We start from the raw sequence: 115,343 nt of genomic DNA, 5'->3' as shown, positions 1-115,343 counted from the left end.
TAATTTACGTCTTGTTCTAAGTATTGTTGGTAGATTTTCTTATCGAGGAGAACAAGCCGATGATTTATTCCAAGTAGGCTGTATCGGTTTACTAAAAGCAATTGATCATTTTGATTTAAAGCATAATGTTCGGTTTTCAACATATGCTGTACCAATGATAATTGGTGAAATCAGAAGACATCTTCGCGATCACCATGCATTAAGAGTATCAAGATCTTTAAGAGATATCGCTTATAAAGCCATGCAAGCAAAAGAGAAATTCATTTCAGAAAATTTATATGAACCAACTATTGAACAATTAGCTGAAATGATTGAAATGAAAAAAGAGGATGTTCTTTATGCATTAGACGCTATTCAAGACCCATTATCATTGCAAGAGCCGATCTATTCTGATGGTGGTGACGCAGTGTTTATTATGGACCAACTGCGTGATGACGATGTATCAGAAGATCAATGGGTAGCGTATGTAAGTGTTAAAGAGAGTTTGCAAAAGTTAGATGAAAGACAACAAATGATTTTAGCAAAAAGATTTTACTACGGTGAAACACAAACGGAAATTGCAAAATCTTTAGGTATTTCACAAGCACAAATTTCAAGACTAGAAAAAAATGCAATTGAAACAATGCAAAAAGATTATAAAATCAATTAAACATAAGCGAATTTTACAAAAGTTAATCATATAATATATCAAAACATTGACGCACTAGGTTAAGCTTAGTGCGTTTTAATTTTTCATTATTTTCTTTCCACTTACATTAAAAAAGAGAGGAGTTATTTGATGAGGTTTTCAGTAGTACAGCAAAAGGAAATTATTGAAGCTTCAAGTGGAAAATTTTTAGGTTTTATTGTTGACGCTGAGGTGGATGAACAAACAGGCAAAATTGTTGCTTTTCTTGTATCTGAACCTAAGAAGTTTTTATCCTTCTTACAAGGGGAGGAACCTGTGAGTAAAGTACTAGTTAGTGATATTCTTGTAATAGGAAAAGATGTCATATTAGTGAAATCCATATATGAATAGTGCTCCCTAATCATTGAAAATTACCATACACATTGATACAATAAATGAAAATGAAGTAAAGTTGGGTTAATAATGGCTAAGATAAGTGATAATTTAACACAAATACAAAGTACTATTGAACGAGCTAAAAAGAATAGTAAATACTCACAAGAAGTAACAATTATTGCTGTTACAAAATCAGTAAATACTGAACGAACAAAAGAAGCAATTGAAAATAATATATTTCACTTAGGTGAGAATAGACCAGAAGGATTATTGGCTAAAAAAGAAGAAATAAAAGATAAAGCAATATGGCATTATATTGGCACCCTACAAACTCGAAAAGTGAAACAAGTCATCAATGAGATTGATTATCTTCACTCCTTGGACAGATTAAGTTTAGCGGATGAAATAGAAAAAAGAGCCGAAAGACCCGTTAAATGCTTTGTACAAGCAAATGTCTCAGGTGAAGAGTCGAAACATGGGTTAACAAAAGAGGATGTCATACCTTTTATCCAATCATTAGCTCAATTTACTAAAATTCAAATTGTCGGTTTAATGACAATGGCACCAAATACAAAAGATGAGACAGTCATAAGAAAAGTATTTTCAGACTTAAAACAATTGCAACAAGAAGTTGTCGAATTACATTTGCCATTCGCACCTTGCACAGAATTATCAATGGGAATGTCTAATGATTATGAAATTGCGATTGAAGAAGGTGCAACTTTTGTAAGAATAGGGACAGCGCTTGTTGGATAGAAAAGAGGGGTTCAAATGAGTATGAAAAATAAGATTAAAAACTTCTTTTACTTAGAAGAAGAGGATGAAGAAGTACAACAACCTGTAAGTCAGCCTCCAGTAAAACAACAAGAGCAACCCGTGAAAAGTCGTACGAAAAAAGAACGGAAAGTGGAACAAGAAACACCATTTAATGTTGTAAGCATTCAATCTGCGAATTCGTTAAAAAATTCAAAAGTTGTAATTGTTGAGCCACGCGTATACGCAGAAGCACAAGATATTGCGGAACACTTAAAAAATAAACGTGCTATTATCGTTAATTTACAACGTATTGATCGTGAACAAGGTGTACGAATCATTGATTTTTTAAGTGGAACAGTATATGCACTTGCTGGAGATATTCAAAGAATTGGAACAGATATTTTCTTATGCACACCTGAAAATGTTGAAGTAAGTGGTGAAATATCGAACTATATGTACGATGATATTTAATAATATTGCGAGGTAATGAACTTTATGGGTTTGATTGATATATTTAACTTTATTTCTTTAATATTTATGATTTACCAATTTATGATAATTGGTTACATTTTAATGTCTTGGATTCCTTCAGCACAGGATTCTAGTGTTGGAAGAATACTTGCAAAATTCGTAGAACCTTATTTAGGCTTCTTTAGAAAATTCATTCCTCCAATTGGAATGATCGATTTTTCACCAATTATTGCGCTTTTATTATTAAGTTTTATTCAACGTGGTGTTTATACTTTGGTGGAATTTATTTATCGTGCATTAATGTAACTATGAAATATGTAATATGAATTTCCCTACGTTTGTAGGGTTTTTTATTTATTGCAAAATGGCACAAACTAATTACTAAAAGTCGTTAAGGAGCAATTATGGAACATCTGATTCAACATTTTAGGAAAGATGAACAACCCTTTATCGAACGTGTAATGGAATGGCAACGTGATGTTGAGTATCGTCATCATATGCGATTAACAGATTTTTTAGATCCACGTGAACAATTCATCGTATCCGCGATTATCGGCCAAAACGATGAGCTTAGCATTCATTCTTATGGTGTGTTTGAAGAACCGGAAAGAAAAAGAATGATTATTTGTCCCTCGTACATGAGTCCGAGCGTTGATGATTTTCAGATAAAGGTATTCTCAATCCATTATCCATCTAAATTTCTTCAGCTAAAACATCGAGATGTATTAGGTGCCTTACTTTCACTTGGCATGAACCGTTCAAAATTTGGTGATATAAAAATTGAAGATGATGTCATTCAATTTGTACTATCAGCTGAAGTAGCAGAATATATTCAAACTAACTTGGTAAGTATTGGAAAATCGAAAGTGCAACTTGAAGAGTTAAATGACATAGAAAAGCTAATCCAAAGTAAAGAAAAGTGGATAGAAAAGTCGTTTACAGTATCATCTATGAGGTTGGATACCATACTATCTACAACATTAAAGATTTCAAGGGAAAAATCTAAACTCTTAATTCAATCAGGTAAGGTAAAAGTAAACTGGACAGTTAGAGAATCTGTTTCGTTTGAATTACAAGAAGGAGATATATTATCTATCAGTGGATTTGGTCGATTAAAGATTCTAACGACAGAAGGCCGTACAAAAAAAGAGAAAATTCGACTTCTTATAGGCCATTTAGAACAAAAATGAACCTACTTTGTTAAAATTTATCAAATAATAATGCGAAGATACTTGTTCATCTGTATAATAGAATAAAATGACCCGAATAAAGGAGTGTAGTTAAATGCCATTATCACCTCTTGATATACATAACAAAGAATTCACACGTGGTTTCCGAGGCTATGTAGAAGATGAAGTAAACGAATTCTTAGATCAAGTAATAAAAGATTACGAGATTATTTTACGTGAAAAGAAAGAGTTAGAAGAAAAAATTAAAACGATGACAGAACGTATGTCACATTATAATACGCTAGAAGAAACTTTACAAAAATCAATTGTTGTTGCACAAGAGGCAGCAGAAGAAGTTCGCCGTAATGCTCAGCAAGAAGCGAAATTGATTATTAAAGAAGCTGAAAAAAATGCTGATCGTATTATTAACGAAGCACTAACAAAATCACGTAAAATCGCTATTGAGATTAATGACCTGAAAAAACAATCTAAAGTATTCCGTAACCGTTTCAAAATGCTAGTTGAAGCACAGTTAGATATGTTAAAGTCTGATGATTGGAATACTCTTATGGAGTACGATGTTAGTTTAACAGAAATTCAAGACCATAAACGAATCGATGAAGATTACACATCTTATCAAGAAGATTCTTACAATAATCATTCATTTTTCGATGAAATTGATGAAAAAAAAGAAATTTCAGATGATGAGTTGAAACATTTATTGTAATAGTGCATATAGTTAAATATACTTGACTGTTACAATTCCTTTTCATATACTGAATCTCGAATATAAAAATGAATATAGTTATTTAGTGTTGATGGAGACAGTACTTTTTGAAAACTGACAAAAGCGATTCGAGGATGGTGAAAGCTCGAACAAGTAATCTTAAAGGAAAATCACTCTTGAACTAAGTCGCTGAAATTTGGAATAGTTTTCGTATTTCCATACGAAGCTTTACCCTATGAATAGTAAGTGATTTCGTCTACACACGACGTTACAGTGTCTAAGAGGCAAAAAATTAGAACGATTAATTTTTTGCGAATTAGGGTGGTACCACGAATGCATAGCTTCTCGTCCCTTTTTAGGATGAGAGGCTTTTTTGTATTTTAAAGACTTAAATCTGAATGCTAACAAAAATTAAGGAGGAAAAAGACATGGTAGAATATAAAGATACTCTATTAATGATGAAAACTGATTTCCCAATGCGCGGAAATCTACCTGCAAACGAACCGAAAATCCAAGAAAAATGGGATGAACTAGATATTAATACGTTAGTAAACAAACGTACTGAAGGCCGTCCTCATTATGTATTACACGATGGACCTCCTTATGCTAACGGTGATATCCATATCGGGCATGCACTAAACAAAGTAATTAAAGATATGATTAACCGCCATCGCTCAATGACAGGATATCATGTTCCATATGTTCCAGGATGGGATACACATGGTCTTCCTATCGAGCAAGCTTTAACAAATAAAGGCGTTAATCGTAAAGAAATGTCTGTTGCCGAATTCCGTAAACTTTGTGAAGAATACGCTTATGAACAAATTGAAAACCAAAAAGCCCAATTCCGTAGATTAGGTGTACGTGGTGACTGGGAAAATCCATATATCACATTAAAACCAGAATTCGAAGCTAGACAAATTGAAGTATTCGGTAAAATGGCTGAAAAAGGATACATCTATAAAGGTCTTAAGCCAGTATATTGGTCTCCTTCATCGGAATCAGCTTTAGCTGAAGCGGAAATCGAATATAAAGATGTTGAATCTTATTCAATCTATGTAGCATTTGGTATTAAAGATGCAAAAGGCGTTGTACCTCAAGAGGCAAAATTCATCATCTGGACGACAACACCATGGACGATTCCAGCTAACTTAGGAATCTCTGTAAATCCAGAATTTAAATATGCAGTTGTCGCTGCAAATAACGATAAATACATCATTGCGAAAGATTTACTTGAAAAAGTAGCAAAAGAATTAGGTTGGGAAACTTATGAGGTTGTTCAAGAAGTACAAGGTGCAGAATTAGATCGCCTAGTAGCAGAACACCCAATTTACAAACGTGATTCTCTAATAATGCTTGGCGATCATGTAACAACAGAAGCTGGTACAGGTTGCGTACATACAGCTCCTGGTCACGGTGAAGATGACTATCAAGTAGGGAAACGTTATGACTTACCAGTTTTAAGTCCCGTAGATAACCGTGGTTGCTATACTGATGAGGCACCTGGATTTGAAGGCTTATTCTATGAAAAAGCAAACCCTGTAATGGTTGAAAAATTACAAGAATTAGGTGCACTTTTAAAAGCTTCAAAATTCGTTCACTCATACCCACATGACTGGCGTACTAAAAAACCGGTTATTTACCGTGCAACTCCACAATGGTTTGCATCAGTGGAAATGTTCCGTGATGAATTATTACAAGCAGTACGTGATACAGAATTCACACCAGCATGGGGTGAAACACGACTATATAACATGATTCGCGACCGTGGTGACTGGGTAATTTCACGTCAGCGTGCATGGGGTGTACCAATTCCAATTTTCTACGCAGAAAACGAAGAGCCAATTATTACACCAGAGACAATCGCACATGTATCGAAACTATTCCGTGAACACGGTTCGAACATTTGGTTCCAACGTGAAGCGAAAGATTTATTACCAGAAGGATTTACACACCCAGGAAGTCCAAATGGTAATTTTACAAAAGAAAACGATATTATGGACGTATGGTTTGACTCAGGTTCATCTCACCAAGGTGTACTTGTTGAACGTGGCATGAAATATCCAGCAGACCTATATTTAGAAGGATCTGACCAACACCGTGGATGGTTTAACTCATCTTTAATCACTTCTGTAGCAATTAACGGCTATGCGCCATATAAAGGCCTATTAACACATGGCTTCGTTTTAGATGGTGAAGGACGTAAAATGAGTAAATCTTTAGGAAATGTCATCATTCCTGAAAAAGTAATGAACCAATATGGTGCTGATATCCTACGTTTATGGGTTGCTTCAGTAGATTACACTGGAGATGTACGTATCTCAATGGATATGCTAAAACAAATTTCAGAAGTGTACCGTAAAATCCGTAACACACTTCGTTTCTTACACGGAAACGTATCTGATTTCAATCCAAAAACAGATCGTGTTGCTTATGAAGATTTACGTGAAATGGATCAATACATGTATATGCGTTTACAAGATGTATTGAAGCAAGTTCGTGCAGCGTACGATCGTTATGAATTCTCTAACGTTTACCATGTTGTAAATAACTTTGTAGCAGTTGAATTATCAGCATTCTATTTAGATATTGCAAAAGATGTCGTTTATATCGAGGGTCGTGACAACCATTCTCGTCGTGCTATGCAAACAGTAATGTATGATACTTTATTAACATTAGTTAAAGTATTAACACCAATCATTCCACATACAACGGATGAGTTATGGTCATATCTAAATGAAGAAGAAGTTTCTGTTCAATTAACAGACTTCCCAGAAGTAGATGAGCGCAGTAACTTCCCACAATTACGTGAAAAATGGAATAAAGTAATCGTACTTCGCGACGAAGTATTAAAAGCCTTAGAAGAAGCGCGTAACGCAAAAGTGATTGGTAAGTCATTAGAAGCAAAAGTATTAGTTTACGCAGATCAAAACGTTGTTGATATTATCAATGATGAAGCAGTAAACTTTGCACAAATTTCGATTATTTCTCAATTACAAGTGGCAGGCAACAAAGAAGACGCTCCAGAGAATGCACTTGTGCTTGAAAAACTTGCAATCGTTGTAGAAAAAGCTGATGGTGAAAAATGTGAACGTTGTTGGTCATACTCAGAAACAGTTGGTCAACATGAAAATCATCCTACACTATGTGTTCGTTGCGCAGATGTAGTTGAAAAATATTACGTTTAATTTACGAAACATTAATAATCCGCCCTCAACAAAATAGAGGGCGGTTTCTTACTTTATTAGGACTTAGTATTGTTTTGTGGTAGAATAATTAAGATATTTTGGTAAACGGGGGTATATTGTGTATATATATTATGGAATTGCCTTACTTGTCATTTTACTTGACCAATGGACAAAATGGTTAATAGTTCAAAATATGCAGTTAGGGGAACGTATTAGTGTTTGGGATCCATGGTTTGGAATATTATCACATCGAAATCGTGGAGCAGCATGGGGAATGCTACAAGGGCAAATGTGGATTTTTTACATTGTCACTATTCTTGTTGTAATCGGTATTATTTATTACTTTCATAAGCAAGCTAAAGGAAAACACTTTTTTGCGGTTAGTTTAATGATTCTATTGGGTGGAACAATAGGGAATTTTATAGACCGTTTATTCCGTGGAGAAGTTGTTGACTTTGTTGATGTATTAATTCCTATTATCAATTATGATTTCCCAATATTCAACATCGCTGATGCAGCATTAACGATTTCAATTATTATGATCATCATCGTGTTATTTAACGAAGAAAGAGCAGAAAAGAAAAAGGTGAAATAATGACAATTGTTACTTATACAATTGATGAAGAAGTTGCAGGAGAACGTATTGATAAAGCATTATCAACTCTTGCTGAAGACTGGTCTCGTTCACAAATTGCAAGCTGGATTACTGACGGTATTGTGAAAGTGAATGGAGAGGAAGTAAAAGCAAAATATAAAGTAAAAGAAGGGGATCTTATTGAGATCGATGTTCCTGAACCGGAACCACTTGAAATCATCCCTGAAGATTTAAATTTAGAAATTGTTTATGAAGATGCAGATGTACTAGTTGTAAACAAACCAAAAGGGATGGTTGTACACCCAGCTCCTGGTCATACAACGGGAACTTTAGTAAACGGACTTATGTATCACTGTAAAGATCTTTCGGGCATTAATGGTGTTATGAGACCGGGAATCGTACACCGTATTGATAAAGATACATCTGGTTTATTAATGGTTGCTAAAAATGACAATGCACATCATTCATTAGTTGAACAATTAGTAAATAAAACCGTAACACGTAAGTATACTGCTTTAGTTCATGGACATATTGCTCATGATAAAGGAACAATTGATGCTCCGATTGCACGTGATCCTAAAGACCGTCAAAAACAAGCAGTTGTTGATAATGGAAAGCATGCAGTTACTCACTTCCATGTAAAAGAGAGATTCGGTGGAGTATATACACTTGTTGAATGTATTTTAGAAACAGGTCGTACACATCAAATTCGTGTTCATATGAACTATATTGGATACCCACTTGTAGGTGACCCAAAATATGGTCCAAAGAAAACAATCGACTTTGGTGGCCAAGTTTTACATGCAGGTGTATTAGGATTTGTACATCCTACATCGAAGGAATACTTAGAATTTGAAGTACCATTACCTGATGACTTTGTCGCATTATTAGACAATTTACGAAAAGAAGGTTGACTAGTAACCGATTAAGGTATATAGTTAGCTTCAGTGAATGAAACAAACGTTACAAACAGTAACGAAGAGTTCAAAATTGAATATTCACCTTTAATTGCAGTCCAGAGAGGCTGAGAAGGTAATTGTGAAGCGTTGAAAGACAACAGCTCTATTGACTATATATGTATCTTACTACATATATCTGGTGAATGCTGTTTATTTAAACGCGCCCGTAAACACAACTATCATCAACCTCTTAAGCGAATGCTTAAGAGGTTTTTTTACTTCTTGATGAAGTTCTCTCTTCTTATGGTGAATGACAAGTATATTTCATCACTGTTAGATCAATCTTAAAAAAATAGAGGAGGATTTATCATGTCACAAACTACAGTACTTTTAGATGGCCCATCAATGAATCGAGCTATTACAAGAATTGCACATGAAATCATCGAAAGGAATAAAGGAATCGATGAATGTATTTTAGTAGGGATTAAAACAAGAGGGGATTTCCTAGCAAAAAGATTAGCAGAGAGAATCCAAATGATTGAGGGAAGACCGATTCGTACGGGAGAACTTGACATCACATTATACCGTGATGATTTATCAACTAAATTCGATAATGGTGAACCTAGAGTTCAAGAAGTTGATATTAACTATGTCGTTGAAAATCAAAAAATTATTTTAGTCGATGATGTCCTTTACACTGGTAGAACTGTTCGAGCAGCATTAGACGCAGTAATGGATTTAGGTAGACCTTCTCAAATTCAACTTGCTGTATTAGTCGATCGAGGTCACCGTGAATTGCCAATTAGAGCAGATTACGTAGGAAAAAATATCCCTACATCAAGTACAGAACGAATTACTGTAAACATCCAAGAAGTTGATGGAGAAGATAGCGTAAAACTCCACAAAGTAGACTAAGAAAAGAATGGAGAAATATAAATGGCTAAACAAGCTGTTCTAGATATCAATGAAAAACCAACAGCTGGACAATTGATTACACTAAGCTTTCAACATATGTTTGCGATGTTTGGAGCTACTATCCTAGTACCTCAATTAGTAGGGTTAAGCCCATCCATTGCATTATTAACAAGTGGTATTGCAACAATTATCTTCATGATCATTACTCAATTTAAAGTTCCTGCATATTTGGGATCATCCTTTGCTTTTATATCACCAATTCTTGTTGTAGCAGGAATAGATAATACAACTGGACAAAGTATCAATCCCGGTAACGCTATGATTGGAGCCATGGCAGTTGGTATTACGTACGCATTAGTTTCCTTAATTATCTGGAAAACAGGGTACAAATGGTTAATGCGTCTATTACCACCAATCGTTGTAGCACCAGTTATTATGGTTATCGGATTAGGATTAGCTGGAACGGCAGTAGGTATGGCGATGAACATTAAAGTAGACGGTGTGGATCAATATAGTGTACTTCATTTCTCAGCAGCACTAGTAACACTGTTTGCAGCGATTATTTTTACAATCTTCTTTAAAAATATCTTAAGTACAATGCCAATCCTTTTAGGTTTAATCGTTGGTTATATCTACTCAAGTATTATCGGAATTGTAGACTTTACAAAAGTAAAAGAAGCGGATTGGTTCGCATTACCAGAGTTCTTAATTCCAGGAGTGCATTACGAATTTAATATTACTTCAACTATATTACTAGGTATGGTACCAATTGTAATCGTAACGATTTCGGAACATATCGGTCACCAATTAGTGTTAGGGAAAGTTGTAAATAGAAACTATATTAAAGATCCTGGATTACACCGTTCATTGTTAGGTGATGGATTAGGGACATTTGCAAGTGCATTACTTGGTGGGCCACCAAAAACTACATATGGTGAAAATATCGGTGTACTAGCAATTACACGAGTATTTTCAGTGTACGTAATCTTAGGTGCAGCAATTCTCGCGATTCTTTTCTCATTCATAGGTAAAGCAATGGCTTTAATCCAAACGATTCCAACAGCAGTACTTGGCGGTATTTCCATCCTATTATTTGGGATCATCGCTTCAAGTGGTTTAAGAATGCTAGTTGAAAATAATATCGATTTCGGTAACAACCGAAACATGGTTATCGCTTCAGTAATATTAGTAATTGGAATTGGTGGAGCAGCTCTAAGATTTTCAGAGACATTCGCAATTGAAGGAATGGCATTAGCTGCAATCGTCGGGGTAATATTAAACTTAGTCTTACCTGGTCGAGAAAAGGAAGTAAAAGAAATCTATGAAACTAGTGATAAAAACTAAATAAAGTAAACCTTTAAAGAATTGTCCAGAGAGGCAAAAAAGGGGATATATGAGTTTGAATGTACTTAATGTTATTCACTCTCTTCCCTCCTGATGCCTCGCTTAATGCGAGGTATTTTTATAAGTAATGAAAACTAGGAGGCAAACAACAGTGAGAAATTTACTATCAATGGAACATTTAACTAATAAAGAGGTTATTGGGATTCTACTCCGTGCAGAAGAGTTTGAAAAAGGTGAACAACCTTCATTAAACCGATCATACAACGTTGCAAATCTATTTTTCGAACCAAGTACACGTACAAGTACAAGTTTTGAAATGGCGGAGAGAAAAGTTGGATGTACAGTTATCCCATTTAGCGCGAGCTTTTCAAGCGCATTAAAGGGAGAAACGATGTATGACACAGTGAAAACGTTAGAAATGATTGGCTTAGACGCAGTTGTTATTCGAGCAGTGGAAGATGCTTACTTTAACGAGTTATTAGAAGGCATTAACATAGCTGTCATCAATGCTGGTGATGGTGTTGGGCAACATCCATCTCAATCTTTATTAGACCTATATACAATTTATAAAGAGTTCGGGAAATTTGAAGGGTTAAATGTAACCATTGTAGGAGATATCACACACAGTCGTGTAGCCAAATCAAATGCGATTGCGTTAAAAAATCTAGGAGTTAACGTTCGCTTCGTATGTCCGCAAGAATGGGCTGGAGATTTTGAAGCGTACCATTCTTGGGATGGACTTTTAGAAGATAGCGATGTGGTCATGTTACTTCGCATTCAACATGAAAGACATGCAGTAAACGAAAACTTTTCGAAAGAAAGCTACCATGAAGAATTCGGCTTGACATTTGAACGTGAAGCAAGAATGAAAAAAGGAGCAATCATTATGCACCCGGCTCCTGTAAACCGAGATGTCGAAATCGCTTCAGGACTTGTAGAATGTGAGCGTTCAAGAATTTTTGAACAGGTTCGAAATGGAGTTTTTGTACGAATGGCTATTCTTGAAACGATTTTGAAAGGAAGAGAATAATAATGAAGAAGTACATTGAAAATATACAACTGTTAAACGAACTAGGAGAGCAAGTAACATCTAGTATTACGATTGAAAATAAGATAATCTCCGAGATCGGTGGGGAAAAACCAGAAGGAGCAGAAGTGATCGACGGAAAAGGTTGTTTTGTTTCACCCGGCTTTGTAGACCTTCACGTACATTTACGTGAACCAGGGTTCGAGCATAAAGAAACAATTAAAACTGGTACAAAATCAGCAGCAAAAGGTGGATTTACAACACTTTGCGCAATGCCAAATACAAAACCAGTTCCCGATTCCATCGAAAACTTAAATTTAATTAATAATTTAATTAAAGAGAGTGCAGTTGTGCGTGTACTACCATATGGTTCTCTAACGGTGAATGAAGCAGGAGAACAACGTACGAATATTGAGGAATTGAAAAAACATGGTGCTGTAGCATTTTCAGATGATGGTATAGGAATTCAATTATCTTCTATTATGTACGAGCAAATGCAAGATGCAGCAAAAGTGGACGCAGTTGTTGTCGCTCACTGCGAAGATAATTCACTTATATACAACGGTGTAATGCATGAAGGAAAGCGTAATAAAGAACTAGGACTTCCTGGTATTCCATCAATTTGTGAATCTGTGCAAATTGCAAGGGACGTATTATTAGCTGAAGCTGCAGGTGCCCGTTATCATGTTTGTCACGTATCTTCAAAAGAATCAGTTCGTGCAGTGCGAGATGCAAAAGCTGCGGGAATCCGCGTAACAGCTGAGGTTTGTCCACATCACTTATTACTTGAAGAAATGGATATCCCTTCAGACGACGCAAACTGGAAGATGAATCCACCGCTACGTGCAAAGGATGATTTAGACTCGCTTCACCAAGCATTACTTGATGGAACGATAGATTGCATTGCAACAGATCATGCACCACATACTGTGGAAGAAAAATGTTGTGGCATGGTTGGTGCACCATTTGGAATTGTAGGATTTGAAACAGCATTTCCACTACTGTACACAAACTTTGTCGAGACAGGAAAATGGACTTTAAAACAATTAGTTGATTGGATGACAGTGAAACCAGCAGAAATTTTCGACTTACCATATGGAAAATTAGAAGTTGGTGCTTCAGCAGATTTAACAATTATTGATTTACAAAAAGAGCAAGTAGTTGATGTTGAAAAATTTGAAACAAAAGGTCGCAATACACCTTTCAATGGTTGGAATGCAAAAGGTTGGCCAATCATGACGATTTTTGAAGGTAATATTGTATATCAGGAGGCAAATGTATGAAAGAGCGAATGTTAATTTTAGAAGATGGAACAGTGTTTAACGGTATAGCGTTCGGAAGTGATCAAGCTTCTCAAGGAGAGGTAGTATTTACAACAGGGATGACTGGCTACCAAGAAACATTATCAGATCCTTCATTTTATGGACAAATTGTAACTTTTACTTATCCGTTAATCGGAAATTATGGAATAAACCGTGATGACTTTGAAGCCATCAATCCTAGCATTCGAGGAATGGTTGTTCGTGAACTTGCAAAACATCCATCCAACTTCCGCTCAGATCTTACTCTAAATGAGTACTTAACTTCGAAAGAGATTCCTGGTATCGAAGGAATCGATACACGTAAATTAACGCGTATTATTCGTTCAAAAGGGGCAGTACGTGCGATTTTGACAGAAGCAGGTGCAGAAGTAAATGTGGAGGAAGTTGTAACAAAACTACAATCGACACCTCTTATAACAAATCATGTTCGTGAAGTATCTCCAAAAACAGCTTATCCAAGTCCAGGACGTGGAAAACGTGTTGTATTAATGGATTTCGGTATGAAACATGGTATTTTACGAGAACTAAATAAACGTAATTGTGACGTATTGGTCGTACCATACAACACAACTGCAGAAGAAATTTTAGCTTGGTATCCAGATGGTGTTATGCTTTCAAATGGACCTGGGGACCCAGCAGACGTAATTGAAGGAATTGAAACGATTCGTGAACTAATTGGAAAAGTGCCAATTTTCGGTATTTGTTTAGGTCATCAACTATTTGCATTAGCAAGTGGTGCGAAAAGCTTCAAATTACCATTTGGACACCGCGGAGCGAATCACCCAGTTAAGGATTTAAGAACTGGACGTACGGAAATTACATCACAAAACCATGGATATGCCATTGACGCTAATTCTCTAGAAGGAACAGATCTAGAAGTAACTCACGTTGCATTAAATGATGGAACAGTGGAAGGATTACGCCATAAGAAATATCCTGTATTTACAGTACAATATCACCCGGAAGCTTCACCAGGACCAGAAGATTCAAATCACTTATTTGATGAATTCATTGAATTAATGGAAGCTAACGCAGGGAAGGAGATACAACATGCCTAAACGTACAGATATCGAAACAATTTTAGTTATTGGATCAGGACCGATTATTATTGGTCAAGCTGCTGAATTTGACTACGCAGGAACACAAGCTTGTCTTTCATTAAAAGAGGAAGGCTACCGAGTTATTCTAATTAACTCTAACCCTGCTACAATCATGACAGATACTGAGATTGCAGATAAAGTTTATATCGAGCCAATTTCTTTAGAGTTTGTATCACGAATTTTAAGAAAAGAACGTCCAGATGCTATCCTGCCAACTCTTGGTGGTCAAACAGGATTAAATATGGCAATTGAACTTCAAAACTCAGGTATTTTAGATGAATTAAATATTGAAATCTTAGGTACAAAACTGGATGCCATCCATAAAGCAGAAGACCGTGATTTATTCCGTAATTTAATGTATGAATTAGGTGCACCAGTACCTGAGTCTGATATCATTCACAATTTAGCTGAAGCAAAAGCTTTTGTTGAGAGAATTGGTTACCCAGTTATCGTACGTCCTGCATTCACTCTTGGTGGTACTGGAGGAGGTATTTGTAATAACGATCAAGAACTTGAAGAAATCGTACAAAGCGGTCTTAAATATAGCCCAGTAACACAATGTTTACTAGAAAAATCGATTGCAGGTTTCAAAGAAATTGAATACGAAGTAATGCGTGACTCAAAAGATAATGCAATCGTTGTATGTAACATGGAAAACTTCGACCCAGTAGGAATTCATACTGGTGACTCAATAGTAGTAGCACCTTCTCAAACTTTATCTGACCGTGAATATCAAATGTTACGTAATATCTCTTTAGATATTATTCGCGCTCTAAAAATCGAAGGTGGATGTAACGTTCAACTTGCATTAGATCCAAATAGCTTTAAATACTATGTAATTGAAGTAAACCCACGTGTATCTCGTTCATCGGCATTAGCTTCAAAAGCTACTGGTTATCCGATTGCAAAGCTTGCAGCAAAAATCGCTGTAGGTCTTTCATTAGATGAAATTATTAACCCAGTAACAGGTTCAACTTATGCAGACTTCGAACCAGCACTTGACTACATCGTAGCAAAAATTCCTCGCTGGCCATTCGATAAATTTGAATCTGCAAAACGTAATTTAGGAACTCAAATGAAAGCAACTGGTGAAGTAATGGCATTAGGTCGCAACTTTGAAGAAGCGATTTTAAAAGCTGTTCGTTCTCTAGAAACTGGGCATGTACATATCGAATTAAAACATGCTGAAGAACAGTCAGATAAATGGATTGAAAAACGTATTCGTAAAGCGGGAGATGAACGTTTATTCTTCATCGGCGAAGCATTACGTCGAGGCGTTTCAGTTGAGCAAATTCATGAGTGGTCTCAAATTGATTTTTGGTTCTTAAACAAATTACAAAACATCATTGAGATGGAAAAAACACTTGCTGAGAATAAGAATGATGTAGCGATTCTTCGACAAGCTAAACGTATCGGATTTGCAGATAAAAAGATTGCTGAACTTTGGGGAACTTCACAAGAAGAAATCTATGCTTTCCGAAAAGAAAACGGCATTATCCCAGTATATAAAATGGTTGATACTTGCGCGGCAGAGTTTGAATCTCAAACACCATATTTCTACGGAACATATGAAGAAGAAAATGAATCAATCGTAACAGACAAACCTTCCGTAATTGTTCTAGGATCTGGTCCAATTCGTATCGGTCAAGGGGTTGAGTTTGACTATGCGACTGTTCACTCAGTATGGGCAATCCAAGAAGCAGGCTATGAAGCAATTATTATTAACTCAAATCCTGAAACAGTGTCTACGGACTTCTCAATTTCAGACAAACTTTACTTTGAGCCATTAACAATTGAAGACGTTATGCACATCATTGATTTAGAAAAACCGATTGGTGTAGTTGTTCAATTTGGTGGTCAAACGGCGATCAATTTAGCTGATAAATTAGCAGCAAATGGCGTGAAAATTTTAGGAACAAGCCTTGAAGATATCGACCGTGCTGAAAACCGTGATAAGTTCGAGCAAACATTACGCGAACTTGGTATTCCACAACCTCCAGGGGAAACGGCTGTATCAACTGATGAAGCAGTAGCAATCGGTAAAAAACTTGGATTCCCTGTACTTGTACGTCCTTCTTATGTACTTGGTGGTCGTGCAATGGAAATTGTCTACAACGAAGAAGAACTTATTCATTACATGGAAAACGCTGTTGAAGCGTCACCAGATCATCCAGTATTAGTAGACCGTTACTTAACTGGTCAAGAAATTGAAGTAGACGCAATTTGCGATGGTGAAAATGTATTAATCCCAGGAATTATGGAACACGTAGAACGTGCAGGTGTTCACTCTGGTGACTCAATTTCGGTTTATCCGCCGCAAAAGTTAACTTCAGAACAAAAAGCTACATTAGTTGATTACACAACTCGTTTAGCAAAAGGTTTAGGTATTATCGGTTTAATGAACATTCAATATGTACTTTCAAAAGGTGAAATTTATGTAATTGAAGTAAACCCACGTTCAAGCCGTACAGTACCATTCTTAAGTAAAATTACTAACATTCCGATGGCGAATATTGCTACAAAAGCTATTTTAGGAAAGTCAATTATTGAACAAGGATATGAACCAGGCCTTGCAAAAGAACAAAAAGGCGTATTTGTTAAAGTACCAGTATTCAGTTTTGCAAAATTACGTCGTGTAGACATTACACTTGGACCTGAAATGAAATCAACAGGTGAAGTAATGGGGAAAGATGTATCTTTTGAAAAAGCATTATATAAAGGCTTTGTTGCAGCTGGTACAGAGGTTAAAACATACGGTACTGTACTATTTACAGTGTCAGACAAAGATAAAGAAGAAGCAATTGGTTTAGCAAAACGCTTCAACGCAGTTGGATACCGTATTATGGCAACTGAAGGAACAGCAAAAAGATTTGCAGAAGCAGGTATTTATGCTGATGTAGTTGGAAAAATAGGTTCCAAAGAAAAAACATTATTAGATGTAATCCAAAATGGAGAGACACAACTTGTCATCAACACATTAACAAAAGGAAAACAACCTGCTAGTGATGGTTTCCGAATTCGTCGTGAATCAGTAGAAAATGGCATTCCATGTTTAACTTCACTAGATACTGCTGAAGCTATGTTAGGAGTAATCGAATCAATGACATTTTCAGCAGAAGAAATGCCAAAAGCGGAGGTTTAATGATCCATGATACAACAAGAGAGAATGGCGGTTGTAAAGCAAGAAAAAATAGCGAAAAATATATTTGAAGTAACTTTGCAAGGAGAAATTGTTCAGGATTCAAATCCTGGACAATTTGTTCATGTTCGCGTATCTGATTCCTTCGAGCCTTTACTTAGAAGACCAATAAGTATCGCAAATATTAATAAAGAAGCAAATGAATTTACTCTTATTTATCGTGCTGAAGGCCGTGGTACAGAAATTTTATCTCAAAAGCAAATTGGTGATGAAGTCGATGTACTTGGACCATTAGGTAATGGTTTTCCATTAGACGGAGTAAAAGAAGGTGGAATCGCATTATTAGTAGGTGGAGGAATTGGTGTTCCACCATTGTACGAATTATCTAAGCAACTAAATAAAAGAAATGTTCGCACGATTCATGTTTTCGGATTTGCTACAGAAGATGTAGCTTTCTATGAAGAAAAATTCACTGCTTTAGGTGAAACACATTATGTAACAGTCGATGGTACATATGGAACAAAAGGATTCGTAACAGATCTACTTGAAGAATTAACTCCAGAATTTGATACTTTCTACGCTTGTGGTCCACTACCGATGTTACGAGCACTTGAAAGTTTCTATCCAGATAAACAAGGTTTCTTATCATTTGAAGAACGTATGGGTTGCGGAATCGGTGCGTGCTTTGCATGCGTATGTAAAACAACTGAAATTATTGAAAAAGATTATGTGAAAGTTTGCTCAGACGGCCCAGTATTTGCGAAAGGAGTTGTGAAGCTATGAGTAATATAAGTATCCAACTTCCTGGATTAGATTTAAAAAACCCAATTATGCCAGCTTCCGGTTGCTTCGGATTCGGAAAAGAGTTTGCCAATCTTTATGATTTATCAAAGCTTGGCGCAATCATGATTAAGGCAACAACTGTTGAGCCAAGATTCGGAAATCCAACTCCACGTGTTGCAGAAACACCTGCAGGTATGCTAAATGCGATTGGTCTTCAAAATCCTGGTTTAGAAAAAGTTATGGCTGATGAATTACCGTGGTTAGAACGTTACGATGTGCCAATTATTGCAAATGTTGCAGGATCTGTCTTAGAGGATTATGTAGATGTTTCGAGAAAAATTTCAACTGCTCCAAATGTAAAAGCACTAGAGCTTAATATTTCTTGCCCAAATGTAAAGCATGGAGGGATTACGTTCGGAACAGATCCAGTCATTGCGCGACAATTGGTTGAAGCTGTAAAAGCAGTTTCAAAAGTTCCGGTTTATGTGAAATTGTCACCAAACGTGACAAACATCGTTGAAATAGCCCAAGCAGTAGAAATTGGCGGAGCAGATGGAATCACGATGATTAATACATTAGTCGGCATGCGTTTAGATGAACATACTGGTAAACCAGTTATAGCTAATGGTACCGGAGGACTTTCTGGTCCAGCAGTGAAACCTGTTGCAATTCGTATGGTTTATGAAGTTTATAAAGCGGTAGATATACCAATTATCGGCATGGGCGGCGTTACATGTGCTCAAGATGTAATTGATTTTATGTCTGCTGGTGCTTCTGCAGTAGCAGTTGGAACTGCAAACTTTGTGGACCCATTTGTTTGTCCAAAAATTATTGAGGAACTTCCAAAGAAACTTGATGAATTAGGTGTTAAACGAATTCGTGACATTATTGGAAGGAGCCACCGCTAATGAATAACAAACCGATAATCGCATTAGATTTTCCTAACGAGAAAGACGTTTTACAATTTTTGAACCAATTTGATGAAAAGTTGTTCGTTAAAATTGGCATGGAACTTTATTTACAAGAAGGTCCAAGTATTGTTGCTGCCGTAAAAGATCTTGGCCACGATGTTTTTTTAGATTTAAAACTTCATGATATTCCAAACACAGTGAAATCTGCGATGAAAGGATTAGCACGTCTTGGTGTAGATTTAGTAAATGTTCATGCAGCTGGTGGAATTGACATGATGGAAGGTGCACTTGAGGGATTAGAAGCAGGTACTCAATCAGGTTCATCTCGAGCTCGTTTAATTGCTGTAACTCAATTAACTTCAACTACAGAGGAGCAAATGCAGCAACAACAAAAAATTCAATTGCCATTAATTGAATCAGTTCTTCATTATGCAAAGATTACAAAACAAGCAGGTTTGGACGGAGTTGTATGTTCCGTTCATGAGGCTGCAGCAATCGCAGAAGCTTGTGGTGAAGAGTTTTTAAGAGTCACACCTGGTATCCGCTTAGCTGGCGGTGAAAGCCATGATCAAAAACGCGTTGCAACACCGGATTATGCGCGTAAAAATGGTTCATCACTAATCGTTGTTGGACGAGCAATTACTAAGGCAGAGAATCCATTAATCGCCTATAAAAAAGTCGTTGAATTATGGGAGGAGAAATAATATGACATTAGAAAACAATATAGCACACGCAATGCTTAAAGTCGGTGCAGTAGAATTAAACCCAATAGATTTATTCACATGGGCATCAGGAATCAAATCTCCTATTTACTGCGACACTCGTTTAACAATTTCAGACCCTGTTGCTCGTAAAGAAATAGCTAAAGGATTAGCTTTAAAAATTAAAGAAGTGTTCCCTGAGACAGAAGTAGTAGCAGGAACAGCAACTGCTGGAATTCCTCATGCTGCATGGGTTTCCGATATATTAGAATTGCCGATGGTATATGTTCGCTCTAAAGCAAAAGAACACGGTCGTGGCAATCAAATCGAAGGAAAAATTGAAGCAGGACAAAAAGTAGTAGTCGTTGAAGACATCATCTCAACAGGCGGTTCTTCTATTACAGCAGTCGAAGCTCTACGCAACGCAGGCTGTGAAGTAGTAGGAGTAGTTTGCGTGTATACATACAATCTACCAAGAGCTGAAGCAGCTTTTGAAGAAATCGGCGTAAAATATGTAAGCCTAACAAACTTCGACTATCTAGTAGAAGCAGCTATCGAGACAGGAACAATCTCAGAAGATCAAGTGCCATTCCTAAAAGGATGGCATGCGGATTTGAAGGCTGGGAAGTTGTAGGAGATAGTGTTCGTAGGGAATAGTGCAAAATACTAGTCCCGTTTTGAACATTGAATTTAATATATAGTTTATATGGGTGCATTTACTTATCTAAAGTAAGTGCACCCTTTATTTTGTTTGGGGAATGGAGGCTTATTTAGACAGAAATCTAAGAAAGCGCACAAAGTAGTCAAAATAAAACAGTTATTTAGACAGAAATCAAAGAATCCGGATTAAGTTGTCAAGATAAAGCCGTTATTTAGACAGAATGTTAAGAATCCACATAAAGTTGTCAAAATAAAGGAGTTATTTAGACAGAATGTTAAGAATCCACGAAAAGTTGTCAAGATAAAGCGCTTATTTAGACAGAAATCAAAGAATCCGCATAAAGTTGTCAAAATAAAGGAGTTATTTAGACAGAAATCAAAGAATCCGGATTAAGTTGTCAAGATAAAGCAGTAATTTAGACAGAATTTTAAGAATCCACGAAAAGTTGTCAGGATAATGCCCTTATTTAGACATAAATCAAAGAATCCGCATAAAGTTGTCAAAATAAAGGAGATATTTAGACAAAAATCAAAGAATCCGGATTAAGTTGTCAAGATAAAGCAGTTATTTAGACAAAAATCAAAGAATCCATGAAAAGTTGTCAGGATAATGCCCTTATTTAGACAGAAATCAAAGAATCCGCATAAAATTTTCAAGATAAAGCCGTTATTTAGACAGAAATCAAAGAATCCACGAAAAGTTGTCAAGATAATGCCCTTATTTAGACAGAAATCAAAGAATCCGCATAAAGTTTTCAAGATAAAGCCGTTATTTAGACAGAATGTTAAGAATCCGCATGAAGTTGTCAAAATAAAGGAAATATTTAGACAAAAATCAAAGAATCAGCTCAAAGCTGTCAAAATAAAGGACACTGATCTCTGCACAATACTTATATAAAGTATGCAGCTCGAGTTTTTCCTATCTTTGTAAAGTTGCGTTCTAATATCCGTAGTATAGTCCTACTACTCACAATCCCCCGACACCAATCAAACACCAAATTCGTCGTTATCTTTTCTTCCGGAAAGAGTAACTTCAACTCTTCAACACTTCTCATTACAGCACTAGAAACTAGTTCCCGATACCCACATCTCTCACAAACACAACTCTGCCCCTCAATTTTAATCATAAATGAACGACATATTTCACAAGTAATCCCTTTTTTAAGATCACCATACACATAAGCTGGAATCTGCCAAAACTTTGAATCTGATGTGTGAAGTGATAGTAATTTTTCTGCGACATGACGATTTTTATTTGGATTATCCAAAGCTTTGTTGCTGAACTGTTTTAGATAGCGGTTAACCTGAGTGGGGAATATAAATGGTTTATTTGACGGGGCATTATATAACATGAATTCTGGGTTGATAAAAACAACGTTGTAATCGATTGGTAAATGAATATTGTGCACCAGTAACAATTGCCTTAATAACATTTCAGCTCGAACGACTTGGGAGAAAGGGTTGAGTATTTCTTTTGTGACTGAAGAAATTCGATCTGTGGTGGTGTCGTAATAATAATCGCCTTCAATGTTTTTTACTTCAAAGAGATGTATTTTATCCAATGTAATAATTATGGAATCTAATTGAAAATGAGTGCTATTAGATAGAAGAAATAAATCGCTTAGCACAAAGCAACATGATTGCTGTTTTGCAATGTAAGACTCAAAAAGTACTTCACCTTCATATCCTTTTTGTAGAGTATATAAGCGAGATTTATATTTTTCGTTAAGTTCCATTCTTTTATTTAACGAATCAAGAATTAGTAATTCACCAGATTTTTTCCTAGATTTTACTATCAATTTTTTAACACGTCCTTCAATAAAGTAGTTCTATTAACTATTTTTATAGAAGGAGAAAATAAAATCAACACTATCAAACAAGATATTTATTTAGGGTATCTATCAGCGGGCAAAATTAGATTTTGGCTATAAAAATGAAATTTTTTACACAATAACATATGAAAATCCACATTTAACAACTTAATAAACATCCAAATCCAGAATTTCGCACGCAGCTACACCGAATCAATAATCAAACTTAAACTTCCTAACAATTGCTTCAACAGAGAATTGAATCAAGAAGTAAACAAGTCCGGCAAATAATCCAAACACCAAATACCACCAGATATCTCCACCGTCGTTATCTCTCACTAAATAAAACAATCCTCCACACAAAAAGCCTGCTATTAAATAAATAATTAGTTTCATATAGAAAAAACGCACTTTAAAATGCACAATAATGCCAACTAATGGACCGACAACAAGAAAAATAGGTCCTAGATAAAACATAAGTAAGATAAGCGCAATCATTGCAAAATCTTCAATGGACCCACCATAAAAAGTGATATTAAACATGAAATATAATAATGGAGATAATAACGTTGAAAGAAGAACTGCAGAGGCATGGCTTATTTGAAATGTGCTCAAAATAATCGCTCCTTTGAGAGTTTACTATTATCTACCACTATACCAGATTATGGATATATTTACACCTTCCTATCCTAAATGTATTTCGCCAAATAAAAAAGGCTTGTCCCAACTAAAGACAAGCCTTCCTTCACTATTTCTTCTTAAGTTTTATTACTAAATCCTCATCCGGCGTTACAAACAATGTTTTTTGTTCAAAATAGATAACAAAACCAGGTTTGGAGCCGTTTGGTTTTTTCACCTGACGGATTTCAGTGTAGTCAACAGGGACTGATGAGGATTCCCGAGCTTTACTGAAATAAGCACTTAGTGTAGCAGCTTCAAATAAAGTTGTTTCATCCGGCTCACTAGAATGAATAACGACATGCGATCCTGGAATATCTTTTGTATGGAGCCAAATGTCTGATTTCTTCGCGAGTTTAAATGTTAAATAATCATTTTGTTTATTATTTTTGCCGACAGATATGTCAATCCCAGAAGATGAGATGAATTTTTCTGGTTCAGGCTTTGTCGGTTTTTTCTTTTTCTTTGAAGCGCGCATTCTTAAATACCCTTGTTCTGCAAGCTCTTCTCGGATTTCTTCGATATCACCTGGTGCAGCCTGTTCTACTTGAGCAGTGAGCATTTCGAAATAATCGATTTCTTGTTTCGTCTTTTCAATTTGTTCTTGAACCATTACCAATGCATTTTTAGCTTTATTGTATTTTGTATAATAACTTTGTGCATTTTCAATTGGAGTTTTTCTCTCGCTTAATGGAATGGTAATTTTTTCTTCATCTTCACTGTAGTAATTAACCACGGTTACTTCTTTTAAACCTTTTTCAAAGTTATAAAGGTTCGCCATTAAAAGTTCACCATATAGTTGGTATTTATCTAATTTAGAAGCGTTATCTAATTCCTTTTGAAGTTTTTTAAGTTTTAGTTTTAATTTATTTACTTCATTTTGGATCCAACGTTCTAAGTCACCAGCCTGCTGTTTTACCCGATCTCGTTCGGCACGTGCATAAAATACACGGTCTAATAACTCACTTAAATTGTTAAAAGTTGTACCTTCGTCGGATAGATGGGTTAGCTTTGTTGGTGAAAAGTATGTTTTTCCGTTCAACTCTAAATAAGTAGGATTTGCCGCTCTAATGATTTCACTCATATAGGAATGGAAACTCTTTACAGGATCCCCTTGTTTAATTCTAAATAGTAATTCGTTCGCGTGTGTAGTCGAAAACCCTTTAAAATGTTCCACTACTTCTTTTGCAGTCTTCTCGTCCGCAAAGAATGCTTTTAATTCATCATCTGAAATAGTAGATGGATTTACTTTATTTTGCGCGGGTGGTGCGATATAAAGTTGTCCAGGTAAAACAGTTCGATAACTATTTAGTGAAGGTGGTAAATGCTTCAAGCTATCAATAATTTTTTCAGTTCCACTATCTATTAAAATGAAATTACTATGTCGTCCCATAATTTCTATTGTAAGTTTACGAAAGACCGTATCACCAATCTCGTTTTTACTTTCAATTTCAAATGTAATGACTCGCTCAAAGTCTTCAGTTTGAACCTTTTGAATATAGCCACCTTCTAAATGTTTTCTTAGTAGCATACAAAACATAGGTGGTTCACTAGGATTGTCAATTGCTTGTTCCGTCAAATGAACTCGAGCATAAGAAGGATGGATTGAAAATAACAATTTATGATTTTCTCCATTTGCCCGAACATGAAGTATTACTTCTAGTGCATTTGGTTGGTGGATTTTTGTAATTCGTCCTGATAGAAGTTTGTTTAACTGTTTGGATAAAGCAAAAGTAAACAATCCATCAAATGCCATGATATATTCCCCGTTTCTCTATTTAATCAAATATCATTATATAATTTTTTTCAGAAAGATGTGTAAGATTTCCTTACTTAAGAAAAATGACATATTTTTTCTATCAAGTAAGTGCAATTCTACTATAAGTTAAGTTATAATTTACAATACATGTGTTATAATTGGAACATTATACAGAAAGGTGTGACGGGCCTTGGTACGTAGTATGACTGGTTTCGGCAGGGGAGTCACAACGACGGATGATTTCCAACTAACGGTTGAAGTTCGTTCAGTCAATCATCGTTTTCTTGAAATTCATTCCAAGTTTCCTAAAGAATGGATTGGAATTGAGATGCAAGCGAAAAAAATGTTATCTCAAAATGTCAGCCGTGGGAAAATAGACATAACGATCAACGTAAAAATGCAAGAACAATCTTCATTTCAAGTTCAGATTAATTGGCCAGTAATAGATGCCTATAAAGAAGTAAAAGAGCAACTAGAAAAGTCATTGCCTATAAAAGACAAATGGTCTATGCAGGAAATACTTTCTTTAGATAATGCAATCCTTTATGAAAAAAATGAAGTTCCGCTAGAGAGCTTAAAAATTGCATTTGAAAATGCTTTAAAGGAAGCTTGTGAACAATTAATTGAAATGAGAGAATGTGAAGGTAAACAATTAAAGTCATTTTTGTTACAATATAAAGATGAGCTGTTACAACAAATTCAACTAATTCGAAAGTTCTCACCTCAGGCTGTAGAAAAATATAGAGTTAAGTTAATGGAGAGAATAAAAGAAATTACTGAAACAGACACTTTTGATGATCGAATACTGGCGGAAGTTGCTTTATATGCTGAACGAGTTGATATTTCTGAAGAGTTAGATCGTCTAGAGAGTCATTTTCAACAATTAGTGGATACATTGAATGAGAATTCTTCCATTGGACGTAAGCTTGATTTTCTAATGCAAGAAATATTAAGGGAAATCAATACGATTGGCTCTAAAAATCAATCAACAGAATGCTCTGTGGCTGTTGTACAATCCAAAACAATATTAGAAAAAATGCGAGAACAAGTCCAAAATATCGAATAATTATCGAGAAATGATTGAAGTATATAGGAGGGAGTATTGGACATATGAGAAAAGAACGCGGTTTATTAATTGTTCTATCTGGCCCTTCTGGAGTAGGTAAAGGTACAGTAAGAAAAGAACTGTTTTCGCAACCAGATACAAATTATGAATATTCAGTATCAATGACAACACGTAAGCCTCGTGAGGGTGAGGTAGACGGTGTAGATTATTTCTTTAAAACCCGTGAAGAATTCGAAGCATTAATAAAATCTGGTGGATTACTTGAACATGCCGAATTTGTTGGGAATTATTATGGAACACCACTTGAATATGTTAATCAAACATTAGATGCAGGAAGAGATGTCTTTTTAGAAATCGAAGTGCAAGGTGCCGCTCAAATTCGTGAAAAAGCCCCTGACGCATTATTTATCTTCCTTGCACCGCCTAGTATTTCCGAATTGCAAAATCGACTTATTACACGCGGTACTGAAACAGAAGATATTATTCAAAAACGCATTGCTACTGCAAGAGAAGAATTAGAAATGATGAGTTTGTACGATTATGTCGTTGAAAATGACGAAATACAAAAAGCATGTGAAAAAATAAATGCCATAATCATTGCTGAACATTGTCGTAGAGAACGTGTTGAAAAATTATACTTGTCCATGTTGAGAGGAGAATAAACCTATGTTATACCCATCTATTGATTCATTAAAAAATAAAATCGATTCAAAATATTCCCTTGTAAGTCTTGCTTCAAAAAGAGCTCGTCAAATGCAAGAACAAGGAAATGAAAAATTAGGCTCTTATGTATCTTATAAACCAGTAGGTAAAGCTTTAGAAGAAATTGCAGCTGGTTCATTGACGAAAGAAAAGCAAGATGCATCAACAGTTTACCAAGATGAAATTTAATTTTCTAAATATTTAATAAGCAAAAGTTGTAGCTCCCGGAGAAAATTCTTTGGGAGCTTATCATTTGAAAGGGTGGAAATGTATGCAAAATCGGAATGTTTTACTTTGTGTTTCGGGTGGAATTGCAGTTTATAAAGCAGTTGCACTTGTTAGTAAGCTAACTCAAGCAGGCATCACCGTTAAAGTAATGATGACTGAATCTGCGCAAAAATTTGTTACACCTCTTAGTTTTCAAGTGATGTCAAAAAATGATGTTTATTTTGATACTTTTGATGAAAAAGTTTCAAGTAAAATTGCTCATATCGATTTAGCGGACTGGGCAGACTTGGTCATCGTAGCTCCAGCAACTGCTAATATTATTGGCAAATTTGCTAATGGAATCGCTGATGATATGATCACAACTACATATTTTGCAACAACGAGTCCTGTATGGATTGCCCCTGCAATGAATGTTCATATGTACGACCATCCAGCAATTAAACGTAATATTGCGCGACTAGCCGAAGATGGGTGTAAGTTCATTGAACCTTCTGAAGGATATTTAGCTTGTGGCTATGTTGGGAAAGGTCGATTAGAAGAACCTGAAAAAATTACCCAATTAGTGTTAGAGCATTTCGAAAGAGAAGCGACTTCACTATGAATTACAAAATCGCGGAAATCATTGTCGATGTAGCAGCTTATCCTGTTGATCGGCCATTTGATTATGTTATTCCAGAGCATATGCAATCACTTATTGAAAGTGGTAGCCGTGTGAAGGTGCCGTTTGGTCCTAGGGATGTACTCGGTTTTGTTGTAGCTTTAAAAAACGAAACAGATATTCCAATCGATAAGTTAAAACCAATTTCAAAACTTCTTGATATAGAACCGGTACTAACAAGTGAGATGCTTGAACTTGCCAAATGGGTTAAGCATGAAACGATTTGTTATGAAATTGATGTTTTACAGGCAATGTTACCATCTGCTTTAAGAGCTAAATACGAAAAAATTGTTTCACTTCTCGTAAATGTTGAACAACTATCATTCCTTCTTCAACCTTATTTCAATCAAACGAAAAAGGTGAATTTAAAAGTTTTTGAAAAGGATAATTTGCTCAATGAAATAAAAATTGCAATTAAACAAAAGCAATTAATCATTGAGAATGTTGTGAAGCAAAAAGGAAATATAAGAGAAGTTCGTAAAGTGAAGATAAACGAATCCAAGAGCGAGCTTCTTAAAGTCTTAGAAGAAATTTCCGATCGAGCGAAAAAGCAAAAATTACTCGTACAATGGATGACTAATCACGTTGGTGAAATTTTTGATCCGAAAGAAATTATAAATGAAGTGAATTGTTCAGATGCTGTATTACAAGCAGTCATTGAGCTTGGAGCAGCACAATATATTCACGAAGAAGTATACCGCGATGCTTTTACAAAAGACGTAAAGAAGACTGGTTTTTTAGATCTAACGGAAGAGCAAGCAATTGCTTTAAGTCAAATTATTAATGCAATGGATCAAAAAGCTTCCGAAACTTTTTTATTGCACGGAATTACAGGTAGTGGTAAAACAGAAATCTACTTACAAGCAATTGAACATTGTTTGAAGGATGGAAAAGAAGCCATTGTATTAGTACCTGAGATTTCATTAACCCCACAAATGACTGAAAGATTCCGATCACGTTTTGGTGAGCTAGTAGCGGTCATGCACAGTGGTCTATCGGTAGGGGAAAAATACGATGAATGGCGAAAAATCCATGAAGGAAAAGTGAAAGTAGTTGTAGGAGCGCGTTCTGCTGTATTTGCTCCGTTTCAAAATGTAGGGATTTTCATTATTGATGAAGAACATGAGTCTACATATAAACAAGAAGATACACCTAGATATCATGCAAGAGACGTTGCTATTTGGCGCAGTAAATACCATCAATGTCCAGTCATTTTAGGTAGTGCAACACCGTCGTTAGAATCATTTGCGAGAGCAAAGAAAAAAGTATATACATTACTCACGTTAAAAAATCGTGCAGTTAGCCACTCTTTATTACCTGAAGTTCAAATAGTTGATATGCGTGAGGAATTAAAAAATGGCAATCGCTCTATGTTTTCAGAAGTTTTAGTTGAAGCAATTCAAACAAGATTAATGAGAAAAGAACAAATGGTGTTGTTTTTAAATCGTAGAGGTTATTCATCATTTGTTATGTGTAGAGATTGTGGAACAGTCGTTCAATGTGAGAACTGTGACATTTCACTTACTTATCACAGAGCAAATGAAAAACTAAAATGTCATTATTGCGGCTTTGAACAGCGAGTCCCAACGATTTGTCCAGAATGTCAAAGTGATCATATTCGTTATTTTGGAACTGGAACACAAAAGGTAGAAGAAGAAATCGCTAAACTATTCCCCGAAGCTAGAGTACTTCGTATGGATGTTGATACTACAAGAACGAAAGGTTCTCATGAACAAATTTTAGAAATGTTTGGAGAAGGGAAAGCTGATATTTTACTAGGTACGCAAATGATTGCAAAAGGCTTAGACTTTCCGAATATTACCCTTGTCGGTGTATTAAGCGCGGATACTTCTCTTCATTTACCTGATTTTCGTGCTGCAGAAAAAACGTTCCAATTATTAACGCAGGTAAGTGGACGAGCAGGACGACATACTTTACCAGGTGAGGTCATTATACAATCTTATACACCTGAGCATTACGCAATCGAGCTTTCGAAAGTACAACTATATGAACCGTTTTATGAACGTGAAATGATGATGAGACATCAAGCAGGTTATCCACCTTATTATTATCTTGCACTTATACAAGTCTCTCATGAAGATGTATTAATGGCGAGTGAATATGCAGGAAAAGCGGTAGATTATCTCCGTTCAAACTTATCATTTAATGTATCAATCATTGGTCCAACAGCTTCTAGTATTAGTCGTATACAAAATAGATATAGATATCAATGTTTGATAAAATACAAAGTAGAACCAAACTTAATTGATACATTTATTCAACTTATTAAAATTTACAGGTCGGATTGGATTAAAAAAGGGATTCAGCTTTCTGTTGATTTAAACCCCTCATCCATCTAACAAATATAAATTTCATTTAAACTCCGAAGAATTTGCAACAGTCACAAGTTCGCTAGGTGTATTTGATTTAGAAAAGAGGTTATTTAACGAATGGCAATTAGAGAAGTAGTCAAACATCCAAACGCAATATTAACGCAAAAATGCGATGAAGTGACAGAAATAAATGAAGATATTATTACACTACTTGATGATTTATATGACACGATGGTTGAATACGATGGGGTTGGAATCGCAGCTCCTCAAATAAATGTCCCATTACGCGTTGCTATTGTTGAAATGGGCGAAGAACGAGCAATTTTAGAGATGATCAATCCTACTGTCATTGAAGTGGATGGTAAGGAAGTCGACATAGAGGGTTGCTTAAGTTTCCCAGGTCTATTTGGTGAAGTTGAAAGACCAACCTATGTGAAATTTGAAGCATGTGACCGAGAAGGAAGAGTATATGAAGTAGAAGCTGTTGGATTTGATGCACGAGCAGTTTTACATGAAATTGATCATTTAGATGGAGTTTTATTTGATTCTAAAATAATTCGAGTTGTTACAGAAGAAGAGTTAGAAGCTATGTATTCAGAGGAAGAGGAGGGAGAGTAATGACTAAAGTTGTTTTTATGGGAACACCTCAATTTTCGGTACCCATTTTAACGATGTTGCATGAGGAAGGATATGAAATCTTAGCTGTTGTCACACAACCAGATCGTCCAGTTGGAAGAAAAAAAGTATTAACTCCTCCTCCTGTGAAAGAAGAAGCACTTCGACTTGGCTTACCAGTCATTCAACCTGAGAAATTAAGAAATTCAGAAGAGTTGAAAGAAATAATTGCGTTACAGCCTGATATTATTGTAACTGCTGCATTCGGTCAAATTTTACCAAAGGAATTATTAGATTCACCACCTTTAGGTTGCATTAACGTTCATGCCTCTTTATTGCCTAAATATCGTGGTGGAGCACCGATACATCAAGCGATAGTAGATGGACAAACTAAAACTGGCATCACAATTATGTATATGGCAGAAAAGCTTGATGCAGGTGATATCATTTCGCAAAGAGAAATTGCGATTGAAGAATCAGATCATACTGGTGGAATGTTTGAAAAACTAAGTATCGTAGGTAGAGACTTATTAAAAGAAACATTACCTACTATTGTTGCTGGGACAAATGAGCGAATTCTACAAAATGAAGAAGAGGCTACTTTTGCCCATAACATTTCACGTGAGCAAGAACGTATTAATTGGTCAAATAATGCTCGTACAATATATAACCAAGTACGTGGCCTTCACCCATGGCCGGTTGCTTACACAACGTTGAATGGAGAAAACGTGAAAATTTGGTGGGCACAAGTAGGGACTACTAAGTCAAACAAAGAACCTGGTACGGTTGTGAAAATTGATAAAGATCAATTCGAAATTAGTACTGGAGATGGACAAACTTTAGCCATTCTTGATTTGCAACCTGCTGGTAAAAAGCGAATGACAGCCGAAGAATATTTACGTGGAACAGGTTCGAAATTACAGATTGGGGACAAATTTGAATGACATCAAAAAAGAAAGTTCAGATTTGGGATGGTAATGTACGCGATGCAGCTTTAACGATTCTTTTAGCAGTCGATAAAAACCAAGCGTACAGTAATTTATTATTGAATCAAACGATAAAAAAATACAAACTAGATGCGAAAGATCGAGCATTACTAACAGAAATTACGTACGGTACGTTGCAGTATAAATATACGCTCGACTATTACTTAGAGCCTTTTGTCCGAACGAAAATAGATTTATGGGTAAGATGGCTACTACGACTTTCGCTTTATCAAGTAGTTTACTTATCGCGAATTCCAGCGCATGCAGCAGTTAATGAGGCTGTTGAAATTGCTAAAAAAAGAGGGCATAAAGGAATTGCTTCTATGGTGAATGGAGTACTTCGTTCTATTCAAAGACAAGGCTTACGCTCACTAGATGAAATTGAAGATCCTATTAAAAAGTTGTCTATTGAAACGAGCCATCCAGAATGGTTAGTTAACAGATTAATCGAATCGTATGGAATTGAAGTCACAACTAACATGTTGAAAGAAAATAACGTTCCACCAACATTAACTGTTCGTGTGAATTCGTTGAAATCTAATGCTCAAGAGGTTGTGAAACTGCTAGAAGAAGAAGGAGTTCAGGCAAAAGCAAGTAATTTAATGCCTGAATGTATCCATATAATGAGTGGACAAGTTACCCATACAGATTGCTTTAAAAATGGGTTCATCACAATACAAGATGAAAGCTCCATGATGCCTGCAAACGTATTACATCCAAAAGAAGGCTCTCGTGTATTAGATATGTGTGCAGCACCAGGTGGTAAAACAACTCATTTAGCTGAAATAATGAAAAATAATGGATCGATTTTAGCTACAGATTTACATCCACACAAATTAGATTTAATCGATGAGACAAGCAATCGACTTGGAATTGAAATTATACAAACTGCTCCAGTAGACGGCAGAAATGCGGCTAGTATGTTACAAAAAGAATCTTACGATGCAGTTCTTGTTGATGCACCATGTTCGGGATTAGGTGTAACGAGAAGAAAACCAGATATTAAATATACAAAACGCGAGGAAGATTTTGAAAGCTTACACAAAATACAATTACAATTACTAGACAATGCTGTACATGTATTAAAAATTGGTGGCCGTTTAGTTTATAGTACTTGTACTGTAGATCGTTTGGAAAATGAAGGAACAGTTCAGGCGTTTTTAACGTCTCATCCAGAAATGGAACTTGTGCCAATCGATCATTTGCCAAATGAATTACTTGAAAAACAAAAAAATGGAATGCTACAAGTCTTCCCACAAGATTTTGGAAGCGACGGCTTTTTTGTCGCAGCATTTCAAAAGAAAAGTGCAACAGTGCCCTCTAATAACTAACCCAACTTTATGGGGCTGAAATTCAGCTTACTGAAGGCACAAAAGCACAAGACAAGAAAAAAGGAGAATCCAAGTAATAATGGATGAAAATAAATTTAACGAACGAATACAAGATTTAGTTGAAGAAGCAGAAGACAAACCGGTTCGCCGTGAGAAGCAGGAAAAACCACAACTGAAGGAATCAATTTATTCGTTACGACTTGATGAATTAAAAGATTGGTTACAAGAGAATGGAGAAAAACCTTTCCGTGCTACACAAATTTATGAATGGCTTTATGAAAAACGAGTAAAGACTTTTGAAGAAATGTCAAACTTATCCAAACCACTACGTGATAAATTAGCTGCTTCATTTGCATTGACAACTCTTTCAACTATCATTAGCCAAGAATCTAAAGATGGAACGATTAAGTTTCTTTTCCAATTACAAGACGGCTATTCTATTGAAACAGTCTTAATGAGACATGACTATGGAAATTCGGTATGTGTAACAACTCAAGTTGGTTGCCGAATTGGCTGTACATTCTGTGCATCTACACTAGGTGGATTAAAACGCCATTTACTTGCAGGTGAGATCGTCGAGCAAGTAGTAAAAGTACAACAAAAATTAGATGAAGTAGGAGAACGTGTTTCTCATATTGTAATCATGGGTATCGGCGAACCATTTGATAATTACGATGCCATGATGAACTTCTTAAAAGTAGTGAATCATGAAAAAGGTTTAAACATTGGTGCTCGTCATATCACAGTTTCCACATCAGGAATTGTTCCAAAGATCTATCAGTTTGCAGATGAACAATTGCAAATCAATTTTGCTTTGTCATTACATGCGCCAAACCAAGAACTACGTCAGAAGTTAATGCCTATTGCAAGAGCTTATAAATTAGAAAAATTAATGGAAGCAATTAAGTACTATACTGAAAAAACAGGCAGACGTGTAAGTTTTGAATACGGCCTTTTTGGAGGAGAAAATGATTCTGTAGAACATGCAGAAGAATTATCAAAACTTATAAAAGGAATAAAGTGCCATGTGAACTTAATTCCAGTAAACTATGTTCCAGAGCGTAATTATGTACGTACACCACGCAACCAAATTTTTGCTTTTGAAAAAACGTTAAAGAAGAATGGAATTAATGTAACAATTCGTCGTGAACATGGTTCAGACATTGATGCTGCTTGTGGCCAACTTAGAGCGAAAGAGAGAGCTCAGGAGACGAGGTGATTCTTTGAAGTACACGGTTGAAAGTGATATTGGGTTAAAGAGAAAAGTAAATGAAGATCGGGCGGCGTTTGTAGAACGCCCCGATCATTTTAAGCTTGCTATTCTAGCTGACGGCATGGGTGGACATAATGCCGGTGATGTTGCTAGCGATATGGCGATTAAAGAGATGGAATACCTATTTAAAAATGCTATTTCGAAAAATTTTGATACGAAACATTCAAAGAAAAGATGGATGTTAGAAGTAGTTAAAAAAGTAAATGAAAAAATTTACAATCATTCTTTAGTAAATGAAGAATGCAGTGGAATGGGAACAACATTAATCGCTGCTTTAATCGATCATGAAAAGTGTTTAATTAGTCACATTGGAGACAGTCGCGTTTATTATTTTACCCAAAACAATGTAGAACTTATTACGAGAGATCATTCATATGTCAATATTTTAGTTGAAAATGGCGAGATTAGTGAGGAAGAGGCAGAAAATCATCCAGGTAAAAATATGATTATTAAGTCTCTTGGAACAGAGATGAACATAGACCCTGATTTTTATGAAGTGACTTTGGAAGAAGGATCCTTCTTACTTATCTGTTCAGATGGTCTTAGCAATAAACTCTCTGTCGATGAAATGTCAGCTATTTTAGCTTTAAATATGACAATCGAAGAAAAGGGGAAAAAATTAGTTCAATTAGCAAATGATAGTGGTGGAGAAGACAATATTTCACTAGTTTTATTATCAACAAGTAATGAGGAGGTGTGATAATGATAATAGGAAAAAGAATTAATGATCGCTATAAAATATTACAACTTGTTGGTGGCGGTGGAATGTCTAATGTATATTTAGCACATGACATGATATTAAATCGTGATGTAGCGGTCAAAGTTTTAAGATATGACGCTGTAAACGAAGAAGAGTCCCAACGCAGATTTCAACGAGAAGCCCTTTCAGCAACTAGCCTAATGCATCCAAGTATTGTGAGTATTTATGATGTCGGAGAAGACGGAGATATGCACTATATTGTCATGGAGTATATAAAAGGCAAAACGTTGAAGCAATACATACAAGAGTTTTCGCCTTTATCGCCAGCTCGTAGTGTTCATATCATGAAGCAACTAACCAGCGCTATTGCACATGCTCATGAAAATCAAATTATCCATCGTGATATTAAACCACAAAATATTTTGATTGATGAAGATGGTAATTGTAAAATTACAGACTTTGGAATTTCCACAACATTAAGTGCAACAAGTTTCACGAAAACCAATTCTGTGCTAGGTACGGTACACTATCTTTCACCCGAACAAGCTCGCGGTGGTACGGCTACCAAAAAATCAGATATTTATGCATTAGGTATTGTTTTATATGAATTACTAACAGGTGAGTTACCTTTTTCAGGTGAGTCGGCTGTATCGATTGCATTAAAACATTTACAATCAGAAACACCATCTGTTCGAGCGTTTGATGCATCTATACCTCAAGCACTTGAAAATGTTGTATTAAAAGCGACAGCAAAGAACCCAGCACATAGATATAATTCGGTAGAAGAAATGGAAGCGGATTTAGATACTGTACTTCACCCGAATCGTATGAACGAGCCGAAATTTGTTCCACCATTTGATAATGATGCGACAAAGGCTATGCCGATTATTAAGGAACCGTTACCGATTAGTGAAATGGCTCATACAAAAATAGCTCGTCCAACTGAAAAGCAAAATCCACCAAAACAACCAAAAGAAGAACCTACAAAGAAAAAAGTCGGAAAAAGGACAATTTTTGCAATAATAGGGGCTTCAATAGTCGTTTTAATATTATTAGCGATTTTACTATTTAATCTTTTAACACCAAATAAAATTGAAATACCAGATGTTTCAGGCAAGGATCCAATTGAAGCTATTTCTATATTAGAAGAAGCTGGTTTTAAAATTGGAGACCAGCGAGAAAAGTACGATGAAAACATCGAAGAGGGTAAAGTAATAGGTACAGATCCAGAAGCTGGATATAGTCGTCAAGCTGGAACTGAAATTGATATTATTATTAGCCTTGGTAACGAAAAAGTGGAGATGAAAGATTACGTTGGCCAACAAATGAGCCAAGTGTCATCTCTAATTGAGAAAATGGAATTTAAAGATGTTAAACAAGAAGAAAGTTATTCAGATGAACCAGCGGGTACTATCATAAAACAATCACCTGGAGCTGGTGAAGAAGTAGTCGCAAAAGATACTGTGGTTACATTTACAGTAAGTATTGGAAAAGAAAAAGTAGAAGTTGCGAACTTAAAAAATTACAATGAGTCCAATCTAAAAGAGTACGAGAAAATTTCTGGTTTTAATATTGAAATATCAGAAGAAGTGTATTCAGAAGAAGTTCCGGCAGGTAGTGTGGTTTCACAAGAACCACAACCAGGTACAAAGTTAGAAAAAGGTGGAACGATTAAAGTTGTTGTTTCAAAAGGACCACCAGAGAAACCAGTCAAAATTTATCGATTAAGCTTAGTAATTCCTTATGATCCAGTTGAATACGGTGCTGAACAGCATGTACGAATCTATATCGAAGATAAAAACCGTGACATGATCAATATTGAGGATGAATTTATTATTACTGAAGAAGATGAAGACTTAGAATATTCGACTGAACTAGTAATTGAAGAAGGTCAGACTGCAGCATACCGAATTGAAGTCGACTCAAAAGTTGTCGCTGCTGAAACAATACACTATAACGATCTAGACGAATAAGGAGGAGTTCGATGGCTCAAGGCCAAATTCGAAAAGCTTTAAGCGGCTATTACTACGTTTTTAATAATGGCGAATTAGTGCAATGTCGAGGTAGAGGAGTTTTTCGAAACCGTGGAGAAGCGCCACTAGTAGGAGATATTGTTGACTATACAAAAGAAGGTGAATCCGATGGGTATATTATGAAAATATACCCACGGAAAAATGAGCTCGTAAGACCACCAATTTCCAATGTCGATCAAGCCCTTTTAGTATTTTCAGTAAAGGAACCTGATTTTAGTACACTATTATTAGATCGATTTTTAGTTGTATTAGAATCCTACCACGTAAAACCTATTATTTGTTTAACTAAAATGGACTTACTTTCAGATGATGAACGAGCTGGATTAAAACCGTTTATTGAAAATTATAGAGAAGTTGGCTATGAAGTCATCGATACCTTTAAAAATGATGAGTCATTAATAGAGCTTTTACATCCAATTCTACGTGATAAAACAAGTGTATTAGCTGGACAATCAGGTGTAGGAAAATCTACTTTACTCAATACACTACTTCCCGATTTAAATTTAAAAACGAGTGGGATTTCACATAGTCTAGGTAGGGGTAAACATACGACACGTCACGTAGAACTAATTGATGTATGTGAGGGGTTGTTAGCAGACACTCCAGGCTTTAGTTCTTTTGACTTTGATAATATTGAAAAAGAAGAGCTGTCTTACTGTTTCCCTGAAATTGCGACTTTAAGTGAAGATTGTAAATTTAGAGGTTGCCTTCATTTAAAGGAACCAAAATGTGCAGTAAAAGAAGCACTTGAAACTGGTAAATTAATGAATTACCGTTATGAGCATTATGTAGAATTCCTACAAGAAATTATTGATCGAAAGCCGAGGTATTAATCATGATAAAAATTGCACCATCGATTCTATCAGCTAATTTTGCAAATTTAGGCGATGAAGTAAAAGAAGTTGAACAAGCAGGTGCTGCTGTAGTTCACATTGACGTAATGGACGGTCACTTTGTTCCAAACATAACAATGGGTCCGATTGTCGTAGAAGCGTTACGTCCAGTAACAAACCTACCACTTGATGTTCACTTAATGATTGAAAATCCTGATAATTATATTGAACAGTTTGCAAAAGCTGGTGCAGATTGGATTTCTGTACATGTAGAAGCATGTCGTCACCTACATCGTACAATCCAATTAATAAGATCATTTGGTGTAAAACCAGGGGTCGTATTAAACCCACATACGCCAATTGAATCTATTCAATATATTTTAGAGGATATAGATTTTGTGTTATTTATGACTGTTAACCCTGGATTTGGAGGGCAAAAATTTATCGATTCAGTTGTACCAAAAATCGAAAGCTTATCTAAAATTATCAAAGAACGTGGTTTAAATATAGAAATTGAAATCGATGGTGGAATAAACGCTGAAACGATTGTACCTTGCGCAAAAGCAGGAGCAACTATTTTTGTTGCAGGTTCAGCTATTTATAACAAAGAAAACCGTGCTGAAGCATTGAAACAAATTTTGGATGCAGGTGAGGCGGCACTAGCAAAATGACAACTGTAATTGTTTGTGCTGGTGGCCCAAAGCAAGATTTACCCTCATTTGAAAAATATCGCCATATGGAAAATGTAATTTTTATAGGGGCCGATAAAGGTTCAATTTATTTAATAGATCAAGGAATAATACCAGATGAAATAGTGGGTGACTTTGATTCATTAACAAGTGAGGAATGGGAACGAATATCTAATTTAGTACAGAAAATTAATAGAGTAAATGCTGAAAAAAATGAAACAGATACAGATTTAGCATTGGAAAAAGCATTACTCTATCAACCAACTGAAATCATCCTTACAGGCGTTACAGGGGGCCGATTAGATCACTTTGAATCTGCACTGCGCTCCTTGTATCGAGTACAATTAACTCAATTACATATTCGTATGAAAATAATGAACTGTAAAAACGAAATTCAGTTTTTACTACCTGGAAAGCATCCAATTTATCCGGATGAAAGATTCCAATATCTATCTTTTTTTGCTTATGAACAAATTGTGAAAAATGTTACTCTTCGCGGAGTCAAATATGAAACAACAGACGAAACCATTGAATTAGGAACTTCAAGATTTACAAGTAATGAACTCAATTCAATAGAAGGTTATATCTCCTTTTCTTCAGGCATATGTTTAATGATAAGAAGTACTGATTAACAAAGGAGGGCAGACTTTGCGAGTTTACACTTTCCAATTACCGAAATTTGTGAGCACATTTACACGTGCATGCATTAATTTGTTTAGAGGTGGAAAAAAGAAAGACAAGAAATAAGGGATACTGCACTTATACTTTTAAGTACATGATGTAATATTCTCATATGTAAGATGGAGTTGTGAATATTTCACAACTCCTTTTTCAGTTCAAAGATCGAATATAATAGATTTTTAGAAAATAATCATAATAAAACATAAAAACCACCGAAACTAAATTCGATGGTTTCCAATGAATAGATTAAACACGTTCAACTTTACCTGATTTTAAAGCACGAGCAGAAACCCAAACGCGTTTTGGTTTGCCGTTTACTAAGATACGAACTTTTTGTAGGTTAGCGCCCCATGTACGTTTGTTAGCGTTCATAGCGTGTGAACGGTTGTTACCTGTACGAGTTTTACGACCAGTAATAACACATTGTTTTGGCATCTATAATTCCCTCCTTACAGATGAATCTGAAAGATTTGTTCTTCAGTTCTTGATTTCACATACCATAATAATTTAACATAGGTCACCAATCTATGCAACCAATTTTACGTATACTTTCAAGAAAAAAACCTTTACAGTAGTGAAAGTTAGAAAAATAATGATTATTAGATAAACATCGGAAAATGCATTATAATTTTCACAATTAAATTCCTTGAATGGTACAAACTATGTACAACAGTAAACGTTTTCTTTTATAATGGATTTTTGTGTAGTACAATATAGTATAGCCAAAAGAGGCAAAGGAGGCAAAAGCATGTCATTAGAAATAAAAAACGATTTCGGACAAATAGATATTTCAAATGATGTCATCGCTCAAATTGCGGGTGGTGCTGCGATTGAATGTTATGGTGTTGTCGGTATGGCTTCAAAACATCAAATTCGTGATGGTTTAACTGATATATTACGCAAAGAAAACTTCGCTAAGGGAGTAGTCATTCGCCAGACAGGAGAAGACCTCCATATCGATATGTATATAATCGTAAGCTATGGAACGAAAATTTCAGAAGTAGCTTATCAAGTTCAATCTAAAGTAAAATACACGGTAAATAAAACATTAGGTATGAGCGTAAAATCAGTGAATATTTTTGTACATGGTGTAAAAGTTTTAACTGAGTAAGAGGAGGACTAAAATCAATGAAGTCATTAGACGGCATTAAATTTGCAGAAATGGTTCAGATGGGTGCGCATCACTTATCGCAAAATGCCAATTTTGTTGATTCGTTAAATGTATTCCCAGTGCCTGATGGAGATACTGGGACGAATATGAATTTATCAATGTCATCAGGTGCAAAAGAAACGAATTCAAATGCAGATGCACATATTGGAAAAACAGCACAAAGCTTATCGAAAGGTTTACTAATGGGAGCTAGAGGTAACTCGGGAGTTATTTTATCTCAATTATTCCGTGGGTTTGGTAAACATATCGAAAAGATGAATGAGATAGATTCAGTTCAGTTTGCAGGTGCTTTCCAAGCAGGAGTAGATACAGCATATAAAGCAGTTATGAAGCCAGTTGAAGGAACGATTTTAACTGTAGCTCGTGAAGCTGCTGCAAAAGCTGTAGAAGTTGCGAAAGAAGAATCGGACGTTATTAAAGTGATGGAAGCCTTAGTTGAAGAAGGTAGAGCATCATTAAATCGTACACCTGATCTACTTCCAGTGTTAAAAGAAGTAGGTGTAGTAGATAGTGGCGGACAAGGGCTACTATTTATTTATGAAGGATTCCTTGCTTCTTTAAAAGGTGAAGCGCTTCCAGAAAGAAGCAATACCTCAATCGACGATTTAATTAGTGCTGAACATCATCGAGTACAAGATTTCATGAGTACTGAGGAAATTGTATTTGGCTATTGCACAGAAATAATGGTGCGTTTAGACAAAAACAAAGAGCCGTTTGATGAAGCAAAATTCCGCCAAGAATTAGATGTAATGGGTGATTCTTTATTAGTTGTTTCGGATGATGAAATTGCCAAAGTACATATCCACTCTGAAACTCCTGGAGCGGTACTAAGTGCAGGTCAAAAATACGGAAGCCTCATTAAAATCAAAGTTGATAATATGCGTGAGCAACACTCTGCCATTGTAAATGATCAACCAACAAATGAGGTAAAACCTGTTCCGGCTAAAAAAGAAAAACATCCATATGCAGTTGTAACAATTGCAATGGGCGAAGGTATTGCAAATCTATTACGTAGCATTGGTGCGTCTTATGTTATTGAAGGTGGACAAACGATGAATCCTTCAACAGAAGACATTGTTAAAGCTGTAAAAGAAACTGAGGCAGAACGAGTAATTATTTTACCGAACAATAAAAACATTATTATGGCTGCAGAACAAGCGGTTGAATTACTTGATATCGAAGCATGTGTTGTACCGACTAAGACAATCCCACAAGGTATGGCTGCAATCTTAGCGTTCAACCCAGAAGCTTCTGTTGAGGACAATAAATCTGGCATGACAAGAGCATTAGCGAATGTCAAAACTGGACAAGTTACTTACGCAGTCCGTGATACATCAATTGATGGTATTGAAATTCGTAAAGATGATTATATGTCTCTTGCTGAAGGGAAAATCATTCTTTCTACACCAAATCTAATTGAAGCTGCAGAAAAAGTAATAACAGAATTAGTAGATGAGGACTCTGAGATCATTACAATTCTTTATGGTACTGACGCAACTGAAGAGCAAGCAAATGAGATTGCGGAATTTATCGAAGAAAATTATCCAGATGTAGAAGTGGAAATCGTTGCAGGTAAACAAGCATTATATCCATTTATATTCTCTATCGAATAATTTTTTAGTGCATACAATTGTATGCACTTTTTTTATCGAAAAAGACGAACACTACATAAACATGCATGAACGACGAAATTTTAGCATTTCAGAGAAAAGTAATAGGATTACCAAAATTATTCCCTTTGGGAAGCAATGATGTTCATGTTACAATAAGGGTAAATTATTTATGGATGTTGCAACATTGGATAAGGGGGAGAAGGATGAAGTTTACATCCGTTTTTGACATCATAGGACCTGTTATGATTGGTCCATCATCATCACACACTGCTGGAGCTGCAAGAATCGGGCGAGTTGCTCGAGATTTATTTGGACGTCAGCCAAAGTGGGCAAAAATCTATTTATATGGTTCATTTGCTGAGACGTATAGAGGACATGGTACAGATGTAGCAATAGTTGGGGGCTTGCTAGATTTTGATACCTTTGATGAGCGCATTAAAAAATCGTTTCAACTAGCAAAAGAAGCAAATCTTGAATTTGAATTTATTACTGATACTGCTAATAAAGAACATCCAAATACAGCGCGTATTCTTATGGGGGACGAAACAGGAGAAATGTCTGTAGAGGGAATTTCAATTGGTGGCGGAAAAATTGAAATAAGTGAAGTTAATGGCTTTAAGCTAAGATTGACTGGGGGAATGCCAGCAATATTAGTTGTTCATGACGATCGAGCTGGCTGTATCGCAAACGTTGCAAATACACTAGCAATGCACCATGTGAACATTGGGCATATGGAAGTTTCTCGTATCGAGCGCGGGCAAACTGCATTAATGGTTATTGAAGTAGATCAAAATATCGATGAAAAAATATTGCATCAAATCTCGTTAATTCCACATATAACAAAAGTTTCTAAGATTAATAATTAAAAAGGAGTGAGCTAAATGGATGTTTTATTTCGTAATGTAAAAGAATTAGTTGAACTTGCGGAAAGTAGGAATATGCTCATTTCTGAAATTATGATAGAACAGGAAATGAAGATTACAGGTCGTTCTAGAGAAGATATCATTGCCCAAATGGACAATAATTTAAAAGTCATGGAAGAAGCAGTTGAACGTGGCTTAAAAGGAGTCCAGTCTGTTACTGGCTTAACAGGTGGCGATGCGGTTTTATTACAAAACTATATTGCAAAAGGTAATTCCCTATCTGGAGACTTATTATTAGATGCTGTAAGTAAAGCGGTTGCAACAAATGAGGTGAACGCTGCAATGGGAACAATCTGTGCTACACCAACTGCTGGATCAGCGGGAGTTGTGCCAGGTACTCTGTTTGCAGTGAAAAATAAATTAAACCCAACGAGAGAACAGATGATTAACTACTTATTTACATCTGGAGCATTTGGGTTTGTAGTAGCGAATAATGCAATGATTTCAGGAGCAGCTGGTGGCTGCCAAGCAGAAGTAGGTTCAGCAAGTGCTATGGCTGCTGCTGCTATTGTTGAAATGGCTGGGGGAACGCCATCTCAATCAGCTGAAGCCTTTGCTATTACGTTAAAAAATATGTTAGGTCTTGTATGTGATCCGGTAGCTGGATTAGTAGAAGTTCCGTGTATTAAGCGTAACGCTATGGGAGCTGCTAATTCTTTAGTTGCTGCTGATATGGCATTAGCAGGTGTGACGAGTCGAATTCCTTGTGATGAAGTGATTGGAGCTATGTTTAGAATAGGTCAGGCAATGAGCCCGAATTTAAAAGAAACCGCTCGAGGTGGTTTAGCTGCAACTCCGACAGGAAAAGAGATTGCTGCTAGAATCTTTGGAGGAACGGCTTAACATTGAGTATCATCCAATTAGAGCCAGTCACTACATTAAAAGGTGTGGGGAAGGAAACGGCTGATGTATTAGCTTCCATGGGAATTGAAACGATTCATGATTTACTATGGACCTTTCCCTATCGACATGAAGACCTTCGTTTAAAGGATTTAACAGAAACACCTCATAATGAAAAAGTAACCGTTGAAGCAAGAATTGAAAGCGATCCGATCGTTCAATTTTTAGGGAAAAATAGATCACGAATAACCGTAAAAGCGTTAGTAGGAAGACATCTCATAAAACTAGTTTTCTTCAACCAGAATTATTTAAAAACGAAATTATTACCAGAAACAATTGTAACTGTTTCTGGTAAATGGGATCGTGGACGTCAAGTTATTAATGTTACAACCATTAAATTTGGTCCTAAAACCGATAATTCTGATTTTGAACCAGTTTACAGTTTAAAGGGTAACTTACATCAAACAAAATTTCGTAAACTAATGCGTCTAGCATTAGATCATTTTGGAGGGGAAGTCGAGGAGACTCTTCCCTCTCATTTACTAATAAAATATAAGTTAGCATCGATTACTCAAGCACTAGAGGGAGTGCATTTTCCGCTTGACGCAAATCACTCAAAACAAGCAAGAAGACGTTTTGTTTATGAAGAACTTTTGCAATTTCAATTACGTATTCAAGCGCTGCGTAAAGTACATAAGGAAAACGAACATGGTATAAGCATTCAATATGATTTACAAAAAGTAAAAGAATTTATTTCGACTATTCCCTTTGAGCTCACATCTGCTCAAAAAAGAGTTGTTAATGAGATATGTAAAGATTTAAAAGAACCAACCAGGATGAATCGACTCTTACAAGGTGATGTTGGTTCCGGGAAAACTGTTGTTGCAGCAATTGGCTTATATGCTGCAATAACAGCAGGATATCAAGGCGCATTAATGGCTCCAACTGAAATTTTGGCAGAACAACATGCAACTTCGCTAGCTCAACTATTAGAACCTATGGGTGTTCGTGTAGCCTTACTCTCTGGTTCTACAAAATCGAAAGCTAGAAAAATCATCTTAGAGCAACTACAAAATGGTGAGATCGATCTATTAATCGGTACACATGCACTAATTCAGCCAGATGTAGTTTTCCATAAGCTTGGGTTTGTCATTACCGACGAGCAACATCGTTTTGGAGTAGAACAGCGTAGAGTATTAAGAGATAAAGGAGTGAATCCTGATGTACTCTTTATGACCGCTACCCCTATTCCAAGAACCCTAGCAATTACAGCATTTGGTGAAATGGATGTATCCATCATTGATGAATTACCTGCAGGTAGAAAACAAATCGAAACCCATTGGCTAAAAAAAGAGCAATTACATTCCGTTATTACGAAGATGGAATTAGAACTTCGTCAAGGAAGACAAGCATATGTCATTTGTCCGCTTATTGAAGAATCGGAAAAAATTGATGCCGGGAATGCAGAAGAAGTATTCGCACAGTTATCAACCGTTTTTAAAGGTAAATACCATGTCGATCTAATGCACGGACGTCTACATTCGGATGAGAAAGATCGTGTCATGAGAGAGTTTACAGAAGGAAAAACAGATGTACTTGTATCAACGACCGTTGTAGAGGTAGGTGTAAATGTACCTAACGCCTCATTTATGGTTATTTACGATGCAGATCGATTTGGTTTAGCTCAGCTTCACCAATTACGAGGACGAGTTGGACGTGGACAGTTCCAATCCTACTGTGTGTTACTTGCCGATCCAAAAACGGATGAAGGTACAGAACGTATGATGTCAATGACTGAGATTAACGATGGTTTCCGATTAGCAGAAAAAGATTTAGAGCTAAGAGGACCTGGTGATTTCTTTGGAAAAAAACAAAGTGGGCTTCCTGATTTCAAAATGGCAGATTTAGTTCACGATTACAGAACATTAGAAGTAGCTAGACAAGATGCCGCATACCTCATTAATACCGATGAATTCTGGAATGAAGCTGAGTACAAAAGTTTAAGAGAAATGCTAGAAGAGACCGGTGCACTAAATGGGGAAAGAATTGATTAATATAGTGAAAATAAAATAATAAACAACCATAAGAACGTAACAATCTATAAATAATGTTGCGTTCTTATTTTTGTAAATGTATACTGGTGTTAGTACCAAGTGCTAATACATACAATAAGGTGATGACGAAATGAAACGTCGTACAAAAAAAGAACGTCAACAACTCTTATTACAAACGATTGAAGAAAATCCATTCATAACAGATGAACAATTGGCTGCGCAATTCAATGTAAGTGTGCAAACAATTCGCTTAGATCGAATGGAATTATCCATACCAGAATTACGTGAGCGTATTAAAGATGTAGCAGCAAAGAACTTAGAAAACGAAGTTAAATCATTACCGTTAGATGAAGTAATTGGTGAAATAATAGATATTGAGTTAGATTCAAGAGCCATCTCAATATTAGATGTAAAAGAAGAGCATGTATTTCAACGAAATGGCATTGCCCGAGGACATCATTTATTTGCACAAGCGAATTCATTAGCTGTTGCGGTTATTAATGATGAATTAGCATTAACAGTAAGAGCGAGTGTATTGTTCTCTAAACCCGTGAAGGCTGGAGACCGTGTCATTACTAAAGCAACCGTACGTGGACAAAATATAGAAAAAAACCGTACATACATTGATGTCTTATCTACCGTAAACAATAGTGTTGTATTCAAAGGTGAATTTGAAATGTATCGTACGAAAGGTAGAGGTGAAAGCGATGAAACTAGCGATTGATGGAATGGGTGGGGATCACGCACCTAAATCAGTAGTAGAGGGTGTATTACTCGCAGTTGAAGAATTACCAAACTTAGAAGTGAAAATCTATGGTCATAAAGATAAATTATCACCGTTATTAACAAGTCACAATCGAATTGAAATTGTTCACTGTGAAGAAGTGATTGAAGGTGAAGATGACCCAGCACGCAGTATTCGTCGTAAGAAAGATTCATCTATGACTAGAATGCTAGAAGCTGTTTCATCAGGAGAAGCAGATGCATGTTTATCAGCAGGGAATACTGGTGCATTAATGGCTGGCGGCCTTTTAAAAGTAGGTCGAATTGAGGGAGTAGCAAGACCAGCACTTGCAACTACATTACCAACAATCGATGGACAAGGGTTCTTAATGTTAGATTTAGGAGCCAATGCTGATGCGAAACCTGAACATTTATTGCAATACGCAATTATGGGTAATATTTATGCAAAAAAAGTGCGCGGAATTGAAAATCCTCGTGTTGGTTTGTTAAATATTGGAACTGAAGAGAAAAAAGGAAATGAGCTAACAAAAGGCGTATTTAGTTTATTACAACAATCTAATCTTAACTTTATTGGGAATGTTGAAGCACGTGATTTACTAGATAACGTAGCAGATGTAGTAGTGACAGATGGTTTCACTGGTAACATGGTTCTAAAATCCATCGAGGGTACTGCTAGTGCAATGATGAGTATGTTAAAAGAAGCGTTTATGGCTTCTGGTAAAACAAAAATTAGTGCCTTATTAATGAAAAATGAACTAAAAAAATTAAAAGGTAAACTAGACTATTCAGAACATGGCGGTGCAGCTCTATTTGGTTTACAATCACCTGTCATCAAAGCACACGGTTCATCTAATGCAAGAGCTATTTATAGTGCAATTCGTCAAGCAACGATCATGGCAGAACATAGTGTAACTTCAGTCATCAAAACGACAATTGCAGAAAGTAATTCGCAACTAGGGGAATAGAAGAGGGGTATAAAAAGATGTCAAAAATAGCATTTATCTTTCCTGGCCAAGGTTCTCAAACAGTTGGAATGGGAGCTGAATTCGTAAGTAACGATCCGACAAGTAAAGCATATTACGAAAAAGCAGATCATGCTTTAGACTTCGAATTATCAAAACTAATGTTAGAAGGTCCTCAAGAAGAACTAACACTAACTTATAATGCACAACCTGCACTTCTTACAACTGGAGTGATGATTGCTGCAAAATTAATAGAAGCAGGCATTCGTCCAGATTATACTGCAGGTCATTCTCTTGGAGAATATAGTGCATTTGTAACTTCTGGAGCATTATCTTTTGAAGAAGCAGTTCAAATCGTTCATAAACGTGGCTTATTTATGAATGAAGCAGTTCCAGCAGGTCAAGGTGCAATGGCTGCAATTTTAGGATTAGATGCGGAGCCATTAAAAGAAGTTTGTGAGAAAGTATCTGCTGAAGGTGATATTGTTCAATTAGCAAACTTAAACTGCCCAGGTCAAATCGTTATTTCTGGTACAAAATTAGGTGTTGAAAAAGCATCTGTTGCTGCAAAAGAAGCTGGCGCAAAAAGAGCAATTCCATTAGTTGTTAGTGGGCCGTTCCATTCAGAGTTAATGCGTGAAGCAGCTGTTCAATTACAAAATGAAATTGAAAAAGTTACAATTACTGAACCACAAATTCCAATCATTAGTAATGTAAAGGCAGAATTGCTACAAGAGATTTCAGAAATTAAAAATGAAATGATTGAACAAGTTTATAGCCCGGTATTATGGGAGCAAGATGTTCGTAAAATGATAGAGTTAGGTGTAACAACATTTATCGAATGTGGACCTGGTAAAGTACTTTCAGGTTTAGTGAAAAAAGTCGATCGCTCTGTAAACACATATTGTGTTTATGACGAAGCGTCATTACAAGAAGCATTACAAGCTTTAAGGGGTGAATAAAATGGGAAAATTAGATGGTAAAGTAGCTGTTGTTACTGGAGCTTCACGTGGTATTGGACGTGCGATTGCATTATATCTTGCAAAAGAAGGTGCGAAAGTCGTTGTAAACTATAGTGGTAGTGAACAAAAAGCATTGCAAGTTGTTGATGAGATCAATAGCATGGGTACAAAAGCTATAGCAGTTCAAGCTAATGTTTCTGATGTAGATTCAGTAGCTAACTTAATGGATACAGCTATTAAAGAATTTGGTGCAATTGATATTCTAGTAAATAACGCTGGAATTACGAGAGATAACCTAATTATGCGTATGAAAGAAGACGAATGGGATGATGTCATCAATACGAACTTAAAAGGTGTATTCCTTTGTACAAAAGCGGTTACTCGTCAAATGATGAAACAACGTTCAGGACGTATTATTAATATCTCATCAATCGTTGGTGTGATGGGTAATGCTGGTCAAGCTAATTACGTTGCTGCAAAAGCTGGAGTTATTGGTTTAACAAAAACAACAGCTCGTGAATTAGCTTCACGTAATATTTTAGTGAATGCCATTGCTCCTGGTTTTATCACAACTGAAATGACTGATACTCTTCCAGAAGATATAAAAAATACAATGCTTTCTCAAATTCCGCTAGCAAAACTAGGTGAACCTGAAGACATTGCAAAAGCAGTTCTATTCTTAGCTTCAGATGATGCTTGCTATATGACAGGACAAACATTGCATATTGACGGTGGAATGTACATGTAATAATTCATAAAAATATTATAAAATGTATAATATTTTTATAAATAGCATGTCTCTATTTTAACACTATTAATTTTTATGTATACTATTTGAGGGGAGGTGACCGACTTGACTACAGTATTAGAACGTGTAACAAAAGTAGTCGTTGACCGTTTAGGTGTTGACGAAAGCGAAGTGAAATTAGAAGCTTCTTTCCGTGAAGATTTAGGTGCTGATTCACTTGATGTTGTTGAATTAGTAATGGAACTTGAAGATGAATTTGATATGGAAATTTCAGATGAAGACGCTGAAAAAATCGCAACTGTTGGCGATGCTATCAATTATATTGAAGGTAAACTAAACTAAAAAGATTGAGGCACGATTCACAAAAAAAAGTGGATAATCGTGCCTCTTTTTCAATGTTAATGTCGATTGTCATTTAAAAAAACAGTATAATTCAATAGAAAGTTAGTTGTGACATGAAATTATCGCAACTACTTTTAGCATTGATAGGGTACAATGTATAGTAACTTCAATCAAATTTGATTGATATGTTAGAAATTATTTGGAAGGTAGAAGAGCTCATGACAATAAGAAAAAAAGGACATCATCAAAAGACTGGGGTATTGCCAGAAAAAGTACAAGCTCAATTTGAAATATTGGAACAAGAGCTGAATATTTCTTTTAATAATAAAAGCTTACTTTATCAAGCATTCACCCATTCATCTTATGTGAATGAGCATCGACGGAAATTATATACCGACAATGAACGTTTAGAATTTTTAGGTGATGCTGTACTGGAATTATCAGTCTCAAAATATCTTTTTGAACGTTATCCACATATGAGCGAGGGCGAGTTAACAAAACTTCGTGCTTCAATTGTATGTGAGCCTTCTCTAGTCATCTTTGCAAATGAACTAAACTTCGGTAAATTCGTTTTGCTTGGTAAAGGTGAAGAGTTAACAGGTGGTAGAGAACGTCCAGCATTACTTGCAGACTGTTTTGAATCGTTTATTGGCGCTATGTATTTAGATCAAGGATTAGATGCGGTTGTTTCATTTTTACAACGTGTAGTCTATCCAAAAGTAGAAGTCGGTGCTTTTTCTCATGTGATGGATTTTAAAAGTCAATTACAAGAATTAGTACAACAATCCAATAACGGCACGTTAACTTATGAAATTATTGATGAAAAAGGCCCAGCTCATAACCGAGTTTTTGTTTCAAGAGTATTGTTAAATGACAAAGAGCTCGGAATTGGACGAGGAAAATCGAAGAAAGAGGCTGAACAACAAGCTGCACAAAATGCTATGGTTGCGCTAAATCAGTCTTTGCACAAGGAGGAGTAACATGTTCTTAAAACGACTTGAAGTGATAGGCTTTAAATCGTTTGCAGATCGTATTGGGATCGATTTTGTTCCAGGTGTTACTGCTGTCGTAGGGCCAAACGGAAGTGGAAAAAGTAATGTAACAGATGCAATCCGTTGGGTTTTAGGTGAACAATCCGCAAAATCTCTACGTGGTTCAAAAATGGAAGATGTTATTTTTGCAGGAAGTACATCACGAAAACCATTAAACTTTGCTGAAGTGACGTTAATTTTAAACAATGAAAATGAGCAAGTAGCGACTGAATATACAGAAATCAGCGTAACTAGACGGGTTTATCGTTCAGGTGACAGTGAATATTTATTGAATAATCAACAATGTCGCCTTAAGGATATAACTGATTTATTTATGGATTCTGGATTAGGAAAAGAAGCATTCTCGATCATTTCTCAAGGCCGTGTAGACGAAATATTAAATTCGAAACCAGATGATCGAAGAACAATTTTTGAAGAAGCCGCTGGTGTATTAAAATACAAACTTCGTAAGAAAAAAGCAGAACATAAATTGGAAGAAACCGATGAAAATCTAAATCGTGTATTAGATATTTTACATGAATTGGACAGCCGTCTAGAGCCTCTGCAAATGCAAGCTTCAGCAGCGAAAGATTATGTTCAAATGTCAGAAGAGCTAAGAGAGTTTGACATTGCTTTAATGGTTCATGATTTAACTATTTTCTCTGATGATTTAATGAGCATTCAAAGTCAATATGAGCAACTGGAAACGGAGGAGCAAAAGTATGCAAAAAATATTGCAGAAATTGAATTATCCGCAAATGAAGTCCGTGAACAATTAAAGGGTATTGACCAATCTTTAGATTCTTCTCAAGAACAATTAGTAGAAGCAAGTACAGAAGTGGAACGATGGGATGGCCGAAAAGCATTAATGCGAGAGAAACGCATGAATGCTGAAAAGCAACTCCAACAGTTACAACAATCATTAAACGAACTGATGGAAGAAGAAGAAGGTCTTGCTCAAAACGAAGCAGAGAATAAATTGCAATTTGAACAAAAACAAAAAACTGTATTGCAATTAAAATCAGAGATTAAGCAAATTGAACATTCTTTAAATAGTTCTGTCGTCGAAATTGAAGATCAAATCGAACAATCCAAAAACAAATACATCGATTTATTGAACGAAGAAGCAACGATTAAAAACGAATTAAAACATATAGAACAACAATTATCTCAGCAAGAAGCAACAGCTGAACGTATGTCTGATCGCTCTTCTGAAATGGTGAAAAGGTTACAAGAAGTAACTCTTCAAAAGAACGAACTGCTAGAAAAATATCAAATTATTAAACAAAAATTAAATGATAATGTGCAAGAAATAGAGCTATTACAAAATCGACTGAAAAATGCTTCGATATCATTTGAAGAAAAGCAAAAAATGCTCTATCAGGCATACCAACACCAACAACAGCTTAAAGCTCGTAAAGAAACTTTAGCTGAATTGGAATCTGACTTCTCAGGATTTTTCCAAGGTGTTAAGGAAGTGTTATTGGCTCGTGATCGCGGAGAGTTACATGGTATAGAAGGAGCCGTTGCAGAACTTGTACAAGTAGAAAGTAATTATTCGAAAGCAATTGAAACGGCACTTGGCGGAGCCTCTCAACATATCGTTACGAAAAATGAGCAAGATGCTCAAAAAGCCATTGGATGGTTAAAAGCGAAAAGAGCTGGACGCGCTACATTTTTACCAAAGACAGTGATGAAATCTCGTACGCTGATGAAAGAGCAAATTTTATCAGCAGTGAATCATCCGGCATTTATTAATCTAGCTCACCAATTGGTTAAATTTGATGAATCGAATAGGACAATTGTAGAAAATTTACTAGGAAATGTACTAGTTGCTACAAATCTTGAAGGTGCGAGTCAAATTGCTAGATTATGTGGATTCAAATATCGTGTAGTAACTTTAGATGGGGACATTGTTAATGCTGGAGGATCTTTAACTGGTGGTGCCTCAAAACAACAATCTTCATTATTTTCTAGAAAAGCAGAGCTAGATTCTCTAACTCATAAATTATCTCAAATGGAAGCCTCAATATTCCAAGCTGAAAAGTCTGTTGCCGAAGAAAAAGAAGTAGTTAGTAAAGTTCGAGAAAAACTAGAAGAACTAAAACTTCACGGTGATGAAATTCGAAAGCAAGAGATTGAGTACAGAACTAAACTTCATGAATTGGAGTTAGAAGAGAAGAACTTAAATGCTACAGTTTCTGTTACTACATCGGAGCAATCGTCTGCAACATCATTAAAACAATCATTATTACAACAACGAGACGATGCAAGTAAACGACTTGAAGAACTTAAGGTCGAACTACAGCAAATTAACAGTTCAGTTGAACAATTAACTGAAATGAAACTACTTGGCGAAAACAAAAAAGATGAGCTAAGAGAACAATCTGCAGAAAAACGATCTCAGCTGGCAGTAGCTCAGGAACAATTAACGCAAGTTCAAGTAGCAACTGCTGATATAGCGTTAAAACGAACAAAATTAAAACAACAAATTGAATCCCTTTCCCAAGAAATAAACTGGATTCAAAATGGCGATTCAGATGGACCATCTGATGAGGAAATTGAAGAAAAAGTTCGTACTTGGTCATTGAAAAAAGAAGAGTTAACGGAAACGATTAAACAAAATCGCCTGCAACGATCACAATATCAATCGAATCTTTCTGAACTTGAGGAAAATCTAAAAGAGTTACAACGAGTTCATAAAGGAATTATGGAATCATTACGTTCGATGGATGTTAAGAAAAGTAAAGTAGAATTTGAAATTAATCGTATTCATACTCAATTAGATGAGCAATATGAATTGGACTATGAATTTGCAAAACAAACTGCTATTGCGATTGAAGATGTCGATCAAGTCCGAAGAAAAGTAAAATTACTTAAACAATCAATTGAAGAACTTGGACCAGTAAATTTAACCGCAATAGATGAGTATGATCGTGTACTTGAGCGACATACATTCTTAACGGAACAACGTAATGATTTACTTGAAGCGCAAGATACATTACACGAAGCTATTAAAGAAATGGATGAAGAAATGTCTACACGTTTCGGTGAGTCATTTACAATGATTCGCAGTCAATTCCAAAATGTGTTCAGAGAATTGTTTGGCGGTGGTCAAGCTGATTTAGTATTACTTGACCCAGAAAATTTATTGGAAACAGGAATTGAAATTGTAGCACAACCTCCTGGTAAAAAATTACAAAGTTTAAGTTTGTTATCTGGTGGTGAGCGTGCATTAACTGCGATTGCGCTTTTATTTGCTATATTAAATACTCGTCCAGTACCTTTTGTAATATTGGATGAGGTAGAAGCAGCACTAGATGAGGCAAACGTTGATCGTTATAGCAACTATTTAAAGAAACTAAGTAGTGAAACTCAGTTTATAGTCATTACACACCGTAAAGGAACGATGGAAGGTGCGGACGTATTATATGGTATTACAATGCAAGAATCAGGTGTATCTAAACTTGTATCAGTAAAACTTGAAAAAGAAGCCGTACTGGTTGGACAAAGGAGCGTATAAGAATGAGTTTTTTTAAACGACTAAAAGAAAAACTATGGGGAAATGAAGAACAAAAAGATCAAAGCCAAGAGGAGCAACAAGAAAATCCATTAGCAGATGATGAAGTAGGCCCAGTTTACTCAACTACAGAAGAACATAAGGAAGTTGAGGAAAATGAAAGTCAGGTTACAGAGATTGAAACCGTAGAAGAGACAGTCGAGCAAAAAGATGACATTGAGCCTGCTGATCAAACGGTAGAAAATGAAATCGTTGAAGTACAAGAAGAAGTTAAACCTGAAAAGAAACCATCTGCATGGTCTATTACGCAAAAGTTTAAAGCTGGTTTAGCGAAAACACGCGATACGTTTACATCAAAAGTAAACGACTTAGTTGCAAGATATCGTAAAGTAGATGAAGATTTCTTCGAAGAATTAGAAGAGGTTTTATTACAAGCGGACGTTGGTTTTGAAACAGTAATGGAGTTAATGGATAAATTACGTTTTGAAGTTCAACGAAAAAATATTAAAGACACAGATGGCATCCAAACTGTAATTTCTGAAAAATTAGTTGAAATCTACGAAAATGGTGAAGAAAGTATAACTGCCTTGAATATGCAACCTAAGGGTGAGTTAACTGTTATTTTATTCGTAGGTGTAAATGGAGTAGGTAAAACTACGACGATTGGTAAACTAGCACACCGTTTAAAATCACAAGGGAAAACAGTTATGTTAGCTGCAGGGGATACATTCCGTGCAGGTGCGATCGATCAACTTCAAGTTTGGGGAGATCGTGTAGGTTGTGAAGTAGTGAAACAATCGGAAGGATCAGATCCAGCTGCTGTTATTTATGACGCAATCGGTGCAGCGAAAAAACGTGGAGCAGATGTGTTAATTTGTGATACAGCCGGTCGTCTTCAAAACAAAGTAAACTTAATGAAGGAGCTTGAAAAAGTACATCGTGTTATTTCACGTGAAATTCCAAATGCGCCTCATGAAGTATTACTTGCTCTAGATGCAACTACAGGTCAAAATGCCCTTGTTCAAGCACAAATGTTTAAAGAAGCAACAAATGTAACAGGTATTGTTTTAACGAAATTAGATGGTACTGCAAAAGGCGGTATCGTATTAGCTATTCGCAATAAACTTAATATCCCTGTGAAATTTATCGGACTTGGTGAAAAAATGGACGATTTACAACCATTTGATGCAGAACGTTATGTTTATGGTCTTTTTGCAGAAGGTCTTGAAAGAGAACTAGAAAAAATGGAAGACTAATAAATTCAACTACAATCTTGGCTACTTGCTTAAAATTTGCAAGTAGCTTTTTTATTAACAAAATTAAAGAAACGAATTATATGAATCATTCGTTATAATAAGGATAATTAGGTTATTTCGTTTTGGGGAGGGGGATTTAATTGGAGAAAATAATTTCAGAAATTGAAATGCAGAATATGTTAGGAAAAGATTATGAAAGTTATAAAAAACAATTAGAGGATTAAGTAAGATTAACATACCATTGTTAATTGACTGGCATGAAAGATTCCCCGTATCACTTTATGAAAAACATCGAAACCAAGCTATTTACCATATTCAAGGAAATCGTAATCCTTTTATTGATGACGAACAGTTGGCGAGGAGAATTTTTGATAACAAAAATTGAACTCCCTTTCAATGTTAAACTTAAAGTTATTTAAAGGCTTTTGTCCACCCAGGGACAAGGGAAATACCTTGACAGTATGTGTTAAAACTTATATGATACAATAGACAAATTATGATTGGAGAGATATTGAATGCTACTTGAAAAAACGACACGCATGAACTTTCTCTTCGACTTTTATCAAGCACTACTGACAGATAAACAACGAAGTTATATGGAACTTTATTACCTTGATGATCTTTCTCTTGGGGAAATTGCCGAAAGCTATAAAGTTTCAAGACAAGCGGTTTATGATAATATTCGCAGAACAGAAGCTATGCTTGAAGAATATGAAGATAAATTAAATTTATTTAAAAAATTTGGCCATCGTCAGGAAATTTTAGAAAAACTGACGGAAGCGATTAAAAACGAAAATTCAACAACTGAAGAAAAGCTTTCTTTAGTTGATGCATTGAAAGAAACGGATTAGGAGGAGAGCTTATGGCATTCGAAGGATTAGCGGAACGACTCCAGGGGACAATCCAAAAACTGAAAGGCAAAGGGAAGGTTTCTGAACAAGACGTTAAAGAAATGATGCGTGAAGTTCGCTTTGCATTAATCGAAGCGGACGTTAACTTAAAAGTTGTCAAAGAATTTGTGAAAACTGTAAGTGAACGCGCGGTTGGTTCTGAAGTTATGAAGAGCTTAACACCAGGCCAACAAGTCATTAAAATCGTTCAAGATGAGTTAACTACTTTAATGGGTGGAGAACAAAGCCCGATTAAATTCAGTACTAAACCACCAACTGTCATTATGATGGTCGGTCTTCAAGGTGCTGGTAAAACAACTACAACTGGGAAATTAGCGAATGTATTAAGAAAAAAATACAATCGTAAACCATTACTTGTTGCAGCGGATATTTACCGTCCTGCAGCGGTACAACAGTTACAAACATTAGGTAAGCAATTATCTCTACCTGTATTTTCATTAGGTACTAATATTTCACCAGTTGAAATTGCTCGACAAGCAATTGAACATGCAAAAGCTGAACATCATGATGTTGTCATCATCGATACTGCTGGTCGATTACATATCGATGAAGCATTAATGCAGGAGTTAAAAGATATTCGTGCGGTAAAAGAGCCAGATGAAGTATTCTTAGTTGTCGATGCGATGACAGGGCAAGATGCTGTAAACGTAGCTCAAAGCTTCAATGAAACTGTTGGGATCACTGGAGTTGTGTTAACAAAACTTGATGGTGATACTCGTGGTGGTGCAGCATTATCAATTCGTTCAGTAACTCAAAAACCAATTAAGTTTGTTGGTATGGGTGAAAAAATGGACGCATTAGAACCATTCCATCCAGAACGAATGGCTTCACGTATTTTAGGAATGGGTGACGTTTTATCACTTATTGAAAAAGCCCAAGCAAATGTGGATATGGAAAAAGCAAAAGAGCTTGAGCAAAAATTCATGACACAAAGCTTTACATTTGATGACTTCGTAGAACAATTGCAAGCATTGAAAAAAATGGGGCCATTAGAAGATATCTTGAAAATGATCCCTGGTGCCAACAAAATGAAGGGTCTAGATAATGTTAAAGTAGATGAAAAACAAATGGGACGTCTTGAAGCGATTATTTACTCAATGACGCCAGCAGAGAAAACTAACCCTGAAATTATTAATGCTAGTCGTAAAAAACGAATTGCAAAAGGTTCTGGTACTACAATTCAAGATGTGAACCGTTTACTTAAGCAATTCGAAGATATGAAGAAAATGATGAAACAAATGACAGGGATGACTCAAGGTAAAGGGAAGAAGAAAATGAAATTACCTGGGTTTAACTCTCTATTTAAATAGGTTAAATGTTTATTTTTCTTAGTTAAAATGTTTCTAAAAATTGTTGTATGATCATGAAAAACTCATCACAAAATCAACTGTTGATGTAGTGAAATTACCAAATTTCAGTGAAAAAACAACTGTTAAGAAAAAATACTTTACAAATACTGAAAACATTGATAATATACTATCTTGTGTGAAACTTATTCGGAGGTGCAATTAAAATGGCAGTTAAAATTCGCTTAAAACGTATGGGAGCTAAAAAATCTCCTTTCTATCGTATCGTAGTAGCTGACTCTCGTTCACCACGTGACGGACGTCAAATCGAAACAGTTGGTACTTATAACCCACTAACATCACCAGCTACTCTTAACATCGATGAAGAGAAAGCTCTTAAATGGTTAGCTAATGGTGCTAAACCATCTGATACAGTACGTAACTTGTTCTCAGAACAAGGAATCATGGAAAAATTCCATAACTTAAAATTCAGTAAATAATCGGAGGTGGCATTGTGCAGCAACTGATTGAAACAATCGTAAAACCATTAGTCGATTTTCCAGATGAAGTCCGCGTTGATAAGGACGAGAACTCAAGTCGAATTGTTTATAAGCTTTTTGTTCATCCTGATGACAGAGGAAAAGTCATAGGCAAACAAGGTCGTGTCGCAAAGGCGATTCGTACAATTGTTTATTCAGTAGCTAGCGGCCACCATAAGAAAAAGACTTACGTCGATATATTGGATTAAAAAAGGGAAGGGAGCCGATTTGCGGTTTCCCTTCTTTTTACTATATTCAAATTAGACATTTGCGAACAAACTAAATTGAGGTGAGCATGTCATGGAATGGTTTAATGTCGGACGAATTGTAAACACACACGGTATTAAAGGGGAAGTTAGAGTAATCTCTACAACGGATTTCGAAGAAACACGTTTTGCTCCTGGTAACCGTTTAGCAGTCTTTAAAAAAGATGATAAAAAACCAATATGGGTTACAGTTGAAAGTGCCCGTCGTCATAAAAATTTTATTTTACTTACATTTGAAGGACTTAACAATATCAATCTCGTCGAACCTTTCAAAGAAGGTTTATTAAAAGTAACAAAAGATCAACTTGATGAAGATGAACTAGGTGAAAATGAATTTTACTATTTCGAAATCATTGGTTGTGAAGTGTTTTCTGAAGAGGGAGAACATTTAGGTGTAATTACTGAAATTTTAGAAACTGGTGCAAATGATGTGTGGGAACTAAAAGCACCAACAGGTAAAAAACATTACATTCCTTATATTGAAGATGTAGTGAAAGAAATCGATATCGATGAAAAGAAAATTACAATCCATGTTATGGAAGGACTTTTATAATGAATATTCATGTTCTAAGTCTATTTCCGGATATGTTTACAGGTGTTTTCGGTTCATCCATCCTGAAAAAGGCTCAAGAAAAAGGTGCGGTAACTTTAGCAGTTTCGGATATTCGTGAATTTAGTGACAACAAACATAAACAAGTGGATGATTATCCGTATGGTGGAGGAGCTGGGATGGTTCTAAAGCCAGAACCGATGTTCCAAGCTGTCGAAACATTAACAGAAGGTCGAGACAAGAAACCGCGTATTATTTTAATGTGTCCGCAAGGTGAAAGATTCACACAAAGGAAAGCAGAAGAATTAGCTAAAGAAGAAGAACTAATTTTCCTTTGTGGCCACTATGAGGGTTATGATGAACGAATTCGAGAATACCTTGTTACTGATGAGATTTCAATTGGCGACTTTGTGTTAACAGGTGGAGAATTGCCTGCAATGACAGTAATCGATGCGGTAGTTCGTTTACTACCTGGAGTATTAGGACAAGAAGATTCCCACATTCACGATTCATTTTCAACAGGTTTACTAGAACATCCACATTATACGCGTCCTGCTGATTTTAAAGGGATGACAGTACCAGATGTATTATTGTCTGGAAACCACGGGAAAATTGAAATATGGCGTGAAGAAGAGTCTTTAAGACGCACTTTTGAAAGACGTCCTGATCTATTAGAACATATCGAATTATCAGATAGACAAAAAGCATTTCTAGAAAAGCTGAAAAAAGAGAAAGAATAGAATTTTAGTTGCACAAACAAATGAATTTATGGTATTATACATTCTGTGCTTCTAAGAGTTGCACGTTATTACGGTGTTCCGCTGTAGTGTTAATAGACTATAAGAGCATCTGTACGAGGAGAGAAAATTATGTCAAACATTATTGCAGAAATTACTAAAGATCAACTTCGCAGTGATCTACCTACATTCCGTCCTGGGGATACTGTAAAAGTTCACGTTAAAATCGTTGAGGGTTCTCGTGAGCGTATTCAGTTATTCGAAGGTGTAGTTATTAAACGTCGTGGTGGCGGAATTAGCGAAACATTTACTGTTCGCAAAATTTCTTACGGTGTTGGTGTTGAACGTACATTCCCTGTACACACTCCAAAAATCGAAAAATTAGAAGTTGTTCGCCGCGGTAAAGTTCGTCGTGCTAAACTTTACTACCTACGTAACCTACGTGGTAAAGCAGCTCGTATTAAAGAAATTCGATAATTACTATTTAGATTGGGGGCTTTTTCAACCGAAAAGCCTCCTTTCTTTTTAGCCCAAATACTCTAATTGGCCTAAAAGCCATTTTTAATGCATAAAATACTATCAACTCGGCCGTTGTGGTCGAGTTATGTTTTTCTTAACACTTGTAATTTAGTTCATCGTTGCAATAAAATGATGATAGATGGGGGGAACATCTCTCGTGGAAAATATACATGACGAACAAACAGAAAAAAGAACGAAAAAAGAAAAGAAGAAAAATGAGCTTTGGGAATGGACAAAGGCACTCATCATTGCATTTTTAATCGCTGTAATCATTCGATACTTTCTATTTACTCCAATTGTTGTAGACGGTGATTCTATGATGCCGACTCTCGAAAATGGAGACCGAATGATTGTCAATAAGTTTGGTTATATGATTGGAGAACCACACCGTTTTGATATAGTAGTATTTCATGCACCAGAAGGAAAAGATTATATTAAACGTGTAATTGGCTTACCAGGTGAGCATATTGAATATAAAAATGATGTTCTTTATATTAATGGTGAACCAATCGAAGAACCATATTTAGATGAGTATAAATCCCAATTACCTAAAGGGAATTTAACACAAGACCTTACATTACAAGATATTCCAAATGTTGACCCAAATACAGAAGTTATTCCGGAAGGTTATGTATTTGTAATGGGTGATAATCGTAGAGGTAGTAAAGATAGCCGACACATTGGTCTGGTTGACATTGACGAAATCATTGGTAGCACGAACTTAATCTTCTGGCCAATCAATGAATTTCGATTTGTACAGTAAGTGATACTTCAATCAGTGTGAAAACTTTCTAACACACATAGTGTTAGTTACACTGGAATAACTAGTAAACTTTTTTGATTGGGAGGTTCATTGTAATCTCCCTTTCTTTTTTACGTTTTAAGCAGGAGGTAATATACATGACAATACAATGGTTTCCGGGGCATATGGCGAAAGCCAAAAGAGAAGTACAAGAAAATTTAAAACTTGTCGATATCGTTTTTGAATTAATAGATGCAAGGTTGCCACTTTCATCTAGAAATCCAATGATCGACGAGGTAATTCATCAAAAACCCCGATTATTAATATTAAATAAAGCAGACATGGCAGATGAATCCGAAACACGTAAATGGGTTCAATATTTTGCAGATCAAGGCAATGTTGCGGTAGCGATTAATTCATTTGAAGGAAAAGGATTGCAAAGTGTAACAAAGGCAGCTAAAGAAATCTTAGCGCCTAAATGGGAACGCATGAAATCACGTGGAATGAAACCAAGAGCAATCCGTGCAATGATTGTTGGAATTCCAAACGTAGGTAAATCGACTTTAATTAATCGTTTAGCAAAGAAAAATATTGCGAAAACAGGTAATATGCCAGGTGTTACGAAATCACAACAATGGGTTAAAGTTGGAAAAGATATTGAACTTTTAGATACTCCAGGAATCTTATGGCCAAAATTTGAAGATCAAGAAGTTGGATTAAAATTAGCAATTACAGGTGCTATTAAAGACGCTATCACAAACATGGAAGACATAGCGGTGTACGGTTTACAATTCTTATCAATCCACTATCCAGATCGAATGAAAGAACGTTACGGAATTACATCTGTTTCAGAAGATCTAATTGAGACATTTGATCATATCGGAAAGCTTCGACGTGTTTTTGGACAAGGTGGAGAAATCGAATACGACAAAGTAGCAGAGTTAATCGTACGAGATATTCGCGATCAGCACTTAGGAAAACTATCATTTGATAGAGTAGATGAACAACTTGAAAAAGAATCACTAAATAACAAATAACAAAAAGGGCTCTTGAAGGTAAAACTTTCAAAACGCCCCTTTTTTCATATATGCTATACTATATTTAAAATAAGGGAGAACACAAAAGTTTACTGATTGTGTCTCCCTTTTTGTTTCTAAATAATCTATAGATTCATGGTTGAATTGACGATATATAGGGTAAGAATTGAAGGAAGTGTACATATGAAGACAGTAAAAGAAATAACAATGCATTTACAACAAGTGAGTAATTTTGAAGAGTGGATGAAAGAAATCGAAAATGACGAAAGAGCTGGTGTGAAAAAAGCATGGGCTAGTTGGTTAAATCGTTATGAAAAACAACAAAAAATAATTGAAGAACATCATGCGAAATTAGCATTTGATGCATCATTTAAACTATCGAAAGATTCTTATGTTGCAGGAGTGGATGAAGCCGGGCGCGGTCCTTTAGCAGGTCCTGTTGTGACTGCTGCAGTCATTTTACCTGAAAACTGTGAGGAACTTGTAGGAGTGAATGACTCGAAGCAGTTATCAAAACTTCAAAGAGCTGAATTTGCCAATACAATTAAACAATATGCCCTTTCATATGCCATACATTTTCAAGATGTTGAGGTAATCGATACGTTCAATATATACGAAGCAACAAAGCAATCGATGAAACAAAGTGTATTAAATTTACATATACGTCCTGATTACGTCATTTTAGATGCGATGGAGATTCCGATTGATATTCCACAAAGCTCAATTATTAAAGGGGATGTGAAAAGTTTAGCTATTGCAGCCGCTTCGATATTAGCGAAAAATGCTCGGGATGAATATATGGAGCAATTACATAAAGAGTTTCCACAATACGGTTTCGATCAACATGCAGGATACGGAACAAAACAACATTTAGAAGCAATCGAAAAATTTGGACCTACAATTCATCACCGAAAAAGCTTTGAGCCTATCAAAACATTGATTTTAAAATAGGAGGTGAGATTATGAATTTCACTTCATTGAATCCAGTACAAAGCCAGCAAGCGAATTTGGCACAAAACCAACCATTAACATTGAAACAGGGACAAGTTCTCCATGGAACGATTAAAAAACTATATCCCGATCAAATTGCGGAAGTACAAGTTGGTGGTCATAAGTTTCTAGCTAAGCTAGAAACACCATTAAAAGCCGGAGATTCGCATTTTTTTCAAGTGAAGAATATTTCCCCTCAAGCTGAGCTAAAAGTCGTTTCAGGGCCAATGGATGGCTCTAGTACGATGACCCAGCAAGTACAGCAACTACTAGATTCAATGAATTTGCCGAAAACTTCGGATATGCAACAAATACTTGCTCATTTAATAAAAGAGCAGCTACCTGTTTCAAAAGAATTATTAATACAAGCTCAAGAATTGTTAAGTAACAATGGTGGAATAACAAAAGAGACATTAGCCGCATTACAAAAATTGATTGAAATGAAAATGCCTATTTCTAAGGATGTGTTTCAAGCAATTTTACAAGGGTCTAAGACAAATGGTTTTAGTCAAATCCTTGAAACATTTTCTGAAATTTTACTAAAAGATCCATCTGTTGCTGAACATACAAAAACTACGATTATGCAAAACCTGGAGAGAATTGCAAAACCTTTTGATTCTCAATTAGGTGGAATCATATTGTCCCGAGCAATACAAACAATATCCTCTGAATCAGAGCCAATTACGAATAAGCTCTATGCTTTGAATCTATTAAAAGAGTCTGGAATTCTATCGAAACAAACTATCCTTTCTAACTGGCAAGATACTGTGTTAAGTCAAAATCGAAATACACCATCGACGTCTTCAAATCAGTTAGCAGGACAAATCATTCAAACTGTAAAAACCATGAATGAGGGAAATACTGTAAATACTTTGAATCTAGTTAAATCTTGGCTAGACCAAGAATCAAACTTAAACCAATCTCAAAAAAATGATATTTTAACGTTATTAAATCGGTTCGAATCTTTACCGAAACAATCACAAAATGTTGAGCACTTCGCAAAACAACTAAATGAATTATTACTAAAATCGTATTCAAACACGATTACAAATCAGCCAAGTAATCATTACAATGCATTAACACATTTGCTATCACTAATTAGTCCTGACGCCATACCTGATGAGTCATTGCTCTTAACCAATCTTGGTAAAATGGCGAATGGATCAACAACTCCACAAGTACAACAGATGGTTCAAGAAGCAGAGCAACAAATTAAATCATCACTCGATGGACAAATGATTCAATCTGCAATGAAATCTGTTTTAAAAAGTTTAGGGCTTAGTTACGAATCTACGTTAAATCAAAAAATAGTAGATTTCGATCAAATCTCAAATTCATTGAAACCACAAGTTTTATCTATAATTCAGGATAGTTCAACATCCCAGCCACTAAAAGAAGCGGGTGAGATTTTATTAGCTCGCATGAATGGATTACAACTTTTGTCAGGAGAAAATGGCCATCAGCACCAAATTGTTATGCAAATGCCACTCCAATTTTTAGGAAGATCAATGGATGCTACACTTCAATGGAATGGAAGAATGAAGGAAAACGGAAAAATTGATTCAAATTATGCAAGAATACTATTCTATTTAGATATGCAATCATTAAAAGAAACTGTAGTTGATATGCAAGTGCAAAATCGAATTGTCACTATTACATTATTCAATGAAAATGAAAATCTACAAACTGTTGCTGATCCTTTGCAAAAACTATTAAAGAATAACCTTGTAGAAAAAAATTATAAATTGTCAGGGATTTTCTTTAAAACTTTTGAAAATAATCGAACTGATTTAGTTTCAAAAACATTAAAAAAGGAAAAGAATGAAGATGTTGCAAGGTTTAGTGGAGTTGATATTCGGATATGAACGAACCAAAATATACTCGTAAAGAAGCCATCGCCCTTTCCTATAATCCGACAGATAGTAATGGTCCGAAGGTGATTGCAAAAGGAAAAGGGAAAATTGCGGAGAATATATTAGAGAATGCTGATATTCACAATATACCAATTTATGAAGATCCAAACCTTGTCGAATTACTAGGGCAACTTGACTTAAATGAATCGATTCCAGAAGACTTATATCAAGCGGTTGCAGAGGTATTTGCCTTTATTTATAGATTGGATGAACAGCATGGAGAATTAAAATTGAGAAAAAACTATTGAAATTTATACCATCATTATGTACATTAAGTAGCGTAATGATGTAAAAATAAGTTGAAATATGTCATAAGTAAGAAACATAGACATTATCTCCTTGTTTGTATAAAATTATATTGGAATTAAATAATTTCCAGATAAGCGAATGGAGGATGCAGGATGAATATCCATGAGTATCAAGGGAAGGAAATCCTTAGAAAATATGGAGTTACCGTTCCTAAAGGGAGTGTTGCTTTTTCTCCGGAAGAAGCAGTAAAAGTAGCAAAAGAACTAGGTTCAAATGTTACAGTTGTAAAAGCACAAATTCACGCTGGTGGTAGGGGTAAAGCTGGCGGAGTCAAAATTGCGAAAAATTTAGACGAAGTTAGAACTTATGCAAAAGAATTACTAGGAAAAATTCTAGTTACACATCAAACAGGTCCTGAAGGTAAAGAAGTAAAACGTCTTTACATTGAAGAAGGATCTGACATAAAAAAAGAATATTATTTAAGTTTTGTTTTAGATAGAGCTACATCTAGAGTTACTTTAATGGGTTCTGAAGAAGGCGGTATGGACATTGAAGAAGTAGCTGAAACAAACCCTGAAAAAATCTTCAAAGAAGTAATTGATCCAGTAACTGGTCTACTTCCGTTCCAAGCTCGTCGCATGGCATTCAATATGAATATTCCGGCAAAACTAGTAAATAAAGCTGCAAAACTAATGTTAGGATTATATAAAGCATTCGAAGAAAAAGATGCTTCAATCCTTGAAATTAACCCATTAGTTGTTACTGGTAATGATGATGTAGTGGCACTTGATGCAAAATTTAACTTTGATGGAAATGCCCTATATCGTCATAGAGATATTATCGAATTAAGAGACTTTGATGAAGAAGATCCAAAGGAAATTGAAGCTTCTAAATACGATTTAAGTTACATTTCACTTGATGGAAATATTGGTTGTATGGTAAATGGTGCTGGACTAGCTATGGCTACTATGGACACGATTAGTTATTATGGTGGACAACCTGCTAACTTCCTAGACGTTGGTGGCGGTGCAACAACGGAAAAAGTTACAGAAGCGTTTAAAATTATTCTTTCTGACCCAAATGTAAAAGGTATTTTTGTTAATATCTTCGGTGGAATTATGAAATGTGACATTATTGCAGAAGGTGTTATTGCTGCTGCAAAACAAGTCGGATTATCTGTTCCATTAGTTGTACGTTTAGAAGGTACAAATGTTGACATTGGTAAAGAGTTATTAAATGCTTCAGGCTTAAATATCGTTGCTGCGGATTCCATGGCAGATGGTGCGCAGAAAATTGTCGAATTAGTAGGTTAATGGAAGGCAGGGAGAATCATGGGTGTTTATATTAATGCAGATACGAAAGTAATTGTACAAGGGATTACTGGGGAAACAGCTCTTTTCCATACAAAACAAATGTTAGAATACGGTACAAAAATTGTAGCAGGTGTAACACCAGGTAAAGCTGGTCAAACAGTTGAAGGTGTTCCTGTTTTTAATACAGTTGAAGATGCTGTAAAAGCAACTGGTGCAAATGTTTCAGTAATTTATGTACCGGCTCCGTTTGCAGCTGATGCAATCATGGAAGCTGTTGATGCAGAATTAGATTTAACAATTTGTATCACAGAACACATTCCAGTACTTGATATGGTAAAAGTTAAACGTTTTATGGAAGGTAAGAAAACACGTTTAGTTGGGCCAAACTGTCCAGGTGTTATTACAGCTGATGAATGTAAAATCGGAATTATGCCTGGTTACATTCATACAAAAGGACATGTTGGTGTAGTTTCACGTTCAGGAACATTAACGTATGAAGCGGTACATCAATTATCACAGGCTGGAATTGGTCAAACTACTGCAGTTGGTATTGGTGGGGACCCTGTTAACGGGACTAACTTTATCGACGTACTTTCTGAGTTTAACAAAGATCCTGAAACATACGCAGTAGTAATGATTGGGGAAATCGGTGGTACTGCAGAGGAAGAAGCAGCTGAATGGATTAAAGCAAATATGACAAAACCAGTTGTAGGCTTTATCGGTGGACAAACTGCACCTCCTGGAAAACGTATGGGACATGCTGGAGCCATTATTTCTGGTGGTAAAGGAACAGCTGCAGAAAAAATTAAAGCAATGAATGAGGCGGGTATTGAAGTAGCACCTACTCCATCAGTTATTGGTGAAACTTTAATTAAAGTGTTAAAAGAAAAAGGTTTATACGAGCAATGTAAAACTCATTAATAGTTTAGGGTGTAGCGAATAAGCTACACCTTTTAATTTTGCTGAGAGAGTCTTATAATGAAAGCAGCGGTCACAACTTAAAATTTTTATATGAGTTTCTTCTATATAATATAAGAGGTGATTGATTAAATTGAATGAACAATCTTTACAACATTTATTAGCCTTGCATTATGTTTATCCTCTAACTTTCAATGTTTACAAAAAAATGATTCAATCAATCGTTTCCATCGACAACCTGTCGACTATTTCCCCTACAAAATTAGCTAACATATTACAAACTTCGCTGAAAAAATCAGAAACAATATTACAAAATTATTTAAAAATGTTACAGGTAGATTTACTTAGTGCTTATGAAGCCGAAAGTATTAAAACCATCCCTTATAATGATAAATATTATCCAAAATCATTATTTGAATTGGTGGATCCACCAACTGTTTTATATGCAAAGGGTGATGTCACTCTATTAACAAAAGAACGTAAAATAGCAATTGTAGGATCTAGAAATGCAACAAACTATTCGTCTATGGCGCTCGATTTTATCATTCCACCACTAGTCGAACAAAATTTTGTTATTGTTAGTGGACTTGCAAAAGGTGCTGATAGCCTCGCACATACTTCAACTATTCACTATGGTGGGAAAACAATTGGTGTATTAGGAAATGGTTTTTTCCACGTTTACCCGAGAGAAAATCGTTCATTAACAGAAGAAATGGTGAAAAATCACTTACTTATTACGGAATATCCCCCATATGTTGGGCCGAAAAAATGGCAATTTCCAATGAGAAATCGTATTATTAGCGGTATTAGTGAAGCAATTGTGGTAACAGAAGCTGCCCTTTCAAGTGGAACATTAATAACAACAGATCATGCATTAGAGCATGGAAAAGATATTTTTGTCGTTCCAGGACCGATTCATTCGGAACTATCAAAAGGTACAAACCAATTGCTGAAAGAAGGCGCTATTCCTATATGGAATGGATATCAAATCGTAGAGGAAAGAAAATTGTTTTTAGGTAAATATTGAAAAAAAGTTGCAATATCTTTAAAACTGTTATACATTTTGCAACAGGAATCATTTTCATCCTTTTTTGATAAATACCTATAAATCGTATATAGTTTATAAACAATTAACCTCTACAGGGGGAAGTATATAATATGGCAGATTATTTAGTGATAGTAGAGTCTCCAGCAAAAGCGAAGACGATTGAAAGATACTTAGGAAAAAAATATAAAGTAAAAGCATCAATTGGACATGTTCGTGATTTACCAAGAAGTACAACAGGTATTGATGTTGAAAATAACTATACGCCCAAATACATTACAATCCGTGGGAAGGGTCCAGTATTACAAGATTTAAAGTCAGCTGCAAAAAAAGCAAAAAAAGTTTATCTCGCAGCCGACCCCGATCGCGAAGGGGAAGCAATTGCTTGGCATTTAGCTCAAGCATTAAATATCGATACAAATTCAGAATGTCGAGTGGTTTTTAACGAAATTACAAAAGATGCAATATTAGAATCATTTAAACATCCTAGAGCCATTAATATGGATTTAGTTGATGCGCAACAAGCACGCAGAATTTTAGACCGCCTTGTTGGATATAACATAAGCCCACTTTTATGGAAAAAGGTGAAAAAAGGATTATCTGCAGGTCGAGTTCAATCTGTTACTATGCGTTTAATAATTGATCGTGAAAATGAGATTAAGAACTTCGAGCCAGAAGAATATTGGTCAATTGAAGCAAACTTTGAAAAAGGTAATAAGCAATTTGAATCTGTTTTCTTTGGCGTTGATGGTGAAAAAGTAAAGTTAACAAATGAAGCGCAAGTAAACGATATTTTAAAAGGCATTAAAGGCGTCGAGTTCGAGGTAATAAATGTAGTCAAAAAAGAACGTAAACGTAATGCATCGCCAGCATTTACAACATCATCTTTACAACAGGAAGCAGCAAGAAAATTAAACTTCCGTGCTAAGAAAACTATGATGTTAGCACAGCAACTGTACGAAGGTATTGATATTGGTAAAAAAGAAGGTACAGTCGGTTTAATCACTTATATGCGTACGGATTCTACTCGTATCTCTGAAACAGCAAAAGCTGAATGTTTCGAATACATTAAAGAGAAATATGGTGGAGATTATGTTGTAGGTGAAGGGAAAAAATCGAAAAAAGCAACGAATGCTCAAGATGCCCATGAAGCCATCCGTCCTACAAGTGTTGCTCGAACACCTGAATCATTAAAAGATGTGTTAAGTCGTGACCAATTAAGATTATATCGACTAATTTGGGATCGTTTCGTAGCAAGTCAGATGGCTCCTGCAATTTTAGATACCGTTTCTGTAGATTTAGTAAATTCTGGTGTGTTATTCCGTGCGAATGGTTCTCAAGTGAAGTTTCCAGGGTTTATGAAACTATACATCGAAGGAACAGACGATCAAACAGAAGAAACTACCAGATTACTACCTGAGATGGAAATTGGAGATAAAGTAAAATCATTAGAAATTATTCCAAATCAACATTTCACTCAACCACCTCCACGTTATACTGAGGCTCGATTAGTAAAAGAGCTTGAGGAGTTAGGTATTGGTCGTCCATCAACTTATGCACCTACACTTGATGTCATACAAAAACGAGGATATGTTCAACTGGAAACAAAGCGATTTGTTCCAACTGAATTAGGTGAAATTGTTCATCAGTTAATGATTGAGTTCTTCCCAGAAATCGTTAATATTGAGTTTACTGCGAAAATGGAACAAGATCTCGATAAAATCGAAGATGGCCAATCCAATTGGGTTAAAATAATCGATGAATTTTATAAAGACTTTGAAAAATATTTAAAACATGCCGAAGAAACAATGGAAAAAATAGAGATAAAAGATGAACCTGCTGGGGAAGACTGCGAAAATTGTGGTTCTCCAATGGTTTATAAACTAGGTCGTTTCGGTAAGTTTATGGCATGTTCGAATTTCCCGGATTGCCGAAATACGAAGGCAATATTAAAACTAATTGGGGTTAAATGTCCAAGCTGTGAAACTGGTGAAATAGTAGAAAGAAAAAGTAAAACAAAACGTACATTCTACGGATGTAACAATTACCCGGAATGTGAATTTGTTTCATGGGATAAGCCAATTAGTAGACCTTGTCCGAAATGTAGTTCATTATTAGTTGAGAAGAAATTGAAAAAAGGCGTCCAAATTCAGTGTACAAAATGTGACTATGAGGAAGCCACAGTTCAGTAAGATGTAATTTCCAGAGAACCTTACTATTACCAGAAACGTCTTAGGTAATAAGGGCTCCTTCATTTAGTTCAACAAAATTTGAAGACGATTCGGAATCTTGCGAATTATCAAACAATATATTTGATTTTTGCCTCTAAAAGTTGTTATAATTTTAGAGGCTTTAATATTGTATACATTACCCACTAATGATTCGAACATATTTCTAAATTGTTAACAATTTACTTAATCTTTACAAATAATATTTATTTTTCACTTGATTAATCTGGTGGATAGGGTTAGTGTCATATTTGGAGTTTTTTGAACTTATGTCATTATGGATGAGATGATCTAATGAAATCACGATAATGTCTACTTGGAGAAAGTGCGAAATCTAGTTTCACTTAATAGATACGCCTGATATGGAGGTGTTTCAAAGTGTCAATTGAGATGGATGAAAGTTTAGAACAATTTATTCGATATATTCAGTTAGAAAGAAACTTTTCGATACATACTGTAAAAGAATACCAACATGATTTACATGACTTTCTTACCTTTTGCAAGTGTGAGGGAATTTCAGATTTAAATGAAGTGGAATATTTACATGCTAGGTTGTATGTAACCAAATTGTATGATGAGAAAAAAGCTAGAACTTCGATCTCAAGAAAAATCTCCTCAATCCGTTCTTTTTTCCGCTTCTTAAATCGGGAATATCAATTGGATGATGCGCCTTTTTCTTCACTCTACCATCCAAAAAAAGAGAAAAAATTGCCACATTTCTTTTATGAAGAAGAGTTATTGAAATTATTTGAAGCAAACGTAGGAGACGATTTGAAGTCAATTCGGAATATGGCTTTACTTGAGTTACTCTATGCTTCCGGTATTCGAGTAAGTGAATGTATTTCAATTGAATTAGGGGACATTGACCTAAACTATTCAATCTTACGAGTTATGGGTAAGGGTAGAAAGGAAAGAATCGTTCCGTTTGGTCATTTCGCGCAAGATGCATTAATAAGATATGTTGATGAAGCCCGACCTAAAATGATGAAAAATAAAACTCATAATCGTCTATTCGTTAATTTGCGAGGTAGTGAACTAACAGCTGGTGGAGTTCGTTATATTTTAAATGAAATGATTGAAAACGCTTCTTTAAAAACGAAGATATACCCGCATATGTTAAGACATACTTTTGCAACTCATCTTTTGAATAATGGTGCTGATTTAAGAACTGTTCAAGAGCTATTAGGACATGCAAATTTATCATCAACTCAAGTTTATACACATGTTACAAAAGAACACTTGAGAAGAACGTACATGAATGCTCATCCAAGAGCCTAAAGGTAGGTACTAATAGAATTTGAATTGTATATGGTTACCTTTCTATAGATGAACTACAAAAGTAGTTTTTAGAATAATATAATCCGTGTTAGTTTTGAAACACATGAGCACAAGCATTTGACAAATTTATTAGGAGGACAACCTATGGGACAATTTCATGCAACTACGATTTTTGCCATCCATCACAAAGGTAATTGTGCGATGGCTGGAGATGGACAAGTAACACTCGGAAACTCTGTTGTAATGAAACATACGGCTCGAAAAGTTAGAAGATTGTATCAAGGCAAAGTATTAGCAGGATTTGCTGGTTCTGTTGCAGATGCGTTTACCCTTTTTGAAATGTTCGAAGCTAAACTAAACGAATACAATGGGAACTTACAAAGAGCAGCGGTTGAAGTGGCAAAACAATGGCGTGGCGATAAAATGTTACGTCAACTGGAAGCATTGTTATTAGCAATGGATAAAAACACGTTACTTCTTATTTCAGGTACTGGTGAAGTAATTGAACCAGACGATGGTATTTTAGCAATAGGATCTGGAGGTAATTATGCTTTAGCAGCGGGTCGAGCTTTAAAGAGACATTCTGGTGAACATTTAACTGCTAAAGAAATCGCTGAGGCAGCTTTAACTGTGGCAGCTGATATTTGTGTGTATACAAACCATAATATTATCGTGGAGGCGCTTGAATAATGACAGAACATAACTTAACGCCTAGACAAATTACTGAACATTTAAACAGACATATTGTTGGACAAACGGGGGCAAAAAGAGCTGTTGCCATTGCACTTCGTAATCGTTATCGTCGATCACTATTAAGTGATGATATGAAAAATGAGATCATCCCGAAAAACATCCTAATGATCGGGCCAACAGGTGTAGGTAAAACTGAGATTGCAAGACGAATTGCAAAACTAACAAACGCACCTTTCATCAAAGTGGAAGCAACAAAATTTACTGAAGTTGGCTATGTTGGACGTGACGTAGAGTCAATGGTACGTGATTTAGTTGAAGCATCAAGAAGATTAGTTAAAGATGAAATGATGAATAATGTTAAAGAGCAAGCTGAAACACTTGCAAACGAAGTAATTGTTAAACTATTAGTACCATCAAAAAGAAAAGAAAAAGTGGCACAAAACCCATTTGAAATGTTATTTGGTGGTCAAAAAGCTGACAATTCATCAGATGATTCTCATGAAGAAATAGAGATCCGTTCAAAACGTTCTCAAATTGCGGCTGACTTAAAAGCTGGCAAGTTAGAAGATGAATGGGTAACAATAGAAGTAACTGAACAAAACACGGCTATGTTTGATATGATGCCAGGCATAGGCATGGATATGGGTTCATCTGGTATGCAAGATATGCTTTCAAGCTTAATGCCTAAAAAGAAAAAGAAACGAAAAATGAAAGTAAAAGATGCAAGAAGAGTTTTGGTTGTTGAAGAGGCGAACAAATTAATTGATTCTGATGAGTTAGCACAGGAAGCAATTCATCGAGCAGAACAATCTGGAATTATTTTTATCGATGAAATCGATAAAATTGCTAGTCGTGGTACATCACAGTCTGCGGACGTTTCTAGAGAAGGTGTTCAAAGGGACATCTTACCGATTGTTGAAGGTTCAACTGTAACGACTAAGTATGGTCCTGTAAAAACAGACTTCATCTTATTTATTGCAGCTGGTGCTTTCCATATGTCAAAACCAAGTGATTTGATTCCTGAATTACAAGGTCGTTTCCCAATTCGAGTTGAGCTTGAAAAACTTACAAAAGAAGATTTTGTTCGTATTTTAAAAGAGCCTGATCAATCTTTGATTTTACAATATAAAGCTTTACTTGAAACAGAAGGTGTAACGATTAACTTTACAGATGAAGCAATTGAGCGAATTGCTGAAATTGCAACACAAGTAAATCAAGATACAGACAATATTGGTGCAAGAAGATTGCATACGATTTTAGAACGATTACTAGAAGAATTATCATTCGAAGCATCAGAAATCGGACCTAGCCATATAGAAATAACACCTTCATATGTGGATCAAAAACTAGGTGAAATTTCTAAAAACAAAGATTTGTCACAATTTATTCTATAATCTCACAAACATCAATAGCATTTTTAGAACAGAAATGTGTTATCCTCAAAAATGCGGAAAAATAAAGCATATTTTGCAGGTTTCCTATTAAATTTGGGATAAAACAATTAGTAATGTTTAAAATAAGGATACGAAAGCCTTTAGGAGGATTTATACAAATGAATTTATTAAGTAAAACACGTAAGATTAACTCTATGCTACAAGCATCAGCTGGGAAACCAGTTAACTTTAAAGAAATGGCAGATACTCTTGGTGATATTATTGATTGCAACGTATTTATTGTAAGCCGTAAAGGGAAGTTACTTGGAATTTCCATTCACCATAAAATTGATAACGAACGAATTAAAAAAATGTTTGAAGAACGTCAATTGCCAGTAGAATATACAACAAACTTATTTACAATTACTGAGACATCTCCAAATTTAGATATTAATAATGAACACACTATATTCCCGGTTGAGAATAAGGATTTATTCCAAAACGGTTTAACTACAATTGTTCCGATTAATGGTGGTGGCGAACGACTTGGAACATTAATTCTTGCTCATATTGATACTAAATTCGAAGATGATGATTTAATCTTAGCTGAGTACGGTGCTACAGTAGTAGGTATGGAAATTTTACGTGAAAAATCTGAAGAGATTGAAGAAGAAGCACGTAGTAAAGCAGTTGTTCAAATGGCGATTAATTCATTATCATACAGTGAGTTAGAAGCAATTGAACATATCTTTGAAGAACTAGATGGATATGAAGGATTATTAGTAGCTTCTAAAATTGCTGACCGTGTAGGTATTACAAGATCTGTAATCGTAAACGCACTTCGTAAATTAGAATCTGCTGGTGTTATCGAATCTCGTTCACTTGGTATGAAAGGTACTTATATTAAAGTGTTAAATGATAAGTTCCTAAATGCTCTTGCTGAAATAAAAATGAAATAATACTGAAATACAAAAAGGATTTCATCGTAATGATGAAATCCTTTTTTTTACACTTAGGTATTTAAGACTATGGAAAATACATATATTTGAAATTTAGTGTAATATAATACTTAGATTGTAACGAATTTTGGCGAAAAAAACAGTATAATTACCATGTTTTTCCTGTCGAATTATATGTTATCTCGTTGAAAAAAGTGAATTATTCTCGGAAAAAGTTGACAAAAATAGTATATTGGTCCTATCAAAAAGCGACAAAAGGCGATAGACACTTAACATTAACTTAATTAAAATTAAATGAGATTGTTATCGAAAAGTAAATTATTTAAAAGGGGTGAAACGTTTGAGCTTATTTGGAGGTACTATTAATAGTTTAGAAAAGGGTTTGCAATATGCTTCTCTTAAAAACAAAACCATAGCGCAAAATATAGCGAATGTTGACACACCGAACTATAAAGCAAAAGATGTAAGTTTTAAACAAGTACTACAAGATGAAGAAACGAAATTGATCTCTGCTTATCGGACTGATGTGAGACATTACGATTTTGCAATTACTCAAACGAAATCTAGCATAACAAGTTACGAGAATTTTAGATATAGAAACGACGGTAATGGTGTTGACATGGATGTTGAACAAGCAGAACTTGCAGAAAATACAATCTATTATAACGCTTTAATTGATCGTATTAATGGGAAGTTAAATACATTAAACACTGTGATTAAAGGAGGTCGTTAATCATGTCAATCTTTAAAAGTATGAATATAACATCCTCTGCTTTAACTTCACAGCGTTTAAGAATGGATGTTATTTCTTCGAACATTGCAAATATCGACACAACCCGTGCGAAACAGGTTGATGGAGAGTGGGAACCTTATAGAAGAAAAACAGTAACTCTATCTGCAAATGAAGGACGTTTCGCAAACTTCCTAAATAAAGCCATGGGGAAAAACGATGTTGGTAATGGTGTACAAGTGACAAAAATCAATGAAGATACTGAAACACCATTTAAATTAGTGTACGACCCAACACATCCAGATGCCAATGAGGACGGGTATGTGGAAATGCCAAATGTAGATTTACTAAAAGAGATGGTTGATTTAATTTCCGCAACACGTTCTTATGAAGCAAATATTACAGTTTTTAACGCAAATAAAGCAATGCTTACGAAAGCTTTAGAGATAGGTAAATAACCAAGAAATGGTGGTAAACAATGGCGATTAATTCAATTTCTCTTTTGAATCCGACTCAAATTACAAATCAAACAAATAAATTAACAGTTCAACCGACACCTTACGAGGCGCAGCAAAATTTTGCGAGTTTCTTAAATGAGGCAATTCAATCGGTAAATAACCAACAGATTCAATCAGATATATTAACACAGAAGTTGATCAACGGTGAAGATGTTGACTTACATGAAGTAATGATTGCTTCACAAAAAGCAAGTATCACATTAAATGCAACTATGGAAGTTCGTAATAAAATGATCGATGCCTACCAGGAGATTATGCGTATGTCAATCTAACGGTTAAAGAGAGAAAATAAAGTGTTACACACCAATAAGTAGGGATTTTCCTCATCCTTTACTTTTGTTGTGAGCCAATTGAGCTATTTGGGCATCTCTATTTATCTATAATTAGAACTTATTATATAAAACGATTGCAATATGTTGCCCATTTATGCGTGATTATTGTTGGTATCTTTAATTCAACCGGAGGACTATAATGAACGAACGACTAAAAAAAGTAAAAACTGACTCCGCACAATTTTGGAAGAGTCGATCGAAAAAACAAAAAGGTTTATTAATAGGTACAGTAGTTGGTGTTATTGCATTAGCTAGTTTTCTTACATATTTATTTACAAGAACTACGATGGTACCTCTTTTTACAGAACTCTCTATTAAAGAAGTCGGAGAAATTTCAGAGGTATTAACAGCACAAGGCGTTACATATGAAATTGCCCCTGGAGGAACGAATATCCTCGTGCCCGAGGGTGAAGTGGATACGTTAAAAGTATCTTTAGCAGCTCAAGGTTATCCTGAGTCAGGAGAAATCAATAATTCATTCTTCACAACAAATGCTGGATTTGGTATGACGGACAATGAATTCGAAGTAATTCGTCTCGCAGCGACTCAAACAGAACTAGAAAACTTGATCAAAACAATTGACGGCATTAAAAATGCCAATGTAATGATTTCATTACCAAAAAAAGGTGTTTTTGTAAATGATTCAAATCAAGAAGCAAGTGCTGCCATTACCCTTGATACAGAACCAGGTTATCAATTTAGCAGTGAACAAATTGCTACTTTATATAACTTAGTGTCTAAAAGTATTCCGGACCTAAGTACAGATAATATTGTCATCACAAATCAATATTCGGAGTATTTCGATTTAGAATCAGCTACAACTGGGTCAGGTTCTGTAGATACAGTGCAAGGGCAAATGGAAGTAAAGAAAACCATTGAGCGTGACTTACAAAGACAAGTTCAACAAATGTTAGGCACACTGATGGGACAAGACAAAGTAGTTGTATCTGTAACAACTGACATTGATTTTAAACAAGAAAACCGAAAAGAAAATCTTGTAGAACCAGTTGATGTAGAAAATATGGCTGGTATTGAAATTAGTGCGCAACGTATTACAGAAACTTATACAGGAACAGATGCAGCAGGTGCTATAGGAACTCCGCAAGCTGGTGCAGATGAAGATAACTTAACTTATCGCGAAACTGGAAATGGTGACGGAGAATACGAACGAGTTGAAGAAACCATTAATAATGATGTCAACCGTATTACGAAAGAGATTCAAGAAAGTCCTTATAAGATTCGTGATATCGGAATCCAAGTAGTTGTTGAACCACCAGTTCCAGATGATGCAACCTCATTATCAGATGGAGTTCGTTCAGATATTGAACAAATTTTAGCAACAATTGTTCGAACTTCAATTGATAAAGAAGCAGCTGGAGATTTATCTGAACAAGATATCGAAGAAAAAATCATCGTATCAGTTCAACCTTTCTATGGAAATGATGCAGCTCCGATTGATAAAGCAACACCTGTAATCCCATGGTGGATTTGGGTTGTTGGAGGAATCTTAGTTATAGTCATTGTTTTACTAGTTGCAACTCTTATATTTGAAAAGAAACGTAAAGAAAATGAAGAAGAATTGGAATTAATGGAACTACAACAAAGGGAATTATTTGTTGATGATATTAATGAAGAAAAAGAAACTGAAAGTACAGTTCGTCGAAAACAACTTGAAAAAATGGCGAAAGAAAAACCTGAAGACTTTGCGAAATTATTAAGAAGTTGGATAACTGAGGATTAATGGGGGTTATTGGAGTGTCTAGAAAAGATAAAGGGCTATCAGGCAAACAAAAAGCCGCTCTACTATTAATATCCCTTGGACCTGAAGTCTCTGCTTCAGTCTACAAACATTTAAATGAAGAAGAAATAGAGCGCTTAACACTTGAAATTTCAGGCGTAAAAAAAGTAGAACCTGAAGTAAAAGAAGATATTATAGAAGAATTTCATAATATCGCACTAGCACAAGATTATATTTCTCAAGGTGGTATTGGATATGCCAAAACTGTATTAGAGAAAGCGTTAGGCCCTGAACAAGCCCAAGCAATCATTAATCGGTTAACATCTTCTTTACAAGTCCGTCCTTTTGACTTTGCAAGAAAAGCAGATCCATCCCAGATCTTTAACTTTATTCAAAATGAGCATCCGCAAACGATTGCACTGATTCTTTCTTATTTAGATCCGGGACAAGCAGGTGTAATACTCTCTTCATTACCTCAAGAGGTGCAAGCGGATATAGCGAAAAGAATTGCCGTAATGGATTCAACATCACCAGAAGTAATAAGTGAAATTGAGTCAGTATTGGAAAGAAAGCTTTCTTCTACAGTGACACAAGATTACACGGAAACTGGTGGTATAGACGCGGTTGTAGAAGTGTTAAATGGAGTAGATCGACAAACAGAAAAAACAATTCTCGATGCACTTGAAATTCAAGACCCTGAATTGGCAGAAGAGATTAAAAAGCGTATGTTTGTATTCGAAGATATTGTTACATTGGACAACCGCTCAATTCAACGAGTTATTCGTGATTGTGAAAATGAAGATTTAATATTAGCTATGAAAGTAAGTAGCGAAGAAGTTAAAGAAATTATCTTCCGAAATATGTCACAACGTATGTCCGATACATTTAGAGAAGAAATGGATATTATGGGCCCAGTACGATTACGAGATGTAGAAGAAGCTCAATCAAGAATTGTAGCAGTTATTAGAAGATTAGAAGATGCTGGCGAGATCATTATTGCACGTGGTGGAGGAGATGACGTCATTGTCTAGAATCATTCGCTCTGTGTACTCAAAACAACAAGAAGAACAGCCATTCGAAATTCAATTACGAGATATATTTACGGAACAATTTGATCCGAATGAAGGGGAGCAAAGTGAGCCGTCCATCGAGCAGTTATTCGAAGAAAAGAATAAACAGCTTGAAGATGAACGAAATCAACTTCTCTTTGAACGAGAAGAATTTGAGCGATATAGAATTCAGCAACTAGAAGAACTCAATCAACTTAAACAACTTTGGGAAGAAGAAAAAATCGTTCTTGAAAAAAAAGCTTATGATGATGGTTTTAGTCAAGGATACGAAGAGGGCATTCAAAAAGCGAACGCTGATATGAGTGCTGCTCTTCAAATAGCGAACGAAACCATAGAAAACTCCAAAATCAATGCTAGAAAGTATATAGAAGATCAAGAACAAGTCATTTTAGAAATAGCTTTAACCGCTGCAGAACGAATAGTTGGAACATCTCTAGAGCGGGATAATGACTTATTTATATCTGTTGTAAAACGTGGTTTAAAAGAAGCAAGAGAAATGAAAGAAATTAAACTTTATGTTTCTCCTACATATCATGGTCTTATTACAAAAAGTCGTGATGAATTAGCGGAATTATTCCCAACTGATGTTCCATTCTACATCTTTGTAAACGAAGATATGAATGAGACAGATTGTTATATTGAAACTAACCATGGACGTATTGTCGTTTCGATTGATGAACAACTACACGAACTAAGATTAAAGTTAGGTGAAATTTTAGATAGTAAGGATTGATTACATGCGTGCGGCTCAACTTATTAACCAAATACCGAATATATCAACCTTCAAGAAATTTGGAAAAGTCACTAGAGTTGTAGGTTTAATGATCGAATCACAAGGTCCAGAAAGCTCTGTAGGAGACGTATGTAAAATTCATGTATTTTCTTCTAAACACGGACATCAAATTATACTGGCAGAAGTTGTTGGATTTAATGATGAACTAGTTATGCTAATGCCTTATACATCTATCAGAGAAATTTCAATCGGTTGTTTAGTTGAAGGGACGGGTTCACCGCTAGAGGTAAAAGTAGGACCAGAATTAATTGGTAAAGTTTTAGATTCAATGGGGAATCCATTTGACGGCTCTTCATTACCAAGAGGTTTAAAAACAGTACAAACAGAACAAGATCCTCCCAATCCATTAAGTCGCCCACCTATTAATGATCAGCTTGAAGTAGGTGTGAAAGCAATTGATGGTATGTTAACCGTTGGAATGGGACAAAGGGTTGGTATTTTTGCAGGATCTGGAGTCGGTAAAAGTACACTATTAGGGATGATTGCCCGTAATACGAATGCTGACTTAAATGTCATTGCTCTAATTGGTGAACGTGGCCGTGAAGTACTTGAGTTTATCGAACGTGATTTAGGAAAAGAAGGGTTAAGTCGTTCCATCGTAGTTGCGGCGACTGGAGATCAGCCTGCATTAATGCGTATTAAAGGGGCATTTACTGCAACAGCAATCGCTGAATATTTCAGAGACCGTGGCTTAAATGTAATGCTTATGATGGACTCTGTCACACGTGTGGCAATGGCGCAAAGGGAAATTGGTTTAGCAACTGGTGAACCTCCTGCTCAAAAAGGATACACACCTTCTGTTTTTGCAATTTTGCCAAAATTACTAGAGAGAACAGGTACAAATAAGAATGGTAGTATTACTGCTTTTTATACGGTATTAGTTGATGGTGACGATATGAATGAACCAATTGCAGACGCCGTTCGTGGGATATTAGATGGCCATATTGTGCTTGATCGAACGCTTGCAAATAAGGGGCAATACCCTGCCATCAATGTATTAAAAAGTGTCAGTCGTCTGATGAATCATATATCTAATGACGAACACGTGAAAGCAGCTAACCGACTTCGAGAACTTTACTATACATATTCAAAATCTGAAGATTTAATCAATATCGGAGCATATAAAAGGGGTACTTCAAAAGAAATCGACGAAGCAATCCATTACGAACCACTTATAACGAATTTCTTAAAACAAAGTTATAAAGATAAAGTTTCTTTAAATGAAACAATCAATGAACTAATCGCATTATCAAATGGTGGTGGAAAATAATGCTTCAATATAAATACCGGTTTGAAAAAGTGTTAACGATTCGAGAACAAGAAAAACAGCAAACTGAAATGGCATACAAAGAATCTGTTCAAGCATTCGAAGAAGTAGCATCAAAACTTTATGAACAATTAAAGAAAAAAGAGAATTTAATAGATAGTCAAACAGAAAAGTTAAAATCAGGTTCGACTATTCAAGAAATCCACCATTTTGCAGCTTTTGTCGAAAATCTAGAACGTTCCATAAACGATTTACAACAAAAAGTAATGCAAGCTAGGACAAAAATGAACTGGCATGAACAAAAGTTAGTTGAAAAAAGTTTAGAAGTGCGCAAATTTGAAAAAATGCGCGAAAAAGATTACGAAAGCTATAAGGAAGAACAAGATAAGGCAGAAATGCTTATTTTGGACGAGCTTTCATCGATTATGTATTCCAAAAAAGAATTCAGGTGATCATATGGCAAGAACTAATTTTGAAAATGAAAATATTGACACAAAGTCACCGAGTTTATTTCAAAAGTTTTTTTACTGGGTGCTAATCCCGTTTGTATTTGTCATTGCGGTGTTACTAGTGATTGCATCCTTTACTGGTACGAACGTTTTTGAGAAAGCTAAGGAGTTATCCAACAACTTGCCATTTGTTTCATCGCAAGAAGCTGATTCAGATTCTACACCCATTGATGGACAAAAATTAGTAGAATTGCAAGCGGAAATCGAAGAGAAAGAGGCTGAAATAGCCCAGCTTCAATCACAGCTTGAAAGTGCAAATGCCAAAAATCAAGAGGCTCAAGTTTTACAAGAAGAACTAGAGTATGAGATTCAAAAGTTGAAAAACCAACAAACCGCTGCACAACAAAAATTTACAGAACTTGTCTCTGCCTATGAGAAAATGTCTGCAAAAGAAGCAGCACCAATTTTAGAAGCCATGAATACAAATGAGGCAGTACGAATTCTATCTAATTTAAAACCAGCAACTCTATCTGAAGTACTTTCGAAAATGAAAGCTGAAAATGCAGCGAAATTTACTGAATTATTAGCACAATAACAAAGTATATTTTCAGATTGAGAGGGGGTGAATATATGAATTTAGGAATCATGCAGCTTTCAAAGGTTAATTTGAATCAAGTGTCACAATCAAAGCCAAAGAACTATTCAGTAAACACTAGTTCAACAGCTGTAAATAGTGGTGAAAACAATTTCGGTACTGTTTTTAAAAAAATTATTAATAGTCAATCAAACCAGACCGAGGAAGTAAATTCAGCAGTACGATATGGTGAAGATACAAGCGAAATTACTGAATTACTTGAGGCTGAGTCAATTGAAGAAGTACTAGATTTATTAGGAATTTCCCATGACGAAGGATTGTTTATGATTGAATTTAGTAGTGATCAATCTGCTAAATCCCTTGATGAATTAATGAACTTAGAAGATTTACTTTCATTAATAGAGATGGATCAAGAACAGTTACAAAGAATGTTAGGGCAATTACTTAATGATGAACAGCCAATAAAAGATATTTGGCAACTGATTCAATTCATCAATGAACAAGCACCAAATTTCGTGGACCAAATTACTACAGCGTTACAGGGTGAGCAAAGTGTATCACCAAAAGAAGCAAAGCAGTTCGTACAACTATTGAAATTAGCACAAATAGTTGGTGAAAAATCAGACTTGTTTAACGAGCAACCGATTCAATTAGGTAGTTTGAAAGAAGTTTTAAAGGAAATTAGTCAAAATTTAGGACAACTTTCTAAAACGACAGAGTCATCAACATCAGGAAAGATTTCCTTACAAGGTTTTCAACAGATTACAAAGCATATTGAATCTCAAGATCAACAATCAATGATTGCAACAACGTCATCAGGAGTAACTCAAAAAACGATTTCAATTTCTTTACCAGTTGAAAAAAGTGCACAGGGTGAAGCATTAGTAAAAGAAATTCAACAATTGATGAATCGTAGTCAACTTTCAAATTCACAAGGAACAATGAAGCTATTACTCAAGCTATATCCTGAGAATTTAGGTTCAATCCGTATTGAAATTATGCAAAAAGATGGTGTACTTTCTGCTAGATTATTAGCATCAACACCTCATGCGAAAGAACTACTTGAAGGACAGATTAATCAATTAAAAACATCTTTTACACAAGCAAATATTCAAATGGATCGAATTGATATTGCACAAAGCTTACAAGATCCTGATCGAAACCTTCGTGATCAAAACTTATTTAGTAACTTCTTTAAACAACAGCAACAAGATAAAGAAAATGATTACGATGACAACCCTGAAGAAGATGAAGAACGTATGAGTTTCCAAGATTACTTAATCAATGAGGAGGTGTAATGAATGACAAATACAACACCGATAACAAACGATTATTACTTGTCTAATAAAGCAAAGACTGTGAAAGAAACTGGTAATAATTCATTAGGTAAAGATGCATTCTTACAGCTTTTAGTAACGCAATTACAACATCAAGACCCAACTGCACCAATGGATAATACTGAATACATTTCACAATTAGCACAATTTAGTGCTCTTGAGCAGTCACAAAATATGACAAAAGCCATCGAGAATTTACTAGAGTCACAGCAACAGTCACAACTGATGAACTATACGACATTTATTGGTAAAGAAGTGGAATGGCATGAGATTAGTGAAGAATTAGACGAGACAGGAAACTTAATCGTAAATAGCGGGAAAGGCGTTATAAAACAGATGAAGTTTTATAATGGTGAACCATTTTTTATTCTTGATGATGGAAAAGAAATTACTCCTGGAAATATTTCTTCTGTATCAAATCATTCTGCAGCAACTGAAGAGATTGAGGAAAATCCATTAGTTGCAGCAAGTAAATTGATTGGACAATCAGTACGCTATGAATCGAATGGGGAATGGTTAGAATCTATCATTCAGTCAGTAAAAACAAATAATCATACAATTGAATATATTTTGCAAAATAATTCGATTATGACAAAAGATCAATTTGAACTAGTAACTAAATAAGGTGGCGGGCAACATGCACAGAATACATATTCAGCACGTGCCATTGCAACCGACATACCATGCAAAACAAAAACTGAATACAAAAGTTACAACAACAAAAACAAACACCTTTCAAGATCATTTGCAAATGGCTACTAATACACAAGAACTTAAGATTAGTAAACATGCAAATGATAGATTAGCAGAACGCAATATTCAAATCACCCAAGAAGAATGGCAAGTTGTGACAGATAAAGTATTTGAAGCGCGTTCAAAAGGAGTCAATCAACCGTTAGTTTTGATGGACCAAGCTGCGTTAATTGTGAGCGCTAAAAATGCAACGGTAATCACTGCGATGGAACGCACTGAGGCAAAAAATCAATTATTTACGAACATTGATGGCACAATTGTGCTTTAAGGGCCGGACCGATTAGGAAGCCTACAATTCGCCGAATGATCGACGCGAATTATTCTAAACCAAATTGAAGGGAGAACGAACAAATGTTACGTTCAATGTACTCAGGAATTTCAGGTCTTAAAAACTTCCAAACAAAACTAGACGTAATTGGGAATAACATCTCAAACGTTAACACTTACGGATTTAAAAAAGGTCGTGTAGTATTTAAAGATTTAATCTCTCAAACAACTGCAGGGGCTTCTGCACCTACAGAAACACGAGGTGGGGTAAATCCAAAACAAGTTGGTCTTGGTTCTCAAATTGCAGCAATTGATACAATTCACGGAACTGGATCCCTTCAAACAACTGCACGTACTTTAGACTTAGCGGTATCAGGAGATGGATTCTTCCAAGTGGCAGATAGCACAGCAGGTTTAAATGGTTATACGAATATCCAATATACTCGTGCTGGTAATTTCTATATGGATAAAGACGGCTATCTTGTTAATGGTGATGGTAAATACTTAGTTGGGTCAGCAGCAAATGTTATCACGACTCAAACACCTATTTTAACTTTTAAATTAGAGGACCCTTCAGCTACTGACGTTGGTGATGATAAATATGCTGGTTATAGTTATTTATTGAATGCAAATGGTGACCATATTGATTCAAGTGGTGGCGCATTGCCTTCAAGTGGTGTTTCAAATCATGGTCTTCGACTTAACGGAAACAAACTTTATTTTGGAACGGGGGCAACTACACCTTTATCTGTAACAATTTCAGGTTCTACTTATGAATATGAAGTAGATGGAGAAGGGACTTTGTTCATTAATAATGGAACAGATCGCTTTGAAGTTATCGCAAATGGTCAATACAGAGATGCTTCAGGAGTTACTCGTCCATTTACTGATACTGCAAATCCATCATTATATTCAGCAGTTCGTACAGCAGTTGTTCAAACAGGAACAAGAACTGTTGACACATATACAAATACAGGTGCAACACTAAAACCAATCAAAATCCCAACAACAGCACAAAGTATTTCGATTGGACAAGATGGAACAGTTAACTTTGTAGATAAAGATGGAGTTTTACAATGGGCAGGACAATTGCAATTAGCTAAATTCCCAAATACAAGTGGTCTTGAAAAAGCAGGAAGCAACTACTACCAACAAACACCAAACTCTGGAGTACCAGTATTAGGAACTGCTACAGAACAAGGGATTGGATCAATCCAATCAGGTTTCTTAGAAATGTCAAACGTTGACCTTTCTGAAGAATTTACAGAAATGATCGTTGCACAACGTGGTTTCCAAGCGAACTCTCGTATCATTACAACATCTGATGAAATCCTTCAAGAGCTAGTAAACTTAAAACGATAATATAAATCTATCTATTATTTACTAAACAAAAAATTTCATTGTGAAGGAGGGTCGGGCCGGCTCTTATGAACCCGGCCCTAATTCAATGATTGAACTAACTCGCTTAAATGGTAAACCAATCTCATTAAACGCATTATACATAGAAACAGTCGAAGCATTCCCGGACACGACCATTACGCTAACGACTGGGCGTAAATATATAGTTAAAGAAAGTCCAAAAGAGGTGCGGGAAAAAGTAACTGATTTTTGTAGAGAGATTCAAGTGCTATCAAATCCGTATCTACGAGGTGATGATGATGAAGAATAACAACAATAATAAGCTGCTAACAGTAATGTTAATCATTCTAGTTACGATTACACTAATTGGTGTTGTCATTTTTGTGTTATTAACTCAGCTAAATAAACCAACTACAACTGGGGAACCTACGATAGATGATATTATTGCTGCTAGCGTAGATGTTCCTGAACTTACAACAAATTTAGCTGATGGAAGTTTTGTTCGCTTACAGCTAAAACTTACTACAGAAAGCCAAGAAGCAGCAGATGAATTAACAAAACGTGATTTCCAAATTAATAATATTCTTATTGAAGAACTTTCTGAGATGACTGAGAAGGATTTACAAGGAAAACAAGGCAAAATCTTTTTACAATCAACTGTAAAATCAAAACTAAATGAATTAATGCAAAAAGGGGAAGTAGTAGAAGTTTACATCACCTCTTACATTATTCAATAGTGAACTATGCAACAAGCAAAACAATGAATTTCTTTTAGAAACGGAGGTGGGCAAATGGCAGGCGATGTATTATCCCAATCAGAGATTGATGCATTACTTTCTGCAATATCCACTGGGGAAATGTCAGCAGACGAAATGAAAAAAGAAGATGAAACAAAAAAAGTAAAAGTTTATGATTTTAAACGTGCCCTTCGTTTTTCAAAAGATCAAATTCGAAGCTTAACACGAATTCATGAAAACTTTTCACGACTTCTAACAACATTTTTCTCTGCGCAGCTGAGAACTTATGTTCAAATTAATGTTGCTTCCGTTGACCAAATTCCTTTTGAAGAGTTTGTTCGCTCAATACCAAATATGACATTAATTAATATATTTGAAGTACCTCCGTTAGATGGTAATATTCTAATGGAAATCAATCCGAACATCGCATACTCCATGATGGATCGATTATTAGGTGGAACTGGTTCAAGTTATAGTAATGTTGATAATTTAACAGAAATCGAACAAAAAATTATGACGAACTTGTTTGAACGATCTTTCGATAATTTAAGAGAAGCGTGGGACAATATTGTAGAAATTGATCCGATGTTAATAGAATTAGAGGTAAATCCTCAATTTTTACAAATGATTTCGCCTAATGAAACGGTTATCGTTATTTCATTGAATACGATAATTGGCGAAACCACGGGCATGATTAATATTTGTATTCCTCATGTTGTTCTAGAACCAATTATTCATAATCTATCAGTTCAGTATTGGATGCAATCGAACATAAAAGAAACGTCACCAGAACAATCAAAAGTATTAGAGAAAAGCGTGAAACAAGCTGAAATTGAACTAATCGCCGAACTTGGTACAACAGATATTACAATTGAAGATTTCCTATACATGAGTATTGGGGATGTCATTCAACTCGATAAGAAAATTGATGACCCTCTTGTACTTAAAGTAGGCAACATTCCGAAGTTTATCGTTCAGCCAGGTAAACGAAATAAAAAAATGGCGATTCAAATTATGGACTTAGTGAAAGGAGGAGACGATGATGAATGATGGCATGCTCTCCCAAGAAGAAATCGAAGCACTACTTAGAGGTGAAACATTAGAAGACCGATTAAATGAAGTAACTAGTGTTACACCAGAAGTACTAAATGTAGAAGATTATTTAACACCAATGGAGCAGGATGCACTAGGTGAGATCGGAAATATTTCTTTCGGTAGTTCTGCAACTGCTCTATCAACGTTGTTAGGACAGAAGGTAGATATTACGACACCTGTTGTATCAATGATCCACCGTAACCGACTTGAAGAAGAGTTTCCAAATCCATATGTAGCGATACAAGTACATTATACAACTGGGTTAGTTGGAATGAATTTACTTGTCATTAAACAAACTGACGCAGCAATCATCGCAGATTTAATGTTAGGTGGGGATGGATTAAATCCAAATGCAAATTTAGGAGAAATCCAATTAAGTGCAGTTCAAGAAGCTATGAATCAAATGATGGGCTCTGCTGCAACATCCATGTCTACCATTTTTAATAAAAAGGTGGATATCTCTCCGCCATCAATTAATTTGTTGAACTTCTCTGCTAATGAAGGGACAAATTCAATACCAAATGAAGATTTATTAATAAAAGTTTCTTTCAGACTTAAAATTGGAAATCTGATCGATTCCAATATCATGCAGTTATTACCTTTAGAATTTAGTCAAGATATAGTGAAATCATTATTAGGTGAGACAAGCCCTGCACCAATTATGGAGCAACCGCAACCTGTACAACAACCGACAGCTCAACCTCAGCAAAGACAAGAGCAAGCATATCAGTCGTATGCGCACCCAACTCCTGCGCAACCGATTTATCAAGAGCCTGTACATCAACAACAAGCTGCAGCGACTATTTATGACGAGGCACCAATTTTCACACAACCTCGTTATGCACAACAGCAGCCTCCAGTGAATGTACAACAAGCTCAGTTTGCTTCATTTCAAGAGCCGAGTATGACGCAAACGGAAGCACGGAACTTAAACATGCTTCTTGATATTCCACTTCAAGTAACTGTGGAATTAGGACGCACAAAACATTCAGTAAAAGATATCTTACAATTAGCAACAGGCTCAATTATTGAGCTTGATAAATTAGCAGGAGAACCGGTTGATATTTTAGTAAATAATCGATTACTTGCTAAAGGCGAAGTAGTTGTAATTGATGAAAACTTCGGTGTTCGAATTACGGATATCGTTTCACAAGCTGATCGGTTAAAGAACTTAAAATAGTAGAAATTTAAAACAGAATAATTGGAGGAATACGTTTTATGTCTAAAAGAATACTAATTGTTGATGATGCGGCATTTATGCGAATGATGATTAAAGATATTTTAACGAAAAATGGCTATGAAGTAGTTGGAGAAGCTGCAGATGGTGTTCAAGCTGTAGAAAAATACAATGAATTACGTCCAGATTTAGTAACAATGGATATTACAATGCCTGAAAAAGACGGAATTGCAGCTTTAAAAGAAATTAAAAGCTTTGATCCAAATGCCGTAGTAATTATGTGTTCAGCAATGGGGCAACAAGCTATGGTAATTGATGCAATTCAAGCTGGTGCAAAAGATTTCATCGTTAAACCATTCCAAGCTGATCGTGTAATCGAAGCAATTCAAAAAGCTTTAGGTTAAGAAAATGCATGAATTTTTCAAAACAAAACAATTTCTACTAATATTCTTAATTCTAGTATCAATTGTCGTACCAACTGGAGAAACAGCTATTGCCCACGCTAGCAATCAAATGATCAGTGATGAATACTTACAAAATCAAAATAAAGATGATCAAGATACTACTGAAGAAGGTGAACCTGTTCAAGATAACGAGCAAGAAAATGGTAAGCTCGCTACTGGTGAAGGGTTAAATCTTTGGGATTATATGAAAATGCTATTTGCTCTTCTTTTCGTTTTAGGACTTTTAATGTTCGTCTTAAAATTTATCAATAAAAGAAGCCTTAACTATCAGCAAAATAGCTTAGTTCGTAATATTGGTGGAGTTAGTTTAGGAGCACAGAAATCTGTACAGCTCATCCAAATTGGGAAGTCCATCTACGTAGTTGGAGTTGGAGAAGACGTTCAGTTGATCAAAGAAATTGATAGTCCTGAGGATGTTGAACAAATCATTAACAATTTCAACGAAAAACAATCGTTCACTAGTACAACACCGTATATAGCGGAGCTTGTAAAAAAAGTGACGTCCAAATTGAAAAATAGTGAAGTTACAGAACAACAACAAAAATCCTTTGGAGAAATTTTTAATCATAAATTAGCGGATATTAAGAAAAATCGCCAAAATGAATTGGAGAAATGGAAAGAAAAGGAGCGCGATAAGTAATGGAACAGTTTATCTCGTTCTTTGGTGAAAGCGATCCAACCAACGTCTCCACTTCAGTTAAGTTACTACTACTATTAACTGTTTTATCACTAGCACCAAGTATTTTAATACTGATGACGTCATTTGCACGAATTATGATTGTATTGTCATTTACTAGGACGGCATTAGCAACAAATACAATGCCTCCAAACCAAGTGTTAATTGGGCTAGCGTTATTTTTAACATTTTTCGTTATGGCACCAACATTCCAACAGGTGAATGACCAAGCGTTACAACCATTATTCAATGAAGAAATTGGTCTAGAAGAAGCATATGATAGAGCTTCTGCACCGTTTAAAGACTTTATGGCCAAGCATACAAGGCAAGAAGATCTTGAATTATTTCTAAATTACAATCAAGCAGAACGTCCGGAAACAATACAAGATATTCCATTAACCATGCTCGTTCCTGCCTTTGCCTTAAGTGAAATAAAAACGGCGTTTCAAATTGGATTTATGATTTTTATTCCTTTCTTAGTAATTGATATGGTTGTAGCGAGTGTACTTATGTCAATGGGGATGATGATGTTACCACCGGTGATGATCTCACTACCATTTAAAATATTACTTTTTGTTTTAGTGGATGGATGGTATTTAGTCGTCAAATCTTTACTTCAAAGTTTTTAGGGGTTGATACGTATGACAGAAGAAATGGTCATAGCAATTGCAGAACAAGCGATTTGGATTGTCCTTATAGTTTCAGGACCATTATTAGCAATAGCCTTAATTGTTGGTCTTATCGTAAGTATTTTTCAAGCAACAACATCCATACAAGAACAAACATTAGCCTTTGTTCCAAAAATTGTTGCGGTACTAGTTGGGATTATCTTTTTCGGTCCATGGATGATTTCTCAATTGACATCATATGTACACGATATTTTAAATAATTTAGTTCGGTACATAGGGTGATGGAATGACTGAAATAATTCCGAATTTACCTGTATTGCTATTAATCTTTGTTCGGATTTCTGCTTTTTTTGTATCAATCCCGTTATTTTCATATCGAACAATACCACCTCAGTTGAAAATTGCATTGGCATTAATCCTTTCATGGATGATGTACTATACGTTTACAATCGAAACAATTGCAATTTCAATTGATGGAAATTACATATTATTAATCCTAAAAGAAGTCGTTATAGGGTTAATGCTTGGAGTTTGTGCTTATATCGTCTTTTCAGCTGTCCAAATTGCTGGAGGATTTATTGATTTTGAGATGGGGTTTGCGATGGCTAACATTATTGACCCACAAACTGGTACGCAAAGTCCTTTAATGGGTCAATTTTTAAATGTATTAATAACCTTCGTTTTATTGGCTACGAATGGTCATTATTTAATATTGGATGGTATTTTTTATAGCTATCAATTTTTACCGATCAACTCGATGTTTCCGCACTTTGGAGATGTTGGGACTGCTGAATTTATCATCAAATTATTTGCTTCGGTTTTTGCAATTGCATTTCAAATGTCAGCGCCAATTGTTGCAACACTGTTTTTAGTAACGGTTGCCTTAGGGATTACAGGAAAAACCGTTCCGCAATTAAACATATTTGTCGTCGGTTTTCCGATTAAAATTGCAATCGGTTTTGTCGTGTTGTTTATCGTAATGGCCGTAATGATTCAAGTGATGAAGTATTTAGTGGAATTTATGATTTATGCAATGCGTGATTTAATGACTTTACTAGGTGGTGCTTAATTTGAAGTTGCTTCTTCCATTAGATATACAATATTTCTCTGGAGAGAAAACTGAAAAAGCAACACCGAAAAAACGTCAAGACGCTAGAAAAAAAGGACAAGTCGTAAAAAGTCAGGATGTAACTGCTGCATTTTTATTATTATCGCTGTTCTTACTACTGTACTTTTGGGCACCATCAATGCTTGAAGGACTTTTTTCATTTTTGCATCAATTCATCGAAAAAAATATGCTGATTGAAACAATTAATCAGGATACAGTCATGGAGATTTATTCACAAGCGATAATGGAAATGGCCAAAATTGCATTGCCTATACTTTTAGTAGCTATGGTCATTGGGGTTGCAGCGAACTACTTTCAGTTTGGATTTCTTTTCACAACGGAACAGTTGAAGCTGGACTTAAAGAAAATGGATCCGATAAAAGGAATTAAAAAAATCATTTCTGTAAGAGCAATTGTAAATCTAATCAAATCATTATTAAAAGTTACTTTTATCGGGGCAGTTACAACCATGGTTATTTGGATGAATTTTCCTGAAGTTCTTTCTTTATCTCTTCATAATCCGTGGGAGATCATGACAACTGTCGCAAGCTTAACAGGCATGATGGGAATTGCTGCTTCTATCGTTCTTTTACTGATCGCAATATTAGATTATGTTTACGAAAAGTATGAATACGAAAAGCAACTGAAAATGTCCAAGCAAGATATTAAAGATGAATATAAGAACGCTGAAGGTGACCCGAAAATCAAATCAAAAATTAAGCAACGACAACGTGAAATGGCGATGCGAAGAATGATGCAAGAAGTGCCGAATGCTGACGTCGTCATAACAAACCCAACCCACTATGCTATCGCACTAAAATACGATGAAACCAATATGGAGGCACCAAAGATAGTGGCAAAAGGGACAGATTTTGTTGCACAAAAAATAAAACTCATTGCCAAAGAAAATAATGTTGTAATGGTTGAAAATCGACCACTTGCAAGGGCAATGTATGACAAAGTAGAAATAGGAGATTTTGTACCAGAAGAGTTCTTTAAAGCTGTTGCAGAAGTACTTGCTTATGTATATCGAATTAAACGTAAAATCTAATCAACTTTGTAGTTCAAAGGAGGGAATACAATGAAATTTCGCGATCTTGGCGTATTAGCTGTTGTTATATTAATTGTGGCGATGCTTGTAATTCCACTTCCTACATGGCTACTAAGTTTTTTAATTATTATTAATATCACCATTTCATTATTAATTTTACTAACAGCGATGAATATGAAGGAAGCATTAGATTTTGCTATTTTTCCTTCAGTCATTTTATTAGTAACTTTATTCCGATTAGGGTTAAGTATCTCCACAACACGTGCCATCTTAGCGAATGGTGATGCAGGAGATGTTGTAGAAACGTTCGGTGAGTTCGTAACCGGTGGGAATGTTCTAGTCGGTCTAGTCATTTTCATGTTATTAGTTATTGTTAATTTTATCGTCATAACAAAAGGTTCAGAACGTGTAGCTGAAGTTGCAGCTCGCTTTACATTAGATGCAATGCCAGGGAAACAGATGAGTATTGACGCGGATTTAAACGCGGGTATGATTTCCGAGAAAGAAGCTCGTGAACGTCGCGAAAAAGTATCGAGAGAATCCGATTTTTATGGTGCGATGGACGGGGCTACAAAGTTCGTAAAAGGGGATGCCATTGCCTCGATCATTATGGTATTCATTAACCTATTATTCGGGATGATTATCGGGATGACTCAATTAGGCTATTCAATGGGGGATGCAGCTACTCACTTCTCTAAACTAACGGTCGGGGACGGTTTAGTTGCGCAAATTCCTGCACTTCTAATATCCACTGCAACTGGTTTAGTTGTCACCCGTGCAGCATCAGATGGTAACTTAGGACATGATATTACAAGCCAGTTATTCGCTCAATCGAAACTTTTATATATTGCGGGTGGAACAATCTTTTTACTTGGCTTATTTACTCCGATTCCATTTTGGATTACGATTCCGATTTCAGCTGTCCTATTTTTAGTTGGTTATTTAACTAGTCGTAAGAAAACAGAATCACCAGAAGAGATTTTGGAAATTGAAGAAGAAGTCGCTACTGATACGATGAAGAGTCAAGAAAATGTTATTAACCTACTTAATGTAGACCCAATTGAATTTGAATTTGGTTATGGGTTAATTCCACTCGTAGATGCTGCGCAAGGTGGAGATTTATTAGACCGGGTTGTTATGATTCGAAGACAACTTGCGCTTGAACTAGGGATTGTCATTCCTGTTGTACGAATTCGAGATAATATCCAACTACAACCAAATGAATATCGTATTAAAATTAAGGGTAATGAAATGGCTAGAGGTGAACTTTTACTTGATCATTATTTAGCTATGAGCCCAGGAGATGATGATTCAATTGACGGAATTGATACAATCGAACCTTCATTTGGATTACCTGCAAAATGGATTACGGAAAAAGCAAAAGAAGATGCCGAAATGCTTGGTTATACAGTAGTGGATCCTCCAAGTGTTGTATCAACTCATTTAACTGAAATGATTCGTGCAAATGCGCATGAGTTATTAGGTCGTCAAGAGACTAAACAGCTGATCGATCATTTACGAGAGTCTTATCCAATTTTAGTTGATGAGCTAACACCGACACCACTTTCAATTGGAGAAATTCAAAAAGTATTGGCTAAACTATTAAAAGAAAATGTATCGATTCGAAACTTACCGATTATTTTTGAAACATTAGCAGATTACTCAAAACTAACGAGTGACCCGGATATTTTAACGGAATATGCTAGACAATCGCTTGCAAGACAGATTACAACACAATATAGTTCAGGGGAGTCAACGTTAAAAGTGATTACGATTCCTGCCAAATTAGAAAAATTAATTGCAGATAGCATTCAACAAACAGATCACGGTAACTATTTAGCCATGAATCCGCAAGATTCACAGAATGTTTTAGAGTCAATCGCAAAAGAAATAGAGCGGGTTTCCTTTATGGAGCAATCACCTATTATCCTTTGCTCTCCTGCAATTCGAATGTATTTAAGACAATTAACGCAAAATTATTTCCCGCAAATACCGATTCTTTCATATAACGAACTTGATGCAAACATTGAAATCCAAAGTGTTGGAGTGGTGAATGTCGAATGAAAATGAAAAAATATATAGCTCCTTCCATTGCTGAAGCCATGAAAAGTATCCGTGCTGAACTAGGGGAAGATGCGGTCATTATCAATTCAAAAGTTATAGAAACAAAGAAGTTTTTTGGCTTAGTAAAGCAAAAACATTTTGAAGTACTCGCTGGGGTTGACCAAATTGAAATCCAACCGAAAGTTGAACAACTCCCTGATTTCATTCATGAGACTAAAAAATTTACTTCGACATCAGTTCAAAACGAAACAAAAACTCCTGATGTTAGTGAAGATTTAAAGAAAGAACTAGCAGATTTAAAATCGATGATGAAGTCGATTCAAAGACAATCAATCGAATCAAAATATCCAGAACAATTACTTCCAATTATCGAATTTTTAAGACATCAAGAGCTTAATGAGGAGCTCATCACCGAAATTAGTGATGAGCTTTTTGCACATTATGAAAAATTAAACTCTAATGTTTCCCAAAAAGAACTATGGCACGTCGTTGAAAGCTCATTGCGTACTAAATTAAAAGGATTACCAATGGGCGGTATTAATTATGATAAAAAGTTTATTAATGTAATAGGTCCTACAGGTGTTGGTAAAACAACAACGATTGCAAAAATTGCAGCCCGAGCGGTTCTAGAAAAAAAGAAGAAAATCGGTTTTATTACAACTGACACTTATCGAATTGCTGCCATTGAACAGTTAAAAACGTACGCCAACCTTTTACAAGCACCAATCGAAATTGTTTACAATTCAGAAGATTATAAGAATGCGATCGATAAGTTATCAAACCTAGACTTAATCATGATTGATACTGCTGGAAGAAATTATAAAGAAGAAAAATACGTCAATGATTTAAAACAATTGATTAACTTCGATGAAGAAGTTGAATCGTTCTTATTATTGTCTCTAACCTCTAAGGAAAAAGACATGGAAAAAATTATCGATCAATTTAAAGATGTACCATTCCAAAAGTTCATATTTACGAAAATCGACGAAACAAATTCTATTGGCACTATGTATAATTTAATGATTAAATATAATAAAGGAATTGCTTACTATACGGATGGACAAGAAGTACCAGAAGATATTAAAGAAGCAAATCTAGAAAATTTGTTAGACATATTTTTCCAAGGTGAATTCAAATGAGAGATCAAGCTGAAAAATTAAGAATGAAAATGTTAGAAAATCTCGGTGCCCTAGGAAGATCTATCGCAGTAGTAAGTGGCAAAGGTGGAGTTGGTAAAAGCAACTTTACAACGAATTTTGCGATTATGCTCGCTAGGCTTGGAAAGAAAGTTGTCATACTTGATATGGATATTGGGATGGGGAATGTCAATATCTTAATAGGTAAAAACGCCCAATATAATTTAAAGGATTACTTAGTTGGGAAAGTTCCATTATCTGATGTCATCTTAGATGGACCGAATAACTTGAAATACATTTCAGGTGGTTCCGGGTTATCTTCTGTTATTCAATGGTCGCCAACCATGTTCCAATCTTTAATAATTGCATTTGAAACGTTACAAAAAAATTTCGATTATATTTTCTTTGATATGGGTGCAGGTGCTACCAATTGGTCTTTAGATTTACTAACTTCAATAGATGAAATCTTTGTCATTTCAACAACGGAACCAACTTCAGTAACGGATGCCTATTCCATGATGAAATATATACACCTTAGAGATGAAAATAAGAAATTTTACTTAGTTGTGAATCGAGCATTTACAAACGAAGAAGGAAAAGAGACCGCAATCCGATTAAAGAACACGATGTTGAAGTTCTTATCAAAAGAGATTACTATATTAGGTTCTTTGCCGGAAGATCCATCTGTTCGAAAAGCAGTCATCGATCAAGTTCCATTTTCTATTTTATTTCCAAATTCACCTGTAACGCTCACATTAATTGAGATGGTGAAAAAGTTTGTTAATGCACAATTAGAAGAAGTATATGCGCCAGTTCAATCCGATTCCTTCTTGAAAAAACTTAAAAATATTTTTTCGAAAGGACGTGGTTAATAATGGACTTTTCGAAAAAAAGAAAATTATTAATCGTTGATGATTCTGCTTTTATGAGGAAATTAGTTTCCGACTTTTTTCAAGACCATCCAACCATAGAAGTGATCGGAACTGCACGAAATGGTAGAGATGCGATAAAAAAAATACAAAATTTGCAGCCAAATGTGGTCACAATGGATGTTGAAATGCCCGAAATGAACGGCCTGGATGCATTGAAAGAAATAATGGAAGTATGTCCCGTTCCAGTCATTATGTTATCAAGTGAAACACAAAGTGGAGCGGATACGACGTTAATTGCAATGGAGAATGGTGCAGTTGACTTTGTTGCAAAGCCGAGTGGAACAATCTCATTGGACTTACACAAAGTAAAAGAAGAGCTTATTCGAAAAGTAGAAAATGCTGCACAGGTATCTATTATTAATCTAAAAAAATCAATCGTTCCTTCAACAACAATTAGTCAAAAGGTGAAAACAGAGCCATTAAGAAGCACGTTTAAACAAGCCGTGATTCAAAAAACTCACATTGAAAAAAGTCACTCAATGATTAAACGATCCGATTGGAAGAAGACTTCTAAAAAAATCATTCTTATTGGTACGTCTACAGGGGGACCACGTGCTCTTCAAGACGTGATTACTAAACTACCAAAGACATTGAATGCTCCTGTTTTAATCGTCCAGCATATGCCAAAAGGATTTACAAAATCCTTAGCGCAACGATTAAACCAACTAAGTAAAATTTCTGTGAAAGAAGCCGAAAATGGTGAGATTTTACAAAATGGAACAGCTTACGTTGCACCAGGAGGCTACCATTTAAAACTAAACAAGATTGGAAACCAATTTGAAATTTTAATCGACGAAACAGAACCACCAAGAGCTGGACATAGACCTTCAGTTGATGTCCTGTTTGAAAATATTAGCCTTTACAATGATTTTGACAAAATCGCTGTCATTATGACAGGTATGGGTTCTGATGGTTCCAGTGGACTAAAGGCTCTAAAGAATACAGGTAACACCTATGCAATTGCTGAATCCCAAGAGACATGTATTGTTTATGGAATGCCAAAAGCAGCTGTTGAGACAACACTTGTGGATGAAGTAGTCGATGTAAATGAGATTGCTGAACATATTATTAAACTACTTTAAGGGAGAGTGGCTTTGAATGGATTTGAACCAATATTTAGAAATGTTCATAGAAGAAAGTAAAGAGCATTTACAAGCTTGTAGTGATAATTTACTAGAATTAGAAAAAAATCCAGATGATTTAAGCTTAGTCAATGAAATTTTCCGTTCCGCTCATACATTAAAAGGGATGTCTGCAACTATGGGTTATGAAGATTTAGCGGACTTAACTCATAAAATGGAAAACGTTTTAGATGCCATTCGAAATCATAAAATTAACGTGCAAACAGAAGTATTAGACGTTGTGTTTGAATCTGTTGACCATTTAGAAGAAATGATTATGGATATTGCAAATGGTGGAGATGGGAAACGTGATGTGAAAGACACTGTTGCCAAATTAAAAGCCATTGAATCGGGTCAGCCAATAACAGTTCCATCAGCCGTTCAAACTGAACAAGAAATTGCAGTGACAGTAATAGAAGAACCTGTTCAAGTTTCGCATATGCAATATGATGATTATGAAAAAACGGTTTTACAACAATCTTCAGAACAAGAGTACAACGCTTATGAAATCACAGTCATTCTTCGTGAAGACTGTTTATTAAAAGCGGCTCGTGTCTTCATGGTATTTGATATTTTAGAGAAAAACGGTGATGTGATTAAATCAGTCCCATCTGCAGATCAGCTTGAGGAAGAAAAATTCGACCAACAATTCCAAGTTGCATTTATAACAATGGATTCTGCAGAAGAAATCCAGAAAAAAATAATGAAAGTTTCTGAGATTGATAAAGTCATTGTCACAAAATTATCTCAGGAATTATTTACAACATCTGCAACAGAGGTTACACAAGTAGATGTGCCAGCGACAGTTACTGCTGTTCCTGAAGTACAAGTTGAACAACAAGTAACAGTGAATTCAGATTCAAAACAAAAGACTAATACACCATCTAAAGTTCAAGCACAACAAAACGCTAGTAAAACGATTCGAGTAAGTATTGAACGATTAGATATTTTGATGAATTTATTTGAAGAATTAGTGATTGATAGAGGAAGACTCCAATCCATTTCAACAGATGTTAATCATCCTGAATTGAACGAGACAGTAGAGCGAATGAGCCGTACAATGGGTGATTTACAAAATATCGTTCTAACGATGCGAATGGTTCCAGTTGAAACTGTATTTAATCGATTCCCGAAAATGGTTCGTTCACTTTCTCGCGATTTACATAAAAAAATTAACCTTGAAATTATCGGTGCTGAAACGGAACTTGATCGTACAGTAATTGACGAAATCGGGGACCCACTTGTTCACTTAATCCGTAATTCACTTGACCATGGTATAGAAAGTCCAGAAGTACGTGTAGCAAAAGGTAAACCAGAAGAAGGAACAGTTATCTTACGTGCTTACCATAGTGGAAATTACGTATTTATCGAAATAGAAGATGACGGTGCTGGTATTAATAAAGAAAAAGTATTAGCAAAAGCCATTTCTAGAGGCATCATCACAAAAGAAAGTGCGAATTCATTATCTGACAAACAAATCAACGAACTGATTTTAGCATCAGGCTTCTCAACTGCTGAGGTAATATCTGATATTTCTGGTCGTGGGGTAGGTCTTGATGTAGTAAAAACGACTATTGAATCATTAGGTGGTAGTATTTCAATCGAGTCCACTCAAGATGTCGGTTCAATCTTCTCAATTCAACTACCATTAACTTTATCGATTATTTCCGTAATGTTAGTCGAAATTGAAGAAGAAATCTATGCAATTCCACTTTCTTCAATTATTGAGACTTCGATTATTAAAAAATCGGATATTTTAAATGCTCACAATCAGAAAGTAATCGATTTTAGAGGAAAAGTCGTTCCATTAATTTATCTGGAAGAGATTTTTGATGTGCCTCGTTCAAATGAATTTGATGACGAATACCAATCTGTTGTCATTGTTCGTAAAGGTGAAAAATTAGCTGGACTAGTTGTCGATTCATTTATTGGACAACAAGAAATTGTTTTAAAATCATTAGGAAATTATTTAACAAACATCTTTGCTATTTCAGGTGCAACGATTTTAGGAAATGGTAAAGTCGCATTAATCGTAGATTGTAACGCTTTAATGAAATAAAGTATGGGACGAGGTGTGAAGAATGACTACATTAGTAGATGAAGATTATATTAAAGTGATCGTTTTCCAATTAGTAGATAAAGAGTATGCAATCCCTGTTTCAAATGTTCAAGGAATTGAAAAGTTAATGCACATTACCCGCGTACCAAAAGCTGAAAAATATGTAAAAGGTGTCATCAATCTAAGAGGGGTAGTAACACCGATTATTGATTTAAGAGAACGTTTCGGATTGCCTTATTCCTCGTATGTTGATTCAACGAGAATCATTATTGTAACACTTGAAAATATGGAAGTAGGATTTGTTGTAGATTCTGCAAACGATGTTATTGATATCCCTGTAAGCTCTATTGAAAACCAACCAAATGTAGTAGGTTCAGTTGCAGTTGATTTCATTTCAGGTGTGGCAAAACTAGAAAATCGTCTTTTAATTCTTTTACATTTAGACAAAGTTTTAAATCCGGAAAATGAATAGTTCATATACTTGATGAAGAAAAGTAGGAATATGAGAATGGAAATATCTACCATGCACTTAGATGTATTAAAAGAAATTGGGAATATTGGTGCAGCACATGCAGCAACTTCACTATCAGGGTTACTCGGAAAAAAAATCGACATGCGTGTTCCAAATGTAGAAATGGTAAGTTTTACAGATATGATGGAACTAGCTGGAAGCTCTGAAAAAGTCGTTGTAGGGATCTATTTACGAATAGAAGGTGATCTCGAAGGAAGTATGTTCTTCGTATTACCAATCGAGCAGGCTAATCGATTTATAAGAAGATTAATTCATGATGAACAATTTGATTTCTCTAATAATCCAGTTTCTGAAATCGGTTTGTCGGCGATGCAAGAGTTAGGCAATATTTTATCGGGTTCTTATTTATCAGCATTATCCGATTTTACTGGACTGAAAATATATCCTTCTGTACCTGGACTCTCAGTGGATATGTTTGGAGCGATCGTAAGTATTGGGTTAATCGAAATATCACAAGTTAGTGATAGTGTCATAGTAATAAATACATCCATTTTTGAAGATGAATTAGGGGATTTTGAGGAAGTACAAGGATCCTTCTTCCTATTACCTAGTCCAGATTCGTTTATTACATTGTTTAGAACTCTAGGTGTCGATTAGATGCTCTCCACAAATACGGTAGTAAAAGTAGGAATCGCCCAAATGGATGTAGTAAAAACTCCAAATACTATTCGAACATCAGGACTTGGCTCATGTGTTGGAGTTGTTTTATATGACGAAACGAAAAAAATTGCTGGATTAGTTCATATTATGTTACCCGATTCAAGTTTAGGGAAAACAAGTACGCTCAATGCTGCCAAATTTGCTGATACTGGAATTGAGGCATTAATCGAAAAGCTTAAAATGGAAGGGGCACAGCAATACCGCTTAAAGGCAAAGATTGCTGGTGGTGCCCAAATGTTTCAATTCACAACGGATAATGACACAATGCGTATAGGTCCACGTAATGTGGAAGCTGTTAAAAATGAATTAAAAAAATATGGAATCCCAATTGTTGCAGAAAACACAGGTGGAAATAGCGGTAGAACGATCGAATTTAATCCAGAAACAAGTTTACTAAATATCCGCACTGTCAACGCGGGAGTGTGTGATATATGATGATTGGGAATATTTTATGGAATTTTTGGTTTGCACTTGGCTCATTTTCCGTTTACTTTTTATGGATGTTCCAAAAATCTAATTCACCTTTTGATATTCTGATAGGATCTTTTATTTGTTCATTGGTTGTTTTTGTTGCCATGTTTGGTGTTCGATACTTGATTGGATACATTCTCTTTACTCCAGAAGAAAATGAAAATATAAATTCTGAAGAAAAAATAGATTTTCCTACGAATGATAATCACTTAAATTTACAGAATAAAAAGACTCCAAAAAAAGAAATAAGTGAAAGTCCTGAAGAAATTGCAAAAGTAGTTAGAACCTTAATGAGTGAATAATATATGTAAGAAAATAGGGCTACCTTGAAAGTTTAGCTTTCAAGCTAGTCCTTTTTTTGAAACCGACGCCATCAAATTTTGGCGAAATTTTACAATGATTCGACACTTGAACAATGTGTTTTTTTGTCGCTATTTGATATAATAACAATAGAATTGACGCACGACTTCAAGAGAAAGGTGATTCATGTGGTACAACCAACTATTGAAGAAACAAAACTATGGAATAGCTGGATACAAGATAGAGATCCAGATGCTGGAGACATACTGATTAAAAAATATAAATCATTAGTGAATTACCATGTTCAAAGAATTAGTGCGGGATTGCCCAAAAATGTATCGAAAGATGAACTATTCAGTTTAGGAATGATGGGCCTTTTTGATGCATTAAATAAGTTCGATATTAATAGAGATTTAAAATTTGATACATATGCTTCATTCCGAATTCGAGGAGCAATCATTGACGGCTTAAGAAAAGAAGATTGGCTTCCGAGATCTGCTAGGGAAAAAGCAAAGAAAATGGAATCTCAAATTGAAAAACTTGAACAAAAGTTATTGAGACATGCAACACCTGAAGAACTAGCAGAATATATGAATGTTCCTGTTGATGAAATTTATCAAACAGTTCACGAACATTTCTTTTCAAGTTTACTTTCCATTAATGAACAACAAGATCAAGACGAGACGGATGGTAAAGAATTTGTGCTAAGAGATGAGCGTACAAAGACACCAGAACAATCAGCCGTTGACTCAGAGTTAATTAACGAATTAGTTAATACCATTCAACACCTAAACGAAAAAGAGCAATTGGTATTAAGTTTATTTTACACAGAGGAAATGACCCTAACAGAAATTGGGGATATGCTAAATCTATCTACATCACGAATTTCACAAATCCATTCAAAAGCTCTGTTCAAACTACGCAAGTTACTATCCTCTGAAGTGCTAAATGTATAAAAATAAGCTACTCTACAATTAGAGTAGCTTTTATTGCGGATGTCATATGTATGTGGAAGAATAGGAGGTTCATATATGAGTTTGAAAGGTGTAGAATTGCAAATCGCAATTCCTAAAACAATGGATGTTGGTAAAATGGCTGAGCAACATCAGCACAATGTCATTCAACATCAACTAAATGCTCAAGAAGCTTTAAAAAAAGAAACGTTAAAAAAGCAATTGACTGTACACGACACAGAACCGACAGAAAAGTTAGGCAAAGATGAACGCAACAGTAGCGGTAACAAGCAACATTCAAACAACGAACAAGCAAGACAAAAACAAGACGAAATAAAAGAAGCAACACATCCATTTAAAGGACATTTTATCGATTTCAGTGGATAGGAGACGTATATGTTAACCACTATTCTTATTATTTTACTCATCATTTCACAGCTTTTTTGCTTTTATATGATTACTTTATTAAATGCAAAGGTTGCAAAATTTATAGATTTAGAAAATCGTCATAAACAAATCATGCGTGAGATGGAAGAATCCATCAGCTTATACCTTGTAGAAATAAAAGAAGAAAATGATCGTCTAATAAAAGAACTTTCTTCTAAAGATGTAAACAGAACTAAAAACTTTGAAAATGCAAATTCAATTGTAGATCAAATCATTGAACCAATCGAACAAAAAAATGATGACTCAACAACTTCTACAATTGAACAAAGACCATATATCCCAAAAACAGTGGCGTATAATGCTTATAACAAGTACAAGTCAAAACCAACTAATAGTGAATCAAGCGTAAATCGAATCGAACCAGAAGTAGATTCAGAAACTGGTCTGATTGATCAAGTAGCAGTTTTAGAAGAATCGAAACCGAGAAAAGAGCAACCTGCACCACTTTCTTTTGAACAACAGGTTATAAAATTACATAATGAAGGAAAAACTATTGAACAAATAGCAAAATTAACGAATAAAGGTAAGACAGAAATTGAACTATTGCTTAAATTTCAGTCTTAAAATGGTTGCAGTAGAAAATAGAGTGTGATATATTATCAATTGGTGTTAAATTAACTTCATTTCAAAATGTTTTTTATGCTCCACAAGTTGAGGTAGGATTTAAGACACCCAATCATATTGGGTAATGAAGTAATCACACACGCATTTTGATGTAGTAAGTGGTGCTTTTAGAATTAAAAGTTGCTTGTTACAAATGAAAAATGCGGAGGAAAATAACCAAAATATTAGGAGGAAACATTCATGTCAGTAATTTCAATGAAGCAATTACTTGAAGCTGGTGTACATTTCGGACACCAAACTCGCCGTTGGAACCCAAAAATGAAAAAATATATTTTTGTTGAACGTAACGGTATCTATATTATCGATTTACAAAAAACAGTTAAGAAGTTAGAAGAGGCTTATGACTTCATGCGCCAAGTTGGCCAAGACGGTGGTAAAGTTCTTTTCGTAGGTACTAAAAAACAAGCTCAAGAAGCGATTGAAGAAGAAGCAATCCGTTCTGGTAACTACTTCATCAACCAACGCTGGTTAGGTGGTACTTTAACAAACTTCGGTACTATTCAAAAACGTGTTGCACGTATGAAAGAGATCGAAAGAATGGAAGAAGACGGCACATTCGACGTACTTCCTAAAAAAGAAGTAATCCAACTTAAAAAAGAACACGAACGTCTTGTTAAATTCTTAGGCGGTATTCGTGATATGAAAGATATTCCAGACGTAATGTTCGTGGTTGACCCACGTAAAGAGCGTATTGCTGTTGCAGAAGCTCGTAAATTAAATATTCCTATCGTAGGTATTGTTGATACAAACTGTGATCCAGATGAAATCGACTATGTAATCCCTGCTAACGATGATGCTATCCGCGCTGTTAAATTATTAACTGCTAAAATGGCAGATGCTCTAATCGAGTCTAAACAAGGTGAATCTGAAGCTCCAGTAGCTGAAGAAGCAGTAGTAGCTGAGTAATTCACTATTAAGGTGATAAGTGGATGTTCCTCTTATCACCTTTTTTTAAGAACATTTAGACATGATTCCGCAATTCTCTATGTTTTATTATCGAAAGAATTGCTAGTCATCACACTAAATTGTATAAATAGATATGTAAACTATTTACAAATTCAAGGAGGAAACACCCAAATGGCAATTACTGCACAATTAGTAAAAGAACTACGTGAAAAAACAGGCGCAGGAATGATGGACTGCAAAAAAGCACTAGTAGAAACAAATGGAGACATTGATGCGGCAATCGATTTCTTACGTGAAAAAGGTTTATCTTCAGCTGCTAAAAAAGCTGACCGTATCGCTGCAGAAGGTACTACTTTCATTTTAGCTGAAGGAAATGAAGCGGTAATTTTAGAAGTTAACGCAGAAACTGACTTCGTAGCGAAAAATGACAAATTCCAAGTTTTAGTGTCAAGCCTTGCAAAAACATTATTAGACTCTAAACCTGAATCAGTAGAAGCGGCTTTAGAAGTAGTAAATGCTGAAGGCGTTAAAGTTGCAGACCAAATCGCAACTGCAGTAGCTACAATTGGTGAAAAAATTACTCTTCGTCGTTTCGAAATTAAAACAAAAACTGATGCAGATGCATTCGGTTCTTACTTACACATGGGTGGAAGAATTGGTGTATTAGTAGTTCTTGAAGGTTCTACTGATGAAGACGCTGCTAAAGACGTAGCTATGCACATCGCTGCAATTAACCCTAAATACGTATCTCGTGACCAAGTTTCTCAAGAAGAAGTTGAACGTGAACGCAAAGTATTAACTGAGCAAGCATTAAACGAAGGTAAACCAGAAAACATCGTTGCGAAAATGGTTGAAGGTCGTCTTGGTAAATTCTTCGAAGAAATTTGCTTACTTGACCAAACTTTCGTTAAAAACTCTGATCAAAAAGTACGTGATTTCGTAAAATCAACTGGTGGAAATGTAACTTCATTCGTACGCTACGCTGTAGGTGAAGGTATCGAAAAACGCGAAGACAACTTCGCTGAAGAAGTTATGAACCAAGTTAAAGGAAACTAATTCAAATAACTAATTGAAACAATAGGGAGCACATCACCGTGTTCCCTATTTTTCAAGATAAGAACAATACATACGCAGTCCATTATATAAGCATGATAATAAATAGATTAAAACTTGAAGGAAGCGTATGAAATCATCAAGATGTTTCCTTAAATTTCGAGTTACGGAGGTTAATTATGAGTGTGCCACAATTCAAAAGAGTTGTTATAAAATTAAGTGGAGAAGCATTAGCAGGTGAAGCTGGTTTCGGATTATCTCCGAAGATCATCAAATCTGTTGCAGAAGATATTAAGGATGTTGTTGACCTAGGTGTGGAGGTTGCTGTTGTAGTAGGTGGCGGAAACATTTGGCGTGGAAAAGTTGGTAGTGAAATGGGTATGGACCGTGCTTCAGCGGATTATATGGGGATGTTAGCTACAGTGATGAATTCACTTGCACTTCAAGATGCTCTTGAAAAGCTTGATATTCAAACTCGTGTACAATCTTCAATCGTCATGACACAAGTTGCTGAGCCTTATATTCGCAGAAAAGCAGTTCGTCATTTAGAAAAGAAACGTGTTGTGATCTTTGCAGCAGGTACAGGAAACCCATATTTCTCAACAGATACAACTGCAGCATTAAGAGCAGCTGAAATCGAAGCAGAAGCAATTTTGATGGCTAAAAATAACGTTGACGGTGTATATTCTGCAGATCCGAAGTTTGACCCAGCAGCTGTTAAATATGACGAGCTTACATATTTAGACGTCATCCAAAAAGGTCTTCAGGTAATGGATTCAACTGCTTCCACTTTATGTATGGACAACGATATCCCATTAATAGTATTCTCAATAATGGATAAAGGAAATATTAAACGCGCCGTACAAGGTGAAAAAATTGGCACAATTGTTAGGAGGACTCTATAATGGCTAAACAAGTTTTATCTCAAGCAAAAGAAAAAATGGAAAAATCAATTTCAGCTTTTTCTCGTGAATTAGCATCGATTCGTGCTGGACGTGCGAATGCTTCATTACTTGACCGCATCACTGTTGATTACTACGGTGCACCAACTCCAATTAACCAATTAGGTGGAGTTTCTGTTCCAGAAGCTCGTCTACTTGTAATCACTCCTTACGACAAATCCATTCTAGGTGACATCGAGAAAGCAATCATGAAGTCTGATATCGGAATTACACCAACAAACGATGGTAACGTAATTCGTTTAACAATTCCTCAATTAACAGAAGAGCGTCGTAAAGAATTAGTAAAAATTGTGAAAAAAGAAGCGGAAGATGCGAAAATCGCAATCCGTAACGTTCGTCGTGACGCAAACGATGATTTAAAAAAATTAGAGAAAAACGGCGAAATCACAGAAGACGAACTACGTGGCTACAACGACGATATTCAAAAATTAACTGACCAATCAATCGTAAAAATTGATGATCTAGCAAAAGATAAAGAAAAAGAAATCCTTACTGTATAATTTGTTAGGTTGATGAGTTAATTGCTGGTGGGATTAGGTGTTGTGCGTTTGAGTTATGGTCGAATTTTCGAACGGCTCCTATCTATCTGTGGTTATGATTAGAAAACTATATTTCTGCAGTTAGTTTATTAAAAATTAGCTAAAAGTTAGAACTTTATGTTACTAGAGACGTCCTCCCATAAAGGACGTCTTTTTCGTTAAAGTGATGAAAAAGTTGAAGGGTCGATTCGGGGTAATATGCTCAAATTGACTGGTAAGTACCTTCCAAAAGATGTCCATGTCCATGAGCCAGCGAGCCAGCGCTTCACCAGCTCACGTAGCAGATCCATTCCGCCTTTATTCAAACGTTGATAATCTGGCACATTTAGAAAAGCCAAACAAACATACACACCAACTTACTCAAATTACAACATCAATTTAGTTCGTGATACATATTTAAGTAGAAAATTATGTAAAAATAAAAAAGTTTATGTTATTTACAAAGGACATAAACATTCGTTTTTGATATGATTATGAATATACGTCCGATTTAATGTCAAATGGAGGAATAACAGAATGTTTTCAAAAATATTTGGAAAAAAACAGAACAAACAAAAAACTTTATTAGGCCGAGAAACAGTATTGGCTAATAAAGAATTACTTCCATGCCACATTGCAATTATTATGGACGGTAACGGACGTTGGGCAAAGAAACGAGCATTACCTCGTATTGCGGGCCATCATGAAGGGATGAAAGTCGTACGAAAAGTGGCTCGTATCGCAGATGATTTAGGCGGCATTAAAGTGCTGACACTTTATGCATTTTCGACTGAAAACTGGAAACGACCCAAAAATGAAGTAGAATATTTAATGAGTTTACCTGAAAAGTTTCTTACCTCATTTTTGCCTGAGTTAATGGAACGTAACATAAAAGTCATTATGATGGGGAATAAGGATGGACTTCCGAAGCATACACAAAACGTTTTAAATGATGCGATTGAGAAAACAAAATATAATACGGGATTAATTTTAAATTTTGCTATGAACTATGGTAGTCGTGATGAAATAGTACAGGCAATGAAGGTAATACTAACTAATGTAAACGATGGAAAGTTATCAATTGATGAGGTTGATGAATTTACCGTTAATCAGTATTTGATGACATCCGCATTACCAGAGCCGGATTTATTAATTCGCACAAGCGGTGAAGTTCGTTTAAGTAATTTTATGTTATGGCAACTAGCGTATACAGAATTTTGGTTTACTGAAACTCTTTGGCCAGACTTTGATGAGCCTACTTTCTTGGAAGCAATCCATGCTTACCAAAAGAGAAATCGTCGGTACGGAGGGTTGAAAGGAGAAGGAAAAAATTGAAGCAACGGATCATAACGGGACTAATAGCAGCAGCTATCTTTATCCCGTTTGTTGTGTATGGAGATTTACCCTTTACAATTGGAGTTTACGGATTAGCACTCGTTGCGCTGTATGAAATTCTCCATATGAAAGGCATAAAAATTTATTCACTCCCTGGGTTAATAGGGACATTAATTGTATTTTCAATATTAATGCCAGTTGATTGGGCTACTTATATTGAAGATTTAACTACTTATTCAAAATATGAATTACTAACAATTGCTACGATATTATTGTTAGCTTATTCGGTAGTGGTAAAAAATCATTTTACCTTCGATGAAATTGGATTTATTATTCTTAGCGCATTATATATCGGGATTGGATTCTATTACTTAATTACGACACGAGAAGCTGGTCTTATGTATATTATTTATGCTTTACTTGTTGTTTGGTCAACAGATTCAGGTGCGTATTTTACTGGAAGAAAACTTGGTAAAAATAAGTTATGGCCAGAAATCTCTCCAAATAAAACAATTGAAGGCTTTGTAGGCGGGATCATCATTGCGGTTATTTTAGCTTGTATTATGCAAATAATCGTTCCATTTAATGTGTCGTGGACATATTTCATCGTAGTAACGGTATTTAGTTCCATTTTTGGCCAACTTGGTGACCTTGTGGAGTCGGCTATTAAACGTCACTACAATGTGAAGGATTCCGGATGGATTTTACCTGGTCACGGTGGTATTTTAGATCGTTTTGATAGCTTATTATTCGTACTGCCGTTATTAAACTTATTGCATTTTGTGAGTTAGTGAAAGGAAGTTTTTATGTTGAAAAAAATTAGTCTGCTCGGTGCAACCGGTTCTATAGGTATGCAAACTGTTGATATTTTACTTGCATATCCTGAACAGTTTAAACTGGTTGCATTTTCTTCCGGAAAAAATATCGAGAAAACTATTGAAATAATTAAACAGTTACAACCTGAGCTTGTTTCTGTACAAGAGGAACAAGATGCAATCGAACTGCAAAAGCAGTTTCCAACTGTACATTTTACATATGGAAAAAAAGGATTAGTTGAAGTAGCAACACATCCTGATACAACAGTATTACTAAATGCCGTTTTAGGTAGTATTGGTCTGGAATCGACTTTAGCTGCCATTCGTATGGGGAAAACGATTGCCATTGCCAATAAAGAAACATTAGTAACAGCAGGTCATATTGTTATGGCCGAAGCAAAAAAACATAATGTAGCGATTTTACCGGTAGATAGTGAGCATTCAGCTATTTTCCAATCTATGAATGGTGAAAATAGAAAACAAGTAAGCCGAATTATTATTACTGCTTCAGGTGGCTCCTTCCGTGATAAAACTCGAGAAGAGTTAAAACACGTTACTGTAAAAGAAGCTTTAAACCATCCGAACTGGTCGATGGGTGCTAAAATTACGATAGACTCTGCCACGATGATGAACAAAGGGTTAGAAGTAATAGAGGCACATGTTTTATTTGATATGCCATATGATAATATTGATGTTTTATTGCATAAAGAAAGTATTATTCACTCTCTAGTAGAGTATGATGATACAAGTGTCATTGCTCAACTTGGTACACCAGATATGAGAGTTCCAATTCAATATGCACTAAGTTACCCAGATCGTCTACCATTGAAAAATAGCACGAGATTAAATCTAGCTCAAATTGGTCAATTGAATTTTAAAGAAGTAGATTTTGATCGTTACCGTGCTTTAAAGCTTGCTTATGAAGCTGGACGAACTGGTGGGACAATCTTAACAGCGATGAATGCAGCAAACGAAGCAGCAGTTTCTCTATTTTTACAAGAGAAAATATCTTTCTTACAAATCGACGAAGTGATAGAACAAATTATGAACGACCATAACAATATTCTACTACCTGATTTGGAAACAATCTTACATGTAGATAGTGAAACGAGAAAAACTGTTCTTAGCATGGTACAATAGACTACATTCAGATTTTGTAGAAATGAATTGTAACTATTGAATGGTTAAATTGTTTCAACTATCGAAGTTGAACTGCTCCATTGATGGAGTGGTTTGAAGAGTACCAAAGAATAGTTACATGACAAATACAAAACAAATTGAGCGACATGAAAATAGGCTCTTGAAGGTGGGAATCGGATGCAAACAGTACTCGCATTTATTATCATATTTGGATCTCTTGTTTTTTTCCATGAACTAGGACATTTCCTGTTAGCTAAACGCGCAGGTATAATGGTTCGTGAATTTGCCATTGGAATGGGTCCAAAAATATTCGGTATGACAAAAGGTGAAACACTCTATACAATTCGTTTATTACCTCTTGGTGGTTATGTAAGAATGGCTGGAGAAGATATGGATTCAGTCGAGCTTCAACCAGGCTATCGAGTTGGAATTATTTTAAACGATGACGATGTAGCAGAACGAATCTATTTAAACCAAAGCGTGACACATCCAAATATCGTATTTTTAGAAGTTGAACGTGCAGACTTAGAAAAAGACTTATTTATCGAAGGTTATGATGAAGAAGATCGTTTGGTACGATACAAAATTTCTAGAAATGCTATACTTGTTGAAAATGGCATAGAAGTGATGATCGCACCATTAGATCGTCAATTTAACTCTAAAACTGTTGGTCAACGTGCGATGGCCATTTTTGCAGGACCGCTCTTTAACTTTATTTTAGCTTTCCTTGTCCTTACATTACTAGGTGTGTTAAGAGGGGTTCCTACGTATGAACCTGTCATCCATGATGTTGTAGATAATGGACCAGCTGAAATGGCAGGCATGCAAGCAGGTGACCTTGTACGTGAAATTAATGGTGTAGAAATTGACAGATGGCAGGAATTACAAGGTACAGTCTATGATAATCCAGGGAAAGAATTGTCCTTTGTCGTAGAACGCGATGGCAAACTATTAGATTTAACAATGACACCTACTACTTTAGAAGATAGCGGTGATCAATATGGTCAAATCGGAGTTTCTTATCAAAGCCCTGTAGAGTTTAACCCATTAAAAGCCATTGTTTTCGGTGCAACACAAACTTATAATTACACAGTGCTCATCTTTGAATTATTAGGTAAACTCGTAACAGGTCAATTTACAATAGATGCACTATCGGGACCTGTGGGAATCTATAAAGCAACAGAAGAAGTTGCAACTTATGGTATCTTTAACCTAATGAACTGGGCAGCACTATTAAGTATTAACCTCGGGATTATGAACCTACTTCCACTACCAGCTTTAGATGGTGGTCGATTACTGTTCTTCGGTATTGAAGCATTAAGAGGAAAACCAATCGATCGTCAAAAAGAAGGTATGGTCCACTTTGTAGGAATCGTGTTATTAATGATCTTAATGGTTGTAGTAACTTGGAACGACATACAAAGATTCTTCTTCTAAAAGTGTTATTAGAAGTAATCAAATCAAATGCAACCTTATTCAGCGAATCCTCACTGAATAAGGTTCATTTTTTCTTATGGATAATTTTTTCTAAACAACTAAAATTTGAAATGAATTTTTAACGATTTTAGAACCCTTTCTGTGCTATGCTATGGAGGGAAACTATTTTATTTCGAAGGTGGCGCGGCTTAAGTGAAACAAAGTCTTTCATTTATAAGAACAAATTATGAAGTGCCTTCAAACCAATTAACAAATTCAAATAATTTATTAGAACGAGCAGGCTATATTCATTTGCAAAATGGACGGTTCATATCCTATTTACCGTTAGCAAAACGAGTTCTGTTCAAAATAGAAAAACTGATCCGGGAAGAAATGAATAGACTACAAGCTAATGAAATTTCATTACCCATTTTAAATTCATTTCAACAAGAAAGACCATCGAATGATGCTGTTTCTAAGAATGTGGAGCTTTTTCATATACAAAACCGGAAAAGTGAAGAGCTATATTTAGCACCTTCCCATGAAGAGATATTAACTTCAATAGTGAAGGAACAAATTAAATCTTATAAACAGTTACCATTAGTGCTTTACCAAATACAAACGAAATTTCGCGATGAACTTGAGCAAAATGGTCTTTTTAAAAGTTTAGAATTTATTATGAAGGACGCATACTCCTTCCACAATTCCAAAGAAAGTCTTGATGAGTTTTATGGGAAAATGGAGCAAGCGTACTCTACTATTTTTAGTCGACTGGGGCTTACCTATAAGAAAGTTGTAGCGGATTTAGGAAATTATTGCGGTGAAATCTCTCATGAATTCATTGTCCTATCTGAAAATGGTGATGTAACCATTGCTTATTCCAATGAATCGGATTACGCTGTGAATATTGACTTAGCAGAAGTAATTACACAACATTTCACTCATGCTGAAGAATTGAAAGAATTAAAAAAGCAAAAGTTCAGCATTGATCCGGATAAAGATGAGGACATTCTTAATCAGTTGGAACTGCCTCCTGAGAAAATAATAAAAACAAAAACATATAAAATAAATGATGAACTATTGGTCGTACTCTATCGAGGGGATCATCAGTTAAATGAAGTGAAGTTGAAAAATTTGCTTCATGTTAAAAACCTAACTTTAGCGGATGATGATTTTACCCGGGAAATAATCGGGTGCTCAGTTAATTCGGTAGGCCCAATAAAACTTCCTGTCCAAGTGAAAGTTATAGCTGATAATGGTATTAAGTCTATTAGTAATGGGGTAGCTTGTGCAAATGAAGACGGCTATTACTACGAAAATGTAAATCCTGAGCGAGATTTTGCTATTAATGCTTACGAAGATATACGTTATATACAGGAAGGTGAGCCTTCTCCTGATGGGATCGGAACGATTCAATTTGCAAAAGGCTTTGAAGTCGCACATATTTTCAAATTAGGTTCAACGTACTCAGTTGAAAGTGAAGCGTTGTTTGTAGATGAATTTGGAGATAAAAAACCATTACAAATGGGAGCATACGGACTTGGCGTATCTCGACTATTTGCGGTTGCTTCACAATTTTACCAGGATGGAAGCGGCTTTACATGGCCGAATTCAATTGCACCATTTGATGTGCATTTATTAACTGAAAATGTGGAGAATGAAGAAGAGTGGCTCGTTTCTGAGCAGTTATATAATATTTTATCCACTTATCAGTTTGATGTTTTATTTGATGATCGACATACAACAATAGATGAAAAATTGAACGATGCGAATCTAATCGGGCTACCAGTTCAAGTAATTGTTAGTTCAAAAGTGCAACAAGGAATTGTAAAAGTTCAATATAGACGTACAGGTGAAACATTTGAATGCGCCAAAGAAGAGCTAATTGACCGTTTGAATGAGTATTTCCGGGTCTATTAATAAGGTGGGGTACGTCACTGTACTCCTCTTTTTAAGTTTAAGAAAGTAGGTGAGTCATATGCCTGAAAAGCAAAAAGAGCGGCAATTATTTTTAACACTATTACAGCAGTTAAAATTAACTGAAGATGTCTATATGTCATTTTTTGAACAGGGTGAACTCACTCGTGTTACTGTACATAAAAAAGAACGTTTGTGGGATTTTTCTATTAAACTCAAAAATATCTTACCATTTCCTTTATACCAACTTTTCACAACAAGAATGGCTGAAGAGTTTTCTTCGATTGCAAAGACTGATGTTACATTTGCGGTGGAAAATCCAGAGGTCAATGAAAAGCTTGTATTAGATTATTGGTTAACAGTAGTCAATCAAATTGACCAAATGTCGCCACCATTAAAAGAGATCTTAATCTCCCAAATTCCATCGTGGACAGGCAGTAAGCTAGTTGTCGAATGTATGATGGAAGTAGAGCAACTGACGTTAAAGGCAAAATATGCGGATAAAATCAGTAATGCATACAGAAGCCTTGGGTTCCCTAATATAGCTATTGACTTTAAGCTATCTGAAATAACAGAAGAAGTACGCCTTGCTCAAGAAGAATATTTGGAAAGACGTCAATTAGAAGAGGCTGAGTTAGCAAGACAAGCATTGGAAGATTTCAATAGTCGTGTAACAGCTAGCGAAAAAACAGCTGCTGTCGAAGTTAGTGGGCCATTCCAATTAGGAACCCAAATTCGAGAGACGGATATTATTGATATCAAGAGTATTCAAGATGAAGAACGTAGTGTAGTAATCGAAGGTTTTGTATTTGCTGTTGAAGTAAAAGTTCTAAAGAGTGGTCGTTCATTACTTGAAATTAAAATGACAGACTACACAGATTCCATTTTAGTGAAAATGTTCTCACGTAATGACGAAGAGGCTGAAATGATGACCCACTTGAAAAAAGGTATGTGGATTAAAGTTCGTGGAGCTGTTCAAAATGATACATTTGTCCGCGATTTAGTGATCATGGCACAAGGTATTCATGAAATCCATAAA

Annotated in this window: 116 protein-coding genes, 3 pseudogenes and 1 other annotated feature (2 of these 120 cut by a window edge); of the genes and pseudogenes, 115 read left to right on the top strand and 4 right to left on the bottom strand. The window is 35.5% G+C overall.

Annotation, left to right across the window (positions count from 1 at the left end; all coding sequences use genetic code 11):
- The 20 genes and pseudogenes from sigG to pyrE all read left to right on the top strand — a co-directional run.
- Nucleotides 1-649 carry the 3' portion of an RNA polymerase sporulation sigma factor SigG gene (gene sigG / locus ACOQFO_RS17575; protein WP_421691087.1) on the top strand. The gene continues 131 nt to the left of window position 1, outside the view, so the window shows 649 of its 780 coding nt (coding positions 132-780); its start codon lies beyond the left edge, outside the window; the stop codon is at nucleotides 647-649.
- 129 nt (nucleotides 650-778) lie between these two features.
- Nucleotides 779-1,018: a PRC-barrel domain-containing protein gene (locus ACOQFO_RS17570; protein WP_421690975.1), complete on the top strand. Its 240-nt coding sequence runs from the start codon at nucleotides 779-781 to the stop codon at nucleotides 1,016-1,018.
- Between the two features lie 72 nt (nucleotides 1,019-1,090).
- Nucleotides 1,091-1,759, top strand: coding sequence for a YggS family pyridoxal phosphate-dependent enzyme (locus tag ACOQFO_RS17565; RefSeq protein ID WP_421690974.1), 669 nt, complete (start codon nucleotides 1,091-1,093; stop codon nucleotides 1,757-1,759).
- A gap of 15 nt (nucleotides 1,760-1,774) precedes the next feature.
- On the top strand, nucleotides 1,775-2,230 hold the full coding sequence (locus tag ACOQFO_RS17560) for a cell division protein SepF (RefSeq protein WP_421690973.1): 456 nt from the start codon (nucleotides 1,775-1,777) through the stop codon (nucleotides 2,228-2,230).
- 24 nt (nucleotides 2,231-2,254) lie between these two features.
- Nucleotides 2,255-2,536, top strand: coding sequence for a YggT family protein (locus ACOQFO_RS17555; RefSeq protein WP_421690972.1), 282 nt, complete (start codon nucleotides 2,255-2,257; stop codon nucleotides 2,534-2,536).
- Nucleotides 2,537-2,634: 98 nt separating this feature from the next.
- Complete coding sequence (locus tag ACOQFO_RS17550; protein ID WP_421690971.1) at nucleotides 2,635-3,420, top strand: RNA-binding protein; 786 nt, start codon at nucleotides 2,635-2,637, stop codon at nucleotides 3,418-3,420.
- A gap of 94 nt (nucleotides 3,421-3,514) precedes the next feature.
- Nucleotides 3,515-4,000, top strand: a pseudogene (locus tag ACOQFO_RS17545) (DivIVA domain-containing protein); the annotation flags it as partial.
- Between the two features lie 205 nt (nucleotides 4,001-4,205).
- Nucleotides 4,206-4,482: a binding site (T-box leader), on the top strand.
- 72 nt (nucleotides 4,483-4,554) lie between these two features.
- Nucleotides 4,555-7,314: an isoleucine--tRNA ligase gene (ileS, locus tag ACOQFO_RS17540; RefSeq protein WP_421690970.1), complete on the top strand. Its 2,760-nt coding sequence runs from the start codon at nucleotides 4,555-4,557 to the stop codon at nucleotides 7,312-7,314.
- A gap of 118 nt (nucleotides 7,315-7,432) precedes the next feature.
- On the top strand, nucleotides 7,433-7,909 hold the full coding sequence (lspA, locus tag ACOQFO_RS17535) for a signal peptidase II (RefSeq protein ID WP_421690969.1): 477 nt from the start codon (nucleotides 7,433-7,435) through the stop codon (nucleotides 7,907-7,909).
- On the top strand, nucleotides 7,909-8,823 hold the full coding sequence (locus ACOQFO_RS17530) for an RluA family pseudouridine synthase (RefSeq protein ID WP_421690968.1): 915 nt from the start codon (nucleotides 7,909-7,911) through the stop codon (nucleotides 8,821-8,823). The genes lspA and ACOQFO_RS17530 overlap by 1 nt, the downstream gene beginning before the upstream one ends.
- Nucleotides 8,824-9,177: 354 nt before the next feature.
- Nucleotides 9,178-9,723 carry a bifunctional pyr operon transcriptional regulator/uracil phosphoribosyltransferase PyrR gene (gene pyrR, locus ACOQFO_RS17525; protein WP_421690967.1) on the top strand — a complete coding sequence of 182 codons (546 nt, stop codon included), beginning with the start codon at nucleotides 9,178-9,180 and terminating at the stop codon, nucleotides 9,721-9,723.
- A 21-nt stretch (nucleotides 9,724-9,744) separates the two neighbouring features.
- Complete coding sequence (locus tag ACOQFO_RS17520; RefSeq protein ID WP_421690966.1) at nucleotides 9,745-11,067, top strand: uracil-xanthine permease family protein; 1,323 nt, start codon at nucleotides 9,745-9,747, stop codon at nucleotides 11,065-11,067.
- Between the two features lie 151 nt (nucleotides 11,068-11,218).
- A complete protein-coding gene (locus ACOQFO_RS17515; protein ID WP_421690965.1) occupies nucleotides 11,219-12,097 on the top strand; it encodes an aspartate carbamoyltransferase catalytic subunit in 879 nt (292 codons plus the stop codon).
- Between the two features lie 2 nt (nucleotides 12,098-12,099).
- Nucleotides 12,100-13,377: a dihydroorotase gene (locus ACOQFO_RS17510; RefSeq protein ID WP_421690964.1), complete on the top strand. Its 1,278-nt coding sequence runs from the start codon at nucleotides 12,100-12,102 to the stop codon at nucleotides 13,375-13,377.
- A complete protein-coding gene (locus ACOQFO_RS17505) occupies nucleotides 13,374-14,474 on the top strand; it encodes a carbamoyl phosphate synthase small subunit (RefSeq protein ID WP_421690963.1) in 1,101 nt (366 codons plus the stop codon). The genes ACOQFO_RS17510 and ACOQFO_RS17505 overlap by 4 nt, the downstream gene beginning before the upstream one ends.
- Complete coding sequence (gene carB, locus ACOQFO_RS17500; RefSeq protein ID WP_421690962.1) at nucleotides 14,467-17,658, top strand: carbamoyl-phosphate synthase large subunit; 3,192 nt, start codon at nucleotides 14,467-14,469, stop codon at nucleotides 17,656-17,658. The genes ACOQFO_RS17505 and carB overlap by 8 nt, the downstream gene beginning before the upstream one ends.
- 6 nt (nucleotides 17,659-17,664) lie before the next feature.
- Nucleotides 17,665-18,438 (top strand): dihydroorotate dehydrogenase electron transfer subunit, encoded by a 774-nt coding sequence (locus tag ACOQFO_RS17495; RefSeq protein ID WP_421690961.1) that lies wholly within the window; start codon nucleotides 17,665-17,667, stop codon nucleotides 18,436-18,438.
- A complete protein-coding gene (locus tag ACOQFO_RS17490) occupies nucleotides 18,435-19,346 on the top strand; it encodes a dihydroorotate dehydrogenase (RefSeq protein ID WP_421690960.1) in 912 nt (303 codons plus the stop codon). Before ACOQFO_RS17495 ends, ACOQFO_RS17490 begins: the two co-directional genes overlap by 4 nt.
- Complete coding sequence (gene pyrF, locus ACOQFO_RS17485; RefSeq protein ID WP_421690959.1) at nucleotides 19,346-20,053, top strand: orotidine-5'-phosphate decarboxylase; 708 nt, start codon at nucleotides 19,346-19,348, stop codon at nucleotides 20,051-20,053. Before ACOQFO_RS17490 ends, pyrF begins: the two co-directional genes overlap by 1 nt.
- 1 nt (nucleotide 20,054) lies before the next feature.
- A complete protein-coding gene (gene pyrE / locus ACOQFO_RS17480; RefSeq protein ID WP_421690958.1) occupies nucleotides 20,055-20,684 on the top strand; it encodes an orotate phosphoribosyltransferase in 630 nt (209 codons plus the stop codon).
- Nucleotides 20,685-21,600: 916 nt separating this feature from the next.
- Here pyrE and ACOQFO_RS17475 read toward each other — a convergent pair.
- The 3 genes from ACOQFO_RS17475 to ACOQFO_RS17465 form a co-directional block, all read right to left on the bottom strand.
- Nucleotides 21,601-22,509 carry a nuclease-related domain-containing protein gene (locus ACOQFO_RS17475; RefSeq protein WP_421690957.1) on the bottom strand — a complete coding sequence of 303 codons (909 nt, stop codon included), beginning with the start codon at nucleotides 22,507-22,509 and terminating at the stop codon, nucleotides 21,601-21,603.
- Between the two features lie 225 nt (nucleotides 22,510-22,734).
- A complete protein-coding gene (locus ACOQFO_RS17470) occupies nucleotides 22,735-23,136 on the bottom strand; it encodes a hypothetical protein (RefSeq protein ID WP_421690956.1) in 402 nt (133 codons plus the stop codon).
- Nucleotides 23,137-23,269: 133 nt separating this feature from the next.
- Nucleotides 23,270-24,955 (bottom strand): Rqc2 family fibronectin-binding protein, encoded by a 1,686-nt coding sequence (locus tag ACOQFO_RS17465; RefSeq protein ID WP_421690955.1) that lies wholly within the window; start codon nucleotides 24,953-24,955, stop codon nucleotides 23,270-23,272.
- Between the two features lie 193 nt (nucleotides 24,956-25,148).
- Here ACOQFO_RS17465 and ACOQFO_RS17460 point away from each other — a divergent pair, with 193 nt between their 5' ends.
- The 15 genes and pseudogenes from ACOQFO_RS17460 to spoVM all read left to right on the top strand — a co-directional run bounded on the left by ACOQFO_RS17460 (nucleotide 25,149) and on the right by spoVM (nucleotide 39,152).
- Entirely contained in the window at nucleotides 25,149-26,024 is an 876-nt protein-coding gene (locus ACOQFO_RS17460) for a YicC/YloC family endoribonuclease (RefSeq protein ID WP_421690954.1), read from the top strand.
- 44 nt (nucleotides 26,025-26,068) lie between these two features.
- Nucleotides 26,069-26,686 (top strand): guanylate kinase, encoded by a 618-nt coding sequence (gene gmk / locus ACOQFO_RS17455; RefSeq protein WP_421690953.1) that lies wholly within the window; start codon nucleotides 26,069-26,071, stop codon nucleotides 26,684-26,686.
- A 4-nt stretch (nucleotides 26,687-26,690) separates the two neighbouring features.
- Nucleotides 26,691-26,915, top strand: a complete 225-nt coding sequence (gene rpoZ, locus ACOQFO_RS17450) for a DNA-directed RNA polymerase subunit omega (RefSeq protein ID WP_421690952.1) — start codon at nucleotides 26,691-26,693, stop codon at nucleotides 26,913-26,915.
- An 82-nt stretch (nucleotides 26,916-26,997) separates the two neighbouring features.
- A pseudogene (gene coaBC / locus ACOQFO_RS17445) lies at nucleotides 26,998-27,546 on the top strand (bifunctional phosphopantothenoylcysteine decarboxylase/phosphopantothenate--cysteine ligase CoaBC); the annotation flags it as partial.
- 5 nt (nucleotides 27,547-27,551) lie between these two features.
- On the top strand, nucleotides 27,552-29,972 hold the full coding sequence (priA, locus tag ACOQFO_RS17440; protein ID WP_421690951.1) for a primosomal protein N': 2,421 nt from the start codon (nucleotides 27,552-27,554) through the stop codon (nucleotides 29,970-29,972).
- A 90-nt stretch (nucleotides 29,973-30,062) separates the two neighbouring features.
- On the top strand, nucleotides 30,063-30,563 hold the full coding sequence (gene def, locus ACOQFO_RS17435; protein ID WP_421690950.1) for a peptide deformylase: 501 nt from the start codon (nucleotides 30,063-30,065) through the stop codon (nucleotides 30,561-30,563).
- Nucleotides 30,563-31,504 (top strand): methionyl-tRNA formyltransferase, encoded by a 942-nt coding sequence (fmt, locus tag ACOQFO_RS17430; protein WP_421690949.1) that lies wholly within the window; start codon nucleotides 30,563-30,565, stop codon nucleotides 31,502-31,504. The genes def and fmt overlap by 1 nt, the downstream gene beginning before the upstream one ends.
- Nucleotides 31,501-32,877 carry a 16S rRNA (cytosine(967)-C(5))-methyltransferase RsmB gene (gene rsmB, locus ACOQFO_RS17425; RefSeq protein ID WP_421690948.1) on the top strand — a complete coding sequence of 459 codons (1,377 nt, stop codon included), beginning with the start codon at nucleotides 31,501-31,503 and terminating at the stop codon, nucleotides 32,875-32,877. Before fmt ends, rsmB begins: the two co-directional genes overlap by 4 nt.
- A gap of 76 nt (nucleotides 32,878-32,953) precedes the next feature.
- Entirely contained in the window at nucleotides 32,954-34,096 is a 1,143-nt protein-coding gene (gene rlmN, locus ACOQFO_RS17420) for a 23S rRNA (adenine(2503)-C(2))-methyltransferase RlmN (RefSeq protein WP_421691085.1), read from the top strand.
- Nucleotides 34,097-34,100: 4 nt separating this feature from the next.
- Nucleotides 34,101-34,850 carry a Stp1/IreP family PP2C-type Ser/Thr phosphatase gene (locus ACOQFO_RS17415; protein ID WP_421690947.1) on the top strand — a complete coding sequence of 250 codons (750 nt, stop codon included), beginning with the start codon at nucleotides 34,101-34,103 and terminating at the stop codon, nucleotides 34,848-34,850.
- 2 nt (nucleotides 34,851-34,852) lie between these two features.
- Complete coding sequence (gene pknB / locus ACOQFO_RS17410) at nucleotides 34,853-36,823, top strand: Stk1 family PASTA domain-containing Ser/Thr kinase (RefSeq protein WP_421690946.1); 1,971 nt, start codon at nucleotides 34,853-34,855, stop codon at nucleotides 36,821-36,823.
- Nucleotides 36,824-36,834: 11 nt separating this feature from the next.
- Nucleotides 36,835-37,716 (top strand): ribosome small subunit-dependent GTPase A, encoded by an 882-nt coding sequence (rsgA, locus tag ACOQFO_RS17405; RefSeq protein WP_421690945.1) that lies wholly within the window; start codon nucleotides 36,835-36,837, stop codon nucleotides 37,714-37,716.
- A 2-nt stretch (nucleotides 37,717-37,718) separates the two neighbouring features.
- Complete coding sequence (rpe, locus tag ACOQFO_RS17400; RefSeq protein WP_421690944.1) at nucleotides 37,719-38,387, top strand: ribulose-phosphate 3-epimerase; 669 nt, start codon at nucleotides 37,719-37,721, stop codon at nucleotides 38,385-38,387.
- Nucleotides 38,384-39,037, top strand: a complete 654-nt coding sequence (locus ACOQFO_RS17395) for a thiamine diphosphokinase (RefSeq protein WP_421690943.1) — start codon at nucleotides 38,384-38,386, stop codon at nucleotides 39,035-39,037. The genes rpe and ACOQFO_RS17395 overlap by 4 nt, the downstream gene beginning before the upstream one ends.
- A 16-nt stretch (nucleotides 39,038-39,053) precedes the next feature.
- Entirely contained in the window at nucleotides 39,054-39,152 is a 99-nt protein-coding gene (gene spoVM / locus ACOQFO_RS17390; protein ID WP_421690942.1) for a stage V sporulation protein SpoVM, read from the top strand.
- A 180-nt stretch (nucleotides 39,153-39,332) separates the two neighbouring features.
- Here the strand turns inward: spoVM and rpmB are convergent, their stop codons facing one another.
- Nucleotides 39,333-39,521 (bottom strand): 50S ribosomal protein L28, encoded by a 189-nt coding sequence (rpmB, locus tag ACOQFO_RS17385; protein ID WP_036171756.1) that lies wholly within the window; start codon nucleotides 39,519-39,521, stop codon nucleotides 39,333-39,335.
- A gap of 313 nt (nucleotides 39,522-39,834) precedes the next feature.
- On the opposite strand from rpmB, the gene ACOQFO_RS17380 reads away from it, so the two are divergent.
- The 80 genes and pseudogenes from ACOQFO_RS17380 to ACOQFO_RS16985 all read left to right on the top strand — a co-directional run.
- A complete protein-coding gene (locus ACOQFO_RS17380; protein ID WP_421690941.1) occupies nucleotides 39,835-40,197 on the top strand; it encodes an Asp23/Gls24 family envelope stress response protein in 363 nt (120 codons plus the stop codon).
- A 17-nt stretch (nucleotides 40,198-40,214) separates the two neighbouring features.
- Nucleotides 40,215-41,870 (top strand): DAK2 domain-containing protein, encoded by a 1,656-nt coding sequence (locus ACOQFO_RS17375; protein ID WP_421690940.1) that lies wholly within the window; start codon nucleotides 40,215-40,217, stop codon nucleotides 41,868-41,870.
- A gap of 203 nt (nucleotides 41,871-42,073) precedes the next feature.
- Nucleotides 42,074-42,736 carry an L-serine ammonia-lyase, iron-sulfur-dependent subunit beta gene (gene sdaAB, locus ACOQFO_RS17370; RefSeq protein WP_421690939.1) on the top strand — a complete coding sequence of 221 codons (663 nt, stop codon included), beginning with the start codon at nucleotides 42,074-42,076 and terminating at the stop codon, nucleotides 42,734-42,736.
- A 15-nt stretch (nucleotides 42,737-42,751) separates the two neighbouring features.
- On the top strand, nucleotides 42,752-43,636 hold the full coding sequence (gene sdaAA / locus ACOQFO_RS17365; RefSeq protein ID WP_421690938.1) for an L-serine ammonia-lyase, iron-sulfur-dependent, subunit alpha: 885 nt from the start codon (nucleotides 42,752-42,754) through the stop codon (nucleotides 43,634-43,636).
- 2 nt (nucleotides 43,637-43,638) lie between these two features.
- Nucleotides 43,639-45,687 carry an ATP-dependent DNA helicase RecG gene (gene recG / locus ACOQFO_RS17360; RefSeq protein ID WP_421690937.1) on the top strand — a complete coding sequence of 683 codons (2,049 nt, stop codon included), beginning with the start codon at nucleotides 43,639-43,641 and terminating at the stop codon, nucleotides 45,685-45,687.
- A gap of 130 nt (nucleotides 45,688-45,817) precedes the next feature.
- Nucleotides 45,818-46,411: a transcription factor FapR gene (fapR, locus tag ACOQFO_RS17355; RefSeq protein WP_421690936.1), complete on the top strand. Its 594-nt coding sequence runs from the start codon at nucleotides 45,818-45,820 to the stop codon at nucleotides 46,409-46,411.
- Nucleotides 46,395-47,396 carry a phosphate acyltransferase PlsX gene (gene plsX / locus ACOQFO_RS17350; RefSeq protein ID WP_421690935.1) on the top strand — a complete coding sequence of 334 codons (1,002 nt, stop codon included), beginning with the start codon at nucleotides 46,395-46,397 and terminating at the stop codon, nucleotides 47,394-47,396. The genes fapR and plsX overlap by 17 nt, the downstream gene beginning before the upstream one ends.
- A gap of 17 nt (nucleotides 47,397-47,413) precedes the next feature.
- A complete protein-coding gene (gene fabD / locus ACOQFO_RS17345; RefSeq protein WP_421690934.1) occupies nucleotides 47,414-48,355 on the top strand; it encodes an ACP S-malonyltransferase in 942 nt (313 codons plus the stop codon).
- A 1-nt stretch (nucleotide 48,356) separates the two neighbouring features.
- Nucleotides 48,357-49,103, top strand: a complete 747-nt coding sequence (gene fabG / locus ACOQFO_RS17340; RefSeq protein WP_421690933.1) for a 3-oxoacyl-[acyl-carrier-protein] reductase — start codon at nucleotides 48,357-48,359, stop codon at nucleotides 49,101-49,103.
- Nucleotides 49,104-49,208: 105 nt separating this feature from the next.
- On the top strand, nucleotides 49,209-49,445 hold the full coding sequence (gene acpP / locus ACOQFO_RS17335; protein WP_421690932.1) for an acyl carrier protein: 237 nt from the start codon (nucleotides 49,209-49,211) through the stop codon (nucleotides 49,443-49,445).
- Nucleotides 49,446-49,663: 218 nt separating this feature from the next.
- On the top strand, nucleotides 49,664-50,425 hold the full coding sequence (gene rnc / locus ACOQFO_RS17330; protein WP_421690931.1) for a ribonuclease III: 762 nt from the start codon (nucleotides 49,664-49,666) through the stop codon (nucleotides 50,423-50,425).
- A 1-nt stretch (nucleotide 50,426) separates the two neighbouring features.
- Nucleotides 50,427-53,999, top strand: a complete 3,573-nt coding sequence (gene smc / locus ACOQFO_RS17325) for a chromosome segregation protein SMC (RefSeq protein ID WP_421690930.1) — start codon at nucleotides 50,427-50,429, stop codon at nucleotides 53,997-53,999.
- A gap of 2 nt (nucleotides 54,000-54,001) precedes the next feature.
- Nucleotides 54,002-55,252 carry a signal recognition particle-docking protein FtsY gene (gene ftsY / locus ACOQFO_RS17320; protein ID WP_421690929.1) on the top strand — a complete coding sequence of 417 codons (1,251 nt, stop codon included), beginning with the start codon at nucleotides 54,002-54,004 and terminating at the stop codon, nucleotides 55,250-55,252.
- A 223-nt stretch (nucleotides 55,253-55,475) separates the two neighbouring features.
- Nucleotides 55,476-55,637: pseudogene (locus ACOQFO_RS17315) on the top strand (endonuclease); the annotation flags it as partial.
- 130 nt (nucleotides 55,638-55,767) lie between these two features.
- Nucleotides 55,768-56,103, top strand: coding sequence for a putative DNA-binding protein (locus ACOQFO_RS17310; RefSeq protein WP_421690928.1), 336 nt, complete (start codon nucleotides 55,768-55,770; stop codon nucleotides 56,101-56,103).
- Nucleotides 56,104-56,114: 11 nt separating this feature from the next.
- Nucleotides 56,115-57,473 (top strand): signal recognition particle protein, encoded by a 1,359-nt coding sequence (gene ffh / locus ACOQFO_RS17305; protein ID WP_421690927.1) that lies wholly within the window; start codon nucleotides 56,115-56,117, stop codon nucleotides 57,471-57,473.
- A gap of 203 nt (nucleotides 57,474-57,676) precedes the next feature.
- Complete coding sequence (rpsP, locus tag ACOQFO_RS17300; protein ID WP_106784152.1) at nucleotides 57,677-57,949, top strand: 30S ribosomal protein S16; 273 nt, start codon at nucleotides 57,677-57,679, stop codon at nucleotides 57,947-57,949.
- A 14-nt stretch (nucleotides 57,950-57,963) separates the two neighbouring features.
- Entirely contained in the window at nucleotides 57,964-58,197 is a 234-nt protein-coding gene (locus ACOQFO_RS17295; protein WP_421690926.1) for a KH domain-containing protein, read from the top strand.
- Between the two features lie 91 nt (nucleotides 58,198-58,288).
- The gene (gene rimM / locus ACOQFO_RS17290; RefSeq protein WP_421690925.1) at nucleotides 58,289-58,807 is read left to right on the top strand and encodes a ribosome maturation factor RimM; all 519 of its coding nucleotides are present in this window, start codon (nucleotides 58,289-58,291) and stop codon (nucleotides 58,805-58,807) included.
- A complete protein-coding gene (gene trmD / locus ACOQFO_RS17285) occupies nucleotides 58,807-59,544 on the top strand; it encodes a tRNA (guanosine(37)-N1)-methyltransferase TrmD (protein WP_421690924.1) in 738 nt (245 codons plus the stop codon). The genes rimM and trmD overlap by 1 nt, the downstream gene beginning before the upstream one ends.
- Nucleotides 59,545-59,673: 129 nt before the next feature.
- On the top strand, nucleotides 59,674-60,018 hold the full coding sequence (rplS, locus tag ACOQFO_RS17280) for a 50S ribosomal protein L19 (protein WP_421690923.1): 345 nt from the start codon (nucleotides 59,674-59,676) through the stop codon (nucleotides 60,016-60,018).
- A 199-nt stretch (nucleotides 60,019-60,217) separates the two neighbouring features.
- Nucleotides 60,218-60,823, top strand: a complete 606-nt coding sequence (gene lepB / locus ACOQFO_RS17275) for a signal peptidase I (protein ID WP_421690922.1) — start codon at nucleotides 60,218-60,220, stop codon at nucleotides 60,821-60,823.
- Between the two features lie 137 nt (nucleotides 60,824-60,960).
- Nucleotides 60,961-61,839: a ribosome biogenesis GTPase YlqF gene (gene ylqF / locus ACOQFO_RS17270; protein WP_421690921.1), complete on the top strand. Its 879-nt coding sequence runs from the start codon at nucleotides 60,961-60,963 to the stop codon at nucleotides 61,837-61,839.
- A 183-nt stretch (nucleotides 61,840-62,022) separates the two neighbouring features.
- A complete protein-coding gene (locus ACOQFO_RS17265; protein WP_421690920.1) occupies nucleotides 62,023-62,790 on the top strand; it encodes a ribonuclease HII in 768 nt (255 codons plus the stop codon).
- Nucleotides 62,791-62,801: 11 nt separating this feature from the next.
- On the top strand, nucleotides 62,802-64,694 hold the full coding sequence (locus tag ACOQFO_RS17260; RefSeq protein WP_421690919.1) for a hypothetical protein: 1,893 nt from the start codon (nucleotides 62,802-62,804) through the stop codon (nucleotides 64,692-64,694).
- The gene (locus ACOQFO_RS17255) at nucleotides 64,691-64,990 is read left to right on the top strand and encodes an EscU/YscU/HrcU family type III secretion system export apparatus switch protein (RefSeq protein ID WP_421690918.1); all 300 of its coding nucleotides are present in this window, start codon (nucleotides 64,691-64,693) and stop codon (nucleotides 64,988-64,990) included. Before ACOQFO_RS17260 ends, ACOQFO_RS17255 begins: the two co-directional genes overlap by 4 nt.
- A 153-nt stretch (nucleotides 64,991-65,143) precedes the next feature.
- On the top strand, nucleotides 65,144-66,304 hold the full coding sequence (sucC, locus tag ACOQFO_RS17250; RefSeq protein ID WP_421690917.1) for an ADP-forming succinate--CoA ligase subunit beta: 1,161 nt from the start codon (nucleotides 65,144-65,146) through the stop codon (nucleotides 66,302-66,304).
- A gap of 18 nt (nucleotides 66,305-66,322) precedes the next feature.
- On the top strand, nucleotides 66,323-67,225 hold the full coding sequence (sucD, locus tag ACOQFO_RS17245) for a succinate--CoA ligase subunit alpha (protein ID WP_421690916.1): 903 nt from the start codon (nucleotides 66,323-66,325) through the stop codon (nucleotides 67,223-67,225).
- A gap of 130 nt (nucleotides 67,226-67,355) precedes the next feature.
- The gene (dprA, locus tag ACOQFO_RS17240) at nucleotides 67,356-68,249 is read left to right on the top strand and encodes a DNA-processing protein DprA (protein ID WP_421690915.1); all 894 of its coding nucleotides are present in this window, start codon (nucleotides 67,356-67,358) and stop codon (nucleotides 68,247-68,249) included.
- A gap of 131 nt (nucleotides 68,250-68,380) precedes the next feature.
- Nucleotides 68,381-70,459: a type I DNA topoisomerase gene (gene topA / locus ACOQFO_RS17235; protein WP_421690914.1), complete on the top strand. Its 2,079-nt coding sequence runs from the start codon at nucleotides 68,381-68,383 to the stop codon at nucleotides 70,457-70,459.
- A gap of 414 nt (nucleotides 70,460-70,873) precedes the next feature.
- Nucleotides 70,874-71,773 (top strand): tyrosine recombinase XerC, encoded by a 900-nt coding sequence (xerC, locus tag ACOQFO_RS17230; RefSeq protein ID WP_421690913.1) that lies wholly within the window; start codon nucleotides 70,874-70,876, stop codon nucleotides 71,771-71,773.
- Between the two features lie 144 nt (nucleotides 71,774-71,917).
- Entirely contained in the window at nucleotides 71,918-72,463 is a 546-nt protein-coding gene (gene hslV / locus ACOQFO_RS17225; protein ID WP_421690912.1) for an ATP-dependent protease subunit HslV, read from the top strand.
- Complete coding sequence (gene hslU, locus ACOQFO_RS17220; protein ID WP_421690911.1) at nucleotides 72,463-73,860, top strand: ATP-dependent protease ATPase subunit HslU; 1,398 nt, start codon at nucleotides 72,463-72,465, stop codon at nucleotides 73,858-73,860. The genes hslV and hslU overlap by 1 nt, the downstream gene beginning before the upstream one ends.
- Nucleotides 73,861-74,018: 158 nt before the next feature.
- The gene (gene codY, locus ACOQFO_RS17215) at nucleotides 74,019-74,798 is read left to right on the top strand and encodes a GTP-sensing pleiotropic transcriptional regulator CodY (protein WP_421690910.1); all 780 of its coding nucleotides are present in this window, start codon (nucleotides 74,019-74,021) and stop codon (nucleotides 74,796-74,798) included.
- Nucleotides 74,799-75,138: 340 nt separating this feature from the next.
- Complete coding sequence (flgB, locus tag ACOQFO_RS17210) at nucleotides 75,139-75,531, top strand: flagellar basal body rod protein FlgB (protein WP_421690909.1); 393 nt, start codon at nucleotides 75,139-75,141, stop codon at nucleotides 75,529-75,531.
- A 2-nt stretch (nucleotides 75,532-75,533) separates the two neighbouring features.
- Nucleotides 75,534-75,986, top strand: coding sequence for a flagellar basal body rod protein FlgC (gene flgC, locus ACOQFO_RS17205; protein ID WP_421690908.1), 453 nt, complete (start codon nucleotides 75,534-75,536; stop codon nucleotides 75,984-75,986).
- A 20-nt stretch (nucleotides 75,987-76,006) separates the two neighbouring features.
- Nucleotides 76,007-76,318, top strand: a complete 312-nt coding sequence (gene fliE, locus ACOQFO_RS17200) for a flagellar hook-basal body complex protein FliE (RefSeq protein ID WP_421690907.1) — start codon at nucleotides 76,007-76,009, stop codon at nucleotides 76,316-76,318.
- A 199-nt stretch (nucleotides 76,319-76,517) separates the two neighbouring features.
- A complete protein-coding gene (gene fliF / locus ACOQFO_RS17195) occupies nucleotides 76,518-78,119 on the top strand; it encodes a flagellar basal-body MS-ring/collar protein FliF (protein ID WP_421690906.1) in 1,602 nt (533 codons plus the stop codon).
- A gap of 14 nt (nucleotides 78,120-78,133) precedes the next feature.
- Nucleotides 78,134-79,147, top strand: a complete 1,014-nt coding sequence (gene fliG / locus ACOQFO_RS17190) for a flagellar motor switch protein FliG (protein WP_421690905.1) — start codon at nucleotides 78,134-78,136, stop codon at nucleotides 79,145-79,147.
- The gene (gene fliH / locus ACOQFO_RS17185; RefSeq protein WP_421690904.1) at nucleotides 79,131-79,919 is read left to right on the top strand and encodes a flagellar assembly protein FliH; all 789 of its coding nucleotides are present in this window, start codon (nucleotides 79,131-79,133) and stop codon (nucleotides 79,917-79,919) included. The genes fliG and fliH overlap by 17 nt, the downstream gene beginning before the upstream one ends.
- Before the next feature lie 4 nt (nucleotides 79,920-79,923).
- Entirely contained in the window at nucleotides 79,924-81,249 is a 1,326-nt protein-coding gene (fliI, locus tag ACOQFO_RS17180; RefSeq protein ID WP_421690903.1) for a flagellar protein export ATPase FliI, read from the top strand.
- Nucleotides 81,249-81,698 (top strand): flagellar export protein FliJ, encoded by a 450-nt coding sequence (fliJ, locus tag ACOQFO_RS17175; RefSeq protein WP_421690902.1) that lies wholly within the window; start codon nucleotides 81,249-81,251, stop codon nucleotides 81,696-81,698. The genes fliI and fliJ overlap by 1 nt, the downstream gene beginning before the upstream one ends.
- A 4-nt stretch (nucleotides 81,699-81,702) precedes the next feature.
- A complete protein-coding gene (locus ACOQFO_RS17170; protein WP_421690901.1) occupies nucleotides 81,703-82,290 on the top strand; it encodes a MotE family protein in 588 nt (195 codons plus the stop codon).
- 35 nt (nucleotides 82,291-82,325) lie between these two features.
- Nucleotides 82,326-83,588, top strand: coding sequence for a flagellar hook-length control protein FliK (locus ACOQFO_RS17165; protein ID WP_421690900.1), 1,263 nt, complete (start codon nucleotides 82,326-82,328; stop codon nucleotides 83,586-83,588).
- Nucleotides 83,589-83,591: 3 nt separating this feature from the next.
- The gene (gene flgD / locus ACOQFO_RS17160; protein WP_421690899.1) at nucleotides 83,592-84,251 is read left to right on the top strand and encodes a flagellar hook assembly protein FlgD; all 660 of its coding nucleotides are present in this window, start codon (nucleotides 83,592-83,594) and stop codon (nucleotides 84,249-84,251) included.
- Nucleotides 84,252-84,264: 13 nt separating this feature from the next.
- Nucleotides 84,265-84,648 (top strand): TIGR02530 family flagellar biosynthesis protein, encoded by a 384-nt coding sequence (locus ACOQFO_RS17155; RefSeq protein WP_421690898.1) that lies wholly within the window; start codon nucleotides 84,265-84,267, stop codon nucleotides 84,646-84,648.
- An 83-nt stretch (nucleotides 84,649-84,731) separates the two neighbouring features.
- On the top strand, nucleotides 84,732-86,009 hold the full coding sequence (locus ACOQFO_RS17150; protein WP_421690897.1) for a flagellar hook-basal body complex protein: 1,278 nt from the start codon (nucleotides 84,732-84,734) through the stop codon (nucleotides 86,007-86,009).
- An 85-nt stretch (nucleotides 86,010-86,094) separates the two neighbouring features.
- Nucleotides 86,095-86,316, top strand: coding sequence for a flagellar FlbD family protein (locus ACOQFO_RS17145; protein WP_421690896.1), 222 nt, complete (start codon nucleotides 86,095-86,097; stop codon nucleotides 86,314-86,316).
- Nucleotides 86,306-86,743 (top strand): flagellar basal body-associated protein FliL, encoded by a 438-nt coding sequence (gene fliL, locus ACOQFO_RS17140; RefSeq protein WP_421690895.1) that lies wholly within the window; start codon nucleotides 86,306-86,308, stop codon nucleotides 86,741-86,743. The genes ACOQFO_RS17145 and fliL overlap by 11 nt, the downstream gene beginning before the upstream one ends.
- 54 nt (nucleotides 86,744-86,797) lie before the next feature.
- On the top strand, nucleotides 86,798-87,793 hold the full coding sequence (gene fliM, locus ACOQFO_RS17135; RefSeq protein WP_421690894.1) for a flagellar motor switch protein FliM: 996 nt from the start codon (nucleotides 86,798-86,800) through the stop codon (nucleotides 87,791-87,793).
- A complete protein-coding gene (gene fliY / locus ACOQFO_RS17130) occupies nucleotides 87,786-89,018 on the top strand; it encodes a flagellar motor switch phosphatase FliY (RefSeq protein WP_421691084.1) in 1,233 nt (410 codons plus the stop codon). The genes fliM and fliY overlap by 8 nt, the downstream gene beginning before the upstream one ends.
- A 38-nt stretch (nucleotides 89,019-89,056) precedes the next feature.
- Nucleotides 89,057-89,419 (top strand): response regulator, encoded by a 363-nt coding sequence (locus tag ACOQFO_RS17125; RefSeq protein ID WP_421690893.1) that lies wholly within the window; start codon nucleotides 89,057-89,059, stop codon nucleotides 89,417-89,419.
- A 4-nt stretch (nucleotides 89,420-89,423) separates the two neighbouring features.
- The gene (locus tag ACOQFO_RS17120; RefSeq protein WP_421690892.1) at nucleotides 89,424-90,119 is read left to right on the top strand and encodes a flagellar biosynthetic protein FliO; all 696 of its coding nucleotides are present in this window, start codon (nucleotides 89,424-89,426) and stop codon (nucleotides 90,117-90,119) included.
- Nucleotides 90,119-90,784 carry a flagellar type III secretion system pore protein FliP gene (gene fliP, locus ACOQFO_RS17115; RefSeq protein WP_421690891.1) on the top strand — a complete coding sequence of 222 codons (666 nt, stop codon included), beginning with the start codon at nucleotides 90,119-90,121 and terminating at the stop codon, nucleotides 90,782-90,784. Before ACOQFO_RS17120 ends, fliP begins: the two co-directional genes overlap by 1 nt.
- A 12-nt stretch (nucleotides 90,785-90,796) precedes the next feature.
- Nucleotides 90,797-91,066 (top strand): flagellar biosynthesis protein FliQ, encoded by a 270-nt coding sequence (gene fliQ / locus ACOQFO_RS17110; RefSeq protein WP_421690890.1) that lies wholly within the window; start codon nucleotides 90,797-90,799, stop codon nucleotides 91,064-91,066.
- A 4-nt stretch (nucleotides 91,067-91,070) separates the two neighbouring features.
- Nucleotides 91,071-91,853 carry a flagellar biosynthetic protein FliR gene (gene fliR, locus ACOQFO_RS17105; RefSeq protein WP_421690889.1) on the top strand — a complete coding sequence of 261 codons (783 nt, stop codon included), beginning with the start codon at nucleotides 91,071-91,073 and terminating at the stop codon, nucleotides 91,851-91,853.
- Nucleotide 91,854: 1 nt separating this feature from the next.
- Nucleotides 91,855-92,943 (top strand): flagellar biosynthesis protein FlhB, encoded by a 1,089-nt coding sequence (gene flhB / locus ACOQFO_RS17100; RefSeq protein ID WP_421690888.1) that lies wholly within the window; start codon nucleotides 91,855-91,857, stop codon nucleotides 92,941-92,943.
- A 30-nt stretch (nucleotides 92,944-92,973) separates the two neighbouring features.
- Nucleotides 92,974-95,007, top strand: a complete 2,034-nt coding sequence (gene flhA, locus ACOQFO_RS17095; RefSeq protein ID WP_421690887.1) for a flagellar biosynthesis protein FlhA — start codon at nucleotides 92,974-92,976, stop codon at nucleotides 95,005-95,007.
- On the top strand, nucleotides 95,004-96,146 hold the full coding sequence (gene flhF, locus ACOQFO_RS17090) for a flagellar biosynthesis protein FlhF (RefSeq protein WP_421690886.1): 1,143 nt from the start codon (nucleotides 95,004-95,006) through the stop codon (nucleotides 96,144-96,146). The genes flhA and flhF overlap by 4 nt, the downstream gene beginning before the upstream one ends.
- Nucleotides 96,143-97,015 carry a MinD/ParA family protein gene (locus ACOQFO_RS17085; protein WP_421690885.1) on the top strand — a complete coding sequence of 291 codons (873 nt, stop codon included), beginning with the start codon at nucleotides 96,143-96,145 and terminating at the stop codon, nucleotides 97,013-97,015. Before flhF ends, ACOQFO_RS17085 begins: the two co-directional genes overlap by 4 nt.
- 2 nt (nucleotides 97,016-97,017) lie before the next feature.
- Nucleotides 97,018-98,157 carry a protein-glutamate methylesterase/protein-glutamine glutaminase gene (locus ACOQFO_RS17080; RefSeq protein WP_421690884.1) on the top strand — a complete coding sequence of 380 codons (1,140 nt, stop codon included), beginning with the start codon at nucleotides 97,018-97,020 and terminating at the stop codon, nucleotides 98,155-98,157.
- Nucleotides 98,158-98,173: 16 nt separating this feature from the next.
- Entirely contained in the window at nucleotides 98,174-100,255 is a 2,082-nt protein-coding gene (locus tag ACOQFO_RS17075) for a chemotaxis protein CheW (protein ID WP_421690883.1), read from the top strand.
- 22 nt (nucleotides 100,256-100,277) lie between these two features.
- Complete coding sequence (locus ACOQFO_RS17070) at nucleotides 100,278-100,727, top strand: chemotaxis protein CheW (RefSeq protein WP_421690882.1); 450 nt, start codon at nucleotides 100,278-100,280, stop codon at nucleotides 100,725-100,727.
- A 36-nt stretch (nucleotides 100,728-100,763) separates the two neighbouring features.
- A complete protein-coding gene (locus ACOQFO_RS17065; RefSeq protein WP_421690881.1) occupies nucleotides 100,764-101,384 on the top strand; it encodes a chemotaxis protein CheC in 621 nt (206 codons plus the stop codon).
- Complete coding sequence (locus ACOQFO_RS17060; RefSeq protein ID WP_421690880.1) at nucleotides 101,385-101,882, top strand: chemotaxis protein CheD; 498 nt, start codon at nucleotides 101,385-101,387, stop codon at nucleotides 101,880-101,882.
- On the top strand, nucleotides 101,879-102,220 hold the full coding sequence (locus ACOQFO_RS17055; protein ID WP_421690879.1) for a hypothetical protein: 342 nt from the start codon (nucleotides 101,879-101,881) through the stop codon (nucleotides 102,218-102,220). The genes ACOQFO_RS17060 and ACOQFO_RS17055 overlap by 4 nt, the downstream gene beginning before the upstream one ends.
- 186 nt (nucleotides 102,221-102,406) lie before the next feature.
- On the top strand, nucleotides 102,407-103,174 hold the full coding sequence (locus ACOQFO_RS17050; protein WP_421690878.1) for a FliA/WhiG family RNA polymerase sigma factor: 768 nt from the start codon (nucleotides 102,407-102,409) through the stop codon (nucleotides 103,172-103,174).
- A 75-nt stretch (nucleotides 103,175-103,249) separates the two neighbouring features.
- Nucleotides 103,250-103,558, top strand: coding sequence for an RNA polymerase subunit sigma (locus ACOQFO_RS17045; protein ID WP_421690877.1), 309 nt, complete (start codon nucleotides 103,250-103,252; stop codon nucleotides 103,556-103,558).
- A 9-nt stretch (nucleotides 103,559-103,567) separates the two neighbouring features.
- Nucleotides 103,568-104,182 (top strand): hypothetical protein, encoded by a 615-nt coding sequence (locus tag ACOQFO_RS17040; RefSeq protein ID WP_421690876.1) that lies wholly within the window; start codon nucleotides 103,568-103,570, stop codon nucleotides 104,180-104,182.
- 240 nt (nucleotides 104,183-104,422) lie between these two features.
- Nucleotides 104,423-105,148 carry a 30S ribosomal protein S2 gene (gene rpsB, locus ACOQFO_RS17035; protein ID WP_421690875.1) on the top strand — a complete coding sequence of 242 codons (726 nt, stop codon included), beginning with the start codon at nucleotides 104,423-104,425 and terminating at the stop codon, nucleotides 105,146-105,148.
- A gap of 171 nt (nucleotides 105,149-105,319) precedes the next feature.
- On the top strand, nucleotides 105,320-106,204 hold the full coding sequence (gene tsf, locus ACOQFO_RS17030; protein ID WP_421690874.1) for a translation elongation factor Ts: 885 nt from the start codon (nucleotides 105,320-105,322) through the stop codon (nucleotides 106,202-106,204).
- 176 nt (nucleotides 106,205-106,380) lie between these two features.
- Nucleotides 106,381-107,106, top strand: a complete 726-nt coding sequence (gene pyrH, locus ACOQFO_RS17025) for a UMP kinase (RefSeq protein ID WP_421690873.1) — start codon at nucleotides 106,381-106,383, stop codon at nucleotides 107,104-107,106.
- On the top strand, nucleotides 107,106-107,663 hold the full coding sequence (gene frr / locus ACOQFO_RS17020; protein ID WP_421690872.1) for a ribosome recycling factor: 558 nt from the start codon (nucleotides 107,106-107,108) through the stop codon (nucleotides 107,661-107,663). Before pyrH ends, frr begins: the two co-directional genes overlap by 1 nt.
- A gap of 283 nt (nucleotides 107,664-107,946) precedes the next feature.
- Nucleotides 107,947-108,084: a hypothetical protein gene (locus ACOQFO_RS17015; RefSeq protein WP_421690871.1), complete on the top strand. Its 138-nt coding sequence runs from the start codon at nucleotides 107,947-107,949 to the stop codon at nucleotides 108,082-108,084.
- 134 nt (nucleotides 108,085-108,218) lie between these two features.
- A complete protein-coding gene (locus ACOQFO_RS17010; protein ID WP_421690870.1) occupies nucleotides 108,219-109,016 on the top strand; it encodes an isoprenyl transferase in 798 nt (265 codons plus the stop codon).
- Complete coding sequence (locus tag ACOQFO_RS17005) at nucleotides 109,013-109,807, top strand: phosphatidate cytidylyltransferase (RefSeq protein WP_421690869.1); 795 nt, start codon at nucleotides 109,013-109,015, stop codon at nucleotides 109,805-109,807. The genes ACOQFO_RS17010 and ACOQFO_RS17005 overlap by 4 nt, the downstream gene beginning before the upstream one ends.
- A gap of 18 nt (nucleotides 109,808-109,825) precedes the next feature.
- Nucleotides 109,826-110,971, top strand: coding sequence for a 1-deoxy-D-xylulose-5-phosphate reductoisomerase (locus ACOQFO_RS17000; protein WP_421690868.1), 1,146 nt, complete (start codon nucleotides 109,826-109,828; stop codon nucleotides 110,969-110,971).
- Between the two features lie 177 nt (nucleotides 110,972-111,148).
- On the top strand, nucleotides 111,149-112,408 hold the full coding sequence (gene rseP / locus ACOQFO_RS16995) for an RIP metalloprotease RseP (RefSeq protein ID WP_421690867.1): 1,260 nt from the start codon (nucleotides 111,149-111,151) through the stop codon (nucleotides 112,406-112,408).
- Between the two features lie 192 nt (nucleotides 112,409-112,600).
- A complete protein-coding gene (gene proS / locus ACOQFO_RS16990; RefSeq protein WP_421690866.1) occupies nucleotides 112,601-114,307 on the top strand; it encodes a proline--tRNA ligase in 1,707 nt (568 codons plus the stop codon).
- A gap of 58 nt (nucleotides 114,308-114,365) precedes the next feature.
- Nucleotides 114,366-115,343, top strand: the 5' end (the start) of a protein-coding gene (locus ACOQFO_RS16985; protein WP_421690865.1) for a PolC-type DNA polymerase III. It continues 3,348 nt past the right edge of the window; the window shows 978 of its 4,326 coding nt (coding positions 1-978); the start codon lies at nucleotides 114,366-114,368; its stop codon lies off the right edge, out of view.

It is taken from the genome of Ureibacillus sp. MALMAid1270, from assembly GCF_049202975.1.
In the GTDB taxonomy this organism is placed as follows: Bacteria; Bacillota; Bacilli; order Bacillales_A; family Planococcaceae; genus Ureibacillus.
Note: the sequence above shows the minus strand (reverse complement) of the source record. Positions and strands in the feature narration are given on the sequence as shown.

Coding starts and splice junctions, on each gene's coding strand:
- topA (WP_421690914.1), top strand. CDS start 68,381: ATGGCAGATTATTTAGTGATAGTAGAGTCTCCAGCAAAAGCGAAGACG.
- plsX (WP_421690935.1), top strand. CDS start 46,395: ATGAAACTAGCGATTGATGGAATGGGTGGGGATCACGCACCTAAATCA.
- fliI (WP_421690903.1), top strand. CDS start 79,924: ATGCGTGCGGCTCAACTTATTAACCAAATACCGAATATATCAACCTTC.
- tsf (WP_421690874.1), top strand. CDS start 105,320: ATGGCAATTACTGCACAATTAGTAAAAGAACTACGTGAAAAAACAGGC.
- fliF (WP_421690906.1), top strand. CDS start 76,518: ATGAACGAACGACTAAAAAAAGTAAAAACTGACTCCGCACAATTTTGG.
- flgC (WP_421690908.1), top strand. CDS start 75,534: ATGTCAATCTTTAAAAGTATGAATATAACATCCTCTGCTTTAACTTCA.
- rpoZ (WP_421690952.1), top strand. CDS start 26,691: ATGTTATACCCATCTATTGATTCATTAAAAAATAAAATCGATTCAAAA.
- sdaAB (WP_421690939.1), top strand. CDS start 42,074: ATGAAGTTTACATCCGTTTTTGACATCATAGGACCTGTTATGATTGGT.
- def (WP_421690950.1), top strand. CDS start 30,063: ATGGCAATTAGAGAAGTAGTCAAACATCCAAACGCAATATTAACGCAA.
- rseP (WP_421690867.1), top strand. CDS start 111,149: ATGCAAACAGTACTCGCATTTATTATCATATTTGGATCTCTTGTTTTT.
- fliH (WP_421690904.1), top strand. CDS start 79,131: ATGACGTCATTGTCTAGAATCATTCGCTCTGTGTACTCAAAACAACAA.
- ACOQFO_RS17015 (WP_421690871.1), top strand. CDS start 107,947: ATGAGCCAGCGAGCCAGCGCTTCACCAGCTCACGTAGCAGATCCATTC.
- ACOQFO_RS17490 (WP_421690960.1), top strand. CDS start 18,435: ATGAGTAATATAAGTATCCAACTTCCTGGATTAGATTTAAAAAACCCA.
- hslV (WP_421690912.1), top strand. CDS start 71,918: ATGGGACAATTTCATGCAACTACGATTTTTGCCATCCATCACAAAGGT.
- carB (WP_421690962.1), top strand. CDS start 14,467: ATGCCTAAACGTACAGATATCGAAACAATTTTAGTTATTGGATCAGGA.
- priA (WP_421690951.1), top strand. CDS start 27,552: ATGAATTACAAAATCGCGGAAATCATTGTCGATGTAGCAGCTTATCCT.
- ACOQFO_RS17375 (WP_421690940.1), top strand. CDS start 40,215: ATGAAGTCATTAGACGGCATTAAATTTGCAGAAATGGTTCAGATGGGT.
- ACOQFO_RS17465 (WP_421690955.1), bottom strand. CDS start 24,955: ATGGCATTTGATGGATTGTTTACTTTTGCTTTATCCAAACAGTTAAAC.
- ACOQFO_RS17495 (WP_421690961.1), top strand. CDS start 17,665: ATGATACAACAAGAGAGAATGGCGGTTGTAAAGCAAGAAAAAATAGCG.
- gmk (WP_421690953.1), top strand. CDS start 26,069: ATGAGAAAAGAACGCGGTTTATTAATTGTTCTATCTGGCCCTTCTGGA.
- rpmB (WP_036171756.1), bottom strand. CDS start 39,521: ATGCCAAAACAATGTGTTATTACTGGTCGTAAAACTCGTACAGGTAAC.
- ACOQFO_RS17530 (WP_421690968.1), top strand. CDS start 7,909: ATGACAATTGTTACTTATACAATTGATGAAGAAGTTGCAGGAGAACGT.
- ACOQFO_RS17265 (WP_421690920.1), top strand. CDS start 62,023: ATGAAGACAGTAAAAGAAATAACAATGCATTTACAACAAGTGAGTAAT.
- pyrE (WP_421690958.1), top strand. CDS start 20,055: ATGACATTAGAAAACAATATAGCACACGCAATGCTTAAAGTCGGTGCA.
- rpe (WP_421690944.1), top strand. CDS start 37,719: ATGATAAAAATTGCACCATCGATTCTATCAGCTAATTTTGCAAATTTA.
- ACOQFO_RS17570 (WP_421690975.1), top strand. CDS start 779: ATGAGGTTTTCAGTAGTACAGCAAAAGGAAATTATTGAAGCTTCAAGT.
- ffh (WP_421690927.1), top strand. CDS start 56,115: ATGGCATTCGAAGGATTAGCGGAACGACTCCAGGGGACAATCCAAAAA.
- ACOQFO_RS17040 (WP_421690876.1), top strand. CDS start 103,568: ATGTTAACCACTATTCTTATTATTTTACTCATCATTTCACAGCTTTTT.
- sdaAA (WP_421690938.1), top strand. CDS start 42,752: ATGGATGTTTTATTTCGTAATGTAAAAGAATTAGTTGAACTTGCGGAA.
- hslU (WP_421690911.1), top strand. CDS start 72,463: ATGACAGAACATAACTTAACGCCTAGACAAATTACTGAACATTTAAAC.
- ACOQFO_RS17080 (WP_421690884.1), top strand. CDS start 97,018: ATGGACTTTTCGAAAAAAAGAAAATTATTAATCGTTGATGATTCTGCT.
- flgD (WP_421690899.1), top strand. CDS start 83,592: ATGACAAATACAACACCGATAACAAACGATTATTACTTGTCTAATAAA.
- fmt (WP_421690949.1), top strand. CDS start 30,563: ATGACTAAAGTTGTTTTTATGGGAACACCTCAATTTTCGGTACCCATT.
- ACOQFO_RS17560 (WP_421690973.1), top strand. CDS start 1,775: ATGAGTATGAAAAATAAGATTAAAAACTTCTTTTACTTAGAAGAAGAG.
- ACOQFO_RS17395 (WP_421690943.1), top strand. CDS start 38,384: ATGACAACTGTAATTGTTTGTGCTGGTGGCCCAAAGCAAGATTTACCC.
- ACOQFO_RS17145 (WP_421690896.1), top strand. CDS start 86,095: ATGATTGAACTAACTCGCTTAAATGGTAAACCAATCTCATTAAACGCA.
- ACOQFO_RS17510 (WP_421690964.1), top strand. CDS start 12,100: ATGAAGAAGTACATTGAAAATATACAACTGTTAAACGAACTAGGAGAG.
- ACOQFO_RS17310 (WP_421690928.1), top strand. CDS start 55,768: ATGCTACTTGAAAAAACGACACGCATGAACTTTCTCTTCGACTTTTAT.
- ACOQFO_RS17150 (WP_421690897.1), top strand. CDS start 84,732: ATGTTACGTTCAATGTACTCAGGAATTTCAGGTCTTAAAAACTTCCAA.
- flhA (WP_421690887.1), top strand. CDS start 92,974: ATGAAATTTCGCGATCTTGGCGTATTAGCTGTTGTTATATTAATTGTG.
- flhF (WP_421690886.1), top strand. CDS start 95,004: ATGAAAATGAAAAAATATATAGCTCCTTCCATTGCTGAAGCCATGAAA.
- ACOQFO_RS17125 (WP_421690893.1), top strand. CDS start 89,057: ATGTCTAAAAGAATACTAATTGTTGATGATGCGGCATTTATGCGAATG.
- ACOQFO_RS17520 (WP_421690966.1), top strand. CDS start 9,745: ATGGCTAAACAAGCTGTTCTAGATATCAATGAAAAACCAACAGCTGGA.
- ACOQFO_RS17070 (WP_421690882.1), top strand. CDS start 100,278: ATGACTACATTAGTAGATGAAGATTATATTAAAGTGATCGTTTTCCAA.
- ACOQFO_RS17565 (WP_421690974.1), top strand. CDS start 1,091: ATGGCTAAGATAAGTGATAATTTAACACAAATACAAAGTACTATTGAA.
- fliR (WP_421690889.1), top strand. CDS start 91,071: ATGACTGAAATAATTCCGAATTTACCTGTATTGCTATTAATCTTTGTT.
- rsgA (WP_421690945.1), top strand. CDS start 36,835: ATGGCTCAAGGCCAAATTCGAAAAGCTTTAAGCGGCTATTACTACGTT.
- rpsP (WP_106784152.1), top strand. CDS start 57,677: ATGGCAGTTAAAATTCGCTTAAAACGTATGGGAGCTAAAAAATCTCCT.
- frr (WP_421690872.1), top strand. CDS start 107,106: ATGGCTAAACAAGTTTTATCTCAAGCAAAAGAAAAAATGGAAAAATCA.
- ACOQFO_RS17555 (WP_421690972.1), top strand. CDS start 2,255: ATGGGTTTGATTGATATATTTAACTTTATTTCTTTAATATTTATGATT.
- ACOQFO_RS17260 (WP_421690919.1), top strand. CDS start 62,802: ATGAATTTCACTTCATTGAATCCAGTACAAAGCCAGCAAGCGAATTTG.
- ACOQFO_RS17085 (WP_421690885.1), top strand. CDS start 96,143: ATGAGAGATCAAGCTGAAAAATTAAGAATGAAAATGTTAGAAAATCTC.
- ftsY (WP_421690929.1), top strand. CDS start 54,002: ATGAGTTTTTTTAAACGACTAAAAGAAAAACTATGGGGAAATGAAGAA.
- fapR (WP_421690936.1), top strand. CDS start 45,818: ATGAAACGTCGTACAAAAAAAGAACGTCAACAACTCTTATTACAAACG.
- fliP (WP_421690891.1), top strand. CDS start 90,119: ATGGAACAGTTTATCTCGTTCTTTGGTGAAAGCGATCCAACCAACGTC.
- pyrH (WP_421690873.1), top strand. CDS start 106,381: ATGAGTGTGCCACAATTCAAAAGAGTTGTTATAAAATTAAGTGGAGAA.
- fliJ (WP_421690902.1), top strand. CDS start 81,249: ATGCTTCAATATAAATACCGGTTTGAAAAAGTGTTAACGATTCGAGAA.
- trmD (WP_421690924.1), top strand. CDS start 58,807: ATGAATATTCATGTTCTAAGTCTATTTCCGGATATGTTTACAGGTGTT.
- fabG (WP_421690933.1), top strand. CDS start 48,357: ATGGGAAAATTAGATGGTAAAGTAGCTGTTGTTACTGGAGCTTCACGT.
- ACOQFO_RS17045 (WP_421690877.1), top strand. CDS start 103,250: ATGAGTTTGAAAGGTGTAGAATTGCAAATCGCAATTCCTAAAACAATG.
- ACOQFO_RS17155 (WP_421690898.1), top strand. CDS start 84,265: ATGCACAGAATACATATTCAGCACGTGCCATTGCAACCGACATACCAT.
- ACOQFO_RS17255 (WP_421690918.1), top strand. CDS start 64,691: ATGAACGAACCAAAATATACTCGTAAAGAAGCCATCGCCCTTTCCTAT.
- pknB (WP_421690946.1), top strand. CDS start 34,853: ATGATAATAGGAAAAAGAATTAATGATCGCTATAAAATATTACAACTT.
- rplS (WP_421690923.1), top strand. CDS start 59,674: ATGTCAAACATTATTGCAGAAATTACTAAAGATCAACTTCGCAGTGAT.
- rimM (WP_421690925.1), top strand. CDS start 58,289: ATGGAATGGTTTAATGTCGGACGAATTGTAAACACACACGGTATTAAA.
- ylqF (WP_421690921.1), top strand. CDS start 60,961: ATGACAATACAATGGTTTCCGGGGCATATGGCGAAAGCCAAAAGAGAA.
- ACOQFO_RS17505 (WP_421690963.1), top strand. CDS start 13,374: ATGAAAGAGCGAATGTTAATTTTAGAAGATGGAACAGTGTTTAACGGT.
- codY (WP_421690910.1), top strand. CDS start 74,019: ATGAATTTATTAAGTAAAACACGTAAGATTAACTCTATGCTACAAGCA.
- rsmB (WP_421690948.1), top strand. CDS start 31,501: ATGACATCAAAAAAGAAAGTTCAGATTTGGGATGGTAATGTACGCGAT.
- rpsB (WP_421690875.1), top strand. CDS start 104,423: ATGTCAGTAATTTCAATGAAGCAATTACTTGAAGCTGGTGTACATTTC.
- ACOQFO_RS17060 (WP_421690880.1), top strand. CDS start 101,385: ATGCTCTCCACAAATACGGTAGTAAAAGTAGGAATCGCCCAAATGGAT.
- fliL (WP_421690895.1), top strand. CDS start 86,306: ATGAAGAATAACAACAATAATAAGCTGCTAACAGTAATGTTAATCATT.
- pyrF (WP_421690959.1), top strand. CDS start 19,346: ATGAATAACAAACCGATAATCGCATTAGATTTTCCTAACGAGAAAGAC.
- fliY (WP_421691084.1), top strand. CDS start 87,786: ATGAATGATGGCATGCTCTCCCAAGAAGAAATCGAAGCACTACTTAGA.
- pyrR (WP_421690967.1), top strand. CDS start 9,178: ATGTCACAAACTACAGTACTTTTAGATGGCCCATCAATGAATCGAGCT.
- sucC (WP_421690917.1), top strand. CDS start 65,144: ATGAATATCCATGAGTATCAAGGGAAGGAAATCCTTAGAAAATATGGA.
- fliQ (WP_421690890.1), top strand. CDS start 90,797: ATGACAGAAGAAATGGTCATAGCAATTGCAGAACAAGCGATTTGGATT.
- fliE (WP_421690907.1), top strand. CDS start 76,007: ATGGCGATTAATTCAATTTCTCTTTTGAATCCGACTCAAATTACAAAT.
- ACOQFO_RS17550 (WP_421690971.1), top strand. CDS start 2,635: ATGGAACATCTGATTCAACATTTTAGGAAAGATGAACAACCCTTTATC.
- ACOQFO_RS17075 (WP_421690883.1), top strand. CDS start 98,174: ATGGATTTGAACCAATATTTAGAAATGTTCATAGAAGAAAGTAAAGAG.
- smc (WP_421690930.1), top strand. CDS start 50,427: ATGTTCTTAAAACGACTTGAAGTGATAGGCTTTAAATCGTTTGCAGAT.
- ACOQFO_RS17010 (WP_421690870.1), top strand. CDS start 108,219: ATGTTTTCAAAAATATTTGGAAAAAAACAGAACAAACAAAAAACTTTA.
- ACOQFO_RS17055 (WP_421690879.1), top strand. CDS start 101,879: ATGATGATTGGGAATATTTTATGGAATTTTTGGTTTGCACTTGGCTCA.
- fabD (WP_421690934.1), top strand. CDS start 47,414: ATGTCAAAAATAGCATTTATCTTTCCTGGCCAAGGTTCTCAAACAGTT.
- ACOQFO_RS17120 (WP_421690892.1), top strand. CDS start 89,424: ATGCATGAATTTTTCAAAACAAAACAATTTCTACTAATATTCTTAATT.
- ACOQFO_RS17380 (WP_421690941.1), top strand. CDS start 39,835: ATGTCATTAGAAATAAAAAACGATTTCGGACAAATAGATATTTCAAAT.
- ACOQFO_RS17170 (WP_421690901.1), top strand. CDS start 81,703: ATGGCAAGAACTAATTTTGAAAATGAAAATATTGACACAAAGTCACCG.
- ACOQFO_RS17165 (WP_421690900.1), top strand. CDS start 82,326: ATGAATTTAGGAATCATGCAGCTTTCAAAGGTTAATTTGAATCAAGTG.
- rnc (WP_421690931.1), top strand. CDS start 49,664: ATGACAATAAGAAAAAAAGGACATCATCAAAAGACTGGGGTATTGCCA.
- ileS (WP_421690970.1), top strand. CDS start 4,555: ATGGTAGAATATAAAGATACTCTATTAATGATGAAAACTGATTTCCCA.
- sucD (WP_421690916.1), top strand. CDS start 66,323: ATGGGTGTTTATATTAATGCAGATACGAAAGTAATTGTACAAGGGATT.
- ACOQFO_RS17065 (WP_421690881.1), top strand. CDS start 100,764: ATGGAAATATCTACCATGCACTTAGATGTATTAAAAGAAATTGGGAAT.
- fliM (WP_421690894.1), top strand. CDS start 86,798: ATGGCAGGCGATGTATTATCCCAATCAGAGATTGATGCATTACTTTCT.